General features: G+C 32.0%; 101 protein-coding genes and 7 tRNA genes (1 of these 108 running past the window's edge). 57 read left to right on the top strand and 51 right to left on the bottom strand.

Going from position 1 to position 115,343, the window contains the following annotated elements; genetic code table 11:
* The 3 genes from HNQ03_RS07260 to HNQ03_RS07250 all read left to right on the top strand — a co-directional run.
* Positions 1-1,696, top strand: partial view of a JAB domain-containing protein gene (locus HNQ03_RS07260; RefSeq protein ID WP_173779005.1) — the 3' portion only. Its footprint begins 596 nt before the window's first position; only the last 1,696 of its 2,292 coding nucleotides appear in the window; the start codon falls outside the window, past its left edge; the stop codon is at positions 1,694-1,696.
* Between the two features lie 75 nt (positions 1,697-1,771).
* The gene (locus tag HNQ03_RS07255; protein WP_226927457.1) at positions 1,772-2,497 is read left to right on the top strand and encodes a hypothetical protein; all 726 of its coding nucleotides are present in this window, start codon (positions 1,772-1,774) and stop codon (positions 2,495-2,497) included.
* Positions 2,494-8,160 (top strand): toprim domain-containing protein, encoded by a 5,667-nt coding sequence (locus tag HNQ03_RS07250; protein WP_382404998.1) that lies wholly within the window; start codon positions 2,494-2,496, stop codon positions 8,158-8,160. Before HNQ03_RS07255 ends, HNQ03_RS07250 begins: the two co-directional genes overlap by 4 nt.
* Positions 8,161-8,275: 115 nt before the next feature.
* On the opposite strand, the gene HNQ03_RS07245 is transcribed toward HNQ03_RS07250, so the two are convergent.
* A tRNA-Gln gene (locus HNQ03_RS07245) sits at positions 8,276-8,347 on the bottom strand.
* Between the two features lie 97 nt (positions 8,348-8,444).
* Between HNQ03_RS07245 and HNQ03_RS07240 the strand changes: the two genes are divergently transcribed.
* From HNQ03_RS07240 to HNQ03_RS07225, 4 genes are all read left to right on the top strand, one after another.
* Positions 8,445-9,476, top strand: a complete 1,032-nt coding sequence (locus HNQ03_RS07240) for an AMP-binding protein (RefSeq protein WP_173779004.1) — start codon at positions 8,445-8,447, stop codon at positions 9,474-9,476.
* A 28-nt stretch (positions 9,477-9,504) separates the two neighbouring features.
* Positions 9,505-9,897: an alternative ribosome rescue aminoacyl-tRNA hydrolase ArfB gene (gene arfB, locus HNQ03_RS07235; RefSeq protein ID WP_173779003.1), complete on the top strand. Its 393-nt coding sequence runs from the start codon at positions 9,505-9,507 to the stop codon at positions 9,895-9,897.
* 106 nt (positions 9,898-10,003) lie between these two features.
* Positions 10,004-10,222: a hypothetical protein gene (locus HNQ03_RS07230; RefSeq protein ID WP_173779002.1), complete on the top strand. Its 219-nt coding sequence runs from the start codon at positions 10,004-10,006 to the stop codon at positions 10,220-10,222.
* A 39-nt stretch (positions 10,223-10,261) separates the two neighbouring features.
* Positions 10,262-10,789 (top strand): hypothetical protein, encoded by a 528-nt coding sequence (locus tag HNQ03_RS07225; protein ID WP_173779001.1) that lies wholly within the window; start codon positions 10,262-10,264, stop codon positions 10,787-10,789.
* A 221-nt stretch (positions 10,790-11,010) separates the two neighbouring features.
* Here the strand turns inward: HNQ03_RS07225 and HNQ03_RS07220 are convergent, their stop codons facing one another.
* From HNQ03_RS07220 to pfkA, 10 genes are all read right to left on the bottom strand, one after another.
* On the bottom strand, positions 11,011-11,853 hold the full coding sequence (locus HNQ03_RS07220; RefSeq protein ID WP_173779000.1) for an IS3 family transposase: 843 nt from the start codon (positions 11,851-11,853) through the stop codon (positions 11,011-11,013).
* Positions 11,850-12,131: a transposase gene (locus HNQ03_RS07215; RefSeq protein ID WP_173778999.1), complete on the bottom strand. Its 282-nt coding sequence runs from the start codon at positions 12,129-12,131 to the stop codon at positions 11,850-11,852. Before HNQ03_RS07215 ends, HNQ03_RS07220 begins: the two co-directional genes overlap by 4 nt.
* Positions 12,132-13,312: 1,181 nt before the next feature.
* Positions 13,313-13,603: a helix-turn-helix domain-containing protein gene (locus HNQ03_RS07210; protein WP_173778998.1), complete on the bottom strand. Its 291-nt coding sequence runs from the start codon at positions 13,601-13,603 to the stop codon at positions 13,313-13,315.
* Positions 13,593-13,895: a type II toxin-antitoxin system RelE/ParE family toxin gene (locus HNQ03_RS07205; protein WP_226927456.1), complete on the bottom strand. Its 303-nt coding sequence runs from the start codon at positions 13,893-13,895 to the stop codon at positions 13,593-13,595. The genes HNQ03_RS07210 and HNQ03_RS07205 overlap by 11 nt, the downstream gene beginning before the upstream one ends.
* 312 nt (positions 13,896-14,207) lie before the next feature.
* Positions 14,208-15,182, bottom strand: coding sequence for a deoxyhypusine synthase family protein (locus HNQ03_RS07200; RefSeq protein WP_173778996.1), 975 nt, complete (start codon positions 15,180-15,182; stop codon positions 14,208-14,210).
* A gap of 125 nt (positions 15,183-15,307) precedes the next feature.
* Complete coding sequence (recA, locus tag HNQ03_RS07195) at positions 15,308-16,321, bottom strand: recombinase RecA (protein WP_173778995.1); 1,014 nt, start codon at positions 16,319-16,321, stop codon at positions 15,308-15,310.
* A 70-nt stretch (positions 16,322-16,391) separates the two neighbouring features.
* Positions 16,392-17,585 (bottom strand): oxygenase MpaB family protein, encoded by a 1,194-nt coding sequence (locus HNQ03_RS07190; RefSeq protein WP_173778994.1) that lies wholly within the window; start codon positions 17,583-17,585, stop codon positions 16,392-16,394.
* A gap of 130 nt (positions 17,586-17,715) precedes the next feature.
* Positions 17,716-19,410 carry a hypothetical protein gene (locus tag HNQ03_RS07185; RefSeq protein WP_173778993.1) on the bottom strand — a complete coding sequence of 565 codons (1,695 nt, stop codon included), beginning with the start codon at positions 19,408-19,410 and terminating at the stop codon, positions 17,716-17,718.
* A gap of 155 nt (positions 19,411-19,565) precedes the next feature.
* A complete protein-coding gene (gene gap / locus HNQ03_RS07180; protein ID WP_173778992.1) occupies positions 19,566-20,570 on the bottom strand; it encodes a type I glyceraldehyde-3-phosphate dehydrogenase in 1,005 nt (334 codons plus the stop codon).
* 32 nt (positions 20,571-20,602) lie between these two features.
* Positions 20,603-21,589, bottom strand: a complete 987-nt coding sequence (pfkA, locus tag HNQ03_RS07175; RefSeq protein ID WP_173778991.1) for a 6-phosphofructokinase — start codon at positions 21,587-21,589, stop codon at positions 20,603-20,605.
* A 144-nt stretch (positions 21,590-21,733) separates the two neighbouring features.
* Here pfkA and HNQ03_RS07170 point away from each other — a divergent pair, with 144 nt between their 5' ends.
* Entirely contained in the window at positions 21,734-22,366 is a 633-nt protein-coding gene (locus HNQ03_RS07170) for a hypothetical protein (protein ID WP_173778990.1), read from the top strand.
* 63 nt (positions 22,367-22,429) lie between these two features.
* Here HNQ03_RS07170 and HNQ03_RS16095 read toward each other — a convergent pair whose 3' ends face one another.
* Together HNQ03_RS16095 and HNQ03_RS07165 are read right to left on the bottom strand one after the other, a co-directional pair.
* On the bottom strand, positions 22,430-22,546 hold the full coding sequence (locus HNQ03_RS16095) for a DUF4846 domain-containing protein (RefSeq protein ID WP_226927455.1): 117 nt from the start codon (positions 22,544-22,546) through the stop codon (positions 22,430-22,432).
* A gap of 67 nt (positions 22,547-22,613) precedes the next feature.
* Positions 22,614-23,312: a DUF4846 domain-containing protein gene (locus HNQ03_RS07165; RefSeq protein ID WP_226927454.1), complete on the bottom strand. Its 699-nt coding sequence runs from the start codon at positions 23,310-23,312 to the stop codon at positions 22,614-22,616.
* Between the two features lie 338 nt (positions 23,313-23,650).
* Between HNQ03_RS07165 and HNQ03_RS07160 the strand changes: the two genes are divergently transcribed.
* From HNQ03_RS07160 to HNQ03_RS07150, 3 genes are read left to right on the top strand one after another with little or no spacing between them, the layout of a single operon-like run.
* Positions 23,651-24,979, top strand: coding sequence for a hydroxymethylglutaryl-CoA reductase, degradative (locus HNQ03_RS07160; protein WP_173778989.1), 1,329 nt, complete (start codon positions 23,651-23,653; stop codon positions 24,977-24,979).
* Complete coding sequence (locus tag HNQ03_RS07155) at positions 24,972-25,643, top strand: hypothetical protein (protein WP_173778988.1); 672 nt, start codon at positions 24,972-24,974, stop codon at positions 25,641-25,643. Before HNQ03_RS07160 ends, HNQ03_RS07155 begins: the two co-directional genes overlap by 8 nt.
* A 26-nt stretch (positions 25,644-25,669) precedes the next feature.
* A complete protein-coding gene (locus HNQ03_RS07150) occupies positions 25,670-26,470 on the top strand; it encodes an alpha/beta hydrolase (protein WP_173778987.1) in 801 nt (266 codons plus the stop codon).
* 5 nt (positions 26,471-26,475) lie between these two features.
* On the opposite strand, the gene HNQ03_RS07145 is transcribed toward HNQ03_RS07150, so the two are convergent.
* Complete coding sequence (locus HNQ03_RS07145) at positions 26,476-27,486, bottom strand: LLM class flavin-dependent oxidoreductase (protein ID WP_173778986.1); 1,011 nt, start codon at positions 27,484-27,486, stop codon at positions 26,476-26,478.
* 41 nt (positions 27,487-27,527) lie between these two features.
* A complete protein-coding gene (locus HNQ03_RS07140) occupies positions 27,528-28,007 on the bottom strand; it encodes a SixA phosphatase family protein (protein WP_173778985.1) in 480 nt (159 codons plus the stop codon).
* Positions 28,008-28,110: 103 nt separating this feature from the next.
* On the opposite strand from HNQ03_RS07140, the gene ruvX reads away from it, so the two are divergent.
* From ruvX to HNQ03_RS07125, 3 genes are read left to right on the top strand one after another with little or no spacing between them, the layout of a single operon-like run.
* Positions 28,111-28,527 (top strand): Holliday junction resolvase RuvX, encoded by a 417-nt coding sequence (ruvX, locus tag HNQ03_RS07135; RefSeq protein WP_173778984.1) that lies wholly within the window; start codon positions 28,111-28,113, stop codon positions 28,525-28,527.
* Positions 28,524-29,096 (top strand): peptide deformylase, encoded by a 573-nt coding sequence (def, locus tag HNQ03_RS07130; protein WP_173778983.1) that lies wholly within the window; start codon positions 28,524-28,526, stop codon positions 29,094-29,096. Before ruvX ends, def begins: the two co-directional genes overlap by 4 nt.
* 19 nt (positions 29,097-29,115) lie before the next feature.
* Positions 29,116-29,682 carry a DUF5606 family protein gene (locus HNQ03_RS07125; RefSeq protein WP_173778982.1) on the top strand — a complete coding sequence of 189 codons (567 nt, stop codon included), beginning with the start codon at positions 29,116-29,118 and terminating at the stop codon, positions 29,680-29,682.
* A 51-nt stretch (positions 29,683-29,733) separates the two neighbouring features.
* On the opposite strand, the gene fmt is transcribed toward HNQ03_RS07125, so the two are convergent.
* The 5 genes from fmt to folK all read right to left on the bottom strand — a co-directional run bounded on the left by fmt (position 29,734) and on the right by folK (position 36,154).
* Complete coding sequence (gene fmt, locus HNQ03_RS07120; protein ID WP_173778981.1) at positions 29,734-30,681, bottom strand: methionyl-tRNA formyltransferase; 948 nt, start codon at positions 30,679-30,681, stop codon at positions 29,734-29,736.
* Positions 30,682-30,727: 46 nt separating this feature from the next.
* On the bottom strand, positions 30,728-32,629 hold the full coding sequence (locus HNQ03_RS07115; RefSeq protein WP_173778980.1) for a RecQ family ATP-dependent DNA helicase: 1,902 nt from the start codon (positions 32,627-32,629) through the stop codon (positions 30,728-30,730).
* Between the two features lie 80 nt (positions 32,630-32,709).
* Positions 32,710-34,185 carry an OmpA family protein gene (locus HNQ03_RS07110; RefSeq protein ID WP_173778979.1) on the bottom strand — a complete coding sequence of 492 codons (1,476 nt, stop codon included), beginning with the start codon at positions 34,183-34,185 and terminating at the stop codon, positions 32,710-32,712.
* Between the two features lie 32 nt (positions 34,186-34,217).
* The gene (locus HNQ03_RS07105) at positions 34,218-35,717 is read right to left on the bottom strand and encodes an OmpA family protein (RefSeq protein ID WP_173778978.1); all 1,500 of its coding nucleotides are present in this window, start codon (positions 35,715-35,717) and stop codon (positions 34,218-34,220) included.
* Positions 35,714-36,154 carry a 2-amino-4-hydroxy-6-hydroxymethyldihydropteridine diphosphokinase gene (gene folK / locus HNQ03_RS07100; RefSeq protein WP_173778977.1) on the bottom strand — a complete coding sequence of 147 codons (441 nt, stop codon included), beginning with the start codon at positions 36,152-36,154 and terminating at the stop codon, positions 35,714-35,716. Before folK ends, HNQ03_RS07105 begins: the two co-directional genes overlap by 4 nt.
* Positions 36,155-36,176: 22 nt before the next feature.
* Here folK and sppA point away from each other — a divergent pair, with 22 nt between their 5' ends.
* Entirely contained in the window at positions 36,177-37,931 is a 1,755-nt protein-coding gene (sppA, locus tag HNQ03_RS07095; protein WP_173778976.1) for a signal peptide peptidase SppA, read from the top strand.
* 175 nt (positions 37,932-38,106) lie between these two features.
* On the opposite strand, the gene HNQ03_RS07090 is transcribed toward sppA, so the two are convergent.
* The 4 genes from HNQ03_RS07090 to HNQ03_RS07075 all read right to left on the bottom strand — a co-directional run bounded on the left by HNQ03_RS07090 (position 38,107) and on the right by HNQ03_RS07075 (position 38,701).
* Positions 38,107-38,361 carry a GIY-YIG nuclease family protein gene (locus HNQ03_RS07090; protein WP_173778975.1) on the bottom strand — a complete coding sequence of 85 codons (255 nt, stop codon included), beginning with the start codon at positions 38,359-38,361 and terminating at the stop codon, positions 38,107-38,109.
* 47 nt (positions 38,362-38,408) lie between these two features.
* Positions 38,409-38,482 (bottom strand) — tRNA-Arg (locus HNQ03_RS07085).
* A gap of 34 nt (positions 38,483-38,516) precedes the next feature.
* Positions 38,517-38,591 (bottom strand) — tRNA-Pro (locus HNQ03_RS07080).
* A gap of 23 nt (positions 38,592-38,614) precedes the next feature.
* Positions 38,615-38,701 (bottom strand) — tRNA-Ser (locus tag HNQ03_RS07075).
* A gap of 131 nt (positions 38,702-38,832) precedes the next feature.
* Here HNQ03_RS07075 and HNQ03_RS07070 point away from each other — a divergent pair.
* The 3 genes from HNQ03_RS07070 (at position 38,833) to HNQ03_RS07060 (ending at position 41,880) form a co-directional block, all read left to right on the top strand.
* Positions 38,833-39,846, top strand: coding sequence for an N-acetylmuramoyl-L-alanine amidase (locus HNQ03_RS07070; RefSeq protein ID WP_173778974.1), 1,014 nt, complete (start codon positions 38,833-38,835; stop codon positions 39,844-39,846).
* A 54-nt stretch (positions 39,847-39,900) separates the two neighbouring features.
* On the top strand, positions 39,901-40,791 hold the full coding sequence (locus HNQ03_RS07065; protein WP_173778973.1) for a glycosyltransferase family A protein: 891 nt from the start codon (positions 39,901-39,903) through the stop codon (positions 40,789-40,791).
* Between the two features lie 84 nt (positions 40,792-40,875).
* Positions 40,876-41,880: a hypothetical protein gene (locus HNQ03_RS07060; protein WP_173778972.1), complete on the top strand. Its 1,005-nt coding sequence runs from the start codon at positions 40,876-40,878 to the stop codon at positions 41,878-41,880.
* On the opposite strand, the gene HNQ03_RS07055 is transcribed toward HNQ03_RS07060, so the two are convergent.
* Both HNQ03_RS07055 and HNQ03_RS07050 read right to left on the bottom strand, forming a co-directional pair.
* The gene (locus HNQ03_RS07055; protein ID WP_173778971.1) at positions 41,877-43,358 is read right to left on the bottom strand and encodes a lipopolysaccharide biosynthesis protein; all 1,482 of its coding nucleotides are present in this window, start codon (positions 43,356-43,358) and stop codon (positions 41,877-41,879) included. The genes HNQ03_RS07060 and HNQ03_RS07055 overlap by 4 nt on opposite strands.
* A 114-nt stretch (positions 43,359-43,472) precedes the next feature.
* Entirely contained in the window at positions 43,473-44,141 is a 669-nt protein-coding gene (locus HNQ03_RS07050) for a DUF2461 domain-containing protein (protein WP_173778970.1), read from the bottom strand.
* A 124-nt stretch (positions 44,142-44,265) separates the two neighbouring features.
* Between HNQ03_RS07050 and HNQ03_RS07045 the strand changes: the two genes are divergently transcribed.
* The 4 genes from HNQ03_RS07045 (at position 44,266) to HNQ03_RS07030 (ending at position 48,527) form a co-directional block, all read left to right on the top strand.
* Positions 44,266-46,062: a DEAD/DEAH box helicase gene (locus HNQ03_RS07045; protein ID WP_173778969.1), complete on the top strand. Its 1,797-nt coding sequence runs from the start codon at positions 44,266-44,268 to the stop codon at positions 46,060-46,062.
* A gap of 178 nt (positions 46,063-46,240) precedes the next feature.
* The gene (locus HNQ03_RS07040) at positions 46,241-46,879 is read left to right on the top strand and encodes a DUF47 domain-containing protein (protein ID WP_173778968.1); all 639 of its coding nucleotides are present in this window, start codon (positions 46,241-46,243) and stop codon (positions 46,877-46,879) included.
* Positions 46,880-46,908: 29 nt separating this feature from the next.
* Positions 46,909-48,051 carry an inorganic phosphate transporter gene (locus tag HNQ03_RS07035; protein ID WP_173778967.1) on the top strand — a complete coding sequence of 381 codons (1,143 nt, stop codon included), beginning with the start codon at positions 46,909-46,911 and terminating at the stop codon, positions 48,049-48,051.
* An 89-nt stretch (positions 48,052-48,140) separates the two neighbouring features.
* On the top strand, positions 48,141-48,527 hold the full coding sequence (locus HNQ03_RS07030; protein ID WP_194305165.1) for a hypothetical protein: 387 nt from the start codon (positions 48,141-48,143) through the stop codon (positions 48,525-48,527).
* A gap of 608 nt (positions 48,528-49,135) precedes the next feature.
* On the opposite strand, the gene HNQ03_RS07025 is transcribed toward HNQ03_RS07030, so the two are convergent.
* From HNQ03_RS07025 to dapA, 5 genes are all read right to left on the bottom strand, one after another.
* Entirely contained in the window at positions 49,136-51,364 is a 2,229-nt protein-coding gene (locus HNQ03_RS07025) for a PAS domain-containing protein (protein WP_173778966.1), read from the bottom strand.
* Between the two features lie 16 nt (positions 51,365-51,380).
* Entirely contained in the window at positions 51,381-51,827 is a 447-nt protein-coding gene (locus tag HNQ03_RS07020; protein ID WP_173778965.1) for a response regulator, read from the bottom strand.
* 15 nt (positions 51,828-51,842) lie between these two features.
* Positions 51,843-52,400, bottom strand: a complete 558-nt coding sequence (locus HNQ03_RS07015; protein WP_173778964.1) for a helix-turn-helix domain-containing protein — start codon at positions 52,398-52,400, stop codon at positions 51,843-51,845.
* A 129-nt stretch (positions 52,401-52,529) separates the two neighbouring features.
* Positions 52,530-53,027 (bottom strand): GNAT family N-acetyltransferase, encoded by a 498-nt coding sequence (locus tag HNQ03_RS07010; RefSeq protein WP_173778963.1) that lies wholly within the window; start codon positions 53,025-53,027, stop codon positions 52,530-52,532.
* Positions 53,028-53,038: 11 nt separating this feature from the next.
* Positions 53,039-53,920 carry a 4-hydroxy-tetrahydrodipicolinate synthase gene (gene dapA / locus HNQ03_RS07005; protein WP_173778962.1) on the bottom strand — a complete coding sequence of 294 codons (882 nt, stop codon included), beginning with the start codon at positions 53,918-53,920 and terminating at the stop codon, positions 53,039-53,041.
* Between the two features lie 115 nt (positions 53,921-54,035).
* Here dapA and HNQ03_RS07000 point away from each other — a divergent pair, with 115 nt between their 5' ends.
* The 6 genes from HNQ03_RS07000 (at position 54,036) to HNQ03_RS06975 (ending at position 60,686) form a co-directional block, all read left to right on the top strand.
* A complete protein-coding gene (locus HNQ03_RS07000; protein WP_173778961.1) occupies positions 54,036-55,157 on the top strand; it encodes an esterase-like activity of phytase family protein in 1,122 nt (373 codons plus the stop codon).
* A gap of 6 nt (positions 55,158-55,163) precedes the next feature.
* Complete coding sequence (locus HNQ03_RS06995; protein WP_173778960.1) at positions 55,164-55,943, top strand: S1/P1 nuclease; 780 nt, start codon at positions 55,164-55,166, stop codon at positions 55,941-55,943.
* 81 nt (positions 55,944-56,024) lie between these two features.
* Positions 56,025-58,301: a type IX secretion system anionic LPS delivery protein PorZ gene (porZ, locus tag HNQ03_RS06990; protein WP_226927453.1), complete on the top strand. Its 2,277-nt coding sequence runs from the start codon at positions 56,025-56,027 to the stop codon at positions 58,299-58,301.
* The gene (gene recO / locus HNQ03_RS06985; RefSeq protein ID WP_173778959.1) at positions 58,301-58,990 is read left to right on the top strand and encodes a DNA repair protein RecO; all 690 of its coding nucleotides are present in this window, start codon (positions 58,301-58,303) and stop codon (positions 58,988-58,990) included. Before porZ ends, recO begins: the two co-directional genes overlap by 1 nt.
* A gap of 329 nt (positions 58,991-59,319) precedes the next feature.
* Entirely contained in the window at positions 59,320-59,877 is a 558-nt protein-coding gene (locus HNQ03_RS06980) for an RNA polymerase sigma factor (RefSeq protein ID WP_173778958.1), read from the top strand.
* 2 nt (positions 59,878-59,879) lie between these two features.
* Positions 59,880-60,686, top strand: a complete 807-nt coding sequence (locus HNQ03_RS06975; protein ID WP_173778957.1) for an anti-sigma factor — start codon at positions 59,880-59,882, stop codon at positions 60,684-60,686.
* 3 nt (positions 60,687-60,689) lie between these two features.
* On the opposite strand, the gene recG is transcribed toward HNQ03_RS06975, so the two are convergent.
* From recG to HNQ03_RS06930, 9 genes are all read right to left on the bottom strand, one after another.
* On the bottom strand, positions 60,690-62,774 hold the full coding sequence (gene recG / locus HNQ03_RS06970; RefSeq protein WP_173778956.1) for an ATP-dependent DNA helicase RecG: 2,085 nt from the start codon (positions 62,772-62,774) through the stop codon (positions 60,690-60,692).
* 334 nt (positions 62,775-63,108) lie between these two features.
* The gene (locus HNQ03_RS06965) at positions 63,109-63,642 is read right to left on the bottom strand and encodes a thioredoxin family protein (RefSeq protein ID WP_173778955.1); all 534 of its coding nucleotides are present in this window, start codon (positions 63,640-63,642) and stop codon (positions 63,109-63,111) included.
* 134 nt (positions 63,643-63,776) lie between these two features.
* Positions 63,777-65,873, bottom strand: a complete 2,097-nt coding sequence (locus tag HNQ03_RS06960) for a peptide MFS transporter (RefSeq protein ID WP_173778954.1) — start codon at positions 65,871-65,873, stop codon at positions 63,777-63,779.
* A gap of 86 nt (positions 65,874-65,959) precedes the next feature.
* A complete protein-coding gene (locus HNQ03_RS06955) occupies positions 65,960-67,471 on the bottom strand; it encodes a peptide MFS transporter (protein ID WP_173778953.1) in 1,512 nt (503 codons plus the stop codon).
* A gap of 13 nt (positions 67,472-67,484) precedes the next feature.
* On the bottom strand, positions 67,485-68,486 hold the full coding sequence (locus HNQ03_RS06950) for a PDDEXK nuclease domain-containing protein (protein WP_317170351.1): 1,002 nt from the start codon (positions 68,484-68,486) through the stop codon (positions 67,485-67,487).
* Between the two features lie 65 nt (positions 68,487-68,551).
* Complete coding sequence (locus HNQ03_RS06945) at positions 68,552-70,141, bottom strand: peptide MFS transporter (RefSeq protein WP_173778952.1); 1,590 nt, start codon at positions 70,139-70,141, stop codon at positions 68,552-68,554.
* 114 nt (positions 70,142-70,255) lie between these two features.
* Positions 70,256-71,545 (bottom strand): DUF819 family protein, encoded by a 1,290-nt coding sequence (locus tag HNQ03_RS06940; protein ID WP_173778951.1) that lies wholly within the window; start codon positions 71,543-71,545, stop codon positions 70,256-70,258.
* 76 nt (positions 71,546-71,621) lie between these two features.
* Complete coding sequence (locus HNQ03_RS06935) at positions 71,622-72,107, bottom strand: hypothetical protein (RefSeq protein ID WP_173778950.1); 486 nt, start codon at positions 72,105-72,107, stop codon at positions 71,622-71,624.
* 120 nt (positions 72,108-72,227) lie between these two features.
* Positions 72,228-74,357, bottom strand: a complete 2,130-nt coding sequence (locus tag HNQ03_RS06930) for a S9 family peptidase (RefSeq protein ID WP_173778949.1) — start codon at positions 74,355-74,357, stop codon at positions 72,228-72,230.
* Positions 74,358-74,484: 127 nt separating this feature from the next.
* Between HNQ03_RS06930 and HNQ03_RS06925 the strand changes: the two genes are divergently transcribed.
* Positions 74,485-74,949 carry a hypothetical protein gene (locus HNQ03_RS06925; RefSeq protein WP_173778948.1) on the top strand — a complete coding sequence of 155 codons (465 nt, stop codon included), beginning with the start codon at positions 74,485-74,487 and terminating at the stop codon, positions 74,947-74,949.
* Between the two features lie 71 nt (positions 74,950-75,020).
* Here HNQ03_RS06925 and glgP read toward each other — a convergent pair whose 3' ends face one another.
* Together glgP and HNQ03_RS06915 are read right to left on the bottom strand one after the other, a co-directional pair.
* On the bottom strand, positions 75,021-76,697 hold the full coding sequence (glgP, locus tag HNQ03_RS06920) for an alpha-glucan family phosphorylase (RefSeq protein ID WP_173778947.1): 1,677 nt from the start codon (positions 76,695-76,697) through the stop codon (positions 75,021-75,023).
* A gap of 341 nt (positions 76,698-77,038) precedes the next feature.
* Positions 77,039-77,434, bottom strand: a complete 396-nt coding sequence (locus tag HNQ03_RS06915) for a nuclear transport factor 2 family protein (protein WP_173778946.1) — start codon at positions 77,432-77,434, stop codon at positions 77,039-77,041.
* A gap of 320 nt (positions 77,435-77,754) precedes the next feature.
* Between HNQ03_RS06915 and HNQ03_RS06910 the strand changes: the two genes are divergently transcribed.
* The 3 genes from HNQ03_RS06910 (at position 77,755) to HNQ03_RS06900 (ending at position 82,165) form a co-directional block, all read left to right on the top strand.
* On the top strand, positions 77,755-78,753 hold the full coding sequence (locus HNQ03_RS06910; protein ID WP_173778945.1) for a hypothetical protein: 999 nt from the start codon (positions 77,755-77,757) through the stop codon (positions 78,751-78,753).
* A gap of 415 nt (positions 78,754-79,168) precedes the next feature.
* Complete coding sequence (gene mtaB / locus HNQ03_RS06905; protein ID WP_173778944.1) at positions 79,169-80,518, top strand: tRNA (N(6)-L-threonylcarbamoyladenosine(37)-C(2))-methylthiotransferase MtaB; 1,350 nt, start codon at positions 79,169-79,171, stop codon at positions 80,516-80,518.
* Positions 80,519-80,638: 120 nt separating this feature from the next.
* Positions 80,639-82,165 carry an FMN-binding glutamate synthase family protein gene (locus tag HNQ03_RS06900; RefSeq protein WP_173778943.1) on the top strand — a complete coding sequence of 509 codons (1,527 nt, stop codon included), beginning with the start codon at positions 80,639-80,641 and terminating at the stop codon, positions 82,163-82,165.
* A gap of 77 nt (positions 82,166-82,242) precedes the next feature.
* Here HNQ03_RS06900 and HNQ03_RS06895 read toward each other — a convergent pair whose 3' ends face one another.
* Positions 82,243-82,974, bottom strand: a complete 732-nt coding sequence (locus HNQ03_RS06895; RefSeq protein WP_173778942.1) for a hypothetical protein — start codon at positions 82,972-82,974, stop codon at positions 82,243-82,245.
* A gap of 56 nt (positions 82,975-83,030) precedes the next feature.
* Between HNQ03_RS06895 and HNQ03_RS06890 the strand changes: the two genes are divergently transcribed.
* Positions 83,031-83,462, top strand: a complete 432-nt coding sequence (locus tag HNQ03_RS06890) for an RNA-binding S4 domain-containing protein (RefSeq protein ID WP_173778941.1) — start codon at positions 83,031-83,033, stop codon at positions 83,460-83,462.
* Here HNQ03_RS06890 and HNQ03_RS06885 read toward each other — a convergent pair.
* On the bottom strand, positions 83,459-83,977 hold the full coding sequence (locus tag HNQ03_RS06885; protein WP_173778940.1) for a shikimate kinase: 519 nt from the start codon (positions 83,975-83,977) through the stop codon (positions 83,459-83,461). The genes HNQ03_RS06890 and HNQ03_RS06885 overlap by 4 nt on opposite strands.
* Before the next feature lie 103 nt (positions 83,978-84,080).
* On the opposite strand from HNQ03_RS06885, the gene HNQ03_RS06880 reads away from it, so the two are divergent.
* The 3 genes from HNQ03_RS06880 (at position 84,081) to HNQ03_RS06870 (ending at position 84,406) form a co-directional block, all read left to right on the top strand.
* Positions 84,081-84,153 (top strand) — tRNA-Lys (locus tag HNQ03_RS06880).
* 40 nt (positions 84,154-84,193) lie between these two features.
* Positions 84,194-84,276 (top strand) — tRNA-Leu (locus HNQ03_RS06875).
* A 57-nt stretch (positions 84,277-84,333) separates the two neighbouring features.
* Positions 84,334-84,406 (top strand) — tRNA-Lys (locus tag HNQ03_RS06870).
* Between the two features lie 59 nt (positions 84,407-84,465).
* On the opposite strand, the gene panC is transcribed toward HNQ03_RS06870, so the two are convergent.
* On the bottom strand, positions 84,466-85,314 hold the full coding sequence (gene panC, locus HNQ03_RS06865; RefSeq protein ID WP_173778939.1) for a pantoate--beta-alanine ligase: 849 nt from the start codon (positions 85,312-85,314) through the stop codon (positions 84,466-84,468).
* A 184-nt stretch (positions 85,315-85,498) separates the two neighbouring features.
* Between panC and HNQ03_RS06860 the strand changes: the two genes are divergently transcribed.
* The 10 genes from HNQ03_RS06860 (at position 85,499) to HNQ03_RS06815 (ending at position 97,735) form a co-directional block, all read left to right on the top strand.
* Positions 85,499-86,272, top strand: coding sequence for a glycogen/starch synthase (locus tag HNQ03_RS06860; RefSeq protein ID WP_173778938.1), 774 nt, complete (start codon positions 85,499-85,501; stop codon positions 86,270-86,272).
* A 7-nt stretch (positions 86,273-86,279) separates the two neighbouring features.
* Positions 86,280-87,815: a DUF4270 family protein gene (locus tag HNQ03_RS06855; RefSeq protein ID WP_226927452.1), complete on the top strand. Its 1,536-nt coding sequence runs from the start codon at positions 86,280-86,282 to the stop codon at positions 87,813-87,815.
* A 21-nt stretch (positions 87,816-87,836) separates the two neighbouring features.
* Positions 87,837-89,690, top strand: coding sequence for a glutamine--fructose-6-phosphate transaminase (isomerizing) (gene glmS, locus HNQ03_RS06850; RefSeq protein WP_173778936.1), 1,854 nt, complete (start codon positions 87,837-87,839; stop codon positions 89,688-89,690).
* Between the two features lie 105 nt (positions 89,691-89,795).
* Positions 89,796-91,217, top strand: coding sequence for a T9SS ring complex lipoprotein PorK/GldK (porK, locus tag HNQ03_RS06845; RefSeq protein ID WP_173778935.1), 1,422 nt, complete (start codon positions 89,796-89,798; stop codon positions 91,215-91,217).
* 36 nt (positions 91,218-91,253) lie between these two features.
* The gene (porL, locus tag HNQ03_RS06840) at positions 91,254-91,964 is read left to right on the top strand and encodes a type IX secretion system motor protein PorL/GldL (protein ID WP_194305164.1); all 711 of its coding nucleotides are present in this window, start codon (positions 91,254-91,256) and stop codon (positions 91,962-91,964) included.
* 47 nt (positions 91,965-92,011) lie between these two features.
* Positions 92,012-93,598: a type IX secretion system motor protein PorM/GldM gene (gene porM / locus HNQ03_RS06835; protein ID WP_173778934.1), complete on the top strand. Its 1,587-nt coding sequence runs from the start codon at positions 92,012-92,014 to the stop codon at positions 93,596-93,598.
* Between the two features lie 28 nt (positions 93,599-93,626).
* Positions 93,627-94,562, top strand: coding sequence for a type IX secretion system ring subunit PorN/GldN (porN, locus tag HNQ03_RS06830; RefSeq protein WP_173778933.1), 936 nt, complete (start codon positions 93,627-93,629; stop codon positions 94,560-94,562).
* Between the two features lie 51 nt (positions 94,563-94,613).
* Entirely contained in the window at positions 94,614-95,651 is a 1,038-nt protein-coding gene (locus HNQ03_RS06825; RefSeq protein ID WP_173778932.1) for an NAD(P)/FAD-dependent oxidoreductase, read from the top strand.
* Between the two features lie 262 nt (positions 95,652-95,913).
* Entirely contained in the window at positions 95,914-96,366 is a 453-nt protein-coding gene (locus HNQ03_RS06820; protein WP_173778931.1) for a type VI secretion system contractile sheath small subunit, read from the top strand.
* Positions 96,367-96,370: 4 nt separating this feature from the next.
* Positions 96,371-97,735: a DUF5458 family protein gene (locus HNQ03_RS06815; RefSeq protein ID WP_173779027.1), complete on the top strand. Its 1,365-nt coding sequence runs from the start codon at positions 96,371-96,373 to the stop codon at positions 97,733-97,735.
* A gap of 69 nt (positions 97,736-97,804) precedes the next feature.
* Here HNQ03_RS06815 and HNQ03_RS06810 read toward each other — a convergent pair whose 3' ends face one another.
* The 6 genes from HNQ03_RS06810 to HNQ03_RS06785 form a co-directional block, all read right to left on the bottom strand.
* Positions 97,805-98,314 carry a hypothetical protein gene (locus HNQ03_RS06810; protein ID WP_173778930.1) on the bottom strand — a complete coding sequence of 170 codons (510 nt, stop codon included), beginning with the start codon at positions 98,312-98,314 and terminating at the stop codon, positions 97,805-97,807.
* Positions 98,308-99,177, bottom strand: a complete 870-nt coding sequence (locus tag HNQ03_RS06805; RefSeq protein WP_173778929.1) for a hypothetical protein — start codon at positions 99,175-99,177, stop codon at positions 98,308-98,310. Before HNQ03_RS06805 ends, HNQ03_RS06810 begins: the two co-directional genes overlap by 7 nt.
* 67 nt (positions 99,178-99,244) lie before the next feature.
* Complete coding sequence (locus HNQ03_RS06800; RefSeq protein ID WP_173778928.1) at positions 99,245-101,224, bottom strand: hypothetical protein; 1,980 nt, start codon at positions 101,222-101,224, stop codon at positions 99,245-99,247.
* A gap of 46 nt (positions 101,225-101,270) precedes the next feature.
* A complete protein-coding gene (locus HNQ03_RS06795; RefSeq protein WP_173778927.1) occupies positions 101,271-101,948 on the bottom strand; it encodes a hypothetical protein in 678 nt (225 codons plus the stop codon).
* Positions 101,949-102,165: 217 nt separating this feature from the next.
* Complete coding sequence (locus HNQ03_RS06790) at positions 102,166-102,657, bottom strand: DUF4280 domain-containing protein (protein ID WP_173778926.1); 492 nt, start codon at positions 102,655-102,657, stop codon at positions 102,166-102,168.
* A 48-nt stretch (positions 102,658-102,705) separates the two neighbouring features.
* Positions 102,706-103,695, bottom strand: a complete 990-nt coding sequence (locus HNQ03_RS06785; protein WP_173778925.1) for a hypothetical protein — start codon at positions 103,693-103,695, stop codon at positions 102,706-102,708.
* A gap of 125 nt (positions 103,696-103,820) precedes the next feature.
* Here HNQ03_RS06785 and HNQ03_RS06780 point away from each other — a divergent pair, with 125 nt between their 5' ends.
* The 11 genes from HNQ03_RS06780 to HNQ03_RS06730 form a co-directional block, all read left to right on the top strand.
* Complete coding sequence (locus HNQ03_RS06780; protein WP_173778924.1) at positions 103,821-104,312, top strand: DUF4280 domain-containing protein; 492 nt, start codon at positions 103,821-103,823, stop codon at positions 104,310-104,312.
* Position 104,313: 1 nt separating this feature from the next.
* Positions 104,314-105,870: a hypothetical protein gene (locus HNQ03_RS06775; protein WP_173778923.1), complete on the top strand. Its 1,557-nt coding sequence runs from the start codon at positions 104,314-104,316 to the stop codon at positions 105,868-105,870.
* Positions 105,806-107,185, top strand: coding sequence for a hypothetical protein (locus tag HNQ03_RS06770; RefSeq protein ID WP_173778922.1), 1,380 nt, complete (start codon positions 105,806-105,808; stop codon positions 107,183-107,185). Before HNQ03_RS06775 ends, HNQ03_RS06770 begins: the two co-directional genes overlap by 65 nt.
* Before the next feature lie 5 nt (positions 107,186-107,190).
* Positions 107,191-108,228 carry a hypothetical protein gene (locus tag HNQ03_RS06765; RefSeq protein ID WP_173778921.1) on the top strand — a complete coding sequence of 346 codons (1,038 nt, stop codon included), beginning with the start codon at positions 107,191-107,193 and terminating at the stop codon, positions 108,226-108,228.
* Positions 108,229-108,232: 4 nt separating this feature from the next.
* Positions 108,233-108,439, top strand: coding sequence for a hypothetical protein (locus HNQ03_RS06760; RefSeq protein WP_173778920.1), 207 nt, complete (start codon positions 108,233-108,235; stop codon positions 108,437-108,439).
* A gap of 286 nt (positions 108,440-108,725) precedes the next feature.
* Positions 108,726-111,209, top strand: coding sequence for an ATP-dependent Clp protease ATP-binding subunit (locus tag HNQ03_RS06755; RefSeq protein WP_173778919.1), 2,484 nt, complete (start codon positions 108,726-108,728; stop codon positions 111,207-111,209).
* Positions 111,210-111,228: 19 nt separating this feature from the next.
* A complete protein-coding gene (locus HNQ03_RS06750) occupies positions 111,229-112,116 on the top strand; it encodes a lytic transglycosylase domain-containing protein (protein WP_226927451.1) in 888 nt (295 codons plus the stop codon).
* Between the two features lie 9 nt (positions 112,117-112,125).
* Complete coding sequence (locus HNQ03_RS06745; protein WP_173778917.1) at positions 112,126-112,566, top strand: GPW/gp25 family protein; 441 nt, start codon at positions 112,126-112,128, stop codon at positions 112,564-112,566.
* Between the two features lie 205 nt (positions 112,567-112,771).
* The gene (locus HNQ03_RS06740) at positions 112,772-113,803 is read left to right on the top strand and encodes a hypothetical protein (protein WP_173778916.1); all 1,032 of its coding nucleotides are present in this window, start codon (positions 112,772-112,774) and stop codon (positions 113,801-113,803) included.
* A gap of 4 nt (positions 113,804-113,807) precedes the next feature.
* Positions 113,808-114,575 carry a DUF4280 domain-containing protein gene (locus HNQ03_RS06735; RefSeq protein WP_173778915.1) on the top strand — a complete coding sequence of 256 codons (768 nt, stop codon included), beginning with the start codon at positions 113,808-113,810 and terminating at the stop codon, positions 114,573-114,575.
* A 19-nt stretch (positions 114,576-114,594) separates the two neighbouring features.
* On the top strand, positions 114,595-115,343 hold a 749-nt coding region (locus HNQ03_RS06730), incomplete at its 3' end, for a hypothetical protein (RefSeq protein WP_173778914.1).

The raw sequence follows: 115,343 nt of genomic DNA, 5'->3' as shown, positions 1-115,343 counted from the left end.
CGCATTTTTAGTGTACGATTTTAAAGATAAAGGATATTTTGTTCAACATATTTCTACTGGAACTTTTGATGCTGCATTTGTAGATAATCGACTTTTGATAGGAAATGTTTTGGAAGCAAAACCTTCTTCAATCACTTTGGTTCACAATCATCCAAGTGGAACTTTGAAGGTTTCTAAAGCAGATATGGACTGCATCAGAAAATTACGTGCGGCTTTAGATAAATCCGATATTATTGTAGAAGATGGAATTATCATCAATTTAAGAAGTGGGAAGTATGTTGTTTTTAATGAAATATTTGAAGACGAAAAAGCGATGAAATCCAATGCAAATGCTTTTCATGAAATACAGCCCTATTCTTTCAGTAAACAGGTATTGGTAGAAAATTATCAACCTGAAAAAATAACGAGTTCGGCAGATATTGCAAAGTTCATCACTTCACAAAAGTTTGGAATATCCGATAAAACTGAAATGTTGATTATCAATAATCAGTTGAATATTGTGGGTAAATTCATCATGCCACCCGAAAATCAAGTTGATTTTATCATTGGAAAAGTTGCCAAGTTTGGAGGAGCAAAGTGCATTTTATATGGAAACAATATCACACCTGCAGAAATCAACAAATACAACGAAACGCTTTATTATTCAGGTGTTGAAATAATTGATGCACTTCTTTTTAAAAGTGAAAACGGAAGAAAAATCTATAATTCTTTTTCGGATAATTCTGAGTTGAAAAGCCAATCACATTTCAAGAATCAAACAAACGAAAAATCTAATATAAATAATTATAAGAAATCTCAAAAAGTAAGAATTATGAGCGAAAGACAATCTTACTATGATACCAATATTCTCAGCGATAGTGGAAAATGGGCAGATCGATTTCGTGATGAACAACAAGAAACTGACAGTAAAACAAATAATATTAACAATAAAAATCCAAAAATTATGGAAACGCAAAAAGAATTCAACCAAGTAGATTATTTAAGAAACCAATTAAAATATCTTGGTTTTGGCGAAGGAGAAAAACTTCACAAAGATTTAGAAACAGGCATGAAATCTGCCGATCAACAGTTTGAGATTAAAACAAATTCAGACAAAACTTTACCAGGAAACAAAGTGGATTTTATCTTAAAATTCAACAAAACTGAAAGTGGTGGTGTTTTTCTCAATTCTTATCATGCAAATCTAGAGAATGAGAAAGGCGAAAATATCTCACATAATTTCCCTGTAAATCGAGAAAACACCTTTACTGCAAAGGAGGCAATCAATTTATTAGAAGGTCGTACCGTGAAAATTGAATTTCAAAATCCTAAAACAGAGCAATTAGAACCTGCATTTGTAAAACTGAATTTTGAAGAGCCAAAAACGGAAAAAGGAAATTACAATTTCCAAAATTTCTACAAAAATTATGGAGTTGATACCGATCAAATTGTAGAAAAATCAAACCTGATTTTCGATAAACCAGAATACCGCGAAAACACCATTAAATCTTTAGAAAAAGGAAATATCGTAAAGGTAAAATTTGAATCGGATGACAATGTAATTGAAGGAAAAGCAATTCTGAATCCGCAGTACAAAAATCTAAGTCTTTACGATCAAGATATGAACAGAATCAATACCAACAAGCCTCTGGAAGGAATTGAGAATGATAATAAACACGAAAAAGGCAACGTGAAGGAGCAAAGTATAAAAAGATAATATCACTTACAAATTACAATGGAAAGCGGTAGGTTTTATGTTAAAATTTATCGCTTTTTTTAAATCTATCTAATTATGAAATCAATGTTTAAGCAATATATCAAAGAAAAATGGGATAAAAAGTTTGAAATAATAATAATACTCGCAGCATTTTCTTTCTTTTTTATAGCACATTCTTGCCACAAACAAATAAAGCCAGAAAAAGGCGGAATCGACCTTATTTCTAATGTTTATTTTGATGCTTCCAAAGGATTGGATAAAATGCAGAACTTCCATATTTCTCGGCTCAATTATTCTGGAGATACCATTTTAGAAATAATTCCCGATGTCACTTTTCCAGAAATAACCAATGAAATTTATTTCATAAAAGATTCTCTTTATTATTCAGTTGGTAAAGAAAATAGCAACAGTACCATTTTGTCGGAAATTACTAAGAAGCAAAAGCCACATTTAATTCGGAAAAAGCAAGAAGGTGCATTATTTTCTGATGAATGGATCCCGAATTATCTTCATCGTAAAAATTTGAGTGATACCGTTTTATTCAAAAAAAAGTACAAAAGATTTGAAGTAAATTCTGCGACAAGTTTCTCTCGATTCTATATTTTTCCAACGGATACTATTTTACCTTATTCCATTTACAAACACGCTGAAATAGACTATGGCGGAAGGTTGGAACGCATTGATTCTTATAATAAAGTGAAAGATATTTTTGTAACCCTTCAACTTTTGCCAAGAAAAAATTGGGATAATGAAGCCAAAGAAATCTTTGATTACAATCATTTTGTGAAAAATAAAAAATGATGGCAACAAATTCAAACTATAAAACTACAACGGAAAAAATTTCTGAAAGCGTTTTGGTCTTAGATTATTTTCTTCATCTTGAGCAAAAAGGCAAAGTAAAATTCGAAAGAAAGACAGGGCATGATTATTATTTTAGAACCGAAAATAATAAATTTTCTGTGTCTGAAAATGGATACTATGATTTCAAAACCGGAACAGGAGGGCAAATAATCAAAGCGGTAATGGAACTTGAAAAATTAGAATGGAAAGATGCTTTAGAATTTATAAAAAATTTCAACAATCAAGTTGATGACAAAAAATGGATTGCAGAAAAAAAAAGAAATTTATCTGGAACAAATGACCAAGAAAATGCTGATGTAATCATCACAAATTCTTTTAAACCCAACAATGAAAAATTGATTTCGTATTTTGAAGAGAGAGGAATTTCAAAAGAAATTTTAATAGAAAATACGCGGCAAATTCATTACGAAATCGAAGGAAAAAATTATTTTGGAATAGGAATTGAAAATCTTTCTCAAGGTATTGAAATTCGGAATCCAATGCTGAAAACCAAAATTGGTCGCAATGATATTTCGGAAATTAAAGGTAACAAAGATGAGATGGTTGTTTTCGAAGGATTGACTGATTTACTTTCATTCTTGCAACTTTTGAAAACCAATAATCAAAAGAATAATAGAACGCTCATTTCTCTTAATTCTACTTCTAACATTGATAAATTTGTTAACAGATACAGAGATTTTAATGGAAAAATATTTCTTTGTTTGGATGGAGATAGAACTGGAAATATTGCAACACAAAAAATACTTGATGAACTCAATGGTAAAAATATAAAGGATATTCGCTCTTTGTATCAAATTTCTGATTTAGAAAATAATGATTTAAATGATTATTTGAAAAACAAAATCAATCTTCAAAATAAAAATATTATCTTAGTTGAACCAAAAAATTCTGCAGATGAAAACGCTACCATTAAATCCGAAATTACACCCAATTCTGTCCAAGTGGGACAAAAATCACCTGAACGAAACCTTGGAAACAATAGCAAAAACGGCGAATCCGAGCAAAACGCAAATCAACCAATCGGACAAAGATTGGGCAGCGAAAATGTTGGAAATGGACTTGAAAGCGCAATCCGGAGCAATAATAGAGTTGGATTATATACAACCAAACCCATTATTGGAACACAACAAATTGCAACTGGAAAAAATGAAGAAGCAGGACATTCCTTGGTCGGAAAATTAGCAGAAAACTCTACAAATAACGCAGACTTAGACGCTCTGATTTCAAAATATAAATGTCAAAAATTGACCAACGAACAAGTTGCGGAAGTAGTTTCTGCAACTTGTTTTATTTCCGATAATCAACAAATTTTACTTCGTGAAAATCTAAAAATCACAGATGATTTAAAAGACATTTGCAACCAATTTAAAAGTGGCGGAACTGCAAAAGAAGGGCGTGGAATTTTAGATGAATATTACACTAATCATAAAATTGTGGATTCCGTTCGCAATTTAATTAAAAGCCAATTCAACGATAAAAAAGAGATTGCGGTTTTAGAACCAAGTGTTGGAAATGGAAATTTCATTTATGCAGCAAAAGATTTGAGTATAAAATCCAAAATCACAGCGTTTGAAATCAACGAAACTACTGCAAAAATTGCTAAAATCTTGCATCCGGAAACAGAGGTCAATCTTCGCTCTTTTGAAACTGAATTTATTGATGAAAAAGGAATTAAAACACCAATTTCAGATATTAAAAAATACGATTTAATTCTCGGAAATCCACCTTATGGAGAACACAGAGGTTTGTACAAAGGTTTAGGAGAAGAAACTAAAATCTCAAGATACGAAGATTATTTTGTCAAAAGAAGCATGAATTCTTTAAAACAAGATGGAATTTTAGCGATGGTTCTTCCTTCTGGTTGGTTGAATCGTCAAAAGAATCTGGAAAATGCAGCTGTAATTAATGCTTTTCGATTACCAAGCGGATCGTTTTCGGGAACTCAAATCGGGACCGATATTGTAATTTTAAAGAAGGATTCTCAAAAAATTGGTGTTGATATATCTAATTATTTTAATGAAAACCCACATAATATTTTAGGGGAAATCCGCGAAAAAACCAATCGTTTCGGGAAGTTAGAAAATTATGTTCATGGTAGTTTGGATGAAGCTCTTGTTTTGCTTGAGCAACTTCAAAACAAAAAAGAGATAGGTAGAGTTGGAAACCTTTTCGAGGATTATTACTCGGACGAAGTTACTTCTGCAGCTGAGAAGAATTCCAATAAAACGGAAGTAGAAATTCATTCAAAAGATACCGAAGTTAACACAGAAATTACCCTTAAAATTGGCAAAGAAAAAATTGATGAAGTATTAACCACACTTAATGAAATAAAGTTTAAATCGCCTGCAATCTTTAGTGAGATAAAAAAATACGCGAATTTTAAAAACAAGATTTTTGAAAAGGACGATAAACTTTCTTTAGATGAACTAAAAGAAATTATCCAAAAATCCGATAAGATTATTCAATCTCAAAAGGATGTAAAATCGGAATATGAAATTCAGAAAACACCCATAATTAAAAGTAAAATTCTAAAATATCATTTCATTAAAGATGATAAAATTGTAGAAACTGCACTTCAAAATAATCCTAATATTTCTTCGGAAGAAATCGAAGCTTTTCGTGATACCGCTTATGATGGAACTTTAACTAATCATGAAAAACACAAGCAATTTGCAAACTATATTGATGGAAATTGGGTACACGATTTTTATTATGCTGAAGGAAATATTTATAAAAAACTAGAGCAATTAGAAGTGGATTTCAAGGATTCAAAATCGATTGAAAGTTCTGAAAAGCAATTTCAAAAACAAAAATCTTTACTAGAGAATGTTTTACCAAAGCAAAAATCTTTAATCGAAATTTCAGTTAGTCACAATCACGAATTTATTCATCAATTTGGTTTAGGAAAAATAGAAAAAGAAGATTACAATTACAATACACGACAAACGGAAACCATTATCGTCGATTATAATTTGGCGGCGAAATTCAAGGATTTTGTTGCCAAATTGCCAAGTGAAGCTTTTGCAGGTTCATCTTCTTGGGAGGTCAAAAGTTTTGTAGATAACGAAACCGTTACAGGAAGTGATAAGGAAAGAAATGCATTGATTCGAGAAAGGAGAAAAGCGGCTGCAAATGATTTGTTTCAAAAATTTATTCGGGAAGAATTGTCAGATGAGTTGCGAATTCGATTTGTGAATGATTTTAACAGGAATTACAATAATATTCATGTTCCGGATTATTCAAAATTTCCGTTATTTTCTAAAATTCATCAAAATTTCAAAGGACAAGAATTGCGCTTAACTGAAGTGCAGAAAGCGGGAATTGGCAGACAAACCACAAAAGGAGTTGGACTTTTGGCGCATGAAGTTGGTTTTGGAAAAACACTTTCTGGAATCCTCTCAATGCACGAAGCGATGGAAAGAGGAAATGCAAAAAAGCCACTAATTGTTGTTCCCAACGAAAGTATTTTGAAACAATGGGTAGAAACCCTATTTGAAACTATTCCGAATGCAAAAGTGAATGTTTTAGGGAATTTGGGTAAAGATTACGATTTGTCAAAATTCGATAATAGAGATGGAGAAATTACCATCGTAACTTATGAAGGATTCAATAATATTGGATTTTCAAATGAAATTACCGAAAATTTATCTTCAAAATTCAACTATATTTCAACCAATGAACTAAAAAGTTTAACCAATACTGAAAGAGATGTTCAAATAGAATTGCAGAAAGAAAAAGAAATTGAAGGCAAAATGAAGCGTGGTAAAATCTATGATTGGGAAGATTTTGGTTTTGATCACTTGACTTTTGATGAAGTTCATAACGCCAATCACATTGTAGGAAAAGTGAAAATTGAAGACCGAAGATTTTCTTCAGATTTTAGGAGTCAAAATCAACAAACTTCCAATATTGGAATAAATACTTGGATGGCTTGTCAATACATTCAAGACCAGCAAAATGGCAGAAATGTAACGTTACTATCAGCAACACCTTTCACGAATAAACCTTTAGAATATTACTCGATTTTATCTTTAATTGCCAATAATCGTTTGGAAGAATCGGGATATTTTAATGTCAATAATTTCTTTGAAACCTTTATGGAAGCCGATAATGACATGGAAATTGACGCAAAAGGCGACGTGAAATTCAAAGCCAATGTTCGACGGTTTAAAAATAATTCTTTGTTTCAACAGCTTCTTTCGGAGTTTATTGATATTAAAGGTGAAGAGGATAATTTAGAATTAGTTCGTCCCTATAAAATCAATAAAGAATACAAAATTGAACAAAATGATTTGACGAAAGAACAATACGATTTGCTTAATGACAATTTTGATGAAACCGAAAAAGGAGCGATTCTAACCCATATTCTGAACGCTCGATTGATTGCGATTTCTCCGTATTTATCGATCTATTATCATGATAACGAACCAACATTAAAAGAATTTATAGAAAATTCTCCGAAACTTAATCAAACGATGAATTTGATTCGTCAAAATAAAAAAGATATTCCAGATTCTGGTCAAATTATTTACTCTGAATTAGCAGTTGCACAGTTTCCAAAATTGAAAGAATATTTGATTACTGAAGTTGGATATCTTCCGGAAGAAATCGGAATTATCAGTGGAGCAACGAGTAAGAAAAAAAGGATATCTATTCAAAATGCTTTCAATGAAGGGAAAATTAAAATCGTGATTGGTAGTGAAGCCATTCAAGAAGGAATGAACTTGCAAGAAAACACGACAGATATTTACATGCTTTCTTTGCCGTATAATTTCACGTCATTGCGACAAGTAGAAGGACGAGCTTGGAGACAAGGAAACAGGAATGAAAATGTCCGTATTAATTTTATGTTGACCAATGACAGCATTGATGTATTTATGCTGCAAAAATTACAGGCAAAACAATCTAGGTATTTGGAAGCCATGAAAAAAGGAGTCGATGTTTTAGATATTTCAGACATAAGTACCCAAGAATTAAAAACTTCAATAATCACAAACCCTGAAACGAGAGCAACTATTGAAATTGAATTGATCAAAAATCGTTTGGAAAGCGAAAAGAATAAATTTCTTGCTGATAGTGCTTTTGTGTTGAGAAAGCATGAAGTTTTTCTGAAAGTAAAAGAAGAAGTTTCGAAAGCAGAACTTTCTTATAACCGAATTTTGGGTTATGCAAAAGATTCCGAAGATGGAAATTCGGACTATTGGAAAAACCAAGTTCCATTTTATCAAAAAACAATAGATTTAGCCAAAGTAGAAGTTCAAAAAACGATGGAAAATTTGGCAGAAAAAGGAGTGAATGTTGCGGAAATTGAAAAGCAAACCAAAGCAACTGAAGAACGAATTTTAGAATTGAACCAGAAATTAGAAGAACTTCCAACTACTAGAGATAATTTAATTCTTCAATTTAAGGAAGAAAAACGGCAACAGCTAAAACAAAGTGAACATAAAAATTATGTGAAAGAAAGATTTGAAGAAAATATCCATCTTTTTAATTTTCCACATTCTGAAAATAAAATAATCGAAGTTAAAAAAGAAAAAGACCAATCTCAATTTTATTTACCCGAAACAAATATGGAACAATCAAGAATGTCAAGTAGAAGATAATTTATGAACGTGATGAATTATAGAATAATCTACTCCTAAAAGAAAAAAATCGGAGCGTTTAGTCCCCGATTTAGTCCCCGATAATGTTAAGTTACTGATTTACAGTAGTTGTTTGTAGACCCACAGGGACTCGAACCCCGAATGTCGGTACCAAAAACCGGTGTGTTACCAATTACACCATGGGTCTCTCTCATTTGGTGGTGCAAATTTAAAAAAAATTTCACAATTTGCAAACATTTTTGAAGAATTATTTATAAATTGTATCAAATTTATTTTAACATTCTATGACTATCGACTTTAACAATTTTAATATCAATACTTTATACCCCAAAACCGATTTTGAAAGTGATGTAATTTTTTTTCTCAAAGATTGGTTTTCTGCGTCTAATACTGTAGAAATACAATCTTCTGGTTCTACGGGCGCTCCAAAACGATTCGAAATTGAAAAACAGAAAATGAGAAATTCTGCAAAAATGACCTGCGATTTTTTACTTCTAGATCAAGATTGTACCGCGTTGCTTTGCCTACCGATTAAATATATATCTGGAAAAATGATGGTTGTAAGAGCTATAGAAAGCAAAATGAAATTGATAATCTCTACGCCATCTTCTAGGCCGCTACAAAATATTGAGCATAATGTAGATTTTTGCGCAATGACGCCCTTACAAGTAGAGCATTCTTTGGATAGTCTTTCCTTAATGAAAAATTTAATCATCGGTGGAGCTCAAGTTTCTGAAAATTTAAAACAGAAAATTAATAGTATTTTAAAAATCGAAAATGCGGATTCTAAAATTTTTGAAACGTATGGAATGTCGGAAACACTTTCTCACATTGCTTTAAAACAAATATATCCCGTTGAAGATAAATATTTCACGGTGTTGGATGGTATCAAAATTTCTCAAAATGAAAATTCTTGTCTTAAAATTGATGCTCCAAAATTGAATTCCGAAATTTTGCAGACCAGTGATATTGTACATATTGTTGATAAAAAGCGTTTTGAGTTTTTGGGAAGGGCAGATTTTGTGATTAATTCTGGTGGCGTGAAAATTTTTCCAGAGATTTTGGAGAATTTTTTGAAGAAAAATGGAATCGAAAAGGAATTGATATATGCCGGAATTGAAGATGAAATTTTGGGGCAAAAGTTGGTGCTTTTCATTGAGGGAGAAGAAGATTCACAGATGAAAAATAATGTAAATAATATTCCATTTGAACAAAAGTTTCATCGTCCGAAAGAAATTGTATTTTTGAAACAATTTCCTAGATCCGAAAATGGAAAGATTTTGAGGAAAGATGTTGTATTTAAAAATTTAAAGTAAAAAATACTTTTCCAAATTCATAATTGATATGAAAGATTTCACTTCAGAACTTATTTTTAAAACTTCTCGCAGTAGTGGAGCAGGAGGTCAGAATGTGAACAAAGTTGAAACCGCGGTTACCGTAATGTGGAATTATTTGGAAAGTGAATTGTTTTCGGATTTTCAAAAACGTAAGATTGCGACGAAACTTAAAAATAGAATTAATTCTGAAAATATTTTGCAAGTAAATGCTTCTGAATTTCGTACGCAATTGAGAAATAGAAAATTGGCTACCGAAAAAATATTGGATTTGGTAGATGAAGCGCTCATTATCCCAAAATTGAGATTAAAAACAAAACCTTCTCGTGGCAAAGTTGAAAAACGCTTGAAATCTAAAAAGATAATTTCTGAAAAGAAAGCCAATCGGAAGTTTAGAGAATAATTTAGTAGAATATTTTCGCAATTCCTTCTGCTATTAAAATTTTTATCTTTGTTTGCCGCGCTTCTATTTGCCTGCAAAAATGTGAATACTTAAAAAACTAGGATTGATGTATGCTTTAATTTTTACCCTCGCCATATTGGTTTTGCTTTATTTTAAAAATAAAAGGAAAGGAAAATTATTTGCGATAGGAGATTTCATGCTACCAGCTTTGAGTGTTTTACTGATAGCGGGAATGTTTTTTTCTCTCGGTAAAATGATTTCCAATTACACTTACGACTATTTTTTTGAGAAAAAATATGATGCGACGGTGGTTGAATATGACTAAACGGGTGGCGATTCTGATTCTGAATCTGTTCCAATTGCCGTGGTAGAATTTAAAAATGAGCACAATCAATTGCTGAAAAAATCAACTGGATATGGAACAAGTCATCCTATTGAAATCGGAAAAAAAATAGATGTTACTTATAAAGAAGGTTCTGAATATGTGCGCGTTATGAATTTTGGCGAAATGAAATTAATGGGAAGTATTGTTTTATTTTTCTTTTTTGTAGCTGCCATCGGAATTGTTGCAATTGTGTTGTATGTATTCGATAAGGATATTTCATTTGTTGGTGTACTCGCGTTTGGTTTTGTAATATATGTGGTGTTTCCACTGGGAATGCTGTCGCTTCTGCTTATACTTTCAAAGGTTATTCTGGATTATTTCTCTGGTATAAAGGATGATATTTCAATTTTTGCGCTGGGAATGTGCATTTTCTTCGTTATCACGATATTTTTTATCTTGATTGGTTATGTGAATATGCTTTTTGGGAAGAAGTTTAATTTTAAGAAAAACAATGATAGCAGTAGAATTCAGAAGATATTAAAGATCAATAAAAATATTAGAAAATAATTTTTAGAAATTTTTAATTATTAAATTCATTATTTCAATTACTTCTCTTTCAAATTTTGCATGAATTTCTGGTGAAGGAAGCGTTCCCGAAGTAGAAATCTAAGCTACTCCCAAAAGATAGGACAAAAATCCGCATAATTTAAGATATGATTTTTGCGGTGTTGGGCTAAAATGTGGGTAACTTTTTTGGCCTTTAAAAGCCAAAAAAAGTTATCCATTTTTTATGCCACGGCTCTTTGATGATATATTTCTGCTGGCGTTTTATAATGCAAAGATTGATGGAATCTTTCATTATTATAAAACTCAAAATATTTTTTTAGACCCTCATACAAATCTAAACCATTTTCATAAGCTTTCAAATAAATATCTTCATATTTTACCGATCGCCACAATCTTTCTACAAAAATATTATCCAAAGCTCTTCCTTTGCCATCCATTGAAATTGATATTTCATTGTATTTCAATACATTAATAAAAACATCACTCGTGAACTGACTGCCTTGATCGATATTAAAAATTATTGGTTTTCCATGTTTTTTTATCGCTTCTTCCAAAACTTCAGCACACCAATCTGCGGTCATTGAGTTCGATAAAGACCAATTTAAAACGTATCTTGTATGTAAATCTACAATCGCAATTAAATACATGAACCCCTTTTGCATAGGGATATACGTAATATCTGTCGCCCATACTTGGTTTTTTTCAGAGATTTTTAAATGTCTTAATAAATACGGATATTTTTTGTGCAACTGATTGGAAATGCTCGTTTTAGGTTCACGGTAAATAGTCCTCCAGTTAACCACTTTCATCAATCTTCGAACCCGTTTTATATTGATTGAAAACCCATTTTCTTTTAACAAAGCCATTAATTTTAATGCGCCATAAAATGGGGTTAAAAAATACTGTTCATCCAACAATCTCATTATTTTCAAGTTTTCTTCACCCCCTTCCAAAGGTTTGTAATACAGACCACTACGGTGGATACTCAGTAAATCACATTGCTTTTCTTGGCTTAAATCTTTGCACTTTTCAACCAAATTCCTTCGTTCATTTAAAGGCTTCATAGCAACTTTTTTTTTAAGAAATCAATTGCCATTTTTTGCTCTCCAATCTGCGCATAGAGCACTTGCAAATCTGCTTCTTTTTTCTTTTCTGCATCATTGTTTTCACCTGAAAAAACGTTCTCAAAATTACTCAACGCTTGTGCTTTCCAAAGACTAATTTGAGTTGGTTGCAATTCATACTTCTTGGCTAAAACCTCTAAAGTGCTTCGCTCTTTCAAAGCTTCTAAAACTACTTTTTTCTTGAATTCTTTGCTAAAATTCCTTCTAATTCTTGACATAATATTTAAAATTTAAAATTACTAATTTTATATCTTAAATCTCTGTCCTAATTTTGGGGTATAGCATAATCCCACGATTTGTAGGAATATCTTTTGTGCAAGTTGCCATTGCTTCTCTTATATTTCTAGAATGATTTGTAGAAATCAAGGGCTTTTGCAATCGCGCTTTATGCGGAAATACTTTCTTTTTGGATACGTTTGGTGATTCCCCAGACTTTTAGTTTGAAGAGTTCGTTCATAATACTAAATTTACTCTAAATTTCGTAATTTTGAAAATACCTACAATATAATTATATGAAATCGCCAATAGCAGGATTTTCAGACAAGCACCGATGAAGATTAGGCGATACCATTTGACCATAAAAAATAATAAAAATCTACAAATGAAAAAGAAGTTCTTTTTTACACTAAATGAAATCAATAAGAAGGTTTTGCCAAAGCTTAGCGGAAAAGATCCTTTGAAAATGAATAAATTTCAAAAGGCAATTTTGGCGTATCGGTATTATGTGTTGATTAATTCTTTGGATTAGGGGTTTTATTTATGTGGCGCAAAGGTCGTAGACTTTGTATGGTGGAATTACTTTATTAATGATTTATTTTTTCTTGCCGTTTCAAAAAAATTATGTTTTAAAATTTCATTTCTTCTAAAAATATATTCTATTGAATCTCCTGCTTTTTTAGATACAGAATCACCTACTTTATACGAATATTCACATAATTCATTATCGCCATTTAAAAACGTTACATATAAAAAATTATGTTCGTTTCGGTTATTATAAACTTCAATGACTTTAGTATATCTTTCTTCTGATAATAATTCAGTTTTTACCGCTTCATCATTTGTTCTTTTAAGATAGAAAAAAATTATAACAAAGAAGCCCCATAATTACAAAGAATATTCTCAATGATTTCTTTAAAGAATCATCTATTCCCTGTTGAGGTATTTTTTTTAACTTTGAGTTTCTATTTTTTATTGATGTTTTTTCAAAACTCATTCTTCTTAATTACTAATAAAAATTTTGTAAATATATTTGTCTGCATAAATGAACTTCTTTTTATTAATTAGCAAAGTCGGTAAATTTTGCGCGGGTAGATTTACTTATTACAATCCTTTATTCGCAGTCCGACTTGCTTTATATATTCAACATAAAATTAAAAAGCGAATTTTTTAATTTAAATTTTTAAATTTCTATCGAGATTTTTACTTTTCCGCCAAGTCCTTTTTCTACAATGTCGTACAAGGTTTTGAGCGTTAGATTACCACCATTATTTTCTATTTTCGAGATGTATTCTCTCTTTTTATCCACTAAATTTCCTAATTCGGTTTGAGTGAGTTGTTTTTCTTCTCGTGCTTTTTTTAATAGTAAACCTATTTTAAATGATGAAAAATCTCGGTCTAACTCGTCACGTCTTTCAGTGCCAGTTTCACCATAGATTTCATCTTTTATCTTATTCCAGCTTTTAGTTTCCATTTTCTTTTAATTTTTCATTGTAATATTCAGCCATAATTTTTAAAGCTTTTGCAATTTCGTTTTTCGGCGTTTTTTGTGTTTTCTTTTGAAACGCATTCATTAAGACGACCAATTTTTCGCCATCAAAAAAACAAAATACCCTCCAGATATTTGAGCCAAGTTGTATTCTTGCTTCGTAAAGTCCATCTGTTCCTACAATATGTTTTAAATAATTTGAAGGTACTCTTTCCAAAGTTTCTATTGCTTCTATAATTTTATAGATCTTGTTTTGAACCTTAGTATTTTGGATCAAAATAAAATCTTCAAAATAATGTTTAAAAGCGATAACTTTCCTAACCTTCAATACACAAAGGTAATTTAAAAGTTACCATTCGGCAAATTTTTTATTCTTGATAATTTCGTTATAAAAATAATAATGTATTTTCTACAAGTCTCTGATTTACCACAATATAATCGCAGCCCGACTTGAGTGGAAATCCTTTTTTGTGACGAGGGAACGAGATGCAAAAAAGATTGGGAACGGAAGGCAGATTAAGCTGCCCAAATAAAAAAAACTCTCTTCAAAAAAATTGAAAAGAGCTGTAAATTGTATATTTTTTTCTTCCTACGAGTTTTCTAAAATATAAGAAAACATCAATGGTGCGCAAATCGTTGCATCACTTTCTACAATAAATTTTGGGGTGGTAATATCTAGTTTTCCCCAAGTGATTTTTTCATTCGGAACTGCACCAGAATAAGAACCATAACTTGTTGTGGAATCGGAAATCTGACAGAAATAAGACCAAAATGGAATGTCCGTCATTTCCATATCTTGGTACAACATCGGAACTACGCAAATTGGGAAATCGCCCGCAATTCCACCGCCAACTTGGAAGAAACCAACGCCTTTTCCACCGGAATTTTTTGGGTACCAATCTGCCAAATACATCATGTATTCAATTCCAGATTTCACGGTAGAAGCTTGTAATTCACCTTTGATGCAATAACTGCTGAAAATATTTCCCATCGTAGAATCTTCCCAACCTGGAACTACAATTGGCAAGTTTTTTTCTGCTGCAGCGAGCATCCAAGAGTTTTCTTTTGGGATTTCATAATACTGCTCTAATACTCCTGATAAAAGCATTTTGTACATATATTCGTGCGGGAAATAACGTTCGCCTTTTGCTTCGGCATCTTTCCAAATTTCTACAATGTGTTTTTGCAATCTTCGGAATGCTTCTTCTTCCGGAATGCACGTATCTGTAACTCTATTTAAGCCTCTTTCTAGCAAAGCCCATTCGTCTTGCGCTGTTAGATCTCGGTAATGTGGCACTCTTTCGTAGTGAGAATGCGCTACGAGATTCATTAAATCTTCTTCTAAATTGGCTCCGGTACAAGAAATGATATCTACTTTATCTTGGCGAATCATTTCTGCCAAAATTTTCCCGATTTCTGCGGTAGACATTGCTCCAGCCAAAGTAATCATCATTTTTCCACCATCTTTTAGGTGTGCTACATATCCTTTGGAAGCATCTACCAAAGCGGCAGAATTAAAATGCAGATAGTATTTTTCTATAAATTCCGTAATCGGTTTGCTCATAATTTTTTGATTTTAACAAAGATAATAATTTCTGTAAAATTATTGGAAATTGTGCTCTCTTAATCACAAAAAAACCTTTCAAAATAAATTGAAAGGTTTAGCGTTTTTAAAAAAAATGGGTTGCTTTATTTTGCAGCCATTGCTTCTCTTATTTTATTTTCTATCTCATCAGAAAGTTCTGGATTGTCTTTCAATAGTTCTTTCACAGCATCTCTACCTTGTCCTAGTTTAGTATCTGCATAGCTGAACCAAGATCCGCTTTTCTTCACGATTTCCATATCTACTGCAGCGTCTAATATTTCGCCAATTTTAGAAATTCCTTCACCATACATGATGTCAAATTCGGCCATTTTAAACGGTGGTGCTACTTTGTTTTTCACAATTTTCACCTTCACTCTGCTTCCAATAGCATCATCTCCATTTTTTATCGGCTGACTTGCTTTTCGGATGTCTAATCTTACAGATGCGTAGAATTTCAAGGCATTTCCACCCGTTGTAGTTTCTGGATTTCCGAACATTACACCTATTTTTTCTCTCAATTGATTGATGAAAATCACGGTACATTTCGTTTTAGAGATTGTTCCAGTTAATTTTCTTAATGCTTGAGACATTAATCTTGCGTGCAATCCCATTTTGGAATCTCCCATTTCGCCTTCTATTTCGGCTTTTGGCGTAAGAGCTGCTACAGAATCTATTACTACAATATCAATTGCGCCAGAACGGATCAAATTATCTGCAATTTCTAAAGCTTGTTCTCCATTATCTGGTTGAGAAATGATTAATTCATCTAAACTAATTCCTAATTTTTTTGCGTATCCACGATCAAAAGCGTGCTCTGCATCTATAAATGCTGCAATACCACCAGCTTTTTGAGCTTCGGCAATTGCGTGTAATGTAAGGGTAGTTTTACCAGAAGATTCTGGACCGTAGATTTCTATTACTCTTCCTCTTGGATATCCGCCAACTCCTAATGCGATGTCTAATCCTAAAGAACCAGAAGGAATAACTTCTATGGTGTCATCCACAGAATCGTCTCCCAAAGTCATTACAGTTCCTTTTCCGTATGTTTTATCTAGTTTTTCTAGGACTAGTGCTAATGCTTTTTTCTTTTCGTCTTTTTTGTCTTCAGTTTTTGCCATTTTTTTAGCTTTATTTTTTACAAAATTAAGCAATTTTGTATAGAAATACTATTTTATTTTTTTTTCTAGGTTAATGGTTTTTTACATTATTTTTAAATTTTAAATAATCTACCAAAACCTGCTCCTGCTCTTTATTTCCTCTAGCAATTTGCTTTTTGCGAGGTATTAAACTTCGAATATTTTTATTGTAAAAAATTCTACTTTTTGGAAACCACATTCTGTTTTTCACTTGGGGAATTTCTAATCTTTCGCAAGTTTCTTTATCCAGAAGAAAATGGGTGCAGCAAATGTGCAAGTATTTCAAAAATTCTCTTTGAGGTTTAAATTTTAGCATCGGATTTTCCAGAGATTCATTTAATAATGATTTGGCCAATTGAATAGAATCTTTGTCGGCAGAAGGTTGAACGCTTGTCCAGAGATAAAAATTTTCTACGGCTTCTTTTTTATTCTCAGCCATCAATTCTGGGGAAATTCCTAAAAGGTAACCTACATATTTCCACAAAAGGAAAGTGCCGGCTTCTTCTTTTTCAGAAATATCATGACCCAAAAGTTTCAAACTATGCAAAATAATTAAACTAAAACCGCCATAAGTTGCCATCATATCCCATTGATTGATGGGTTCTCCCCAATTTTCTGTATTCCAATCTGGTTGGTGTTTTTTTATAGAAAGTCGAGCGTAAGAATGGATCATCCTGATTTTGATGCAAGATTCGTAACCTTTTCCGTGCAATTGAAGCGCATTTTCTCGGGTTACGTTGATCCAAAATTCTAGCGTATCTGAAAGTCTTTTCATCGCGCCTTTTTTTAGAAGTCCGGTTGCTATTAAAGGTTTGTTGAGGTGTGCATAATCGTAACCACCCATCAAACTGTAATCTCGTAGAGAAATAAGTGCATCGATACCCACTCTTCGGCATAATTCTGCACCTGCTTCCATCAATTCATAATCTACCCAATCTGGAATTTCTTGAGTTTGTAGAAATAAATTTTTTGCACTTTCTGGAATTTCATCTTCTGCAGAAACTGTATTTTTGATGTAATTTTCAATTTCTGCGGCAGCTTCTGGATAAGATTTTGTGAAGTAAATTTCTTTTACAACGGCATCTCCAAGTTCATCAACTTTGTAGAAATTAGTTGCAAATTTCTCATAATTATCAAAAGAAACTTTTGCACCCGTCCAATCGATGAGTTTTTTTCCATTTCCCTTTGTCCAAAAATTTTGGAAGTGTGGACTGTCTTTGTATATTGGTTTTGGGAATGGATTCATCAACCAAAATTACGGAAACTGATTTTGTTTTGGTGTGATGGTTGTCAGGAAATAGATAATTGAATTAAAAATACATTGATCACAAATTAGAAATCCGCGATAAAAAGAACAGGATTTGATCCAATTATTTTTACTTTTTAAATCTATTATCATTAATTATTTTTGTGTAAAGATCTAAAGTTGTAGAATCTTTTTCCCTTAAAAGATCTAATATTAAATCCTGCTCTTTTGGGTTATAATTAAAATCTGTGTCTTGTATTTTCCAATACCAATCTTCTATAAAATTTGAATTATTTTCAAAATCGTATTCAATTATTGAACTTAAAATACCTTGCCTTGTGAATGAGCCTTCGGTTGGTATTACTTTGAATTTTTCTTTAAATAATTTCAAAGCATTTTCATTATTAATTTGAATTAAAAGATCAGTCATGAAATATTGATATGGCCACGATACATGTTCATTTATCCAATAAAATTGAAATATTTTAAAGATTCTATCTTTATCTGGATAATCTAATAATCTTTCATATTGTGAAGCAATGAGAAAACTCACCAAATATTTGTAATCTAAAAGATCGTCAGTTTTATAGTTTTTGTTATATAATTCTATAGAATTTGGATTAATTATTTGGATTAATTCTTCAGTACTTAATGTGTCCGCAATTAATTTAAGTGCATTTAAAGATTTAGATGTTGAGTCGTCATTATCATTACATACCATTAATCTTTTATGGTATGGGCATTTTACACTTATTTCATCCTTAAATTCAATTAAATTGATTAGGTCATCAATAGAATTTGAACCAGTAATTAAATTATTATTTCCAGTATCTTTATAATAATATTTATTGGTTAAAATTAAAATTTCTAATAATTTTATTGGATCATTAAGTAAAATTTTATAGTCTGCTGTAGATAATGTTTTTAAAAACTTCCATTTTAGTAAATAATTACTGTTGCTATAATTTAAAAATGATTCATATTCATTTGCAGTTTTAAAGGTTTTATGATAAATATTTTCGAAACATTGTAGAGAAAATTCTTTGGATGAATTTCTTTTTAAATTATATTCAATCCCTATTATTCCTTCATTTTTTTCTGTATCTAACTTTTTATCATAAATATAATCGTAAATTGGGAAAGTAAAATACTTATTTGTGTTAGTGTAAAATGAACTAATTATTTTTGACTTTTCTTCTAAATTTGGTTCAAATAAGGAAATATATTTTAAACCCAAATATGAATTTTTATCTTTTTTTAAAACTATTTTTTTTGCAATATTTAATAATTTATTTCTTCTTGCACTTTTATAATTGTCATTATTATAATCCTGATCATAATAATAGTCTGAAAGATAAACCCAAGATGGTAATGATGCCCAATAACCCAACCTATTGTTTTTACCTTTTTTTATAATTGCTAAAATGGAACTAAAGTAAATTTCAGGTTCTATTTTTTCAAAATTAATAAGTTCTAAATCATTATTTAATTTGTCCCAAACTCCGTCTAAAATTACAGCGGTAACTTCTTCAAAGTGAACGTATTCTACTCCAATATTTTGTGCGCAAGATTTTAAAAAATCAATATCTCTGTAATCTAATATTTTATTTTTGTGAATGATGTACGTGTATTTTCCAATACTAAATTTTGGACTATCTCTAATTAAAATCCTTTGATTCTCATCCAAAATATTAATCACATCATCAATAGCACCTTGATAAGTTTTAGGATATTTATCTGTTTCTAAATTGCTTTGTGCAAAAATATTATTACAAAGATTTATTATTAGGAAAAGAAATAGAATATTTTTTTTAAATCGATTCATAAAAATGTAAATGATTTATACAAATGTATCAAAAAATAGATAATCTAAATTTTTGATTTTTTCGTCATAAAAATAATTTATATCCTGGTAATTTTTAACCAAAAAACCTCCAGAAAAATTCCAGAGGTTTCAAAAAAATTTAAAAATTAATTTGTTTATAAAGTTGAAGAATGTACCAATAAATCTGTCAATTTATTAGAATATCCCATTTCGTTATCATACCAAGAAACTACTTTCACGAAAGTTGGGGAAAGCATAATTCCTGCATCTTTATCAAATACAGAAGTTCTTTTTTCTCCTACAAAATCTTGAGAAACTACAGCGTCTTCTGTGTAACCTAAAATTCCTTTTAATTCTCCTTCTGAAGCAGCTTTCATTACTTGGCAAATTTCTTCATAAGAAGTTGGTTTTTCCAATCTTACCGTTAAATCTACTACAGAAACATCTGCTGTAGGAACTCTGAAAGACATTCCTGTCAATTTTCCGTTCAAAGATGGAATTACTTTACCTACTGCTTTTGCAGCACCTGTAGAAGATGGGATGATGTTGTTTAAAGCTGATCTTCCTCCTCTCCAATCTTTCATAGATGGTCCATCTACGGTTTTTTGGGTTGCAGTAGTTGCGTGAACAGTCGTCATCAATCCTTCTAAAATTCCGAAATTATCATGCATTACTTTTGCTATTGGTGCAAGACAATTCGTTGTACAAGATGCGTTAGAGAAAATAGTATGGTCTTTTGTTAGTTCTTTGTGGTTTACACCCATTACGAACATTTGTGTATCATCTTTTGGCGGCGCAGAAAGGATTACTTTTTTTGCTCCAGCGTTGATGTGTGCTTGTGCAGATTCTTGGGTAAGAAATAAACCTGTAGATTCTACAATGAATTCTGCACCTACTTCGTTCCATTTCAAATTGTTAGGATCTCTTTCTGCAGTTACTCTTATTGTTTTTCCGTTTACGATTAAGTCATTTCCTTGTACAGAAACTTCACCGTCGAATTGACCATGTACTGAATCATATTTCAGCATGTAAGCCATATATTTTGCATCGATCAAATCATTGATTCCTACAACTTCTATGTTTTCTCTTTCTGCCATTGCTCTAAAAACGAGACGTCCGATTCTTCCAAATCCGTTAATTCCTACTTTGATTGTTGACATAATTTGTTATTTATTTTAAAATTAGTTATTTATTAAATAGCGAGTATTTCTGAAATCTTCAGCAAATTTTCATTAATAGTATTGTGTTTTTTAATTGCTTCTTCTATCGGAGTGTACACCATTTCATTGGATCTTATGCCCACCATTTGATTAGAAATGCCTTCCATCAAACCTACTACAGCTCCATATCCTAGTCTAGAAGCTAAAACTCTATCTGCACAACTCGGACTTCCGCCACGCTGAATGTGACCCAAAACCGTGATGCGAATATCATAATCCGGAAATTTTTCTTTTGTTTTTTCTGCAAGTGTATATACGCTTGCTAGTTTTTCTCCTTCTGCGACTACCACTATGCTAGAATTTTTACCACGTTTTTTTGCTCTTTCAAAATTTTCAAAAAGATCTTCCAAACTGTCTTTTTGCTCTGGTATCAAAATATCTATTGCTCCCGTAGCTATTCCACTATTTAAAGCGATAAAACCTGCATCTCTTCCCATCACTTCTATGAAAAATACACGATTGTGAGATGTTGCCGTATCACGAATTTTATCAATCGCTTCCATCGCAGTATTTAAAGCTGTGTCGTATCCAATGGTATTATCTGTACCAAAAATATCATTATCAATGGTTCCTGGTACACCAATGACTTGAATTCCAAATTCTTCATTAAAAATTTTTGCACCCGTGAAAGTTCCATCTCCTCCAATGCAAACCAGAGCATCGATGTTGTTTTCTACACAATTATCGTACGCTTTTTTCCGACCTTCATAGGTTCGGAATTCTTCGGATCTAGCAGATTTCAAAATAGTTCCACCAAGATTGATGATGTTGCTTACAGAACGTGCACCCATTTTGGTAAATTTTCCGGCGATCAAACCGTTCAAGCCTTCGCGTATTCCTACTATTTCTAAATTATGATAGATTCCAGTTCTTACAACTGCCCGTATTGCGGCATTCATTCCAGGGGAATCTCCTCCAGATGTGAAGACGCCAATTTTTTTTATTGAATTTTTGATCATAATTTTTGTACAAAAGCAAATTTACGAAAATTAGGTTGATTTTAAAATTTAATCTAAATTATTTACAGAGAGCATTTTATTACCCCTAAAAATAAAAATCAGAATTTCAAATTAAAGGTATATTTTTGTTTAAATTAAAATATAATGAAAAAATATTTACTTATTGTAGTGTTATCTACGTTTGCACTCAATTTGAATGCGCAAAAACAAATTTTTGAAGCTCCAGATTTGAAAACAAAAATTCAAGAGCAGAAAACTGTTGCCATCATCCCGTTCGATGTAATTATTACTTACAAAAAAATTCCCAAAAACTTCAACAAAGAAGCCAATGATGCTCAAGAAGAAAAAATGTCTAAAAGCATACAAAGCAGTATGTACACTTTTCTGCTAAGAAAAAAAGATAAGTATTCTGTGCAATTTCAAGATGTAGATAAAACCAATATTTTAATTAAAAAAGCTGGTTTAGAAGATAAATTAGACGAAACTACAAAAGATGAATTGGCCAAAATTTTAGGTGTAGATGCTGTAATAGGTGGTAAATATGAGATAGAGCAAACAAAATCTGAAGCTGGTGCAATTGCAACTGCTGTTCTTCTTGGTGGCTTTGGTGGAAAAACCGGAACTGGTACTTTAACTTTAACCATCAATGATGGGCAAAGTGGAGATCTACTTTGGAGATTTTTCAAAACTTTGGATGATAATATTTCTACTTCTACTGATGATGTAGTAGAACATATGATGAGAAAAGTTTCCCGAAATTTCCCATATGGTGATTAATTTTTTATAAATAAACAGCAATCCTATCATTAATTGATAGGATTTTTTTTACCCAAAATTTCATCAGTCATACCTTTTAAAAACCACAGGCGAAAAAATATATCGAGAAGTTTTTATTTCTGCTGCATCTACATCTAATTCAAACCAAGGCGAAATTTCTTCGTTATGAGGGTTTTTCATGATTGAAATAGATTGTGCTGGTGTAAAACCTTCTCCCTATAAGTACAATTTTTTTCCATTTTTATTTTTAGATACACCAGCTACAAAAACCACATGTCCTGGACTTCCAGGTGTGATCAAAAAAATCGCCCGTTTGAAGCTTATTATTGTCTATAATTGCTTCTGTTTCTTTAAACAAGGAGATTGTACCTGCATACGTGAAAATTAAATCTAAATATTTTCTAAAATTTTCAGACGAATCATCTGCAGAAACAATCTTAGTAAAACTAACTTTATTACCAGAAATTTTCGGTCGAATTCCGCTTTTGTAGTCGTTCCAAGTGCAAAGATCTCCGCTTGTAAAGTGGAATTTAATTTCATCAAATTTTTTCGCTTTGTACAGATATTCGGCGCGTAATCTTATGATGGCATCTGCGCATTGTTGCAAATCTTTTTCACCAACATCTACATCAAAAATAGCTTCGTGCCAATTTTGATTTTCAATTTTCTCATTATTGAACTTTATGATTGGGCTTCCATATTTTTTCAAAGGGAAATTTTCTAGAAAATTAGAATAAGAATTCTTTTCTGAAGCTACCCATTGATAATTGTCTGGTGCATCAAAACGTTCTCGAATGGTGTTTTTGTCTTTGTTGATGATGGTTTTTTGTGGATTTTCACTTTTTGCTAAATTCAACAAACTATTGTCTATTCCATCTTCAAAATTCACCTTTTTTTCGCAAGATAAAATAGAAATTAGGAAACACAAAAGGACTATTTTTTTCATATCTAAAGATAGTCATATTTTCAATTAACCTTTTGTGCATTTGGGAACAAATTTTTTAACGCAAAGAATTTTAAACATGTATATTTATTTTAAGTAAACAAAGAATGCGAATATTCGCATTTGAAGCGAACGCTTTATCAAATCTGCTTGCAGATTCCTCTTTGCTAACTTAAATTTGACATAATAAAAACAAACTTTGCGTTTAATTTTTTTTAATTAGCTGATAATATAAGTTTTATATTTTAAATTCTAAATGCGCAATAAGCTCAATTAATGTTAATTATCATAAAAAATTTACTGCATAAATTTGTTATATTTACCTATTAATTCAAAATATTATGACGCATCTACCAGTACAAGGATTTTCAAAACTATCCAAACAAGAAAAAATAGATTGGATTGTAAAAGAATATTTAGACGATAATAAGGACTTTGAGAAAATTCTTAAAAGCTATTTGAATGAAAATGCAGACTTGCAAAAATTGCACGAGGAATTTTCGGAAAATACCTTGACTAATTTTTATATGCCTTACGGAATTGCCCCAAATTTTTTGATAGATGGCAAAATAATGGCGATTCCAATGGTAGTAGAAGAGAGTTCTGTAGTTGCCGCAGCCTCAAAAGCTGCAAAATTTTGGATGGAAAAAGGCGGTTTCAAAACGACCATAATCAATACCCAAAAACTTGGACATACCCATTTTATTTTTGATGCAGAACCTCATAAAATAAAGCATTTCTTCAATTTCAATTTGAAGAAAAAACTAATGGAAGCTACAGATGCCATCACTTCGAATATGAGAAAACGTGGCGGCGGAATTTTAGACATCAAATTGATAGATAAAACTTCCGAAATGGAAAATTATTACCAATTGAAAGCAAGTTTTAATACCGTAGATTCTATGGGTGCGAATTTCATCAATTCTTGCTTGGAGCAATTTGGAAAAACATTGAAAGATGAGGTGCAAAAGGAAGAATCATTTAGCCAAGTAGAAAAAGATTCTTTGCAAATTGTGATGAATATTCTTTCCAATTATACGCCAGATTGTATTGTACGCGCAGAAGTTTCTTGCAAAATAGAAGATTTAAAAGACGATAGCGGAATTTCTAACGAAGATTTTGCCAAGAAATTCAAGCAAGCCATCAGAATTGCAGAAATAGAACCGTATCGTGCAACTACGCACAACAAAGGAATTATGAATGGAGTAGATGCAGTGGTGATTGCTACAGGAAACGATTTTCGTGCAACTGCTTCTTGTGCACACGCTTATGCAAGCAAAAGTGGAAGTTACAGTTCGCTCACACATTGCACAATTGATAATGGTATTTTTCGCTTTTGGATAGATCTTCCCATTTCTGTAGGCGTAGTTGGTGGTCTCACAAATCTTCATCCTTTGGTTAAATTTTCTTTGGCATTACTGGGCAAACCATCTGCACAAGAATTGATGAGCATACTCGCAGTTTCTGGTTTGGCACAAAATTTTGGAGCTTTACGTTCATTAATAACGACAGGAATACAAAAAGGTCACATGAAAATGCATCTTCTGAATATTCTAAATCAAATGGGAGCAACGGAAGAAGAGAAAGCACATTTTGTAAATTATTTTAAAGATAAAACGGTCACGCATCATGAAGTAATTTCCGAATTTGAAAAATTGAGGAATGTTTAGATTTTGCTATTTATCACTTGTATTCTTTTTTAGCCTAAATTTTTCGGCTCAAATCACGAATTTTTCTGTTGATAAAAGTTTAATTAAAAAAGCAGAAGAAATTCGGGAAGAATGTAATGATAGTATTTCGCATTATAGTTACAAGAAAAACGAGGAGCTTTGGAAAAAGAAATACAGCGAATTTTATTTAAAAAAAATGGTAAAATTGAAAACGCTGTATGAGCAATTGTACAATGCAGATCAAATAAGTACTCTTACAAGTTTTACTGTAATTAACGGAAAAGAAAAACCTGATACAGCAAATACGATTTCTGAAAAAAGTATAAAGCAAGCCTCTGATTTAGCTAAAGAAGAACATCCATCAATATCAATTGCAGAAACCGAAAATTTCGAACAATTAGCAGATTTGAATATTTTTATTCGTCAAAATTTTCCACAACAGTTTTATATGGATGGTGATGGAAGATATACTTGCCAATTGAAATTTCTAATAGATGTAGACGGAAAATTTAAAAAAATAAAATACAACGGAGAAAAAGCTGAGTTTAATCTTCTAAGTGCCATTTATTTATATTCTATACAAAAACTAGAAAAACCTTTGCTCTATAAAGGCAATGCTGTGAAGGGAAATTTTCAACAGCCGATAACTTTGATTATACAATAAAAATTATTATTTAGTTTAAAATAAAAATGAGAAAAACGATAATAATTTTTACCGTAGTTGCAGCTGCAATTTATATTGCAATTTGTACTATTCTCTACTTTTATCAGGAGAAAATCATCTTTATTCCAGAAAAGTTGGGCAAGAATTTTACGTACAATTTCCCTGAAAAATTTGAAGAGATCAATGTAAAAATGGAAGATGGAACACAATTAAATGGTGTTTTATTTAAAGCAGAAAAATCTAAAGGTCTTCTATTTTACCTTCATGGCAATGGTGGAAGCGTCAATTCTTGGGCACATATTTCTAAATTATATACAGATTTAGGATATGATTTATTTTTATTAGATTTCCGCGGTTATGGAAAAAGCGGAGGTGCAATTGCTAGCGAAAAGCAAATTTTTAAAGACAATCAAACGGTATATAATTTTTTCAAGAAAAAATATACGGAAGATAAAATTGTAGTTTTAGGCTATTCTATTGGTACAGGTTTGGCTGCCAAATTGGCTTCGGAAAACAACCCTAAATTATTAATTTTGCAAGCACCATATTACAGTTTGACGGAAATAATGGAGCAGAACTTTTCTTTTATTCCGAGTTTTATTTTAAAATACAAATTTGCAACCAGCGAATATTTGAAAAAATGCAAAATGCCAGTTGTGGTATTCCACGGCACAAATGATGAGGTAATACCTTTTGAAAATTCTAAAATGTTGGAACAAGAATTTAAAAAAGGGGATGTGTTAGTTCCCCTTGATGGTGAAATTCATAGTTTAATTACTGATAATCTAGAATACCAAGCAAAATTGGAAAATATTTTAAATAATTAAAATATTTATGCAGTGATTGCAAACAAATCATCTACAGTTTTTCTGAAAATCTCGTAAGATTTGATGCGCAATTCATTTTCGTAGATATGTGAAGTTATCATTATCTCGTCCACTTCAAAAAAGTTCTGAAAAGCTGAAATTTTTGTTTTTACTGTTTCATGTCCTCCTATAAAACTGTAATGCAACATATTCATTACATGTGCTTTTTCCGTGGGATTCCAATAAGAATCTATATCTTCAATTGGTTTCGCGTAAGGCTTTCTATCATTTCGGATGAGATTTGTGAAGGCTTGATATAATGTTGTTGCCAATTTTTCTGCTTCTTTGTCAGTATCTGCAGCAATACCATTTACACAAGAAATAATATAAGGTTTTGAGAGCTGTTCACTTGGTTCAAAATTATTTCTATAAATTTCAAAAGCTCTTTCCATCATTTGTGGTGCAAAATGGCCCGCAAAAGCATACGGAAGTCCCATTTTTGCAGCAAGCCAAGCGCTATCTGTACTACTGCCCAAAATATAAATAGGTATATCACAACCTTCGCCAGGAATTGCTCTCACCAATGAATTTTCATTTTCTGTAGAGAAATATTTCTGCAATTCTTGTATTTGTTTTGGAAAATGCTGATTGATGTTTTCTGGATTTCTACCCAAAGCTTTTGCCGTTAATCCGTCTGTTCCAGGTGCTCTACCAACACCTAAATCTATTCTACCCGGATACAAACTTTCTAAGGTGCCAAATTGTTCTGCGATAACCAAAGAACTGTGATTGGGTAGCATTATTCCTCCCGAACCAACTTTAATTTTGGTCGTTCCATTAGCAATATATCCTATCAAGACGGAGGTTGCAGAACTGGCAATGCTCGCCATATTATGGTGTTCTGCGAGCCAAAATCTTTTGTAATTTAATTTTTCTGCTGCTAATGCAAGATTTAAGCTATCATTGAATGTATTTTTTATGGTTCTGTTTTGCTTTACAGGTGCAAGATCTAAAACAGATATTTCGAAATTTTTCATTTTTTATTTAAATAATAGATAGAATAATTCGTGCCAAAAAATTATCCAATAGTTTTTGGAGAGTAATACTGCATAAATTCTTTTGCGGCAAATTCAAATTCGGCCCATGTTTCTGAATTAATAGTAAAAATGGCAACTCCGCAAGTTTTAAATATCAAATCTGTGCCACAAAGAGAATTGGCAAATTCTGAAATACTATTATTGTGTGAGAAAATTGCTAAAGACTGAGAATTTTCATCAGCATTGGTAATTACTTTTAAAAATTGACGCTCGTTTGCGTGGTATAATTCTCTTGTTTCTGAAAAATTTATTTGATATTTCTCTGCAAAAAATTCACAAGTAGATTTCGCCCGATTTGCAGAACTGGTAATCATTTGATCGATAGAAATATTTTTGCGAAATAAAAATTCCGCCATTTTTGGGGCGTTTTTTAAACCTCTTTCATTAAGTGGTCTTTCAAAATCAGGAATAGGAAATTGCCAATCACTTTTGGCATGCCTTACAAGAATTAATGTTTTCATTATTAAAAAATTTCTCTGCTAATGTATCTATTTCCTCGCAATATTTGTACTACAAATTTCAGTTTCAGAAATTTTATTTATTATTTTAGTAAATTTGCCAACGATGGCACAGATTATGGCAATAGATTATGGCAAAAAGCGATGCGGAATAGCAGCGACAGACGATATGCAAATAATCGCAAGTGCCGTAGACACGATAGAAACTCCGAAAATATTTGAATTTTTCAAAAATTATTTTATTTTAAACAAAGTTGAGAGCATCGTTGTTGGTTTGCCAAAAGATTTGAAAGGAAATATGAACGAAATAGAAACTGAAATTTCTATATTTGTAAAAAATTTTCAAGAAGCTTATCCGCAGATAGAAGTTTTTAGATTTGATGAAAGATTTACTTCCAAAATGGCATCTTTTTTCATCTCTCAAAGTGGAAAAAGCAAAAAGAAAAGACAAGAAAAAGGGTTGATAGATAGAGTAAGTGCTACTATTATTTTGCAAAATTTTATGGAACAGAAACAAAAATGATATTACCAATACGAGCATTCGGAGATGCAGTTTTAAGAAAAGAATGCGCTCCCATAGATAAAGATTATCCAGATTTAAAAGGTCTGATTGACAATATGTTTGACACTTTAGAAAGTGCCAACGGAATTGGCCTTGCTGCACCGCAAATCGGCTTGGATATTAGACTTTTCATCGTAGATGTTTCTCCTTTAGCTGATGATGAAGATTATGCGGAAATAGCTGAGGAATTGAAAATATTTCGCAAGATTTTCATTAATGCGAAAATTCTTGAAGAGAGTGGAAAAGAATGGAAATTTAACGAGGGTTGTCTTTCTATTCCAGATGTGCGAGAAGATGTGAAAAGATTGGATACCATAAAAATAGAGTATTACGATGAAAACTTCCAGAAGCATACGGATATTTTCCAAGACATAAGAGCTAGAGTGATACAGCATGAATACGATCATATAGAAGGTATTTTGTTCACAGATCACCTTAGTAATCTGAAGAAAAAAATGGTAAAAGGAAAGTTAAATAAAATCTCGAAAGGTGAAATAAGTGTGAATTACAAGATGAGATTTCCAAAATAAATATAAATAAATTTTAAAAATGAAAGAAAACAATAAAGCGTTAGAAAAAATCATTTCAATATCTGGAAAACCAGGACTTTTCAAATTGGTTTCTCAATTGAAAAATGGGTTCATCATTGAAGACGTTATCAGCAAAAAGAAAGTAAGTATTGGAAATTCTAGCCAAGTGAGCTTGTTGGATAATATTGCTATGTTTACTTTTGATAAAGAAGTAAATCTCTATGAAGTTTTTGAAAACGTAGGTAAAATGAGTAATTATGAAGCAACTATTTCTCACAAGTCTACCGATGCAGAATTAAGAAGTTTCATGGAAAAAGCTTTGCCAGATTATGATACAGAAAGAGTGTATGTTTCTGATATGAAAAAATTGGCACAATGGTACAATACGCTTCAATCTGCGGGTTATATATCAGAAAAAGCATTTGCAGATAGAGCTGCTGCACTAGAAAATCCAGATGAAAATGCAAGTCCAAATTTAGATATGGCAAAGCAGGAAAAAGTACAAAACAAAACAGCAAATACGAAAGCTAAAGCTAGTACTGGAGCAAAATCCAATACAAAATCTACGCTTTCCAAAAAGGGTTAATATTTTTAATCTTCAACTATTACAATGCTGTTCAATGTTGAGCAGCATTTTTTATGCTTCAGAAATTCCTTCAAAATTTTGGAATCCATTTAAGAAATCCTTCACAGACATTCTTTTTTTACCTTGAAGTTGCAAACTTTCTGGTCTGTAAATTCCATCTTTTGTATAAAAATAAAAGTCTGATTTTTCAATTTTTAAATTTCCAGGATTTTTCTGATGCGCTTTGATTTCAAAAGTACCTCCAAAAATTTTGAGAGTTTTAACTTCGTTATTTAATTTCATTTCTGTGAAAGCGGCAGGATATGGCGACATTCCTAAAATAAATTGATGAATCGTTTTTGAATTTAAATTCCAATCTATTTTGGTCTGTTCTTTATAAATCTTGAAAGCTCCTTTTATTTCATCAGCATCCGGCTGCGGTTTTTCTACAATAGAATTTTCTGCAATTCCATCTAGCGTTTTCACAATTAAATTAGCTCCTAAAACCATCAAACGATCATGTAATTCTCCAGCATTTTCATTTTCAGCGATGTTTAGTCTATCTTGAAGCAGTATATTTCCTTCATCTATTTTTTCGTTGATAAAGAAAGTTGTAGCACCAGTTTCCTTTTCACCATTAATGATTGCGAAATTGATTGGCGCTGCACCACGATATTGCGGAAGAAGAGATGCATGAAGGTTGAAAGTGCCTTTCTCTGGGATTTCAAACAATATCTTTGGCATCATTCTAAAAGCAACAACGACGAAAATATCGGCATTTAATTTTTGTACTTCCGCTAAAAAATCTTCATTTCGCAATTTTTCTGGCTGAAATACGGGAATATTATTTTCTACTGCATATATTTTTACTGCAGATTGAGATATCTTTTGCCCACGTCCGCTTGCTTTGTCTGGCGCTGTTACAGCGCCTACAATTTGATGATGAGAAAGATGAATGGCTTCTAAAGATGTAGCTGCAAACTCTGGAGTGCCGAAAAATAGTACTTTTAAAGATTTCATACTGCAAAGATATTTTAAAAATAACTTAATACAAATATTTAAATATTTAAGCCAACATATAAGTGCGGAAATTTAGCATTTTCACTTTCTGCGTATCTAGTAGAATGATGAGGTTTTCTAGTATATTTTCTTTTTGATGATAATGCAACTGGATTGCAATTTCTTCTACAGTACTTGGTTTTTGGGCCAATATTTTTAAAATTTCACTGCTTATATTTTTACCAAAAACACCTTCATTTTTCTTTTCGCAAATAGAACAAACTCCACAATTTTTTACATTTTTTTCCCCAAAATAGGAGAGGATGAGTTTCATGCTGCAATATTCTTCATTTTTCACAAAGTATTTCATCTCTTCCCATTTTTGAATTTTATTTTGTTGAATTTGCGAAAATAAATTCCAATAGGCTCCTTCTGTAAATCGCTCGTTTCTCGGTTTTAAAAATTTTATGGAAGCCAATGCGCCATCTATGTATTCTAAATGATTTTTGTATTGCATTTCTCGTATTCTTTCCTTTATTAACAAAAGATCTGTAGAAAGTGCGTTGCTGATTTTTACCTCACTGAAATAGATTTTTTGAGAAGATAGTCCAGGTAAATTTCTCATTAATAATTCTAAAAAATAGGCATCTTTTTTAGGCAAAAAATCTAGTTCTTCTGCCGAAACGAGAAGTTGTAAACTAGATAAACTTTTGTAATCATTCAGAAATATAATTTCTTGGTTGTGCAGAAAATTAAGAACATTTTTAATTTTTGCGGTACTGCATTTCGTTATATTTTTTAATTTGTGGTAATGCAATTGGAATCTAGTTTCTGGCATATCGTGCTCTGCAATTTGAAAAATAGAGTAGAGGGTATTTACTATTTTTAGAAATTCGGACTTATTAGGAATTTGATTTTTAAATATATCGTCAAATTGTTGCAATTCTTGCTCATTCCACAGTAAAAATGTGAAACTTTCTCCGCCATCTCTACCTGCTCTTCCAATTTCTTGATAATAGTTTTCTAAGCTATTTGGTGCATTAAGATGTATTACGAAACGTACATTATCTTTATCGATACCCATTCCAAAAGCATTTGTAGCAATAAGTGTATGTTGCGAGCTTTGCAACCATTTGCTTTGCTTTGCATGCTTGTCTTTTGGAGAAAGGCCTGCGTGGAAAAAATCTACATTTTTTACATTGTTTTTTTGCAAATATTCGGTAATATTTTCAGTTTCTTTTCTGGTTCTGGCGTATATGATGCCAGAAGAATTGTTGTATTTTAAAATATTAAAGACAGTTTGATATTTATCTGCTACATTTTCTTTTATTAACTTTAAATTTTCTCGTCGGAAACTTTTTTGAAATAATTGAGGATTTTTTAAATCCAATTTTTTTATAATTTCATCTAGTACTTTCGGTGTGGCAGTTGCAGTAAGAGCGATGCAAGAGATGCCAGCTATATCTTTTTTAAAATTTTTAATATTTTGGTAGCTTGGTCGGAAATCCTGTCCCCATTCTGATATACAATGAGCCTCATCAATGGCCAAAAAAGAAATTTTTATCTCTTGTATTTGCTGAAGAAATTGCGGTTGAGAAAGCCTTTCTGGAGATACATATAGAATCTTGGTGATACCTTCTTTGCATCGGGAATAGATGGTTTCTGCGGCAAAATCTTCTAATTCTGAAGATAGATATTCTGCTTCTATGCCCTTTCTTTTTAATTGCAATACTTGATCTCTCATTAAAGCTAGAAGTGGCGAAATTACGATACAAGTGCCTTCTAATAAAAGCGCGGGCAATTGGTAGCAAAGAGATTTACCACCACCAGTTGGAAGCAAAACCATGGTATCTTTGCCGTGCATTACTCCGTCGATAATTTCTTCTTGCAAATCTCTAAATATATTGTAACCCCAGAAATGTTCTAAAGTTTCATATTTTAGTTTTTGGAAATTTTGTTCTGAGATCATCTTATATTTATATTGAATAATTAAAAATACAAAAAAGCCACGCAATGCGTGGCTTTTAATATTAAATAATAATTTAAAAATTATTTTGCTTCAAAGAATACTCTTCTGTTTGCTCTATTTTTCCATTCTGGACATTTAGTAGCTGGCTCACATTCTGGGTATTTAAGGTCTTTTTCTCCTCTACCTTCAGCTTGCAATTTATTACTTTCTACTCCATTTTGGATTAAATAGCTTTTCACGCTATTTGCTCTTCTTTCAGAAAGCTTTTGGTTATATGCTTCAGAAGCTCTTGTATCTGTAGCACCAATAACTTTATAAGAACCACCGTTTGTAGAATTGATGTATTTTACTGCGTTATTTAGAATAGAAGTGTTAGAAGGTAAAATTCTATCAGAATTTAAATCAAATTCAATTGGATCTAAACTGATTTCTTCTTCAGTAATACCACCGCTAGTTGGAGGCACAATTGTATTTTCATAAGGGCAGCCATCATTTTCAACTGGACCAGGTACTACAACACATTTGTCATAAAGATCAATCACACCATCTAAATCTGTATCTAAAGCAACACCAGCTCCATCTACTCTTGCTCCTGCAGGAGTATCAAGTTGTCTGTCCCAATCGTCGCAAACTCCGTCATTATCATTATCACCACTTTTACAAACTTCAACGTCTTGGTTTTTGTCTGCAAGTACATCTAATTTATAATAAATTTCTTGCAAAGGATCATGCCACATTAAGTGAGATGTATGTTTTCCTAATTTAAGGGAAACACCTAAAGTAGTGTTGAAGAAATTGTCGGAAATTTGATCTTCTCTTAAGTTAATAGCGCTGTATTGTGCACCACCACCATCAAATTCATCATCTCCTGTTACTACATACATAGATCTAACTTCTAAATCTATTCTGTTGTTCACTTTGTATTTTAAACCAACACCAGCTTGTCCGAAAAATGAATAAAATTTGAAAGGCTTTACTTCAGTTTGAAGACTTTGGCCACTCGCATTTTCCTGGTAAGCTTTATATGCTAAAGTACCAATACCTGCGTAACCGTGAAGTGCCCATTTAAGAGGGGATTTGTTATCAACTCTTCTCAATAAATTTGAGAAATTAATATCTCCTAAAATAGAGATTGCATCATATTGAGTTCTGCCAGCTACTTGGAAAAAAGGATTTCCAGTCGTAGGTGCATTGTCAGTTTTAGTATTGTAAGCTCCTTGTCTTGTTTCTCCTCTATCATATTGAAGTTTCAAACCAAAAGCATGTGTAATAGCTTTATCAACACTCAAATAAGCGGAATAGCCGAATACATTTGTTCCATTTCCATTTTTAATGGAAGTTAAATCAGCAGATTGAACCAAAGGTACACCTGCTCCTGCTGAGATAGACCAATCGTTAAATCTTTTTGAATCTTTCGTAAATGGCGATACATTTGCAGATCCTGAAGAAAATGTGTTTGGATACTCAGTTTGGTACATTGTTACAGAATCCATCTGTGCAAATGATGCTGTAGGTATAGCTAATGCTAATGCTACGATTGCTAAATTTATTTTCATAATTTGTTAAGTTTAATATTTTAAATAGTTTATTATTTTGCTTGGAAATAAACTCTTCTATTTGCTTCGTTTTTTTCTTCAGGACAATTGGTTGCAGGATCGCATTCTGGATATTTAAGATCTTTTTCACCTCTTCCTTCTGCAATTAACATAGATTGTGGAACTCCTCTTCCGTTAAGATATTTTACAACAGCATCTGCTCTTTGTTGTGATAATTTTAAATTATAAGCATCAGAACCTCTTGTATCTGTAGCACCAACAACTATAAACTGTTGATTAGAATCTAAAGATTGGATTATTTTTGCAGCATTATTTAATTTATCAAAAGATTGAGATCTGATAACATCTTTATTTAAAGCAAATTCGATACCTTCAAATTCTTTATTAATCTCTTCTATCTGTGTATTATTATTTTTTATAACAACTGGAGTGTTTGGGCAACCCATATTATCTGCTGGTCCTGGTACAGTTACACATTTGTCATATAAATCTATAGTTCCATCTAAATCCATATCCAAAGCAACACCTGCTCCATCTACTCTTGCTCCACTTGGAGTATTAAGTTCTCTATCCCAATCATCACATACTCCATCGTTATCATTATCACCACTTTCGCAAACTGTAAAATCTACTGCAGAATTTTCTAAAATATTAATTCTTGCATAGCTTTCTTGCAAAGGATCATGCCAAGCTAAATGGGAAGTGTTTTTCCCAAGTTTGAATGATAAACCAAGATTTACAGTTAACATATTGTCACTGTACGTATCATTAATTAAATTATAATTAATTCTAGGTCCGTTTGGTCCTGTAAATTCTCTGGTTTCACTTCCACCATCAAATTCTTCATCACCACTAATAATGTACATACCTCTAGCTTCGATATCCACACGCCTAGAAACTTTATATTTCACACCCAGACCTCCTTGATAGAAAAAAGAAGCTATACCAAGTTTCTGATCTATCATAATTGGAATTCTTGCAGGTACAGTACTGTATCTAGAAGCATCTGCGTCAATCAATTCTGTCTGATAAGCTTGGAAACCTATCCCAGCGTAGCCATGTAAGGACCATCTGTACGGAGAAAAATTATCAACTCTTCTCAAAATATTTGAAAAGTTAACATCTCCAATTAAAGAAACTTGTTGGTACTTTGTGTAAGCATTTGCTACACCAGATATTACTCCATTAATACCAGGAAGTTGAGCTTTTTGATTGGTTTTACCCATTTGATATTGAGCACTTAAACCAAAAACATGTGTGATCTGCTTATCTAAGCTTACATATGCATTATAACCCCAATTAATTTTATCATTGTAAAAAGAAGTTAAATCTGCATGTGTCATAAATGCACTACCACCACCTACGGATATAGACCAATCATTAAATCTTCTTGCATTATTATCAAATTTTTGAACATTTGATGAGCCGGAAGAAAATGTATTTGGATATTCATCCATCATTTTCACCTCTGTGCTGTCCTGAGCATACATAGCTATTGGAAAAGCAAGAAGCATTAATAAATTTAATTTCATATGTTATGTTTTTTATTTAAATTTTCTAATTCAATTAATAGTACTTTAGAGAATTCTCTTTCTAATGTGTTCTTTAAATGAGGAATTTCTAACTTCCTTGACGAAAAATTTATGCCATCAAAAGATATAATATCTATATCTATGATTCTATCTTCATACCCACCAATTGCTTTACTATCATACATTCTTCCCATATTTCGCTCTATTTTTTTTATAATATTAAGCAGCTGTACAGGTGAATAATGCATTCTAATTGAAGTTGCAATATTACAAAAATTATTAGAACTAACAAACTCCACCGGCAAACTTATAGCAATCTCAGTTTTTTGAAAAATTTCGCATCCTTCATTTTCTAAGCATTTCAGGGCTTCTTCTATATTGTTCGTTTTGTTGCCCAAATTACTCCCGAGTAACAAAACAGAAACATGTTGCGACATATACTTCAAATTAATTTATATTATGAAAACTTTTTTTAAACTTGTGCTTGCAAATATAGTAGCTATTACTATAGTTTTTATTGGTTTTGCACTTTTTCTGGTAATTCTTGTTTCAGCGAGCGCAATGGGAGAGGATTCTAAGGAAGATGTGGCGTCTAATTCTGTGCTTACATTAAATTTAAATACAAAAATTATAGACAGTCCAACAGAAAATCAATCGTCTCTATTTAGCCAGGATGAAAATAAATCTGTTCTCATCTACGATATGATAGAAGCTGTAAAAAATGCCAAGGATGATAAAAATATCATGGGTATAAGTTTGGAAGCGGATGTGGTAAGTGCTGGTCTTACACAAATAGACGATTTACGAGCTGCTTTAATTGATTTTAAAAAAAGTGGCAAATTTATCTATGCTTACGGTAATACAGTTGGGCAATCCTCGTATTATCTTAGTTCCGTAGCTGATCAATATTTTTTAAGTCCAGCTGGAGGTATAGAATTAAAGGGAATGTCTACAGAAATAATGTTTTTTAAAGATTTTGCAGATAAATACGGCATTAGTACAGAAATAATCCGACATGGTACTTTCAAAGCTGCTGTAGAACCTTTCATGAGGAATGATATGTCTCCAGAAAATCGGTTGCAAATGTCTACACTTCTCGGTGATATTTGGAAAAATACTTCTTCAAAAATTTATAATTCAAGAAAAATTGACTCTTTACAGTTTAAAACTGTAGTAGATAGTCTCTATGGAATTTTACCAGAATTGACAACCAAATATAAATTGGCGGATAAATTAATTCAAAAATCTGAATACGACCAAATTATTAGAAAAAAATTAAATATAAAAGATGATAAAAAAATTAATCGCATCACTTTTGAAAAATATATAAAATCCTATAAAGATGAAGTTGGAAGTAGTGCTGATCAAGTTGCAGTGTTGTACGCATCTGGTACCATATATGACGGGGAAGGATATAATGATATTTACGCCGTAGATTTCATTAAACAAATAAAAAAGTTAGCAGACAATGACCATGTTAAAGCAGTAGTTTTAAGAGTGAATTCTCCTGGTGGAAGTGCAAATGCGTCAGATCAGATTTTATTTGAATTAGCAGCACTGAAAAAGAAAAAACTTTTAGTAGTTTCTTTCGGGGATTATGCAGCATCTGGTGGATATTATATTTCTATGGCGGCAGACAAAATTTATTCAGAACCAAATACCATCACAGGTTCTATTGGGGTATTTGGAATAATCCCTTATTTCAAAGAATTGGCCAACAAAAATGGTGTAAAATCTGAAGTTGTAAGCACAAATGCAAATTCTGCGATGTATTCTCCTATCAATGGGCTTACTCCGGGTGCTGTTACCATCATGACGAAAAACGTAGAAAACACCTACAGTAGATTTGTTAATTTTGTATCTGCAAACAGAAAAAAATCGTTCGCAGAAATAGACGAAATCGGTGGAGGTAGAGTTTGGTCTGGCACACGTGCAAAGCAAATAGGTTTGGTAGATGAGCTAGGTTCTTTACACAACGCAATAGAATATGCAACTCAAAAAGCAGGATTGAAAAATCCGAAAATTGGAACTTACCCGAAAAAGCTTTCCAAATTTGAGCAAATATTTAAAACGATGGATAAAGAAGAAATTTCTACAAAAATTTTAGAAAATAAATTGGGGAAAGAAAATTACGAATTATTTAATCAAATGACCAACCCAAAAATAAAAGAGGGCATCAAGATGGAAATGCCTTATAAAATAGAAATAAAATAAAATTTTCAGATATCTAAAGCGTCTCAATTTAAATTGAGGCGTTTTTTTTGCATTAAATTTTAAATAAAAAAAACCTCACAATAAATTGTGAGGTTTAAGTGAGCGCGACAGGATTCGAATACCGATGAATCGGTACAGGCTCTGTGACCGTCCCGATTTAGAAAATCGGGATGCTCTATTCGGTGGCTGTTTCTATTAATTTTTTAATTTTCACTGCGCTTTTCCATTTTTTTATTTCTAATTCTCTTTTGTAAGCATCAGATTTTGAAGAAAATTCTTCAAAAAAAACTATTTCCCAGTCTTTAGTTTTAGAAGTAAATCCTTTATGATTTGATAAATGTTTACGCAATCTTTCGTCCAAATTTTCAGAAGTATGGCCGATGTAAAATTTATTTAATGCTTTCGAAAAGAGGATGTAACAATAAACCATGAAAGATTTTAAATAAAAAAACCTCACAATAAATTGTGAGGTTTAAGTGAGCGCGACAGGATTCGAACCTGTGACCGTCTGCTTAGAAGGCAGATGCTCTATCCAGCTGAGCTACGCACCCATAATAATTTTTTGCAAAAAATTAATAAAAAAAGTCGGGGCGGCAGGATTCGAACCTGCGACCTCCTGGTCCCAAACCAGGCGCGATGACCGGACTACGCTACGCCCCGAATAATATTTTCCTAGAAAGTTGCGGAGAGTAAGGGATTCGAACCCTTGGTACAGTTTCCCATACGCTTGTTTAGCAAACAAGTCCTTTCGGCCACTCAGGCAACTCTCCATTGCAATGTTTTTATGAACTTCTTTTCTCAATTGCGAGTGCAAATATAGAAAGTTTTTTGATATCTACCAAAATTTTTTAGTCTAAATTTTTTGTATTTTTGGAATTATTATTACTCAAAACAAATATTCATGCATAAATGCCTAACTATTATGGGATTAAGCTTTTTAGTTTTTTCTTGTTCTGCTCAAAAAAATTCAACAAATCGAAATATTGAAACAAAACCAAAGCCTATTACCACCGCGACAGAAAAAATAGTGGAAAAAAAGCATGAAGTTGTTTCTTATAAAGGCGTAGAATTTTTTAAAAATAATATTGGCGATATAACCAAAAACGACAATACGACAAGTTATGGTTCCATCGTAACGGCAGAACCAAAAGGTTTTAAAGTTGTCAAAACTTATTTCCCTTCTTTAGCGCAGAATTTTCGCCAGAAATATATTATTCTTCACTACACGGCCATTGATGATGATAAGTCGATTTTAGCCCTAACACAACGCGGCGTAAGTGCACACTATTTGGTTAATGATAAAGAGGATAACCAAATTTACCAATTGGTAGACGAAAATAAGCGCGCTTACCACGCAGGTTTAAGCGTTTGGAGGAATGATAAAAACTTAAATGATAATTCAATCGGTATAGAAATTACCAATATGGGATACACTGTAGATTCGATAGGAAAAAAGGTTTTCGCACCCTTTAATGAAAATCAACTCAAAAAAGTTTTCAAATTAGTGAAAGATATTGCAGACCGCTATCAAATTCCGCCTACAAACATACTTGGACATTCAGACGTAGCGCCAACGCGAAAACAAGATCCAGGACCAATGTTTCCTTGGAAGAAATTGTACGAAGAAGAAAAGATTGGGATGTGGTATGATGATGCAACAATGAAAAATGTGATGATGAAATCCCTTTCTACTTTTGATAGTATGAAAGATAAAAATACATTTATATTTAAAGTACAATCAGACTTGCAGAATTTTGGCTATGATATCGTACCTACCGGAAGTTGGAATACGGAAAATATGAGGGTTGTAGAATCTTTTCAATACAGATTTCGTCCAGAAAATTATGATGGCGTTTTAGATTTGGGTACGTATTCAATTTTGCAAGCTTTGTTGCAGAAATATCCAGGTAAATAATTGTAAGATCTTCTTTATTAAATTTTTTAAAATTAAATAAAATCAGCTGATACTTTGAAATTTCTTATAATAATTCCTGTTCACAACGAAGAAAGTTTCATTTTTGATAATTTGCAATCTCTTGCGAATCAAAGTTTCAAAAATTTTGAATGCGTGATTGTGAATGATGGTTCTACTGATGAATCTCAACAAAAAATTGAATCATTTATCCAGGATGATTTTTCCAAGCAATTTCAGCTCATTAATTTAGAAAAATCTATACATTCACCTGGTGCAAAAGTAGTTCAAACCTTCTATAAAGGTTTACAAACTCGTGATTTGAAAGATTTTGATGTGATCTGTAAATTTGATGCTGATATTATTTTTCCAAAAAATTATCTATCAGAATTAAATACAATTTATGAAAGAAATCCAAAAGCTGGGATGGTTTCTGGTCTTGTTTTCATCAACAAAAAGGGAAATATTTTAGATGATATTTTTAATTTCGAAAACGCAGAAAACTATTGGAAATTTGAAAATTTATCTTCAAAAAATCATGTTCGAGGTCCGATTAAATCTTACAGAAAAAAATGCTTTGAAGATATGAATGGGCTTCGTAGAGTGCTTGGTTGGGATAATATTGATGTTATGCTCGCAAAAATGAATCATTGGGAAACCATTACCATCAAAGATTTGTGGGTGAAACATCTAAAACCTACAGCATTTCTATATCAAAAACAAAAAGCTGAAAAATTAGGTATCTATTTTTACAATATTGGTCTCAATTCCCCACTTGCTGCAATATCTGCGGCAAAATCTGCTTCAAAAGATAATTCTATCAGCAATTTTTTTGTAATAATGAATTCATTTTTTAAACAAAAACATAAGCGAGAATTAACGATAGAAGAAATAAAATACATCCGAAATCTGCGTTGGAAAGAAATGAAGGGTAAAATTAAATTTTAAATAATCTAAAATTCAATTATTAAAAAAATAGCCTACATAGAAATTGATACACACGCAGAAATTGCCGAAAAATTCAGAAATTTAATGAATGATTCTAAAATTTTTGAGGTAGATTATTTTTTTTCTGCAAAAATAATGAGGCAACTAAATCTTAAAGAAACTTCCAATGTTTTTCTCGCCGAAAGCAAAAATTTGCTAAAGAAAATTGGAGATAATCATGTTTATGATTTAGTGATTATTGGTACTGCACACAGGTATTTCAATATTTTTTTAAAAATTTCATCACATTATAAGACTTCTATTGTAGTTCATAATGTTAATTTTTCTCAATTAAAAAGACGTCGATTATTTTTTAATGTGTTTAAAAAAGAGTGTATTTTCCGATTAAAATTGCTCTTTTTTGAAGGTTTACTTTCTAAAAATAAGTTGCATAAAGATGCGAACAATCTTTTTATTTTAGATGAAAATTTAAATATCGCGAAAGATCAATTTACCTATTTACCGATATTTTATACCGCTCAAATTGAAGAAGAAATTAATCCAGATATATCGATTGTCATTCCTGGCAGCGTCTCGCAATCTAGAAGAAATTATAGAGAAGTTTTGAAAAAATTAGAAGTTTTTGGAAAAAATAATTCTAAAAAATATCCTAAAGTTGAAATTGTTTTTCTGGGTAAAGCTCAAAATGAGGAATTAAATTGGCTGATTAAATTTGAAAAAAATAATTTTGAAAATCTGAAAATCGTCTATTTTAAAGAAAAGGTTTCTCAAATAGATTTTGATTTTTACATGCACAGCGCGACTTTTCTTTGGTGTCCATTGCAAATTTCTACAGAATTTTTTAGCAATAAAGAATTTTATAATGATACAAAAATGTCAGGGATTGTTGGTGATGCGATCAAATATCAAAAAATAGCATTTCTGCCAAAAGAATTTTCAAGGAATTATCCATTTATTTTAAATAATGAAGGTGAACTTGAAGATCAGATCAGCACTTTTTATAATTTAAAACAGAAAAAGTATTTCGCAGCATTTGAAAAGGCAAAAGTTTTGAAAGATTTGGAAAATACGCTAGAAAATTTATTCTAAAATTTCAGCATATTTTTGATGAATTTTATATTCAAATATTGATCTAGAGGATAGATTTTTAGAAAATAATTTCCAACAAAAATAATCATTAGCAGAACTGCAGGTTTGTAGATTAAATTGATAAAATTGTTCTCAAATATCGGCAGAAATAATACGATGGTAATCGCAATTGTGCAAATTAATGAGGTGTAAATTAATTCTATAGTTAAAGGGTGAACTTTAAATTTAATATAGTTGAATAGTAATTTCACCGAGTTGTATAAAGTTAGGGATATTGCTGTTGCTATAGCAATACCAATAATTCCTAGCGTTGTGTTTTTTAAAAAATAAAAATTTAAAAGTACTGTAAGAAAAGCTAAAGCAACCATAATCACTATATTAAATCGATAATATTTGGACATGGAAATAATGTTGCCATTGAAACCCGTGAGAAGATCTATCAAAACTGCGGAACCGATGATCCAGATGACGGGTTCGGATTCCAGAAGTAGATCGCCATTTTTAATGTAGACCGTTAAAAAGGGAAAACCAACCAAAATGCACGAGAATAAAACTGCACCTAAAAAAAATAGTGAAAGTGAAGTTTTTTTGTGAAAGCGATCCAACTCTTCCATATTATTTTCTGCAAAACTTTTGTTGATGATGGGCGCAGAAATATTGAACAAACCTAATTGTGGGATAGAAATAAGTGCTACAATTGCGTATAACGTTAGGTATATTCCAGTTTCTTTATCGTTCACGTAATGCTCGCTGATCATTATGGTATCAATTTTTATGGCTATAAAATACCCGATATTTCCTAAAAAGCCATAGAAACTATAATTAAAAATATCTTTGTATAATTTTTCTTTTTTTAAAAAATCTAGGTTGTAATTCCAGGTTATTTTTTCTAATGAATTTGCATAAATATAATAACCAATCAATGCTAATACAAATATTCCTAAAAAGAACAAAAATGAAGCGCTTTCTGAAAATCCAAAATAAAAGAAGAGTATAAATGCAATAATGTTGGCCATTTTCGGAAAAATATTCTCGAAAATATTGGGAACTACAATTCTTTTGAAGTTGCTAATATATTTATTGAAAATTGCAGAAAGGGATAATAAAAGTACCAGTGGCAAAATAAATTGCTTCAGATTCCACATCTTAGAATCTCTGTACTGCGGAAATACGAAGAAAAACAAAAAGAAAAGTGCCAGACAGAATAGGTAGTTTCCCAATACGAAAACTAAAGAAAGTGATAATAAATTTTGATGCTTATTATCTTTTTTAGCAATCTCGTGAAATTTAACATTAGAAAAAGAAACTCCGAAAACTACAACAGGAGTAAGAATCATTGCGTAAGAAAGCACTAAACCCAACCTACCGTAAAAATCAAAATTTTGTGGAAATAGTAAATAAGTAGCAACTGCACCCAATAAAAAACCAAAATATCCTATTAAAGAATATTTGAAACCTTGCCTAGCTACAACGCTCATTTTTTAAAAATTTATATTATTCTAAAAAATAAATTTTATATTATTTCTTATCATTTTAAAATTGAAGAATTGCAAATATATAAAATTGCTACTAAATTTTTATTTTTCCGTTCGCTATTCTTTTATGCTCATTTCTATAAATTCATTCAGGGGTTTCATTAAGTTTAAAATAGCGGCAATTTTTTCAATACTTTCTGCCTTCATAAAATCTTGATCTTTAATTGGAAATCTTACCACAAAACTTTTTAATTTTAAAAAATCTTCCATTTTATCTTCTTTATCAAAACCCTGTGGAATTCTTTTCAGCTTATCTTCTGTAGATAATTCTGTAAATGTTTGTTTAAAATTCTCATCATTCACAATTTCCAAAAATTCTTTTGGATTATTGCTAATGCTTTTTCTTATTTTTTTTAAATTTTCCTTTTCTGGCAGATAAACTCCACCAGCTACAAAAGAATTTCCAGGTTCCAAATGCAAGTAGTAACCAGAAGTCCGGTTGTATTTTCCCATTCCCAAACTAGCGCCAAAATGCGTTTTGTATGGAGTTTTATCCAAAGAAAAGCGCACATCTCTATAAATTCTAAACATTGCTTTTTTGCCCTCAATTTTCAGGATTTCTGGGTCTGTTTCTGCTAAATTTTCTATAAGATGATTTATGAAACCTGTGATGTTTTCTTTCGCCAATTCATAATCTACCTTATTATCTGCAAACCATTCTCTGTTGTTATTGGTTTTTAGATTTTTCAGGAATTGGAAAGTTTGTTTTTGAATTTGATTGGACATTGAAATAAATTTATTCTCAAATATAAAATTTTTTCACAGAATGTGATTCACAAAAACACAATAAAGATATCAAATAATTATCATTAATAAAAAGCGTATCTTTGCAAAATATTAAAAATCTTTAATGAACTTATTTACAGAATCCAATTTAGGTCCGAATTTACTTAAAGCAATTGGAGAATTAGGCTACGAAAAGCCAACAGAAATTCAAAAACAAGCGATTCCTTTCATCCTAGAAGATGATAGAGACCTTATTGCTCTTGCAGCAACAGGAACGGGGAAAACTGCAGCTTTTTCGCTGCCAGTTTTAGAACAAATAGAAGAATCTAGCAGAACGATACAGTTCTTGGTTCTTTGTCCTACTAGAGAACTTTGTTTACAAATAACCAAAGACATACAATCTTACACACAACACATGCGCGACCTGAAAACGGTTGCAGTTTATGGTGGTAGTAGTATTTCTGATCAAATACGTGCTATCAAAAACAAACCGCAAATAATTGTAGGTACGCCAGGTAGAGTTATTGATCTTATTAACAGAAGATCTTTAGATTTTTCCGAAATTCAGTATTTAGTATTGGATGAGGCAGATGAAATGCTTTCTATGGGTTTCAAAGACGATTTGGAAACTATTTTGAGAGAGACACCTGCTGAAAAACGCACCATGCTTTTCTCTGCAACAATGAATAGAGAAGTAGAGCGTATTTCTAAAAATTACTTGAACAATGCTCACAAAATTACAGTAGAATCTAAAGATGCGGTAAAGAAAAACATCGCTTATGAATTTTATGTAGTTAATTACAGAAGAAAAAAAGAAGCGCTAAAACGTTTGATTGATGCAAATCCTAATCAATATTCTATTATTTTCTGTAGAACAAGAATGGAAACGCAAGAAATTGCAGACTTCTTGATGCAAAACGGATATGCTGCAGATGCTTTGCACGGAGATCTTTCTCAAGCGCAACGTGATACGGTAATGAAAAAATTCCGTCTTAAAAATATTGATATTTTGGTAGCAACAGATGTTGCAGCGAGAGGTTTGGATGTAGATTCTTTGACGCATGTTATCCATTTTTCTTTGCCAGATGATCCAGAAGTTTTCGTACACAGAAGTGGTAGAACTGGTAGAGCAGGAAAAGCAGGTATAGCTATCTCTTTAATTAAACCAGAAGAAAGTAGAAAATTAAAACAAATAAAATCTTCTACAAAAATAGATATTCACGAAAAGAAAATTCCTACTGGAGAAGAAATCATCAAAGCACAAGTTGGTGGCGTTTTTGAAAAATTATTTACCGAGCATGAAGATATTTTCAGTTTTGATGATAATTTAATTCCAGATCTATCTGCATTTTCTAAAGAAGAATTAGTGCACAAATTGCTACAATTTCAATTGAAAGATCTTGCTACTTATTATCATGATAAGAGAGATTTGGAAGATGAAAAATTCAGCAAAGATGATGGAAGAGGCGGAGATAGAGATCGTGGTAGAGGAGGAAGAGATAGAGATCGTGATAGAGGAGGCCGAGATGGTGGTAGAGGAAGAGATCGTGATTACAGTTCTGATAGAGGAGGAAGAGATAGAGATTCCCGAGGTGGAGATCGTGATTTTAGAGGCGGAGATAGAGATGGCGGTAGTTATAGAGAAGGAGGAAGATCGGACAGAAAGAGAAAGAGCAATGGCGACATGGTGAGATTTTTCTTCAACCTTGGAAAAAAAGATGGTTTGAAAAAAATGGATATGCTGGAAATAGTAAACAGTGCAACCAAGAAAAATAAAAACCGTCCAGATATCGGGGATATAGAAATTATGGATAAATTTACCTTTTTCGAGGTAGAAAAAGATTTCAAAAATGAAGTTTTGAAAAATATTCAAGAAATGAAGTTCAAAGGGAAAGATATGCGAGCTGAAGAAGCAAACTAATTTTTATTCTTTAATTATACTAAAACCAGCATTGCAAAATGCTGGTTTTTTTAGTTTTAATTGTTGATAACTTTCGTCGGTTTGGCATTAATGTTACGTAAATTTAACATGAATTTTCCCTTTGAAACATTTAATAATAGGATATTTGCACTCTTAAAAATAAAATAATTTTAAAATTATGGCAGTAGGTAATATTTTCAAAATGTTTCAGCCAAAAGACAAGGTTTTCTTTGTATTGTTTGAGCAAGTAGCAGACACATTAGTAAATATGTCTAAGACTTTTCACGAAGGCATACAAGAGTTTGATCAAAATGACGAAACTTTTCTACAGAAAATGAGCGATTTTGAACATCAAAATGATGAATCTACGCACAAAATATATGTGGAATTAGGTCAAAATTTCATCACACCGTTTGATAGAGAAGATATCAGTCTTCTAGCAAGTGGTTTAGACGATATTGCAGATTATATCTACGCTTCTACAAAATATATTTATTTGTATAAAAGCCCAGAAACTGCTGCTTATGCAGAATTTTCTTTATTGATATATAAAGCTTGTTTGGAAATTCAAATAGCAATTAAAAATTTGAATGGTTTCAAAAATACTGCAGCTGTAAAAGAAGCTTGTATCAAAATTAATAGTATAGAAAACATCGCAGACGACGTGCTTTCTCAGGCTTTGGTAAAATTATTTGAAACAGGAGATGCAATCAACATCATCAAAGTTAAATCTGTTTTCGAATATTTAGAAATCGTTACAGATAAAGCAGAAGATGTTGCCAATACAATGGAAAACATCATCATCAAATACTCTTAAAATCTACTTATTAATTTAAAATTCTAATAATGGATTTTCCTATTTTTTTAATAATAATTGTAGCACTAGCCTTGGTATTTGATTATATCAATGGTTTTCATGATGCTGCAAACTCAATAGCAACCATCGTTTCTACGAAGGTTCTCACCCCTTTTCAAGCTGTACTTTGGGCAGCACTTTGGAATTTTGCCGCTTTTTTCATCGCGTTATACATCATAGGCGAATTCAAAATTGGAAACACCATAGCCAAAACAGTTAATGAAAATTTCATCAATTTAGAAGTGATTTTCGCAGGTTTGGTTGCCGCTATCATCTGGAATCTTTTCACATGGTGGTTTGGTATTCCTTCGTCTTCTTCACATACCTTAATTGGTGGTTTTTTAGGCGCAGCTTTGATGAATGCCTTAATGATGGATTATCATTTGATAGCTATAGAAAACCCAGGTATGCAATTTTTTGAAAAAATGCAGCTTGCCTTTAAGCAGTTGTTTACTCAAGATGTTGTAAAATATAGCAAGGTAATTCCGATTTTCTTATTTATATTTTTAGCACCAATTATTGGTATGTTTATTTCAATAATTTTGACACACATTATTGTTTTCTTCGCAAAAAATTCTACTCCAAGAAATGCTGATAGTGTTTTCAAAAAGCTTCAATTAGCTTCTTCCGCACTTTTCAGTCTTGGTCATGGTTTGAATGATGCCCAGAAAGTTATGGGTATTATCGGTGCAGCTATTATTTACTATCATGTGCAAATGTTGCAAGATCCTGTTTATTTAAATATAGCAACTGCAGATCGTTTTAATTATTTTACAGAGCATTATCTTTGGGTACCATTGGTTTCCTTTCTTGCAATCGCATTGGGAACAATGAGTGGAGGTTGGAAAATAATTAAAACAATGGGCACGAAAATTACAAAAGTAACTCCATTAGAAGGTGTAGCTGCAGAAACGGCAGGTGCAATTACTTTGTTCCTTACAGATCATTTGGGAATACCAGTTTCTACAACACATACCATTACTGGTTCTATCATTGGTGTAGGTGTTACCAAGAGAGTTTCTGCTGTAAGATGGGGAATTACTATCAGTTTGCTTTGGGCTTGGGTTCTTACCATACCAATTTCTGCATTGATGGCCGGAATTGTGTATTTAATTACACGTTTTCTTGTTTAAATTTTATTCCTAACAAATATTTAAAGCTTTATCAATTTTGATAAAGCTTTTTTATTATATTTAAATTTTCTAAAAGTTAATTCTATATTTTGCCAACAATTATAAAACCTTTCATTGAACCAGAAATTTTGAGCCAAATACAATCTGAAATTTCTACAGAGCAGCAGGTTATCGTGCATTGTTGTCTGAAAAGTGATTTTGCAGTTGGTATATTGATCAGAATCTGGCGGACTACCTATTTGTTGGATACACAATCTTCTCATAAAAGCAGGTTGCTTTTTGCGGATAATATCTGTTTAAATCCCGATTGGATAGAAGTTCCCTTTGTAAAGGAATATTGGTTTACTTTAATTTTCAGCGGACTGCCAAAAGATTGTACCCACTTTGATTTTGCTGAGATTATACCTGAAGAAGGTGGTTTTTATGTACCAAATATCCAGAGAAATGGAACGGATGTTTATAGTATAAATATTTAAAAAGGTCGAATAGTTTAGAAAGTACTATTAAGGAGAAAAAACTAAGATTAACTCCAATATTTATTCGAGAGAACTATAACAGAAATTAAGCTACCAATTACCTTAAAAAAGGACTATTACGAGAGATGAGCATGTTCATCAACTCCTAATTTTACTCTTTCATAATTTAGAAGCTCAACAGAATTATATTTTGTGGAAATTGAAAAAAGAATATTTTAAATATATTTTTAATTTATTTCCTTAGATTTTTTGCGGTAAGAATTTACTCAATATTTCTATAATCGTGCAAAATTTTTAATAATAATATCATTACAGCTACAAAGAAAGTTATATGAAAAAGTCCTTCCAAATTGAACATAAGATAGCCACACAACCATATTAATAAAAGGAATGCTGAAAAATAATAAAAAATTTTGCTTTTCATTTCTATAAACTTGTCCACAATGCGAATTTAAAATTACTTTGAATTGTAGAAAATCTGATAAAAATTTTAGAAATAATTACAGAAAAATTCTACCTCATAAGTTTGTAATCTTATTTAGATGCAAAGTTGTAGATTTTTAGATTGAAATCGTTATAATATATAGATGGATCTTTACAAAATATTTTTACAAATTCTCTGGAAGATAGATTATGAACTGAGAACCTTCTCCAATATTTGATTTTGCGAATATATATCCTTGATGGTTTTCTACAATCTTTTTGCAAATAGCGAGTCCAATTCCCGTTCCATCGTATTCTGTTTTACCGTGTAGTCTTGCAAAAAGTTCAAATATCTTGTTGGCATAATCCTGTTGAAAACCTATTCCGTTATCACTAAAAGTAAACTTATAAAAAATTTCATCAGCATTTTGGGATATCTCCGCAATATATTTTGCTTCTAATTTTTCAACTTTCAGAGATATTTTAGGAGAAATATCTGGATTGGAATATTTTAAAGAATTATTGATTAAATTAGAAAATAATTGCTGTATTTGGAACGGAATTACTCTCAAGTTTGGCAATGCATTTTTTGTGATAATGGCATCTTTGTCCAAAATTAAAACATTGTTAGAGTCTTCTGCATTATGAAAAAGCTCGTTTAAATCTGCCAGTTCATAATTTTTTTCTACCCTCGTACTTCTTGAAAATTGCAATAAATCATCAATTAATTTTCGCATTCTACCAGCGGCAAATTGTATTCTTTCAAAGTATTTTTGTCCACTTTCGGATAAATTATCATAATCCTTATCCTTCAATCTAGAGATAAATGTTTCTATTTTACGTAATGGCTCTTGCAAATCGTGACTTGCAACATAGTTGAATGCGTGCAATTCTTTGTTATTTGCCTCTAAAATTCTATTCTGTTCCTCAATGTTCTTTTTATCCAAAAATTCTTCGGTAATATCTGAACTTATCACCAGAAAATAATCTTCATTTTGTACATCTTTGGTCAATCTACTAGCTACGCTAATATAGCGCAATTCACCAGTATCTTTGCGAAAGATTCTATGCGTGAAAGTATCGCACTGTTCTAGATTATACATTTTTGCAACCCTTGTTTTCACAAAATCCACATCGTCTGGATGTATAATTTTAAGGATTGTGTTAAGTTTTTGATCAAAATTAGCAGGATCAAAACCATTCATCCTTAGATAATTATCAGAAAAATTAAATTTATTTTCAGTAATCATCCATTGCCAAGTACCAAATTCTCCTATTTTTTCTGCTTCCCCAAAAGTTTCATTGGCTATGCTTAAATTCTTATTTCTTTGGGTAAGCTCTTTATTATAGATTTCTAAATTTGCTTTAGTAGTCACCTCCTCCGTGATGTCAGATGTGATGCCTAAAGTTATTTCATTTCCCTCTTCTGTAACCATTGCTCTCGCATTGACTTCAAAAATTCTAATTTCTTTATTTTTTTTGAAAACTCTGTATCTGAAAGGTTTAATGATTCTATCCTTAAACATGAAATGAGTACTTTCTCGAACTATCTCCTGGTCTTCTGGATGGATATTTTCTATGAAATTTGAAAATTTTTCTAAAAATTCATTGGGTTCATAGCCTAGCATTCTATATAAATTGTCAGAAATCTGCACTTTTTCTCTAGAAATATCGTTTACCCAAACTCCAAAATTTCCTACAGTTTCTGCTAGTTTAGAAATATTTAAAGTAAGATTTAATTGCTTATTAATTTCTTTTTGCTTTTTTACATCCCTATTTATTTTGTAAAAAGCAAACACCAAAAGGAATAGTGCAAATATTGCTATCAAGTAAAAATATATGGGTGTAGATTTCTGAATAAATAGCAGATTTTCTTTTTGCTTTTCTAAAGTAGAATGCTCGGTTTCTAGTATTTCTCTAATTTTATCATGAATGCTTGCCATCACATTTTTACCAGCAAGCAAAGATTCCTTCACGGATTCCTCATCGTCTTTGTTTACAATGCCGTTGTAGGTTTCGTTTACGATGTCATATTTATACAATATCATCATCTGCAACGCATCAAGATTTTTAGAATTTTCTACATCATTTTCAGAAAACTGTTTAATATTTTTTAGCAGTCTAGTATTGTTGAAAATTTTATCTTCGATGATGGTTTTAGATTCAATTCTAGATTCTTCTGTACCACTTAGAATATAATTTCTACGTTCCGTTTCTATATCTTTCAGGTTGGAATAGAGCGTTTCCAATTGCAAAGAAACTTCATAGGAATCTGTTATTTTAGAATAACCTTCGGTTTGATTGTCCAAGTGTTTATAAGTGAGCGCCATCAAAAAAAAGATTAATGATGCTGATACTACAAATATTACGGTGAGTAAAAATGTAGATTTATCAAAAGAAAAATTTTTCTTCAATATTTTTGGAAATTTTTTAGATTCTTAAAAGGAAATTGTCTTTGTTTAAACCAGAAGTTTGGTATTGCCAGTTGATTGTGACTACATCTGAAAGCACTTTTTTCAATTTTTCAAAATCGTTTGGCTTTTTGATGTAAATATTGGCACCGCTCACAAAAGTTTCTTGTATATGTTCCTCCGAAGATGATGTAGAATAAATAGCAATGGCTACATCAGAAAATTTTTCGTTTGCTTTTATTTCAGCCAAACATTCTAGGCCGTTTTTTTTCGGCATATTTAGATCTAAGAATAAAATTTCTGGTAATATGGCATCTTCACTATTCAAATAATCCATCAATTCAGACCCATCATTATAGGTTTGTACTTTTGTACTAATTTTCAACTCTTCAAATGCATCTGTGAAGAATAATCTATCGTCTTCATCGTCGTCTGCTAATATTATATGGATGTATTCTTTATTCATAATGTAAAATTGAAATTAAGATTTATTGGCAATATCTCTTCTTTTAGAGATAATTTTTTGAAACTGCGAAGGCGTAATACCTGTCGTATTTTTGAACTGTGTGCTCAAATGTGCTACGCTAGAATAATGCAATTTGTAAGAAATTTCTGTAAGCGTGAGTTTATTATTAACAATTAATTGTTTTGCACGCTCAATTCTTTGCATGATAAGGTAATTCTCTATAGAAGTATACGTGACTTCTGAGAATAAATTTGAAAGGTAGCCATAACTATGGTTAAGCTTTTCTGCTAAATACACAGATGATTTTACATGAATATCTTCATCAGAAAACACCATGTTTACTAGGGTGTCTTTAATTTTTTGCACGAGTGCAGTTTTCTGATCTTCAATTATTTCTATACCATATTCTGCAAAATCTGAAGCAAGATCTGCTAAATCTTCTTTTGAGACGTGCTCTAGAAAATCTACTTCTCCAAAGCTTAAAACTCTGTGCTTTAGGTTTTTTGTATCCAGTTTTTCTTGCAATACTTTTTTGCAAATCGTATTAAAATCAAATTTTAAATAGATTTTCATAGATGAATGGTTTAATTTTTAAAAATGTAAATCTAAAACAATTTTTACATATTATATAATTATTTAGCAAGAAAACATTCCATTTATATAAAAATCGAATAATAAAGTGTAAAAATTAAATATTTAAATTTAGCTTAAAACAAATTCCATCAAGTAATCGTCCATTACAAAACTGTTTCCAATGTCAAAAATACCTTCAGAATAAACTGAGAATCCATTCTTTAAATAAAATTCCTTGGCAGGATTAAATTTATTAACGTTTAATATTATCCTAGAGTTTTCTTTTTCTTTTACCCAATTTTTCAGAAATTCTATTGCGAGTTTACCAAAACCCTTTCCTTTCTCAGATTTCAGAAGGTAAAGTCTATGAAGTTTTGTGCTTTTTTCCTCAGTATTTATTTCTACACCCATTATTCCAATTCGCATTTCAGATTCATTTTCTATGAAAAAATAGGAGTAATTCTCATTTTGAAAATGATTTTGCAACTCCTTTTCATTATACATTAAATGAAGCATGTAATCTATTTGCTCTTGGGAAATTATGTTTTGATAATTTTCTTGCCAAGATTGGGTTGCAATTTTTTGAATTTCTAAAATATCGCTTTCTTTAGCTAGTGCAATTTTCATTTTTTTTACAATTAATGAGAAGAAATTCTCTTCATTTCATGCTTAATTCTATCTTGCAATTTTTCTGATGCAGGAATGAGTGGCAATCTCAAATAATTTTTTATTAAGCCTTTCTCTGCAAGTACTGTTTTTATTCCACCGGGATTTCCTTCTTCGAAAATCATTCTAGTAATATCCACCAATTGATTGTGAATTTTGTAGGCTTCGTCTACTTTTTTCTCAAAAGCAAGTTGTACCATTGTAGAAAATTCTTTAGGATATCCTTGTGCAATTACAGATATTACGCCGTTGCCACCTGCTAAAGTTACGGGTAAAGTAAATTCGTCATCGCCAGAAACCAATTGGAAATTTGCAGGTTTTTTTCTTAGAATATCAAAATATTGTAGAATATTTGGCGCAGCTTCTTTGATCATTATTAAATTAGAAAAATCTGCTGCCAATCTCAATGTAGTTTGGCTTTCCATATTTTGCCCAGTTCTGCTTGGTACATTGTATAAAATAATATTTTTGCCTGTAGAAGCAAGCATTTTATAGTGTTGATATAAGCCTTCTTGACTGGGTTTGTTGTAGTAAGGAGAAACAGAAAGTATAGCCGTAAATGCAGTAAGATCGGTATTTTCTATTTGCTTTTTCACGTCCAAAGTATCATTGCCACCAATTCCTAAAACCAATGGAAGTCTGCCGTTATTTATTTTGATGACGTGCTCTACAACAAGTTTTTTCTCCTCTGTAGAAAGTGTTGCAGCTTCTGCAGTTGTACCCAAAACAACCAAATAATTGGTGCCATTTTCTATATTATATTCTATCAAATTTGAAAGAGATTCAAAATCTACAGACAAATCTTCGTTGAAAGGCGTTACCAAAGCAATTCCTACTCCTTTTAGTGTATTCATTTTTATTATTAATTATGGATTCAAATTTATGAAAATTATTGCGTAATTAATATTCATTTTTCATAATATTCTACAACATATCTTTATATTTGCAAGAATTATTTTTAAATTAAAAATGAAGTTTTTCAAAAGATATACAAAATTCGTTTTTCCAGTTTTTCTGCTTTTTTCGCTATTAAATTGCAGTTCGATTCCAAGAACTTCCACGCCAACACTCAGTTTTCTGGATGTGTACGAAATTCCCTTTGAAACTAGCTTTCAACAAACGAAGGTAGGTGGCTTGTCTGGAATTGACTATGAGGGAAAAAATGATAAATATTTTATTATTTCCGATGATAGAGCAGAAGAAAATAAGGCAAGAGTTTACGAAGCATCAATCATTTTAAAAGAAAATAAAATTGATAATGTGTCTTTTCAAAAAGTGATTTATTTGAAAAATGAGAATCAAGAATATTTTATAAATAGAAATATAGATCCTTTGAAATCCGCAGATCCCGAAGATTTGCGCTACAACCCAAAAACAAAAACCATCACTTGGTCTAGCGAAGGCGAGAGAATACAGAAAGATGGAAAATTTATTTTGCAAAATCCGTCACTTTTTGAAATGAACTTGAACGGGGACTTTCAACAGAAGTATGACATTCCTAAAATTTTGGAGATGTCTGCAAATGAAAAAGGGCCGAGAAGAAATGGTGTTTTGGAAGGGATAACTTTTAATAATGATTTTTCAAAAATTTATACAAACGTAGAAGAACCATTATACGAAGATGGAGAAAGGGCAACAACAAATGCCGGTGGAATTTTAAGAATATTTGAATTCGATACAAAAACGAAACAAAATACCAATCAATATTTTTATCCTATTGATGCTATTGCAAAAGAACCAAACCCAAAAGAAGGTTTTTCTGTCAATGGCGTTTCCGCAATTTTGATGTATGAAAAAGATAAATTTCTTACTGTAGAAAGATCTTATTCTGTAGGTACTAAAGCTTGTACGATTAAAATATATTCTTTTGATTTAAAAACAGCGCAAAAATCTTTGGATAAAAATTCTATCGTAAGTACTAAAAAGTTGGTGCTCAATTTAGACAGTTTAGGTATTTTTACAGATAATATAGAAGGCATAACGTTCGGTCCAAAATTGCCAAATGGTGATCAAACACTATTATTAATATCTGATAATAATTTTTCTAATGATCAGATTACTCAAATTTTACTTTTTAAAATAAATAAATAATTTAATATGAATAAATTTTTCAAGAAAATATCTTCTATTTTCATAGTCCTTTTTAGTACTCAAATGGTCTTTGCGTGGTCTCAAACTGGGCACAGAGTGATAGGAGAGGTGGCTGCAAATAATCTAAAGCATAGAACGCTTCGCAAAATAAACAAAATCACCAATTATGAATCTTTAGCAAATATGTCTACATTCGGTGATGAAATAAAATCTGACGATCGCTACAAAAAATTCTATTCTTGGCATTTTGTAAATTTCAAAGAAAATGAAAAATACAATGAGGCAACGAAGAATCCTGAAGGAGATTTGTATCAAGCTATTAATTTTTGCGTTGCAACTTTAAAAGATAAAAATACCAGTTTAGAAGATCAAAAGTTTTACTTAAAAATGCTTATTCACTTTGTGGGAGATTTGCATCAACCATTGCACGTTGGGCATGAAGAAGATAAAGGTGGCAATGATATAAAAGTAAGTTGGTTTGGTAAAAGCAGCAATTTGCACAGAGTTTGGGATGGCGATATGATAGACGATTTTGGAATGAGCTATACAGAATTAACAGATAATTTGCCGTATGCTAATAAAAGCCAGAAAGTAGAATTGCAAAAAGGCAGCGTTTTAGATTGGGTTTACGAATCTCAAATATTGGCTGCAACAGTATATTCTTCTGCGAAGATGGATGAAAAACTATCGTACAAATATTCCTATGTTTATTTGCCAGTTGTAAAAAACCAATTGCAAAAAGGTGGCTTGCGTTTAGCGAAAATTTTAGACGAAATCTACGGATAATTTTTTCTGTACAAAGCCCAAAAATTTTAATTTTAAACTACAAATATTCTTTCATTACTTTTGTATTGTAATTTTTATTAAATGTATATGCATCATCAATTGAATTTTAATTTATTTTATAGAAAAATATTCTCCACTGTCTTGCTTCTAGCTTGTAGTGCATTAGTTTTTGGACAAAATATATCTTCAAAAAAATGGAAAGATCTTTTTTCCTATAATAATGTTTTGAAGATATCTCAGGATGATACAAAATTAATCGCTGCTACAGAAAACGGTTTGTTTTATTACGATATAGCAAATGGAGAAATTACCAAATTGTCCAAAACAAACGGTTTGCATGAAGTAAAAATAACAGCATTTGATTATAACCCAACAACAAAAATAGGTTTGATAGGCTATACATCTGGTGCAATGGATATTATTTCACCAGAAGGAATTACTTATGTAGTAGATATTCCGGTAGCACAAGGATTTAATGGAGATAAAAAAATAAATCATATTTCTATAGTGGGAAATTCTGCGATTGTATCTGTTAATTATGGAGTTTCTATTTTCAATCTAGAAAAAAAAGAATTTGGAGCTACCGCATTTTTTAACACTGGAAGTTCCTATATAGCTAGTAAAGAAGCTACTATAAAAGGTGATAAGATATATTCTGCAACAGCAAATGGACTGCTTTCACACGATTTGAATGTCACGTTTCCAGTTTTTACCACTTGGACTACTTTATTCACGGGTAACTTCACGCAAGCAGTATCCAATGGAACTTTAGCTTTTGCAACTCCAAACACTGTTTATTACGAAAATGGAGCAACTTTTTCTACGTTAGCTGCATCGTTTACAGAAATAAACGATGTCGAAGTAAAAGACAGTAAAATTATCATTACAGACAAAACTAGAATTTTTGTATACAGTAACACTGGTACAGCGCAAACTAACGTAACATTTGCAGAAGATTGCAATACTGCAAACTTTGTTTTAGGAAAATTGTATGGTGGTACAAAACTTTCTGGAGTTAAGGATTTAGACAGCAAATTTTACAAACCAGATGGACCGTACAATAATGCATCTTACAAATTATCGATATTAAATAATCAGTTGTGGGTTTCTACGGGTGGTTTGGTAAGTTACAACGGACCAATATATAGAGATTTTGGCTATTATCATTTTGATGGTACAAAATGGATTTATCCTCAATATTTTGTGAACAATCCTATTCTTTTCAATGTGATGGATGTAGTGCCAAATCCGTCAAATCCTAGTCAAGTTTTTTTCACTAATCATAATTTTGCCGGCGACAAAGGGATTTACAAAATGGAAAATGATGCTTTTGTGAAAAGATATAAAAGTAATGATGCATCAAATAATTATTTAAATAGGCCAATTGGATTAACGTACGATGAAAATAATAATCTGTTTGCGACAGTTTTTGCAATAGAAAACTCTCCTTTAGGTACGGGTTATTATCTCTACAATCAAGGAATTGATGATTTTAGCTTGGTGCCCGTTGCTACCGTTTCAGGTGTGCTAAAACCGGTAACGAAAGATGGAAATATATTTATACCTGCACCATTTGCAGCAGATGGTGGTCTTGTAATAAAAAAATATGGTACTAATCCTGCAAGTACAAATGTGCCAACAAAAGTTTTTCGACTTGCAAATAATTTACCAGCTAATGGTATAGTTTCCGTTGCAATAGATCTTAATGATGATGTTTGGATAGGAACAAGACTTGGATTGCGTATTTTGCCTAATTTTGAATCTGCACTTACGGATCTTTCTCCGCAAACGGAACCTGTAATCATTACACAAAACGGAATTGGAGAAGAGCTTTTCCGAGATAACGTAGTTTTGCAAATAGCAGTAGATTCTGGAAATCACAAATGGGTATCTGTAGATGGAGGTGGAGTCTATTATCTAAGCGAAGATGGTCAGCAAACCTTGAAACAATTTACCAAAGAAAATTCTCCATTACCTACAAATACTGTTACAGATATACAAATAGACGAGAAGACGGGAAAAGTTTATTTCGTAACTTTTGATGGTATTGTAGTTTATCAAGGAGATGTAGCTGGTGTTACGTCGGAATTTAATAATGTGACCGTTTACCCCAATCCAGTAGTTCAATCTCAATTTCGTGGGAATGTTACCATTCGAGGTTTAGCAAATAAAGCGAATATAAGAATTACGGATGCTGCAGGAAATTTAGTGCATTCTGCAATAGCAAGAGGCGGATTTTATGAGTGGAATCTCAATAATCAAAAAGGGAAAAGAGTAGCTTCTGGAGTGTATTTTATGTTGATGACCAATGATGATGCAACTTCTAAAGCAACTGTGAAAATTGCAGTAGTAAATTAATGCACAACCTGCAAGGTTTTTTACTTTCTTACGTGAAATTTGGTGAAAACGACGCTGTGTTGCATTTTTTCACTAAAGAAAACGGATTTCAAACATTTTTTCTTAAAGGAATTTATAGTTCTAAAAACAAGAAAAAAGCATATTTGCTTCCATTAAATGAACTCCAACTTACCATAAATAATAATTTCAAAAGCGGTTCTTTATCACATATTTCTCGCTTAGAATTAATAGTCAACAGAGATTTAAATACGAAAGTACAAGCAAACGCAATACTATTTTTTGTCGCAGATTTTCTTAATCAAATTTTAAAATTAGAAAATAAGAATGTCTATATTTATAAGGCATTAGAAAATTTCTTAGAAGAGCTGCGCGCAAACAATTATCAATCTCATCTTATTTTTCTATATAGTTTATTAGAAATTCTAGGCTTTGATCCTTTATTATCTTCAGAGGAGTTCTTAAATCCTGAATCTGGAAATTTTGAAAATGATATTTCTCATCCTATTTTTAATAGAGAAATTTCAGCACTGTACAAAATTTTGGCAGTTTCTGAGGATATTTTTACTGTCAAAATACCATCGAAATTAAAAAAACTTTTTTTAGATTCTTTGCTTATCTATTTTAAATGCCACCTTACAGATTTTCGAGAGCCAAAATCCTTAGAAATCTTGAAACAAATTTTTGAATAATTTTTATCTAAAAAATGAAAAATGCCATTCAAAAACAGATTTGAATGGCACTCCCATTAAAAATAAAAAACTATGAAAAACCATGATGTTGCTTCATCGGAAATAATTTAAACAACACCACGTGGATTAATTCTACTAAATTGGTTTTGATATAAAACAAAATTTAAATATTTATTACAAAATAGATAGAAATTAATTTGATTTCATAACTAAATACGCAATATTAATTTTTTTGGATTGCAAGAATTGGTTTTTTATTTATAAAAAGCATGTTTTTTTTTGCTGTTGTGTAAATTTAAATTATATTTGATGTCAATACAATAATAGCATTGCAAAAAACTGTACTTTCCCAGCCTGAAATAGTTAAACTCCTTTTAAATAAAGAAGAGAGTGGATTTAATTATTTATACACCAACTATTCTGGAGCATTGTATGGGACTATATTAAAAGTAGTATTGTTTCAAGATGAAGCTAATGAAGTTTTACAAGACGTATTTGTGAAAATTTGGAACAACATCCAATCTTTTGATGTAGAAAAAGGAACAATATATACTTGGATGCTTAATATTGCTAGAAACTCTGCAATAGATAGAATACGATCAAAAGCTTATAAAAACAATCTTAAAAACCAAAGTATTCCAGACTTCGTAAATGACAGCAAACAGCTTACAACTGAACAGATTCATAATTTTGGAGAAGTAAAGAATGTTGTAGATCAAATGAGAGCTGATTATAGTGTTGTTATAAAACAAGCGTACTTTGAGGGTTACACTCAAGAAGAGATATCTGAAAACCTAGGAATACCTTTAGGAACCGTGAAAACGAGGACAAGAGCTGCATTTCAAGAGTTAAGAACGCTTTTAAGTGAATATAAAAATAATTTTTAATAGTGGATATTAAAGCTTACATACAATCTGGAATTTTAGAAAATCATCTTTTGGGGAATAATTCTCAAGAGGAAAATTCTATTTTAGAATGTATTTCTAAAAATAATGCAGAGGTTAAATCAGCCCTTAATGAGCTGGAAAATACTTTAGAGATTTTAGCAGATTCAAATTCCGTTGAGCCTCCTCAGCATTTAAAATCTGAAATTTTCGCAAAGTTAAATTTTGCAACAAGTGCTCCTATAGAAGAAACACCAATCTTAAATAGTAATATCCCCACTCACCAACTGAATGTAAAACAGATTTCACCTGATATTGTAAAAGGAAGAAGCAATGTTACTACATGGTTAGCTGCAGCATCTGTAGTTTTGTTAATGACCTTTGGTTGGACAATGTACAGTAACCAAAAGATGGAACAATCTTTAGTTGCAGCAGAAACTCAAAATTCTTTGAATAAAAAAGAAGTTGAATTTCTTGCGAATCAGAACACGATGCTTCTAAATGCGAACAAGATACAATTGAATGGTGTGGAAAAACACCCAGATATGGTTGCACACATTTATTGGGATGGATCTGAAAATGTATATTTTGAATCTGGCAATTTGCCAACTCCACCAGAAGGAAAACAGTATCAAGTTTGGGCAATTGTAGATGGTAAACCTGTGGATTTGGGAATGTACGTGGCAGATGGAAAGAAAGTACATAGTATGAAGTCTGTAAAAAATGCGCAAGCTTTTGGCATCACTTTAGAAAAGGAAGGAGGAAGTAAAACTCCAACTATGGAACAGATGATGGTAATGGGCGAGGTGTAACACTTAAGAAATTTTTCCCCACTTTATTTTTCCGCTGTAGTAATTTTTGTAATAAATTTTTAAATCTTTGTGATCAACATGATTTAAAAACGGATCTTTTTCTATTAATTTTTCTACCGCTTTTTTAGATTCAGCAATCAAAATTGCGTCTTCTGCTAAATTTAATTTTTTAAAATCCAAAACTCCGCTTTGTTGCGTGCCAAGCAAATCTCCTGGTCCGCGAATTTCTAAATCTACTTCAGAAATTTTGAAGCCATCATTTGTATCTACCATTGTTTTGATGCGTTTTCGGCTTTCATTGGTGAGTTTGTCAGATGTCATCAAAATGCAATAACTTTGTTCAGAATCACGCCCAACTCTACCTCTAAGCTGATGCAATTGGGAAAGACCAAATCTTTCGGAACTTTCGATAATAATTAATGATGCATTTGGTACATTTACTCCAACCTCTATCACAGTGGTAGAAACCAAAATATGGGTCTCGCCTCTAGCAAATTTTTGCATGGCAGCATCTTTTTCATCAGGCTTCATTCTGCCATGGAGAAATCCTATTTTATATTCTGGAAAATGTTCTACAATATGTGCATATCCATCTCCTAAATTTTTATAATCTAATGTTTCAGATTCTTCAATTAATGGATATACGAAATAGACTTGCCTTCCTTTTTTTAATTCGTCTCGGCAAAAATTATAAACCGAAACCCTATCTTTCTCTCTTCTGTGTGCTGTAATTATCGGTTTTCTACCAATTGGCATTTCATCAATTACAGATACATCCAAATCGCTATAAAAACTCATGGCTAAAGTTCTCGGGATTGGAGTTGCCGTCATTACCAAAATATGTGGTGGAATTTTATTTTTAGCCCACAATTTTGCTCTTTGTGCCACGCCAAATCTATGCTGTTCATCAATTATTGCCAAACCGAGGTTTTTAAATTGAACAATTGGCTCTAAAAGTGCGTGAGTACCTACCAAAATTTTTAAATCACCATTCAAAAGATTTTCATGAATAGGTTTTCTAGCAGATTTCTTTACAGAACCAGTCAATAACGAAATCGTAATTCCAGTACCTTCCAATAGATCGGAAATTCCATTATAATGTTGCTGTGCGAGAATTTCTGTAGGTGCCATTAGGCAACTTTGAAATCCATTGTCTAATGCAATCAGCATCGTGAGAAGTGCAACCATCGTTTTTCCAGATCCTACATCGCCCTGTAAAAGCCTATTCATTTGGATAGATTTTCGCATATCTCCACGTATTTCTTTAAGTACGCGTTTTTGTGCACCAGTCAAATCAAAAGGTAGGTGGTTTATAAAAAAATTATTAAAATAATCGCCTACAATCGGGAATGGATTTCCTATAGCATTGGTGTGGTGGTTTTGCTTTTTCAAGGCATATCCCAATTGGAAAAAAAAAGCTTCTTCAAATTTTAACCTGCGATTGGCTGCTTTCAATGTCAATTCATCTTTTGGAAAATGAACATTGAGATAAGCATCTTGTCGAGACATTAAATTTAATGCTTTCAAAAAATAGTTGGGGAGATTTTCTTGAATTAAAATTGGAATTTGAAGCGTAATATTCTTTAAAATATTTTGAAATAATTTTTGATTTATGCCTCTTTTACTTAATTTTTCTGAATTAGAATAAATTGGTAGCCAAGTTTTCTGTTGTGTTTCCAAATCTTCTACTTCAATTTCTGGATGCGCCATAGAAAAGGCTTGGTTAAAAACTGTGATTGATCCGTAAATAAAAACAGATTTATTTTCTACAATTTGATCTTTCAACCATTTGGAATACTTGAACCAAACAAGATTAATGCTTCCAGTCTCATCTTGAAATTGTGCAGATAATCTTTTTTTTGCGCCGTAAGAAATTTCTTGAAGATTTGAAATTGTGCCTTTTAATTGTACTTCCGGAAGATTTTCGTGCAGTTCAGCTGCAGTGTATATTTTGCTTTTATCTAAATATCTTATCGGGAAATAATTTAAAAAATCCCCAACAGTTGCAATATGGAGTACATCTCGCAGCAATTTTGCACGATCTGGACCAATGCCTTTCAAGAATTCTATGGAAGTAGAGTGGGTCAAGTTTGAATTAGATATTTTTGGTCAATTTCGGAATTTTGTTTGACTTTAAAAAATTTAATTTTAAAATAATTCGTGAACAAGAATGTAAATTGGCTCAGACCTCATTTAAATATAAATAATGATTTAAATTTATTGAATTAATCAACATGAAGAATATACATTGATGCTGAAAATGATTTAAATATTGACATTCAAGATTGCGGTTGATTTCTATGAATTTAATAAAAATGATCTAATTATAAATTTAAATGAAATTTAGAAAATCTCACCCTATTTTAGAAGTTCAAAATTGATTATCATAAAAAATTGATTTTTATTTTCACCAATCTATATTTTACTCTTTAATGGATGATTTAAATTTTTTGCGATAACTTTCCCACTGCTCTTGAGATTTTACTTTTTTGTATGCATCACTCGCAAAAAATGGTAGATAAGGCTCTAATTCTTGTGCGGTAAGCGCGCCTTGTAAAATGGTGATAGGATTAGCGTTTTCGTCTAAAAAAATCAAACTTGGTACAGCAACTACATTTAAATATTGCGTAAATTCATGCATAGCATTTTTACTCTTTTTATTTTTGTAATTGGGGTTTGTAAATTTTCTGCCGTACAGATTTACATCATCTTTGCCTTCTGCATCAAACTTTACAGCGTAATAATCTTCATTTAAAATTTGAGAAATTGTTTCGTTTCCGTATGTTTTTTTGTCCATTATTTTGCAAGGTCCACACCAATCAGCGTAGAAATCTATTACAATTTTTTTGGGTGTTATTTTTTGTGCTGCAACTGCCTCATCTAACGTCATCCAATTTACCTGTGCAAAAGCGGTGGTGAACGATAAAAGTATAAAAAGAATTGAGATTTTTTTCATGGATAAAATTTCTAAATGAGAATAGTTTTCTTGATATTCAAAATTAATACCAAATGAAAATACTTTACTTTAAAAAAAAACTTTGCCAAAGGAATAATCTTTGGCAAAGTTGATAATGTTTTTTTAAATAATAATTATTTTACGCCGTGCATTAATTTTTTGATCAACGGACTTAAAGCCATTGCTATCAATCCCAACACAATTGGTGCTATCGTAAAGATTAAAAAGAAGGTTGTAAGATCATAACTTTCTGTTATTTTATCAATCTGTCCACCTAAAGTTCCAGCTAATTTGTTACCAATTGCGATTGCAATATACCAAATACCAAACATAATTGCGATCATTCTACCAGGAACCAATTTACTGATATAAGAAAGTGCAACTGGAGATAAACAAAGTTCGCCTAATGTATGGAAAAGGTATGCTATTACGAGCCAAACTAAACTCACAGAAGCAACTTTGGCGCCTTGTTCTATGCCCATAGATCCCATTGCTAGTGCACCAAAACCTATACCTAAAAGTACTAAACCGAGACCATATTTTACGGATGCAGCAGGATTGTATTTACTTTCCCACCATTTCGAGAACATTGGTGCAAAGGCGATGATGAAAAGTGAATTTAAAATTAAAAACCATGTTGCTGGAATTTCTACTTCATTCTCTTTTATTTTTGAAATAGTTGCAGGAACGATTAAAGATTCTTCTTTATTCTTTACATCTTCTGCGCGTATTCTGGCTTCCTTTTCTTTGTTTAAATAAATGTAAGAACCTTTTTTATCTACATCAATAATGTTGATTTTATTTCCAACGGTGTATTTATCTGGATCAATAATCGTTAATGTATTTTTCACGATTTCATCGGTAGGATTTACTTTCGTAGATTCTGTGATGGCTGTATAATCAAAAACCAATTCTCCAGTTTTCTCATCTTTTACTTGCTCTTTCGTTTTTTCATCTATTTGTGCACTTTTTATGGTGCTGTATTCCACAACATAAGAATTTGAGTTCAAATCTCTATTAATCATCCAGAAAATTATTCCCCAAATAATTACAAAACTGAAACCTAAAATAATATTAGCTAATAAATATTTCTTGTAAGTTCTGCGAAATAATTGAAACAAAACCCAAGTGATAATTAATACAGGAACTACCGTTATCAAAATATTTACAATTAAAAAAATGGTAGCAGATGTACCAGACATTATTCTTTGTGTATAATCATTGGCAAATATCGTCATAGATCCTCCAGCTTGCTCAAAGCACATCCAAAACATTACTGTAAAGATTGCAAACAAAATAATGGCAATCATCCTATCTCGTATTATTCTATGGTAGCGCATTATTCTACTTATTAATAAAAATAAGAAAGCGAAAAGTCCAACTAGAATGTAAGCATTGGAATAATCTTCTCCGCCAAATGTTAGAAAACCTTGACCAGTAACTTTTGCAATAGGATCATTGATTATCCAGGAAACTCCTATTACAGCAGTAATTCCAACCAAAATTTTGTCTAAAGTTGTAAAATGGTTGATTTTATCTCCCTCAAATTCCAACTTGTTTGCTGCATTATCTGCAATATTTTCTGTAACCACTGGTTTTGTACCAATATCTCCAAATATTTTCTGGGCGAAATAAAATTGTAGCATCCCAAGAAACATGAATATTCCAGCTAATCCAAAACCATAGCTCCAACCAACTTTCTCTCCGAGATAGCCACATAAAAGAATTCCTAAAAATGCTCCGGCATTTACTCCCATGTAGAAAATTGTATAAGCACCATCTTTTTTCTCCGGAAAATCTTTATACATATGAGAAATAATGGACGTCATGTTTGGTTTGAAAAATCCATTACCAATAATTAATAACGCAATACCTATATAAAGAAAAATATGAGCAGATTCAATCGCCATAGATGCATGGCCAAGTGTCATTATTAATGCTCCAATTACAACGGCTTTTCTGTAGCCTATATATTTATCTGCAAGAAATCCACCTAAGATTGGGGTAAGATAAACCAAAGCTGTGTAGGTTCCATATAATGCTAAAGCATGTTCTCTTGGCCAATTCCAACCTCCCAAACCGAAGGAGCTTACTAGAAATAATACGAGCAAAGCGCGCATTCCGTAGTAAGAGAATCTTTCCCACATTTCTGTGAAAAACAATACGAAAAGTCCGGAAGGATGTCCGAGAACTTTGCTATCAAAAAAATTGTCTTGGTCTGTTTTATTCATATCTTAAAATAATTTAAAAATAATTTTCACTTTCTTTTTAGAAGAAAATGGTGGTTTGTAATCTATAATTTATAAAAATAGTAATTTTATTTTACATCGCTCATTAATTTTTTCACAAGCGGCGAAATAGCGATGAGTAAAACACCTGCAATTACAGCGTAGAGTCCCAAATCTTTGTAACCTTCCGTATAAGCATTTAATTTTTCTAAATTTGATGAGTTTTCTCTTGCAGTAGCCATATTCGCACCTATCAAACCTGCTAAATATTGTCCGTACGCAGAAGCTAGAAACCACATTCCCATCATCATTCCTTGCAGTTTTTCTGTAGAAAGTTTCGTCATTATTGAAAGTCCGATGGGCGAAAGGCACATTTCTCCCAATGTAATGATAAATAATGCTCCCGTGAAAATACTTAAAGAAGTAACACCCTGAAGATTTGCAAAAAATTTGGTGGCAAAAATGGCGTAGAATCCTAAGCCTAAAAATAGAAATCCTAAACCGAATTTGATGATGGTATTTGGTTCTAATTTTTTCTTATTGAGCCAAATCCAGATTAAACCAATCGGCACAGCTACCAATAAAATAAAGAATGCACCACCAGAATTATTTACGCCATTCGGATCTAAACCAAGCAAGTCATTGTTTAAATTATGCGCTGCGAAAATACTTAAAGAACCACCACTTTGCTCGTAAATTCCCCAAAAAACAATTGAGAAGATAATGAAAATTAAAGCTGCAAATAGCTTGTTTCTTTCGATTTTTTCTACCAAAGACATTTCGTAAAATAAATAAATCAACGTTAATGGTCCAATTGTATACATGAAATAATCTGTATATTCTGGTTTGGAAACCATGATCATAATTAATGGAACAAAAACAAGTGACAGCACGTACACTCCATATTCTTTCCATTTTTCTATGGCGATTTGTTGTCCGTTTTTCAACATTTTTAAAGGTTGTAAACCGATTGGTCCCAATCTTCTTTGCGTGAAAATAAAATTAATCAAACTAATAACCATCACAACCGCAGCCAAGCCAAAAGCCACATTCCATCTTTTGTCTTCGGGAATTAAATTGGCGAACATTTCGCCTTTTCCGATTGCAATACAAAAGTAGCCACCCAAAAATGCTCCTAAATTGATACCGGCGTAGAAAAGTGAAAAACCAGCGTCGGTTCTGTTATCTCCAGATTTGTATAATTTCCCAACCATGGTAGAAATGTTTGGTTTGAAAAAACCTGTTCCTACAACGGTAAAAGAAATTCCCAAAAAGAAAAAATCGTGAGGATTTGTGGCAAGAATCATGCTTCCAACAATCATTAATAAACCACCCCAAAAAAGAGATTTCCGGAAACCAAGGATTTTATCTGCAAAAATCCCACCTACGAAAGTAAAAGCGTAAACAAAAGCTTGTGTAGCTGCATATTGTAGATTGGCTTCGCTTTCGTTGAGTTTTAATTCTGAAATCATAAAGAAAATAAGCATTCCACGCATTCCGTAGAAACAGAAACGCTCCCACATTTCCGAAAAAAATAAACTCCAAATTTGTCTTGGATATTTACCTTTGAAATCTTGAATTTCCTCGAGGGTTAGATTCATTTCTTAAGTTGTATTAATTTTGTTGAGATTTTTTATCTATTTGATCTAATTCAAAACGTATTCTATCTTGATCTATTATTTGTTTTAATTCCTCTTCTTTCGGTAGATAAAGCAAATATTTACTTGCAAAAAGATTGTTTTTATCATTTAAAACTGAGTATTTTACTATTGTTTCGTCTTTTTCCGAACACAATAAAATTCCGATGGTAGGATTATCTCCTTCATTTCGTTTCAAATCATCGTACATTCTTACATACATATCGATTTGTCCGATGTCTTGATGAGAAAGTTCACCAGTTTTTAGATCAATGATGACGAAACATTTTAAAATATAATTATAGAAAACCAAATCTATATAAAAGTCCGAGGTATCGGTTGAAATGTGTTGCTGTCTTGCTACAAAAGCAAAACCTTTCCCAAATTCAAGTAAAAATTTTTGAATATGATCTATAATTCCTGTTTCTATATCTTTTTCTGAAAATTTTTCACTTTGATTAAGTCCTAAAAATTCAAAAATGTAAGGATCTTTTAAAATGCTTTGAATGTTTTCTACGGGCGTTTTTTTGTGTTCTAAAACCCTTTCGAAAGCGAGAGAATTGATTTGTCTTTTGAGATCTCGAGAACTCCAATTATTTTGAACAGATTCTTCAATGTAATAATTTACTTTTTTAGGTAAATCTATTTTTAGTAGCATCCGATAATGTGTCCAACTCAATTCGTGACGCAGTGCGTCACATATTGGAAATGCTAGGTAAAACGAACGCATATTTCTTAAATTACTTTCATCAAAGCCTTTACCAAATTCTAAACTTAATTTTTTAGACAGATTTTTCAAAGTGTATTTTCCGTATTCTGCGCGTTCTTTACCTTTTTGCTCATCTTCTACAATGAGTTGCCCAATTTGCCAATAGGTAAGCAACAAAGTAGAATTTGCAACACGAAAAACTTTTTCTCTTGCTAGAGAAATAATTTGCTTTGCAGATTGAAACAATAAGTCTTCGGAAATTTCCACCACACGAATTTAAAAAAAACCATCGAATAAATCGATGGTTTAAATATATTTTAAGGAAAAGCTACAATTTAATTTATTCCATGCATCATTTTCACTAATTTTTTATTAAATAAAATTAACAAGATTGCTGCAAAAGCAGGAACTGCGCCGATAAATAAAAAGAAAGTAGACATGCCATAAGTTTCTGTAATCTTATCAATATAGGAACCTACAAATCCTCCAATAAAATTAGCTATCGCAGATGCTGTAAACCACAGACCAAACAATAATCCAACGAGTTTTTTTGGAGAAAGTTTACTTACATACGACAATCCAACTGGGGATAGACAAAGTTCGCCTGCTGTATGAAAAAAGTAAGCTAATATTAGCCATATCATACTTACGGAAGCCACTTTTGCTCCAATAGGAATACTCATACTTCCGTAGGCTAAAAATACGAAACCAAAACCAACAAGTAGAAGTCCTAATGCAAATTTAATAGGTCCGGATGGATTCCATACTTTTTCCCAGAATTTGCTAAAAGAAGTAGCTAATGTGATGATGAAAAATGAATTTAATATTTGGAACCAAGATGCTGCAACTTCTGCATTTTCTTGGTTGAATTCTCTATTGATTTTCCAAATTCCTAATCCCCAAATGATAACAAATGAGATTGCTGTGAATAATATGGTTAAAGGATATTTTTTTGCAACTTGTTTTCCTAATAAATATAAGACATAAGTCACAATTAAAATTGGAAAAATGGTAAGCAAAGTATCAATCCATTTGAAGATCAGCCCTGCATTTCCGTCTAGCGTTCTTTGCGTATAATCTTTTGCAAAAATAGACATAGAACCACCAGCTTGCTCGAAAGCGAAGAAGAAAAATAAACTCGCAATCATGAAAACTCCTACTACAATCAATCGATCTCTCACGATTCCTGCTTTGCTTGTTCCATCATGAGCAACTTCCTCTTCTTCATAAATTTCTGCAATCTCTTCGTTTTTAGAAGGCGTGCTTCCTATGATTCCAAATATCTTTTGCCCAAAATAAAACTGCAACATTCCGAAGAACATGAAAACTCCTGCAAGTCCGAAACCATAATGCCAACCGACTTTTTCGCCGATGTAACCACAAAGCATCATTCCTAAAAAAGCACCTGCATTAATTCCCATATAGAAAATCGTGTAACCAGAATCTTTTTTTGCACTGCTATCAGGATATAACTGACCAACCATGGAAGAAATATTTGGTTTGAACATTCCGTTTCCAAGAATCATTAAGGCTAGACCTAAAAAGAAAAAATTGGTAGAAAAACCTTCTAAAGCCATAGAAGCATGTCCCAAAGTCATTATTAAAGCACCTATTAAAATTGCTTTTCTATAGCCAGTAAGTTTGTCTGCGATGATACCGCCTAAAAGTGGTGTAAGGTAAACTAACCCAGTGTACCAACCATATAATTGTAATGCATCTTCGTTAGACCAACCCCAACCTCCATCTGTAATTGTAGAGATTAAAAATAATGTTAACAAAGCACGCATGCCATAATAACTAAACCTCTCCCACATTTCTGTAAAAAACAAAAGAAATAATGATGCAGGATGTCCCATCACCATCTTATCGTCGATTCCTTCTTTTGCAAGGTGTTTTATCAGTGCTTCGTCTTGATTTAAATTCATTTTAAATTTTTTTTAAAAGGGTGAAATTTTTAGAAATTACAATTGTGATACAAATTAACAAATTGTTAACATTAAGCAAATATAGTTTTTTTTAAAAGTTTTTTGGATTTTTTTTTAATTCAAAATAAAATTAATAGTTACCCATTCCATCATCATTGCAGAAACCAATGCTGCAAATGTACCAACCACATATCCTAAAATTGCCAATAATGCTCCAACTGGTGCCAAACTTGGATTGAAAGCACCTGCTACAACTGGCGCAGAAGCTGCTCCGCCAATATTTGCTTTGCTTCCAACCGCTATGAAAAAGAATGGTGCTTTAATGATTTTTGCAGTCGCAAACAGAATAATTACGTGAACCAGCATCCAAACCATTCCTAAAACAATTAAAAGTGGATTATCAAAAATTTGCATAATATCCATCCTCAATCCAATTACTGCTACCAAAATATAAATGAACAAACTCCCGATTTTGCTTGCACCACTTCCTTCTAATTTTCTCAGTTTTGTTAAGGACAATAGTACTCCGATTATAGTAGAAAATAAAATTAACCACAAAAAACTTGATGTAAAAGAATTGAAAAAAGATTTCGGATCGCTAAAAGTAGGATGGCTGCTTAAAGCTTCTGAAACCCAAGTTGCCAAAAAGTAAGAAAGCGCCAAACCTCCAAAGGTAATTCCCATCATCACCATATAATCTTTCAAAGTGGGTTGTTTTTGTACGCTTAAAGAATAATTTTCTACTCGGCTCACCAAATCTGCAATTGCAGAATTATCTGCTTTCAACCATTTGTTTATTTTTTCGTTTTTACCAATTAAAAATAGCAAAATCGCCATCCAAATATTCGCAACTACAATATCCACGAGAATCATTCCGCCGTATAGAGTTTTATCGTAGCCGTAAATTTCCAACATTGCAGTTTGGTTTGCACCACCTCCAATCCAACTTCCAGCAAGCGTAGAAAGTCCACGCCAAATAGATTGCGAACCTTCTCCTGCAACCGTTTCTGGACTTATTTGGCTAAACAATAGCAAAGCAATCGGTCCGCCAATTACAACGCCCAAAGTTCCGGACAGAAACATTACAATTGGTTTCCAACCAAGATTGAAAAGTCCTTTCAAATCGATACCTAAACATAAAAGTAGAAGAGAAGCAGGCAAAAAATACCGAGAAGCTACATGATATAATTGCTCGTATTCTTCGGTTTCGCTGCTTATTATTTTTGTGGTATTCAAAACTGCGGGAACCATGTAACACAACAAAAGTGCAGGAAATATGGAATAAAATTTCTTCCAGCTTTTGAGCGATGAGGTATAGAAAATTAAAGCCAAACAAACGGCTAAAATCCCGAAAACGATGATGTTTTCTGTGAAAATTGGTTGTATGATTGTTTTTTCTTCCATAAGTTTTTTATGTTGATAATTGAATTACGTTTATTGAGTTATTTTCTATCGTTTATGATAAATTTAAAAAAATCTTTCACTGTTTTGAAATCTCAACTTTACTATTAATAATATTAAAAATTTTTTTAGTTTCTTCAGATATTTCTGTCCAATCTCCAACAGAATAATATTCACAAATTAAATTCATATTATGTCTTTTGAATTTGAGACTGACATTGCCTACATAATCAGTTGCAGATGTATTTGTAAAACTGGGTTTTATTACTGATTGAAATATATATTTACTTAAACTGTCCCTTTCTTGTTTTGTAAAAAGAATTACCTTTTTCTCAATTTTTTTATTGTTGTATTTTGGTGGTATTTCGTAAATTCCTTTATCATACTTTACATTAATAAATTCTGCGGAATCAGAGAATTTAAAAATGGTTAAAGTCTGATATCTGGTTTCTATTTCAAGTTCGTCCCATCTTTTATAATCATCATTTGAAACTTTTTTTAATTTCTCATTTTTACAAGAGAAGATGATTGACAGAATAATAAGGCTGAATAATTTAAATTTCATCAATTCATTATTTTAAAATAAACTTTGTCAAAGTATTTTTCTTCACGCTTTAGAACTTTGACAAAGTGCGTGCGTTACATTTTTAATCTTGAATCTTGTTTCTCGGTTCTTGATTCTTTTCTAAAGTTTCTCCAAAATAAAATCCGTCATCTTCTGATACAATTGCGGTCTTGTAAATCCGCCATAAATTCCGTGGTTTTTGTCTGGATATGCCATAAATTCAAACTGTTTGTTGGCTTGAATTAGCGCTTCCGAAAATTCCATAGAATTTTGAAAATGTACATTATCATCCGCAGTTCCGTGGATTAAAAGGAAATTTCCTTTCATCATTTTTGCAAACTCTGTTGGTGAATTGGTATCATAACCAGCTGGATTTTCTTGTGGTGTACGCAAAAATCGTTCTGTATAAACGCTATCGTAATATCTCCAATTCGTAACTGGCGCAACAGCAATTCCCGCTTTGAAAACATCTGCACCTTTCGTCATAGCCAAACTCGCCATATATCCGCCAAAACTCCAACCGAAAATTCCGATTCTACTTTTATCAACATAAGATTGATTTCCCAACCATTTTGCCGCTGTTATTTGATCTTCAATTTCGTATTTACCTAAATTCATATAGGTAGATTTCTTGTATTTTGTGCCTTTGTAGCCTGTTCCACGTCCATCTACACAAACAATTACATAGCCTTTTTGCGCCAACATATTAAACCAAACCGTGTTTCCATAATCCCAAGAATTGGCAACAGTTTGAGATCCTGGTCCAGAATATTGATACATAAAAACGGGATATTTTTTATTCTTATCAAAGTTTTTTGGTTTGATGATCCACGCATTCATTTGATCTCCCACAGAATTTGGAATCGTGAAAAATTCTTTTTCTACAAAACCATCGGCTTTTATTTTTTTCAAAGCTTCGTCATTATTGCGAAGTTCCTTCAAAGTTTTTCCGTTTTCATCTTTTAAGGTATAAACGTAAGGCATTTTCGCTGAGGAAGATGTTTCTATAAAATAGTTGTAATTTTTGCTAAAATCGCCAGAATTATTCCCTTCAGATTTAGATAAAAGTTGAGATTTCCCAGTTTTCAAACTTACTTTAGAAACCACTTTGTTGATGCTTCCCTTTTCTGTAGTTTGTATGAAAACTTCTTCTGTTTTTGGGTTGTAACCGTAGTAATCTGTTACTTCCCAATCTCCTTTTGTGATTTGTTTTTTCAAGCTTCCATCTTCGTTATACCAATACAAATGGCGATTACCGTCTCTTTCTGCTCCCCAAATAAAAGAATTATCGTCCAAAAATTCCATGGTTACATTATCGGTATCAATCCATTTTTCGTCGGTTTCTGTGAATAATTTTTTTGCAATTCCTGTTTTTGTATTTACTTTTAAAACATCTGATGCGTTTTGTGTTCTTAAAGAAGTGATGAGGATTATTTCGTCTGCTTTTGCCGTTCTAATAACGCTTGGAATATAATAATTCTTAAATTCCCCAAGATTGACCATCATTGTTTTTTGAGAATCTAGCTGATACAAATACGCTGATACTTTAGAGTTTTTTTCGCCCGCTTTCGGATATTTATAGCGCATTTCAGATGGGTACAACTGCTTACCATAAATTGGGATATACATTTCTGGAACTTCGGTTTCGTCAGATTTCACAAACACGATTGCATTTCCAGCAGCATCCCATTCATATTGTTTTGCATGGCCGAATTCTTCTTCGTAAACCCAATCTGCAAGACCATTTAAAATTTTATTTTTTGATCCATCTTTGGTTATTTGAGTTATTTTTTCAGAATTTAAATCTTGATAATATAAATTGTTGTCCATAATGAACGCCACTTTTGTTCCGTTTGGAGAAAAGCTCGGCTCTTGGATGAAATTTCCATTATTAATTTGAATTGTTTTGCCAGATTTTAAATCTTTTACATCAAATTTTCCTAAAAATGAGTGTCTGTAGATTTGTTCGCTTTCTTTTTGTAATAAAATTTTAGCTTCATCTTTAGAAAATTCATAACTCTCAAAATTTCCGTCTGCAATATTACCAGATTTTGTAGAAGTTTTGTAGTCATATTTTGCAATTCCCGTTGGTTCTATGGTTGCATAAGTTTCACCATTGTTCAAAGATTTTATGCCGGCAATATTTTTTCCGTAATAATATCCTGTATAGATTTTTTGAAAAGTAATTTCTTGAGAAAAGAAATTTTGTGCTGTAAAAGCGATAAGAAATAGGAAAATATTTTTTTTCATAGTTAAAATTGTAAATCACTCAAATATATAAAATTCTTGAAAAACATTTCATAATTAATTAGCAATCATTCAATATATAATTTATTAATGCTAAATTTATAAATATTAATTTTTAAAATTATAAAATATGAGCGATCAACATCAAGAATTGAGAGAGTATGAATTGGAAGATTATACTTTGAAAACCGGTTTTTCTTCTTATGAAGATGCCAATATATATGCAAGTGAAAACAATGGTGAATTGGTAGAAGTAGCTTTTAAAGATGGAAATGACAATCCACAGATATCTTCTGAAGCTAATTTAATTGCAGATAAAAAATATTTTCATGCAAGTGCTGGTTCAGAATATAGATTTATACACTCCACAGATGCAGAATTTCAAGAGTTTGCCGGAAAAATTCATGAGAAAGATGTAGAAGCTAGAACTTCCAGTCCAGAAGAGCAATATTTTGCAGATTTTAAATTGGAAACAGCGGAAGATCCAGTTCTAGTATTGAAAAATGGCGAATTTGAATCTATAACTACCAGAGAAAGAGCAAAATATCTAAAACACGCAAATGTCTACGAAATTGCTGTAAAACAAATGAAGTAGTAGTAAATAAAATAAAAAAAAGGCAACTAAAAGTAAATTTGGTTGCCTATTTTGTATTAAAAAAGATGAATTTACGCTTCTAGCAATTGATTTTGGTAGATTATTTTATAATATTCATCCGCCATTCTATCACTATTAAAGTTTGTTTTTACATCGTCCATTGCCGTTTGTGTAATTTTTCGCCATTTCTTTTTGTTATCGTAATAAGTTGGCACTATTTCATTTTCCAAAATATCAAATAGAGCATTCATGTCATATTGATCTACTTCTGCAATATTCATATTATGGTAGTCTGCTTTTTCTACAACGAAAGAATTTTCTCCATGCTTTGCAAATTCTGGAATCCAACCATCATCTGTGGAAAGATTTACAGATCCATTCATCGCGGCCGTCATCCCAGAAGTTCCAGATGCTTCGCGTGGAACTCGTGGATTGTTTAACCATACGTCAGAACCTTGTTTCATCAATTTGCTCAGGGCTAATTCGTACCCTGTAAGAACCGCCATATTTTTAATGTTTCTACTTTCATGTACTAAATTATTAAAAGTAGATATTGCTGTATAATCCATCGGGTATGGTTTTCCTGCCCAAATAATCTGTACAGGACGATCAGGATTATTTAATAGTTTTAAAAATCTTTCTTTATCGTGTAGAAGTAAATCTGCTCTTTTATACCCTGCGAATCTTCTTGCCCAAACGATTGTTAATACTTCTGGATCAAATATTTTCCCGCATTGATCTGCCACAGTTTTGAAAAATCTTTTCTTTATCTTATTTTTTCTTTTATCAAAAGATTCATTGTTCTTTTCCTCTTTCGCTTTATATAATTGATGATCTGCCCAATATTTGAATTCTTGTGCATTCGTGATAGATTTTATTTCGCAAATCCCATCATATTTATTCCACATTTCATTAGAAACTATGCCATGAAGTCTAGAAACACCATTGGAAATTCTTGCCATTTTGAGAGCGCATAGAGAGTGGTTGAACATAGAAGGATCTTTGCCATTTTCTAAATTTTTCACTTCATTTTTTGGCATTCCAGAAAAATAAGACATATTGTATGCTAAATCTATAGAATGCTTTTCGTTCCCAGCTTCTTCTGGAGTATGCGTGGTGAAAACCAACTTTTCTTTTACTTTTTGCAAATCTCCATTGTACTTTTTTAATAAATAGAATGCAGCAGGAAGTCCGTGTGCTTCATTTAAATGATAAACTTCTCTCTCGAAATTCATTTCATCTAATAATTTTGCGCCGCCTTTTCCCAATAGGATATACTGTGCTAATTTTGTAGATTCATTGGCATCGTATAATTTATGACAAATAGTTTTGGAGATATGATCATTTTCTGGCACATCTGTAGAAAGGAAAAACATTGGTGCAGAATTAAAAACTTCTGGTGCAAGGTAGTACACTTTTACCCAAACTGGGGAACTGTGTATTTCAATTTGAAATTTGATATTGGTTTCTTGTAGAAATGTATAATCTTTTACGGTCCAGCTTGGTTGCAAAGTCTGATCATAATTTCTTGTTTGATCGTAATATCCGTATTTCCACAAAATTCCAATTCCTACTAAATCTTGTTTCAGGTTGAAAGCACTTCTCATATGAGAGCCAGCTAAAAAGCCTAAACCGCCAGAATAAATTTTCAATGCCTGATCTATAGCAAATTCCATCGAAAAATAAGCGACTTTTTTGGTGTATTTTTCGTTGATGCTATAAGGCATCTTAAAATTTATGAAATCCATTTGTTTATTTTTTCGGTAACAAATGCAAATATATAGTTTTTAGGAAAAAAGAAATAAGACATTTTTATAAATGTCTGAATTAGTTGAATATTTTAAATTTCGGTTAATTCATTTTGAGGAGCTTGATTTTCCCCAAAAATAAAAGAAGGCAGATTTATGTTGTGAAGTATGATTTTTTGAGACTGAAATAAATTTTTGGGAATAGAACCTTTGCGTGAGGCAGTAGGTGGAACTCTTTTTCTGTAGCCTAGCGGAAGAAAAAAGTGGGAACCGGATACCGATTTTTTAAAATTTTGCAAAAAATTTAAAAAAGGCACGCCCAAATAATTATTTAACAAATTTTACCCAAAACAAGAAGTATCCTTAAAATAATCGGATAAATATCGGATGGTGCCATTTTCTGCAAATTCTATGATGGTACAAATTTGATTTTTGTATGCTCCTTTTTGCTTCATATCTCCGTGAGAAACAGTTTCGTAGAAAAAACGGCCTTTTCCGAGGTTGAAAATTTCGGAAGCTTTCCATTCTATATGATTGTATTTGCGAAAAATAGTACGGAAAAGAGCGATGATTCTTCGTCCACCTTCCACTTCTGCCATTGGTGGAATCCATATTTTGCTATGTTCATCAAACCATTTTTTCAAATTCTCTATATCTAGAGAATTCAAATCATGCATAAAAGAGGTCACTTTACATTCCATACGCATATATACGACTAATTTTTTTAATAGTTTCAAAAAATTGAAGTTATGCTCAATAATTTATTTTTTGAGCAAAATAGTATCAAAATTTTTCACCCTCATTTGCGATAATTTCTTAAAAATCGAAAATTACATTATCCATTCCGCAATCTCGTCAATATTTATCTATTTTTTAAATGCTTAAATATTTTGCGTATTTATTTAGATTCAAAAATCTATTGCAACTTTCAATTTATCTAATAATAAGGCAATTGCCGAATTGATTGTCATTGCTAAATAGATCATTTTTGTAAATATCATAATTTAAGCTAAAGGAGATGATTGAATTTTACAAAAAAATATTTTTTACACTATGTTTGCTAACATTTTTTATTCAAAAAATCTCTGCAAACGCTGCGCAACCAGGTATTTGGAATGCAGGTGGAACGGTTTTCACGATGATGTATCCCAAAGATGCTGCGACCTTCAAAAAGGTGCAGATGCAAAACGAAAAGATTTACATGCAGCTTTATCCTGGTTTTGCCGTGGTGAAAGCTTGGTGCAGAATGAAAAATACCGCGAAAGAAACGCTGAAATTTAAGATGGGATATCCTGTGAACGGAATTTATAGTGGTGGAAATTCAAATTTAAATCAGGTTTATTTAGATTCTCTCAGCCAATTCAAAATATTTTCCAATAGAAAAGAATGTACTCTTTTAAAGACTAAATTTTCCGACGAAAATTTTGAGAGAATACAGTCTTTTTCTGATAATTGGTTGGTGTGGGAAATGTTTTTTTTACCAGAAGAAACAAAAATTGTAGAAGGATATTTTATAGTAGAAACCAATGATGGAAAAATCACAAAAGGTTATAATTCAGATAATTATAACGCTTTCATTTATCTTCTAGAATCTGGTAGCGTTTGGAAACAGCCGATAGAAAAAGGCGAGTTTTACATTCAAATGATGCAAGGTCTGAAAGAAAAAGACATACATGGTTTATCAAACGGTTTCCAATTTAAATGGAATAAAAACACAACGATGGCAAAAGGTTTCAAGTTGAATTTTTCACCCAGTCCAAAAGATAATTTAATTGTTACTTATGGTGAAAGAGAAGAGAATTTTAATTTTTCTAACTTAATTGCTACGCCCGAAAAGTGGTACAAATTAATAGATGAATTTTCTAGAAATGTGCAAGTTCAAAATTTTAATGTAGAAATAAAAAAGAAAAGTCCTTATGAAGTTTCTGAAAGTATATTTGGATTTCTTCCGACCTTTTTAATGATTATTTTAATAGCACTCCCTTATATGATTGTTGTTGCAGCCCTCCTGTTTGTGCTCATTATCTTAAGAAGAAGGTTTAAAAATAAAAAATAAATTACGATATATTTTATTTATGATTTTGCTATTCTTTATTTCTTCATTTCTTTTTTTAGTAATTTTTCTTGTCGTATTTTTCTTTATTTTTAAACTGGATAGGAAAAAACACAGGCTTGCAATATTTTATATTAAAAATGATATTGCAATCCAAAATAGCATGTTGGAAAAGCAACAGCAACAGTTGAAGAATGTTTCGCTTTCAATTAAAAAATCGGAAAATAGTTTGCAAAATATAGCATGCGAATTAGAAGAATTATCTTTTCCGCAAAACGAATATATGGAAAATCAGTTCCAAAATTTGACAGTTTTTTCGGAAAATTTATTGAGATTTTTAAAGATTTATGACAAGTTGCTGAAAAACGAATGATATTTTTTCCATTCTATTTTCTTTCGTAAATTTGCATCTTCGATTATGGAAAAATTTATCTCAAAAAAAGTCGCATTTCACACCCTCGGTTGCAAACTCAATTTTGCAGAAACTTCTACTATTTCTAGGCAATTGCAAGATGCTGGTTTCCAGAAGACTACATTTGATGAGGTGGCAGATATTTATGTAATCAATACTTGTTCGGTTACCGAAAACGCAGACAAAGAATGCAAGCAGCACGTAAAAAGAGCGATGAAAAGCAATGCAGATGGTTTGGTAATCATCGTTGGTTGCTATGCACAACTAAAACCCGAAGAAATTTCTAAAATTTCTGGTGTAGATTTGGTTTTAGGAGCAAAAGAAAAATTTAATATTCTCTCTTATATCAACGATTTAGAAAAAACTAATAATTTTGGAACCGTACATTCTTGTGAAATAGAGGAAACAGATTTTTTTGTGGGCAGCTATTCTTTTGGAGATAGAACCCGCGCTTTTTTGAAAGTTCAAGATGGTTGCGATTACAAATGTACCTATTGCACAATTCCTTTAGCACGAGGAATTTCCCGCAGCGATACCATTGCAAGTGTAGTTCTTAATGCTTCAGAAATTGCCAAAAAAGGCATTAAAGAAATCGTTTTGACAGGCGTAAATATTGGTGATTATGGCAAAGGCGAATTCGGAAATAAAAAACATGAACACACATTTCTCAATTTAATTGAAGCTTTGGATGAGGTAGAAGGTATCGAAAGGTTAAGAATTTCTTCTATAGAACCCAATTTATTGAAAGATGAAAGCATACAATTAGTAGCCAACAGCAAAAGATTTGTGCCGCATTTTCATATCCCATTGCAAAGTGGAAGTGATGATTTGCTAAAGAAAATGAAACGAAGATATTTGTCGGGTTTATTTTATAATAGAGTTTTTAAAATAAAAGAATTGATGCCCAATGCTGCTATTGGTGTAGATGTAATTGTAGGTTTTCCAGGCGAAACGGAAGAATTATTTTTAGAAACGTATCAATTTATTCAAAATTTACCCATCACTTATTTGCATGTTTTCACTTATTCCGAACGAGAAAATACCGAAGCTGTAGATTTTGAAGGTGTTGTTCCAATCCCAGAAAGAAAGAGACGCAATAAAATGTTGAGAATTCTCTCTGAGAAGAAAAAAATGGAATTCTATCAAACTCAAATCGGAAATACGCTACCAGTTTTGTGGGAAAATGAAAATCGAGATGGCATGATGTACGGTTTCACAGAAAATTATGTACGCGTAGAAAAACAGTTTGATGCAAATTTTTGTAATGAAATAGAGCAAGTTTTATTAAAAAATATAGGGATATCTGGAAATGTATCTGTTGAAGCTTCCTTCTCAAACTTCCTTGCAAACGCCTAATAACTTTAGATACTCGATTTCAATTCTTCAACTATATTTTATATAAATCTACTTGAATTTTTTTATTCTTTTTAATATCATTAATTTTAGGGTCAATTTAATTTTAAAGAATATATAATTATGAGAGATAAATTTTTATCATGGGGCGCAATTTTAGTTGTTGTTTGCTGGGCTATTGCTGTTTTATTAAATAATTATTGGTGGATACCGGTAGTTTTGACATTAATTTACGCACTTGGTATTTTTAATGCTACACAGTCCAAGCATGCTATTCTTAGAAATTTCCCGGTTATTGGTTACTTCAGATACATTTTTGAAGGGATTTCCCCAGAATTACAGCAATATTTTATAGAAAGGGAAACCGACGGAAAACCTTTTCCACGAAACCAAAGATCTGCAGCATACAGGAAAGCGAAAAATTTGGGAGATACTGTCCCTTTTGGTACTCAATTAGAAATTAATCACAGAAAATACGAAGGAATAAAGCATTCCATATATGCAAAAAAAACTTCTGAAGAGCTGCCAAGAGTTTGGATTGGTAATGAACAATGCTCGCAACCATATCATGCATCTCTTTTTAATATTTCTGCAATGAGTTTTGGATCTTTGAGTGATAGAGCACAAGTTGCTTTAAACAAAGGGGCAAAGAAAGGCGGTTTTTTCCACAATACGGGAGAAGGTGGTGTTTCACCTTATCATTTAGAAGGTGGTGGAGATTTGTGTTGGCAAATAGGTACAGGATATTTTGGTTGTAGAAATGAGCAAGGTAATTTTGATGCAGAATTATTTAAGAAATATGCACTTTTGCCAAATGTAAAGCTAATTGAAATCAAGCTTTCTCAAGGAGCAAAGCCAGGACATGGAGGAGTTTTGCCAGCCATTAAAAATACTCCAGAAATAGCAGCAATAAGACATATAAAAGCGGGAGAAACTGTGCTTTCTCCACCATCTCACTCCGCATTTTCTGATGCCAAAGGTTTGCTAAATTTTGTGGCACATTTAAGAGATTTATGCGGCGGAAAACCTGTTGGATTCAAATTATGCATAGGAGAAGTGAGAGAATTTGAAGAAATTTGCGAGGAGATGAATTTAATGAATATTTATCCAGATTTTATTACCGTAGATGGAGCAGAAGGTGGAACAGGAGCTGCGCCACCAGAATTTTCCGATGGAGTAGGAATGCCTTTAGAACCTGCGCTTATTTTTGTGAATAGAACTTTGGAAAAAAATGATCTACACAAAAAAATTAAGATTATTGCAAGTGGAAAAGTTCTCACGCCATTAGATATTTTGCGAGCACTTTCTATGGGAGCTGATTTATGCAACAATGCAAGAGGGTTTATGTTTGCTTTAGGTTGCATTCAGGCTCTTAGATGTAATACCAATGCATGCCCAACTGGAGTTGCAACACAAGATAAAATGCTTGTAAAGGGTCTAGACGTTACTGATAAAAGTGAAAGAGTTTATCATTTCCACAAAAATACGCTGCACACTTGCAATGAATTAATTGCTGCAGCAGGAAAAGAATCTTATGATGAAATAGATGCCAACATGTTTATGCGTGGTGATGAATTTGAGCATCTTTCAGACTTGTATTTTCCCGATATTTTGGGAGCGAAAAGTAAAGAATCTGTAACAAATTTTTAAACAATCGGTAATATTAGTACAAAAAAAAGGTCGTTGAAATTAATCAACGACCTTTTTTATTTTATTTTTAAACGGTATTAGTACTGAGCAGTTGTTCTCGTTGTAGTTTTATAAACTTGTACATTGAAGATAAAACTTCTATCTACAAAACTTAATACTTGTCCGCTAATCAATGCATCCAACGCATTACTATCTCTAGCAAAAGCTGCTCTAGAAGGGACAATGATTACACCTTGCATATTATAATTGTTTACGTCTGGGATTTCGTAGCTTTTAAACAATTTAATCCCTTCTTGAAATCCTTCTATTTCAAAATAGCTTCTTGCGTTGCCGTTCAGAATGCTATTTTTCGCGTAAAAATAAAAAGGATCAACCTCTGGAACACCAGTATTGATGGTATTGATAAAATCTTGGTATGTGGTAAAAGTTGGGATGTCATTTACTTTCTTAGCCACTACACTTTTAGATATAGAAGTCAGTCTCAAAACATCTTCACTATTGATGGTTTTACCAGGCGATGGTTGTGCGGTAGGTATCATTACGACTACAACACCAGATGGCAAAGTTGTTACGTTATAAGTGCTTAATGAAGGGTAATTATCATCAGAAGTATCTGTATCGCTGTAGGCAACTATTTTCCCTTGAGAATCAAAATAATTTGTTGTGAGGTATTTTTGTGCCGCCTGATCATCATAAGTATTTTGTGTTGCTATATCTACAACCTCGTCTGCAACCGTAAGATCTTCGTCTGTTTTACAAGATGTAAATAGCACACCACCAAACATTATGTATAAAAGTATTTTCTTCATGTCTAAATTTATAATTAAATTGCTAAAAATTTCAATGAGCAAAAGTATAAAAAAAAATGAGAATAGATAAATTTTTATGGAGTATTCGGTTTTATAAGACCAGAACCAAAGCAACAGAAGAAGTGAAGAAAAATCGTGTCTCAATTGGAGACAAGGTGGTAAAGTCTTCTAAAGAAGTAAAACAGGGCGATGTTTTAAAGATTAGAAAAAATCAAATAGATTATAAAATTAAAGTTTTAGATATACCCAAAAGCCGTTTGGGTGCTAAATTAGTACCGCTGCACATCGTAGATCAGACGGAAGTAGAACAATATGAATTATTAAAATCTAGAAAAGATCAACAAAACTACTACAGAATAAAAGGTGAAGGTAGACCTACAAAAAAAGATCGTAGGTCTATTGACGGCTTTACTTCTGAAGAAGACAATGATGGGGAAGAAGGAGATTTTACCAATTGGGATCACTTCTTTAGCGAAGAGGAAGATTAATACCCATGCACTTTCAAAATAATTTCTTTCACCAATTCTTCGGGAGATTTATCTTTCGTATCAATGATAAAGTTGGCTTGGCTATAGAATGAATTTCTTTCAAATAAATGTTTTGCAATAAATTCCGGCAAATCTTCATCGGGAATTCTTGCCAAAAGTGGTCTTCGCTCTTTATTTTTTGATATTCTATCGGTCAAGGTTTTGATATCTGTACGCAGAAAAAAACTTGTAGAATATTTGTTGATGGCATCCATATTATCATAAAAAGTAGGAGTTCCACCACCTACACTTAAAATACTGTTCTCAGTTTCTTCCAAAAGTTGGTGCAAAATCTCTTTTTCTTGCTTCCGAAAATAGATTTCGCCATTATTTTGGAAGATTTCGGGGATTGTTTCCTTTAATTTTAAAGAAATTTCTTTATCCAGATCTAGCAATTTATAGTGCAATTCTGTACTTAATAATTTGGAAATGTGTGATTTGCCACTTCCCATATAACCAACCAGTGAAATTATCATATTTTTATTTTGCACAAAGTTGTAAAAAAATTTTGAGATTTTAAAAAAACTCTTATCTTTGCACCACTCTAAAACAAGATACAATCTTTAATTATAGTAGACCGACTCGGTAGCTCAGCTGGTAGAGCAATACACTTTTAATGTATGGGTCCTGGGTTCGAATCCCAGCCGGGTCACTTTAACAAAAATCGTTTCGTATTTCGGGACTTTTTTTTTGCCTGTGTGGTGAAATTGGTAGACACGCCATCTTGAGGGGGTGGTTTCTTATAGATGTGCTGGTTCGAGTCCAGTCGCAGGCACAAGCAGAATAGTAGATAAAATTTTTAAAAATAATTTTATCATTCATTAAATTATCCGACTCGGTAGCTCAGCTGGTAGAGCAATACACTTTTAATGTATGGGTCCTGGGTTCGAATCCCAGCCGGGTCACTTTTTAATTATTTTTAAAAGAAAAAATGCTCTGTTTTCACAGAGCATTTTTTTTTATTTTAAGAGAGATGGATGTTATCTATCAACCTTACATCATCTACAAATACAACGATAAAGGCACGATAGTTTTTATCTTTATAAAAAAAATCTGTTTCTTTCAAGGTTTTTTCATCCGCAATTTTAAAATATTCTAAAACCATTCCTTCTTCATCTTCAAAAATTTTAGAAACACGCTCTATAATTTCCGGTATTGTGATTACTCTAAACCACTCTTCAATCATTAGCAAAGTTTCGTAAATTATTTTTGCAGACTCTCTTTGTGTTTCGGATAATCTTACATTTCTAGAACTCATTGCCAAACCATTTTTTTCTCTAAAAATCGGTACGCCAATTATTTTAACAGGTAGATCTCTAATTTCTACCAATTGCTCTACAATTGCCAATTGTTGATAATCTTTCTCGCCAAAGTAAGCGGTATTTGGTTGTACTTGTAGAAATAACTTCTCTACCACGGTTCCTACACCATCAAAATGGCCTTCGCGAAATTCGCCCTCCATTTCTTTTTCTATACCTCCAAAATCATATTTTTTTCTTTCCATTACTTCTGGGTAAATATCCTTATCAGAAGGTATGTATACAGCATCAACTAAACTAGAATTTTCCAAAATTTGGATATCCTTATCAAAATTTCTGGGGTATTTTTGCAAATCCTTTACATTATCAAACTGCGTAGGATTTATAAAAATGGAAGCTACTACAATATCATTTTCCTGCCTAGCTTTAGCATATAGAGATAAATGGCCATCATGTAGTGCGCCCATTGTAGGCGCAAAACCGATTGTAGCATTGCGCTCTCTTTGAGATTTAATGAAACTTTGTAGAGAATTGTGATCGTAGAATATTTGCATGTCAACTGTTTAAAAAAAGTTTATAAAAGTAATATAAAAATTATAATTAAAGCAATTTTTTTTATTGTCATAACACCAAATTTCCGTCTTATAGTATTAAACTATGTTAATAAAATAATATTATCGTATTTTTTTGTAATTTTGCAAAATAGAAGAATTCTCTTTTATACGTAAAAAACACCAAATGCCTAATCAGAAAATTCTATATATTACCACAGAATTGTATCCATATCAAGAAGGAAGCAGTATTGCCCAAACGGTGCACGATATGGCATTGAAGATGTATTCCAAAGGTAATGATGTTCGTGTTTTCATGCCCAGATTTGGCTTGATAAGCGAAAGAAAGTTTCAACTTCATGAAGTTATCCGTCTGTCTGGAATGAATATTATTATCAATGATCTAGATCAACCTCTTATCATAAAGGTTGCTTCCTTACCAGGTGAAAGGTTGCAAGTATATTTTATAGATAACGAAGAGTATTTTAAAAGAAAGCAGTATTATTTTGAAGAAGATGGTTCGCCTTTTATTGATAATGGAGAACGTGCAGTTTTCTTTGCAAGAGGAGTAATAGAAACCATAAAAAAATTGAATTGGGTTCCCGATGTAATTCACTTGAGCGGTTGGATGGCAAGTTTCATCCCATTGTACCTAAAGACGTACTACAAAAACGATTCTTATTTCAACGATACAAAGATGATTCTCTCTGTTTTCAATGAAACTAATACACCGCTAGAAAAGAAAATGGAATCTATTCTCAAATTCGATAATATCGAAGGTTACGAGGATATGGAAAATCCAACTTTTCAAAGTTTTGTGAAAGATGCTATGAAAAACGTAGATTTAGTAATTAAAGGTGACGAATTTTTAGAAAAAGAACTAGATGATATGTTTAACAAAATAGACGGAGAAAAATCTGAATATATAGACATAGAACTAATTGAAAAAATATATAATTAAATTATCGATGATTAAAGATTTTAAAAAAATTATTTACATAGCTTCTATCATATTTTGTGGAAGCTTATTTTTGTATAATTGCGAATCGGATGCAGATAATCTAGGTGAGCAATTATTTGCCGGCGAAGGTTCTAATGCAAATGTGGAACTTTTTGATGTGATAGCATATAATATCGATAATAATGATTCTATCCGTAGTGATGCTTCGCAATTAGGATTTGCGCAGATTGGTGCTTTTGCAGAAGGAGTATTTGGTACTCAAAAAGCTGCCTACACTACGCAACTAAGAATGCAAGAGTATTCCCCAACATTCGGTACCAACGCGATTGTAGATTCTGTAGTTTTAGATTTTCAAATGCCAATTGGTTTGTATGCTTCAGATTCTCTAACAACTACCACTACATCTATTACTTATCCTGGTGCAATTGCTGCTACAAAAGTGGTAAACAGCTATCCACTATATAAATATGGAAAAACAAAACTTGGTAGTGATAAAACTTTATTCAATATCAACGTACATGAAGTATCTGATTTTCTAAAAAGTAGTACAGATGAGTATTATTCAGACGAAAATATTGCTACAAGTACTTTATTAGGAACTAAATTATTTGATGGTACCGTAAAATCCACAAAAATCACGAATAATACTGGGAGTAGCGATATTTTTAACGTAGATCCAAGTATAAGAATTCCACTTAATGCTGCATATTTTCAAAGTAAAATTATTGACAAAGCAGGAAGCTTAGATTTGAAAGATGCTTATAACTTTATTAGATATTTTAAAGGTGTGAAAGTATCTGTGGTAGAAAATGATGGTTACTTATTTGCGATCAATCCTGCTAGTGCAAACATAATTATTTATTACCAAAATGATCTGGTATCGGGTACAGTAACTACAAGAGTCCCGCAAACTTTTAATCTTACCATGGGAACCTCATTAAGTTCGCACGTGGGCCAATTCTCTTACAATAGAACAGGTACAATTGTAGCAGATGCTTTAGCAACTATCAACACCAACACTGGAGATAAAAAATTATATCCACAAGGAATGGGTGGACCAAGTGTAGGTTTTAGAATTCCACCAGCGACCATAGCTTTATTGAAAAATAAAGTTCAAAATGAAAAAATAGGGATTATCTCTGCAAAAGTTAGAATATACACAGATAATAGTGTGTGGAATAATAATTACACCAAACCCAGCAATTTTGTTTTTCTGAAAAATGGTGCAACATCATTCTTAACAGAAGTTTCATCGTTAAATGCTGCTCCAGGATTTAGTTTAGTAAAAGCTTACGATACAGATAAAAATCCAGCGTATTATGATTTCACTATCACAACTACCTTGAAAGAAATTGTTGAAAAAGAACTTGCTAATGAAGATTTTATCGTCCATATGGGAAGCTTTTTAGTTGATTCAGTAGGAAGCTTAGTGAGATATAGTTCTACAAGCAGAGCTTTTACACCAAATAGATTAGTTTTGGTTGGTACAGATGCAACAAATCCGCAGAGAATACAATTGCATATTACCTACGGAAGTAAATAAAAATTAAATTTAGATAAAATTATGTGTGGAATAGTAGGATATACTGGTTTTCAAGATGCTTATACAATAGTAATAAATGGTCTTCGTAGATTAGAATATAGAGGATATGATAGTGCAGGAATTGTTTTGGAAAATAAAAATGCAAACTTTTCAACCGCAAAAACGAAAGGTAAAGTTGATGATTTGGTAGCAATATCAGAAAATTTAAAAGGAACAGCATCTGTCGGAATGGGACATACAAGATGGGCAACACACGGAGTTCCATCGGATAGAAATTCTCATCCGCACATTTCTAATAATGGTAAAATTGCATTGGTGCATAACGGAATCATAGAAAATTATGATACCATTAAAAAAATGCTTACTGAAAAAGGCTACACGTTTAAATCCGAAACAGACACAGAAGTTTTGGTAAATCTTATCCAATACTTTATGGAGTTGGATGCTAATCTGGACTTTCCAGAAGCCGTAAGATTTGCTTTAAATGAAGTGTATGGAGCCTACGCAATTACTGTGATGCACGAAGATTTTCCTGGAGTTTTAGTTGTGGGTAGATTAGGATCTCCATTAGCAATTGGCTTAGGAAATAAAGAGTATTTCATCGCATCAGATGCATCGCCTTTTGTAGAGTTTACCAAAGAAGCAATTTATTTAGAAGAAGGTCATATGGCAACTATTTCCCTAGAAAATGGTGTAGACATACGTTCTATTGTAGATAATTCTAAAATAATACCAGCGATACAAGAATTAAAATTAAGCTTGGAGCAAATTGAAAAGGGCGGTTACGAACATTTCATGCTAAAAGAAATTTTTGAGCAACCAAAATCTATTCATGATACTATGCGAGGTAGATTGATCGTAGAAGAAGGCATTATCAAAATGGCTGGAATATGGGATCATCTAGAGAAATTTACCAATGCAAATAGGATCATCATCATAGCGTGTGGTACTTCTTGGCATGCAGGATTAATTGGTGAGTATTTAATTGAAGAATTTGCAAGAATTAACGTTGAGGTAGAATATGCTTCAGAGTTTAGATATAGAAATCCTATCATTGGAAACAAAGATGTAGTTATAGCAATTTCTCAATCTGGAGAAACCGCAGATACTATGGCAGCTTTAAAATTAGCAAAAGAAAAAGGTGCATTCATTTATGGTATTTGTAATGTGGTAGATTCTTCTATCGCCAGAATCACAGACGCGGGATCTTATACGCATGCAGGACCAGAAATAGGTGTAGCATCCACAAAAGCATTTACAGCGCAACTAACGATACTTTCTCTCATTGCATTGAAATTAGGCAAGCACAATGGTAGCTTAAGCAATGGTGAATTCATGAAATTGATCACGGAATTAGATCATTTACCAAAGAAAATTGAAGAAGTACTAAAATCTACTCACGATTTAGTAAAAAATATCGCAAAAGATTTTGTAAACGCTCAAAACTTCCTATATTTGGGTAGAGGTTATAATTATCCAGCAGCATTGGAAGGAGCTCTAAAATTAAAAGAGATTTCTTACATCCATGCAGAAGGTTATCCTGCAGCAGAAATGAAGCACGGCCCAATTGCTTTAATAGATGAAAACATGCCGATTGTAATCATTGCGCCCAAAAAAGGACACTATGATAAAATTGTGAGCAATGTTCAAGAAATAAAAGCTAGAAAGGGAAAAGTATTAGCAGTTGTTAACACGGGAGATACTCAAGTAAGTGAAATGGCAGATTATGTAATTGAGATTCCAGAGACTTCAGAATGTTTTTCTCCAATTGTAGCATCCGTTCCATTACAACTACTTGCTTACTACATAGCAGTTTACAGAGGAGCAAATGTAGATCAGCCAAGAAACCTGGCAAAATCGGTAACTGTAGAATAAATTAACCTCAAATAAAATTTTATAATTTTTTTTACGTTTTGTGAAAAAAATCTTAAAAGTTTCTTAAAAAAATTATATATTTACGCCTTAATTATAAATAATAACATGAAAAGGATATTTCTATTATTACTATCAACGTCTCTAGGTCTAATCGTATCTTGTGGTGGAAGCAACTCTTCTGCTGGCAAGCCAGGTACCAAAGGAGAATTAATTCCAAGAGAGAAATCTAGATCATTTGTTGCCGAAAGGCCTTATGGTATGGTTTACATTCCTTCTGGTTCATTTGTAGCAGGTCTTGCTGATGAAGATAGAACGAACACATCGGAAAAAGCGCCATTGACAACAGTTACTGTTTCCTCATTCTTTATGGATGAAGCAGAAACTACCAACGCTGAATATCGTGTGTTTGTAAACTATGTGAGAGATTCTATAGCTCGTACGCTTCTTGCAGAAGCTGCAGGTGATGGCTTCGGTAGTGGAAAAGGTAAAGGTAAAAGTATTACAGATTATGCTTATATTGATAACACCGCAAATCAAGGTAATTTAACTCCTTACGAAGAATATTTAGAAAATCAAGGATCAAGAGATGGTTACGATGCTTCTAAGAAATTAGATTGGAAACAACCTTTGCATTGGAGTACGAAAAATTACCCAGATGTAGAGTATGCAGAAGTAGTAGAATCTATGTATCTTCCAGCTTCAGACAGATTTAACGGTCAGAAAATGATCGACGCAAGTAAATTAAAATATTCTTACCAATGGGAAGATTTTGGATCAGCTATTCAAAATAAAGAAAGAGGTGCGAACTATATAAAAAGAGAAAGTTTAGCAGTATATCCAGATACAACTGTTTGGGTGAAAGATTTTAGCTATTCTTACAATGAGCCAATGTTCGAACAATATTTCTGGCACAATGCTTACAAAAGCTATCCAGTTGTTGGTGTAACTTGGGATCAAGCTAGAGCATATTGTGCTTTTAGATCTAAGTTGAAATCTGATTACAACGAAAGTTTGAAAAAGAAAAAACAACGTCCTTTGAATTTCCGTCTACCAACTGAAGTTGAATGGGAATATGCAGCAAGAGGTGGTCTAGAAAATGCAACTTTTCCTTGGGGAGGTCCTTATTTAATGGATGATAGAGGTTGCTACCTTGCAAACTTTAAGCCAACTCGTGGTAATTATTTAGAAGACGAGAAAAAAGGAACTTATGCATTTACAGGTCCTTCAAAAAAATTCAGAAAGAATGGTTTTGGATTATATGATATGGCAGGAAACGTTTCTGAATGGACGGTATCAGAATTCAACAATTCTTCTTACCAAATGACAAATTCTATGAATCCTTCTACAAAAGGACAAGCAGATACGAAGAAATCTGTAAGAGGAGGTTCTTGGAAAGATATAGGAGCAATGTTGATGACAGGTAATAGAGATTGGGAAAGAAAAGATTCTGCAAGAAGTTATATTGGTTTTAGAACAATACAAGATATTCCAGAAGCTGCGGTAAAACCAAAAAGAAGAACAAACTAACAAACTATTTTTTAAAAACTAATAATACTAAACATTATGGCTAGAGGAATCTTTACATCAAAAGAAGGAATATATAACTTCATTTATTCATTTGGTGCTGCAATTGTAATTATAGGTGCATTATTCAAAATTACCCACTTCGCTATTGGTCCTATCACAGGAAATTTAGCACTTACTGTAGGATTAGTTACAGAGGCATTTATCTTTGTGATATTTGCATTTGACCCACCAAAATCTGAAGAATCTTATGCTTGGGAAAATGTTTATCCAGAATTATTGGATAGAAATGCTAACCCAAATCCAGTTCATGCAAATATGGCAAGCGTTCAAGCTAAGCAAATGGACTTCATGTCTGAAATGGAAACATCTCTATCTACTAAACTAGACAAGATGTTGGAAGATGCTAAACTAGATGTAAATTTATTCGAGAGATTAAGAACAGGTATTGATAAATTTTCTACCTCTGTAGACCAAATTAATCAAACTGTAGATGTTTCTGCTTCTACTCATAAATATAATGACCAATTAAATCTTGCTGCAAATCATATGGATAGTTTGAATAAATTGTACGCTCTACAAGTAGAAAATGGCAGAAGCCAAATGGAGCAAAATGCTAAGTATATTACAGATTTAGAAAAATCTGCAGAACACTCAGAAAAATTCAATGCAGAATTAGATGGCCTCACAGGTAATCTGAATAGTTTAAATAGAGTTTATGGTGGTATGCTCACTGCAATGAAATCATAATTTCCGCGGCGTACCAATCAAATTATTAATTAAACTAAACAAAAACAATGGCACAAGGAAAACAGACTCCACGTCAGAAAATGATCAATTTGATGTACCTCGTATTCATCGCGATGTTGGCGTTAAATATTGATGCAGAGATAATCCGTTCTTATTATGAATCAACTCAATCATTACAAGATACAAGAACACTTACTGAAAGTAGAAATACAGACATTTTCGAAAAAACTTTACAAGCTAAAGCTGCAGCCGTTCCAGACACATACGCAACGCCTTTAGCTCAATATAAAGTTTTGAAAGGTAAGATCGATGCGCTCGTATCTGATGTTCAAATTGTTAAAACTACATTGAAAGATAATTCTGACTTTTTTGAGAAGGATAAAAAGACAGGTAAAAAAATTAATTTAGAAGATAATTTTTCTGCTCTTAATAATAATGAAGCAGTAATGGAGTATTTCTTTGTTGATGGGGACGAGAATACAGACTCTAAAGGAACCAAAGCACTAAAAGCAAAGATTGATGATGTAAGAAATTATATTAATCAAACATTTGGTGGTAATACTCAGTACAAAAACTTAGTAGATAGAGCTAAACAATCGCTTATCACAACGTATCCAGGAAGTGGTAAAGCTGATAATGATAAAACATGGATGCAAAATAAATTTTATCATCAGCCACTTATTGCTGCCGTATCGAATTTAGAAATTATCCAAAATGATGCTAGAAACGTACAATCAGATGCTTTAGCTTTAATGTTGCAAGAGAAAGTAGATGCTACTATTAAATTTAATATGTATGATGCAGTGGTGAAAGCACCAGTAGATGTTCAAGTAGGAACACCTGCTACTGCAGAAGTATATTTAGGTTCTTATTCTAACTCTAATAAAATTAATATAAAAGGAGTAAGTAGACAAGAAAATGGAAAAGGATTTTTACCTTTAAACACAAGTTCTGTCGGTGAAAAATCTTTTGCAGGTTCGATAGATGTTTCTATGTCTGATGGATCTATTCAAAATTTCCCATATACCCACAAATACAATGTAATTGCTGGACCAAGAGAAGTGATGTATGAAACAGGAGCAATGCTTTCTGCAGACAAAATGAATGTACTATACAGAGGATTAGATAATCCAATTTCTGGTTCTATTTTAGGAGTAGATAACAAAAAATTATCTTTATCTGCACCGGGTGCAAGTGTAAGTGGTAGTTCAGGTAAATGGAGTGTTAGACCTGGTACTGGTACTGTCGTAAATATGACGATATCTGGTTCTGGTCCAAAAGGAAATCAGTCTCAAATGTTCACTTACAGAATTAAAAATGTACCACCTCCACAAGGACAAATTAGAGGTAAAACGTACATAAGCGTACCTGCTTCTTCTATTAAAAATCAAATTGTTACTGCTACAATTCCAGATTTTGATTTTCCAGTTACTTTCACTGTTACAGGTTTCAAATTAAAAGTTGCTGGTAGAGCTGCTACTTATGTAAGTGGTAATTCATTACAATCATTGGGAGCTTATACAGATGGTTTAAGAAGTGGTGACAACGTTTTAATACTTGATATAGAAGCTACAGCAAATGGATTAAGTGGTCCTTTGAAAAACATTTCAACAGTTGGTATTAGCGTACTGTAAATTTAGTTTAATTATAAAATTCATAAACATGAAAAAGTATATTAGTGGTTTATTAGTCTTAATTGCAGGTTTTGCATTTTCACAGACTATTCTTAACGCTTCTTCTCCGGAAGAATATAGAAAACTGCAAAATGATAATATGAGAATTGTTGGAGACAGTATGGTTTCCAATAAAATTACACCATTGAAATATGGATACGTAGATGAAAAAGATATTAGAAAAAGTATCTATGTATGGGAAGTAATAGATTTAAATGATAAAATTAATCAGCCATTCTATTATGATAATAAAAGCGGTTTTTCTAATCAAACAAAATCTTTATATACTGTACTTTTAGATGGTGCAAAATCTGGCAAGATTGCTGAAGTATATGATGATGAAAATTTCACGAGACGATTATCAATTGAAGAAATTAATAAGAGACTCGTTAGTAAAAGGGTTGATGATGGTCTAGTTGATATCATCCAAGAAGGAAGAACTCCAACGCAAGCAGAAATAGATCAATATACAGATTTAGTTGTTACTACAAGTGATAAGGTTAAAATGTTAAAGATGATGGGTATGTGGTTTATCGATGTTCGTGATGGTCAAATGAAATATAGACCATTAGGAATTGCTGCAATGGGACCAGATCCTGCAGTAATGGGAAGAGTTGATTCTCAAGGTAATCCATTATTAGGTGCAAATGAATTAATAGATCTTTTCTGGATTTTCTATCCAGACGCTAGAGAATTACTAGCAAATAACGCAGTATATAATAAAAATAACTCTGCTGCTGATTTAAATTTTGATGATCTAATTAATGCAAGAAGATTTAGTTCTATCATTTACAAATCATCTAATGGAACTGGTGATGGTAAAATTGCAGATTATATTCCAAAAAATGCTGATGAGCAATTGGAAGAAAGCAATAGAATAAAAGGACAAATTTTAGCAATGGAAAACGAATTGTGGAATTACTAAAAAATTCTAATTAATTAATATCAACCTGAATATTTTTATTCAGGTTTTTTTATGAAAAAACACGTAGATTATATTATTGTTGGAGATGGGTATGCAGGATTATTTTTTGCACATCAATTAATTTTAAACAAAAAAACTTTTGTACTTTATTCAGAAAGTAAGAAAAGTGCTTCGCATTTTTCTGCAGGTATTATCAATCCTGTTGTTTTGAAAAGGTTTAGTGCATTTTGGCTAGCAGATGAGCAAATAGATTCCTTGAAGACTACAATGGATCAAATATCTGTATATTTACCTAAAAATTATTTCGTAGAAGATGCAATTCATAGGATTTTTCATGATGAGAAGGAAAGAGATATTTGGCAAAGAAAAATTATCTCTAATAATTTAGAAGCGTATTTAAGTGAAGAATTTGATGCGCTGCAAATAGTGGAAAATCCTTTTGAAACAGGTGTAGTTTTAAATTCTGGTAGAATTGATGTTCAAAATTTCTTTACAGACTTTCTTAGGTATTTAAAGATTCAAAATTATTTGATTGAAGAAAAGTTTGACTTTGCTAAAATTGAAGTAATGGACAATGTTTACAAAGATTTTACTTACAAAAACATCGTCTTTTGTGAAGGAATTGCTGTTAAATCTAATCCCTATTTTAGCAAAATTCCTATTATACCGAACAAAGGTCATTTTATAAAGGTTCAACTTTCTGAGGCTATACCTGAAAACGTTATTATTAAAAAGAAGCATTTTCTATATCATTTAGAAGATAATATGTATTATTACGGCGGAACTTACGATCCAGAAGGTACGGGAAATCAAATAGACGATGCAGCAAGACAGCAGCTCATTGATGGATTGAAAGAGTTTTATCCTTACGAATTTCAAATTTTAGAAATAAATTTTGGCTACAGACCAACCATGGAAGATAGACGTCCAGTTTTGGGATCGCATTTTAGGGTTAAAAATCTTCATATTTTAAATGGTCTAGGAGCGCGCGGTATTTTAAATGGTAATTATTTTTCAAATCATCTCTACAACCACATAGAATTTGGACAAGAATTGTTACCAGATGTAGATTTAAATAGATTTACTTAAATTATTAAATTTCTCAATTAGAATGAATTATCATTCTAATTTTTTTTTAAATACTAATTTTTCAAATCTTTGATAAATCGTAAAAAAAATAATTTAGCTTTTCTTGAATAGTAACTACAAAACTTTTAGTTTCGTGTGAATTCAATCTATCTGCAATGTGAATTTTTCAATTTAGTCATACATTATTTAAAATAAAACGATAAACTATTAAAAAAAATATTTATCTTTAAAACTTTAAGTATTAACATTAAAAATATAAATTATGGCAATGTTTGATTATGGTGTTGGAGGTAGCGAAGTGAAAGTTGACGCTAACGAAGCAATATCTCATATTCAGGAAAACAGATCAATGATCGTAAGTAAACTTACAGAAGAAGAGCCTTTTGCGCCAGAAGTGGTGAAAGGATTAAAAACTGTAGAAGATGTCTTTAAACATTTTAAGCCTACTGTAAGTGTGCAGCATGAAACAGAAGATGGAACTATTGTAGATGAAGAATTTAGATTTAATAACGTAGGTGATTTTACACCAAAGAGTATTACTCAAAATTCTGAATATTTAAAAAAACTAAGTATTGAGCAAGAACAATACAATAAAATCTTAAGACAATTAAAAAATAATAAGATTTTAAAGAAAATTTTGCAAGATGAAACTACAAGAAATGCGCTAGTAGATGTTTTGAAAGATGTGGCTAATGAATTGAAAAACGATAACTAAAATGATGGAAAATAGCAAACAACAAGAAAGCCAAAACGAGCAAGGCCAGCAACAACAAAGTAGCCAGCAACGCAGAGAGAATGCTTTAGAGGAATTGAACAAAGTTGGCGGTTTTAATTTTATAGAAACCGTTGTAGACGGCGTTGCCAACATGAATCCTTCCCGTAAAGCGAGGAAAGAAATTTTCCTAAACGACCACAATAAAGACACAGAAAGAAAAGATCTTCTTCAGAAATTGAATCTGTGGATTTCATTGCTAGATAGTGAAGCTACAGCAGAAGAAATGGGCGAATCTTGTAAAGACAAAGCTCTATCTGCAGAGAAAAATCTTAAAAGTAATTTAAAAAATGCTTTAGATAGTACTCGTGAAATGGAAACCAACTACAGAACAGTAGCTCAGTTTTACAAAAATACAGAACTAGATAAGGTAGATAACGTAAGTATCGTAAATGCTTCTATGGACCAATTAACAGATTTAGATAATCCGTTATTTGTAGAGGCTATTGCAGACGAATTTAAACAAAATTATGACCGTCTAGACCTTCGTGATAGTTATTCTATTCTTGCTTTGCCAGGTTATTTAGGATCAAACAAAGTGGTGGAAAAATGGGCGAAAATCTGTAATGAGAATAAAGTGATGATGGTGACGGATTTTGCAAATCTAGATAAACCAGATGACGTTGTAGATATGTTCCATTCTGCCAATCTTACAGGTGGCGAATTACATAGAAGTAATGTAATAATGACTACTAACTGGCTAGTTGGTAGAGGTAGAGCAGAAGAAGTAGGGGAAGAGGAAAATATAGATCTTCCACCTTCTACTTCATTAGCTGGAAAAATCCACAAAACATTAATGTCTCAAGTATCTGCTGGTAAAAAGCATGGTAACATTAATGAAGTAGATGCTGTAAAATTTGACTTAAAGAAAAGTGAAATTTCTCAACTAGAAAAAATGGGATTAGTTCCTATGGTTAGCGAATATGGTAAAATTATGGCATTCTCTGCCAAAACTTTATTTACTGGAGACAATATAGGTTTACAAACGTATTCTGTAGTGCGTGTATTTGATTACGTGACGAAAGTACTTTTAGATTTCCTAAACAGAAGAGCTTTTGAAAACTGGACACCAAGAAATGAAGATGACCTTAGAAAACAAATCGTAACGTTCTTAGACGGTGTAAAAGGTGCAGACAAATTGATCGAGAAGTTTAAAATTGTTCGTTTTGAGCAAGATAAAGTAAACAAGGACAGAGTTTGGCTAGACATCAGAATGACGCCTTATTTCCCAACAAAAAGTTTTGTAATAAAACTGGATGGTCACAAAGGTGATGATGGAAATGAGTGGGAATCTGAATATCAACAGGAATAGAAGGATTAAATTTAATTAATTGATACAAACCAACTCTTCGCAGTTGGTTTTTTTAATTATTCGGAAATTTTACAATTCAGATGGATCATCACTAAAATAAGGATAACAATGGTTCACGATATTAACAACAGCAAAATAATCTTCATTTAAAAAATTTGAAATAATAGAATGTAAATTTTCAAAGTTGACATCTGCTAAATGGCTTTCACAGTCAATTTCACTTGTTGGTTTTTTTGTAATAAATCGCGTCAACCATGAATTTTTCTCCTCTTCTTTCCAATAATAAAAAATCAGAAACTTGACCTTATTACTTTGCCCGCGTCTGATTTCAAAAGGATTTATAGGAAAAATTAATAGTTTTTTTTGCTGAATTTTTTGTTGAAACATAAGTGAGAAACCTTCATTATATATCTTGCTGGTATTTCCTGCTCTGGCTTCATTTTGGTCTATACATTCAGATTCCCAGTCAATATTTTTAAAAAAAAGCATACCTTCAGTTGCATCAACGGATATTTGTATATCGTTTGGTGAAACAGCTCCTGTCCAATCTAATGTAAAAATTGTATTGGTATCTACCATATTTGTAATTCATTACTTCCGCTCGGCATATAAAGATAAATGGTGTACCAGAAAGGATCTTCAAATTCTCCACCCACAAAAATATCAAACATCGTTTTTTTATTTTTATTGTTTTGAAGCATAACTACTTTACCTCCAAAACCATACATAATTTCATAGTTTTGAAAATCCGGAACTTTTCGAAATTCACCAATTTTGGTACAAAATAATATTAAATCATTGTCATCTTCCTTATTTAAGGTACTTAATAGTTCGGTTTTACTTGAATATAAGTAACTAGAAGATTTAAAATTATGTTTAAAATTCTTAACAAACTCAATACCTTTTCCAGTTTCCATCATCGTTTTAAGATCGTTATATTTAGCAACGACTTTTTTTTCTATATCAGAAACATTTTTTAAATCTTGAGCAGAATTCAAATCATTACTAAAATCAAAAGGCACTTTGGCTTTAAATAAAAATTTCATTTCGTAAAAATTCAATTTTTTATCACCAATATTTTCCGGTAATGACTGTTCCTGTAAATGCTCAATTTCAGTAATGGGAGTTGTCATTTTATCTTCAGCAAACTGAAGACGAATATCGGCAACAGCATCTGCCGGCAAATATTGTACACCTTCATAAGGATAAATTTCTACAGTCAGAACCTGCTCGCCGGATTTCGGAATGTAGTCGTTTAAAAACAGCGTCATGCTTTCATCCGCATTTTCAGTTAAAGGCAACCAATGCGGAAGATCATTACACCGAATTACAACCCGACATTTGCTTTTATTCACCTGTACAGAATACAGAGGATGAGTGGAATAGCTTTTAATGTCTTTAGCGATCCATTCTTTTTTTATCGAAATAATTTCGTCTTCCATTTGTTTTTTATTTTGTTTTTGACATTGAATATTGTTAAATAGAAACAATAACATTATTATAATATTTTTATAGCACATACATTTTATCTGTTTTTAAAATTTCGTCGTAACGATCGACTATATTTTTCTTAATATTAAATCCTTTCTTGCCAGGTTGACCGGTTTTATTATAAATAGTAAGCTTACCAATTACTTTTAAAGTGATACCCAAATAATCTAACTTAAATTGAACATACCTTCCCTGTTTGTCAAAACCATCAATTGCTTTTCCTTCAAACCCAGTTTCTGCCTCTGCTGTCAAAACTCCTTCAAAACCAACTTTTTTAGTGCTATCTATTTTCTTCCCATCTACACCATTCTTATCTCCAGCGACAAATATTACTTTTGATATTGTAGCTTTTATTGTAAACCCAAATTCTATCCCAATAAATATCCCTAATTTCAGTTCACTACTTGATCCTTTAGGATTGAGAAAATCAATGGTATTAGAATATTTCACTTCACCTTTTGCATATAGATTAAATATTAATTCCCAACTCACTTGCACACCAGTTTTCTTTGCGACCCAACCTAATGCTGTCTCTAGATAATCAAGTGCCGTTAATACAGCTCCCACTGGCGGAATTTTAGATGCTAATGCTAAAAGATCAATCCCGCCTTTTGCTTTAATAAGTGGTTCAAATCCAATTTTAAGTGATCCAATACATTTTACTTCAGGGCTTGCTACATCTGGAACGTCAAATTTCCACTCCCCACCTATTCTGATTGTTGGTAATGAAAATTCTAAAAAAACTGGTGATGAGATTGCTTTACTAACTTTGGGTAAAACTTTTTTTGCATCTTTTTGTAAATCCGTTGCTACATTTCTATGGCAAATGGAATCTAAAATATCTTTAATTGTAGTAATTTTCTCTATAATCTTATTTAGATTGCTTTGTAGTGCTATTCCCAAATCATAAAGCTTGTTATCAACTGTACATTTTATATGTAATTCTCCCCCATATTTCGGTGAATCTATTTTACCAGTTTTAGTTGCTTTGATAGCCTTATTGAAATGTTTTAAGTTTATTTTTTGCTTATTTTCAGTATTACCTTCAGGCATACCAGAATAAGTGTAAAAGTCAGAATCATCTTTCGGCTTAATCAAGATAAAAACTTCCCATTTAATCTCGGGAAATATTCGGACTTTTGCTAATTGATTTGGATACCGACATGTTCCAATAGGTACAAAATATGTTTGAGCTTTGGATTCCGTCAAAAAAAAGTAATTAAACATCCACACTTGATCCATAATGCCTTCTGCTAATTCACCTATTGCTAAACCCCAAGTACGTATTGGTGAATCTTCTAACATATGTTTATTGTAGATATATGATAAATTTAATTGAAGTTTATTTTCTCCCTTAAATTCATAATCTTTGCCCAAAATTAATCCTTGCTTTTTAGATATATCAATAGATTCCACAGTGCTTTTTCTATAATCATAATCAATCTTATCAATACTACTATAATCTCTATCGACAACATAATGACCTTTCTTATTTTTAAAAGGATATGTAACTTTGTTCATTTGAAATACATTCTCTCTTATGTCGTGTTTTGATTTTTCAGGTAACATTACTCCGTTACAAAACACATTCTTATTTTGCAAATTATCAAGTGTAATAATAATTTTCTTTATACTTTCTCCCGCTACTACATCATAGAAATTTTCCGTATCATCGGTAAATTTTTGGTTTTTATTTCCATTTTCGTCAAAAATTATTATTGGTATTCTTTTCCCCTTTGACACAGAATCTTCATCATCACCCTCTTTTATTAATATTTTTGAAAATCCACATGGATCAGATTCTCTGTGTTTAAATTTTATATCTCCAATATATTGAATTTGATTATTTTTTATCTGTTCATTTCTTTCAAGAATCTCACTCATGTAATCTGCATTTACTTTTATGCGACTTGAGATTGAATTTTTTTTATCATCAAGATCGGTAACTCCTAATATCGATGGTTCATACTGAACAACATCACTTGTCGGCTCATTCAAAAAATTTTTAATTAAAATAATTTCTATTTTATTCGAAATTACAGGTCTATATATTATCCCGATAAATAACTGCGATTACTGAAAACTCCTTTTTTTCAACTTCTCCTTTTCTCCATTTCTCATAATCGATCAAAACTGTATTTTCTAATTTTTGATTTGCACCTCTGCCATAATAAGATTCCATATCAGGCATAATATGAACTGCACTTGCCCAAACACTTGCGTCTTTTATTTGTGATAAATCAATATCCTCCGTTGTCTCTTCCAGACCAAATTTTTTATTTTCACCATTATTCTCAACTATGAAATATTGAGCGCATACATCCTGAGATTTTTCCGAATAAATATTATGAAAATGCACACTGCATTTTACGACATCGCCATATTGATAATTGTTTTCACTATTTTCAAAATATGCAAAGGTAATTGCTGGTGTAGAAACTGGAATTATATAAAAGGTGAAGCTTTTTGAAGGGTCATCAGTGAATATAAAAACTTTCTGATAATAACCATCGTAATACAAAGAATTGTAACCAATGCCTGTAATATTTATATCAGTTCCTGTTTTGTAATTTTTATCCATTCCGTAAAAATCAAAACTTTTTGAGCCGCCATGCAAACCCCATAATTTTGAATTTATTTTGCCATCCTTTGTTTTGCCATTTATAGCGTTTGCAAAGGCTTCCTGGTATACAACAGACCAATTGACATCTTTAGAAGGCAATACTCCATCGTCAAAACATGATTTATCTACATAAAACGTAGCAGCACTTTGATTTGATTCAAGAATGACAGTTTGATCTTTTTGAATAAGGGACTCTTGTTCTGGTTTAGGATTGGTCTGATTTAACTTTGCTGGTTTACCTCTCCTATAGCCAATTACAATAATACTACCATCGTTATACTTACAACCAATTATTTTTCCTATTTTTTTTTAACAATTAATTTATATTCAGATGAGAGTACGGATCTTTCTTATCAATATTTGCCATATCCACCAAAGGATTCACATGCGATTGCAATTCCTCATCAGCATTTTGCAAATTCTTTTTGGTAGGTTCTCCCATTTGTCCAGATTTCAGAATAGAAATACAATCGGGTCCTCCAATCGGGCATGTTGCTTTGCTATCTTCCAATAAAATATAACCATCTGGTGGTGAATATTTTTCTTTTTCGTAAAAACCTGTCCAAGCTGTAAGTACAATTTGGCAGGGTTTAAAACCTCCTGGTGTTGGTTGCATTTTGCATGGACCAAAAGTATTCTTTTCAAAGGTAGTGGCGCCAATATCTTTGTGAGTGGCAGCCAATTTTTTTGTGCCTTCATGATCATTCAGGTAATATTTTGTATGCGTAAGCACTTTTAGTTTATCGGGCGTTGTGCCGTATTTGCAGAGACAAAGTGCGCCCTGAACTACTTTTTCCTTTAATGCCATTTTGTGATTTATTTGAGATAAAGTTAATAAAAATTACTGAAAAAGCCGTTACCAATCATTTTCAATTTGTTCAAAATTATCAAAACCCCATTTATTCGGCGGTAATTTAATTAAACCACCAGTTATAAAAGGACTCTTTTCGCTTAACACTTTAGTTTTATAGATTTCGGAATTGGTTTGGTACATTGTAAATTCTATTCTACGGCTTATAATTTTTTTGCCTTCCCAATCTTTAGAATAAATTTCAAAATAGGCTCTGATATGCATCGGAAAATGGTGGTAGACATCGGAATCAAAATGAACTTTTAGAGACATCCATAAGGTAAGATCTTCTTCGGCATTTTTGGGGTAGAAGTAAGTGGGCGCTTTAATTTCATCACTATTAAATTCCACTTTAAAGGAATGATAATCTGTTGGGATTTTTTCTATAATCTGAGTTCCAGTAAAACGAAGTGGATATTGGTAAGAGATTACAGCCAAGTACATTTCATTTTTCACGCTTCTTCTGTCACCATAATTTATTAGCACAGGATGGAAAAATAAATTCCAAAACCAATCGTAATTCATACTTTTCGCCACGTGCTGCTTATTTTCTAATTTCTTTTCAAAAACATTAAAAAAATCATCCAAATCGGCGCTTTTATATTTTTCAAGAATTTTATTCTTCTGTTCTTGCCATCTATTTAAAATTTCTTCATGGTTATTGATGTTATTTGCAGCAATGCCTTTTTCATTATAAAAAACTTTTACAGGATAAAGTGATTTTGAGATAGATTCTGCTAAAATTTCATTTATAAAATCTGGCTCATGTTGGTTAAAAAATAAATTGGTTTTGTTAATGCTGATCTCTCCGTTTCCTTGCGTTACATTAAGTTCAACGATTGCTTCATAATCCATCCTTTTTTGCGGCTTTAATTCTTCACTATCAAAATATTTGATGGAAACACCGTATTTCCGAGCTTCTAATCCATCTGGATTAATTCTCATGCCATTCAATCTTCTTCTTACTTCATTTTTGTCTAGAACTTTTTCTTTCATTTATATACTTCTTGCTTACTATTGGACTAAATTAAGGATTTTTTACTTTATAAATAAAATAAAAAAATTATCTTAGTTGAAATATTAAAAATTAATTATAGAATGTTTGTACGATGAGTAATTAAATGAGCGAAAAACATTTAGTTTGCCAAGGCGCACTTTGCAAGTGCAATTTTGGAACTACACCAGATAAATTGAAAGTTCTTACCCAAAGCAAAAGATACATCAATGATAAAGAAGGTAGCACAAAACTCATGGCTACAAACAAGGACATGGGTGCTTCTAATTTTGAAAAAAACACTTTTGGGCCTTGCAAAATGCAACCCATACCAGGAGGTGGTTTTAAGCCTTGCCAAATAGTAGTATCAACGTGGAGTGGTTTTTATGAGAAAATTACATTGCAAGATAATAATGGAAAAGCACTATTAGAAGACAGCAAAGCAACTTGCCCAATTGGCGGACAAGATTGTATCACCATTATAAATCACGGTCAGATTGCAGAAATTTCTGTGCAGAATTTGAAGAATGCAAATAAAGAGGTCTTAGCGGAGTTACTGCCTTTTGTGGAATTGGAAGATAAAGAGGAAGAAGTTGAAATAATTTTTAAATCTAATTAATATGTCTGAAGCTATAATTTATTTAGAAACAAAAAGTATAGGTGTAGATATTGGTACACCAAAAACAATTGTATCATTTATTGATGATAAAAGCCCCAAACAAATTTTGTTTGTGCAAACGAATTTAGAAAATGAGCATGAAATACAATGGTTTATATATGATAATACGAAGAATAAGTATTTAGATAAAAATGATTATTCTGGGTCAACAAAAGTGGAAATGAAACTTTATGGAGGCAATGCAGGAAGTGTTCAAGAGCCTGTCGTATTAAGCATTTTCACAAAGTACAAGGGAGTAAGGCAAAGTACCGTTTTGCTAAATATAATTGCTATTCCAGAAATAAAAAATGCAGTGTGGTTAGATTTTCAGGAGAAAGAAATTTCTGAATCAAAAGTTTCAAATCATATTGCAAGAATAGATATTATCCAAGGAAAAGGTATTAAAGGTATTAGTCTTATAATAAGAATATTCTTAGATGGAAAACTGTATAAAGAATCACCCATGGGAGACGATCACTATTTTGATGTTTCTTTGATCGGTTTTGCGCAAGAAGTTTATGCAAAAGGTGAAGTTAAATTAAGTTTTCAAATTTTATATATGAATGAAGTACTTTACAATGGCCCTTCATTAACATTAAAATCTATTTTAGAAACCGAAAATTCTGAAGTAGATATAAATAATATTAGTCCAGTTGTTATAAGTGCAGAATCTTATTTTACTCAAAAATATGAACCTTGTAAGTACACAGAAATATCTTATCTATTAGAAAATAGTAAAGAGCCAATTGTAATATTTGATGAAAAAACTGAAAAGAAATCATTAGATGACAAGCCAAATATTACAGTTATTGCTGGGAAAAAAGGAAAGAAATTAGAGGTTTTACTTGCGAAATTAACCACAGAACATTGTCGTAATTTAGATAAATACCAATCCAAACTTCCAGATCAAGATGCAACTATTGATAATGAAAAGGTTCCGCATGGAGGAATTGTAATTGATGTAAAAAAAATTAAAGAAGAATTATTGTTGGATGTTGATCCAGAATATAATGAGGCGAAAACTCCTCAATTAAGTTTTCAATTAAAATACCCTTATATTTTTTTGGATAGCGAAAACATAGATTATTTAAATTTTTTGGCATTGTACAACCCTTTGTTATTGCACTCTATTTATAAAGATACAATAGTGAATATTGAAACATGCCGGTACCGACATTTTATTCCGCTGGTAGTTTATCCAGATTTAGCTTGGTCTTTTCATTTTCAATGGGGAAATCCTAAAACGCGTCTGTCAGATTTTGCAAAGCAAAGTTTTTTACAACAATATGGCCCTGACATTTTAGGAAAATTGCAAGGTAACAAGATTTTTTATAAAGATATTGAAGTTAATCTGCAACGTGGATTAAAAGATGAAATTGATGCCTTTAACCAATTTATAGAAAGATATTTAAAGTATGCTGTAGATATTTTTATGGGAATAGGAACAAAAGATTTTGGTAAAAGCTTATCTGGAAGCTACCGCAGAAGATTTTGCCGTGGGCTTTCATGCTTATTATGATTTTGATAAAGACGGAAAGAACCCTACTATAATTCCCTATTCCGATGAATACAAATGGGTAGCCAAAACCATTATTGGATCAGGAGTTGTAGTTAGTTTAATAATAGACATTCTTTTACTAATTTTAACACGAGGAAAAAACCTTGGTGTTATAGCAACTAAAATTCAAAAAATTTATAAATATACACGTTTAGCTTCTTCGCTTGCAGGGGCAAATACTTATGAAAACAAAGAAGGAGGGTACAAATTTATTGCTCCGCAAATAGCTATAAACGCTGGTGCTGCCTTCAAAAAATATGAAGATGAAACTATTGGTTTTGTACTGGAATATACCCTAAGTGCTGCGCCACTTTTCGCAATACAACGAAACGAAGAATGGACTTTAGGTAATTTTTTTGCTAATGTAACAGGAATACAGGGTATATTTGATAAATTTCAGAGTGTTGCTGGTGTTGCGGGAACTATAGAAACGATCTACGGACATGCTAAAAAAGCAATACCAAAGGATAAAAATGCACCTAAAGAAAAACCAACTGTAAGTGTTAAAAGCGTAAGAGACGTTAGAGAACTTGCCTATTATGCAGAAAACAGAGTTATATCTTATTTTGAAAAAAAAATAAAAGATTTACTAGGTGCCTCTGCTATATTAACCCTAACCTTCGATGGATTTATTGATGCACATATAACTGTAAAAGCAGATCTTTTTCAACAAAGTTTGAGTCTTTTTGATGGAAAAAATTCATATACACCGGAAAGCCAGCGCAAAAAAGACGAACCTTTTAAAAACCAAGTATCTTATGGCAAAAAACAAGGCATTGATCTTTTTTTAAAGTTAGATGCTAAATTAGTGAAGACTGTAAAATTTAGTAAACTGAATTATTACGTGCCAGATTTTCTACAAGATTTTACTGGTAAAGAATTTGCAGATGTAGGCGTTAATGCCACAGCCATTGCAGAAATTAAAGGTACGCTGTATTTTGAACGCACTTATTATTATAGTACCAGTACTGCCACTGCTGCTGCTGTAAGCAATCTTGTAGATAAAATGTCAAGCACTAAAATTTCAGAAGATCTTTATGAAAAAGCCATCAAAAGCAGCAACCTTGCCATGCCTGTATATAGAGACAACTACATTTTTTCTGGTTTAATGGGTACTGTGCTTGTTATTGTTAAAAAGAAATCAAAAAATATAGAAATCTCTGGTGGCACCGATGATGCGGGTAATAGCAAGCCTTACTTAATTGAGTTTATCCCAGGGTTTGTAATTCCTGGCGAAGAAATACCCGTGTTTAGCGATTTTAGCAAAGAAAAATAAAACGAATGAAAATAATAAAAAACGCCTTTATCTATAGCCTCTTATTTATGCAATTGATATGTTGCGGACAAAATACCAATACAAATAAAGATATGACAAACAACATTACCTCAGACAACATTGCCGCAAAAGTAATGGAAAACGTAAAGCGTTATCCTCAAGAACCTATGTATATGTTGCGCATCAACCAAAACTACTGCACTTACGAAATTTTAGTAAACGACTATCCCGTTGAAAATAACTATGATTTGGGTGCTTTTGCTACACCTATCTATATTAATGAAGCTATTCTCAAAAGTGGCGGGCAGACTGTAACGGTACGTATGTATCCAATAGGAGATTTATTGCAAAAAGCTTATGGCGAAGATAAACCCTTTTTTAAGAATTTAGAAGGTGGCAGCAGCGTTTCTATAGAAGTAATAAAAGTGAACGATTGGAAAAACTACCAAATGAAAGATGAGCAAACCATTATGGTTCATCAAAGCCCAGGGTTTGAAGATAATAAACTACCCGCAGCAGGCAGCCCATTTTATGAATACACCTTTAGTTTTAATGCCCAAGTCCCTTACGAGAATGAAGGCTGGAGCAAGGGAGTTGATTTAAGAAAACTAGATCAAAACAAACTGAAACAAAAAGTATTGGCTTATTACAAAAATGTTCAAAAAATATTTGAAGATGAAGATGCTGATGCTAAAGCACAAGCAGAATTTGGTCAATTACTCAGAAGAGCCCAATCAAACTATTGGGACGTAAAATACACCCAAGAAACTTGGGACGAATATAAGGAAAGTTTAAAATTTAAAGATAAAACCTTTCAACCTATAGAAAATTATGAAGTACAATTTTATGGCAACGGAAGAATCATCTATTTCAAGTTTCCAAGTAGTCCTAATACAGATCGCTTTCTTAGAGGAAAATCTGTGCTTTACTTTGAGTACCCTACTGAAAACGGAAAGATTAGAGGAGAATTTCCAAGAACATATCTCTACATGCCTCAAGATTATAAAGGACAAGAAGAGATTCATTTAGAGATGATAAAATAGAATAATGGTTATTTTAACAATAAAAAAAATAGGTTTGTGTAGTTTGTTTTTGATGGGTTTGCAGGGATGCGGACAAAATACCAATACAAATAAAGATATGACAAACAACATTACCTCAGACAACATTGCCGCAAAAGTAATGGAAAACGTAAAGCGTTATCCTCAAGAACCTATGTACATGTTGCGCATCAACCAAAACTACTGTACCTAAGAAATTTTAGTGAATCATTATCTTACTGAAGTAAATTTTGAGTATTTATGAATCAAGTCTTTGAAAAGGTAGTTAAGTTTCACCTTTTCTTTATTCCCAAATTCTTCCTACTTAGATTTAATTACCTACTTATTGTAAACTTTGTTCTAAGAATTTATTATTACTAGAAAAGTCCTTATGTAAAACGTGATGCTACGAAATCAGATTTTCGGAAATAATATTCAATCATATTTCCCTAAAAAATACTATATTTGATGTACATCATCTACAACATAATAAATATTATATGAGCGTACTAATAACCGACGAATCTGCGAAGCAACTAATTCATATCGCGCAATCTATAGCAAGAGAAAATTATAATGCCACTTATGGCGGTTCCCATTTGCTGCAAGCATTGATGCATAAAGACATCGGCTTACGCGAATTTTTAAGTTCAATAGATAAAGATCCCGCCTATATTTATGATTGGGCAGACGTTAGAATAGAAGAATACCCAAAAACAGGAAATCTTCCTTCCGAACCAACGCCAGATGAAAAAATCGACAAAATCTTAGAAGAAGCAGATGAAATGCGTTTGAGATTAGGCTTAGATGAGGTGAATCCTTTGTGCATTCTTACAGCCATTACCAAAGCAAATGTAGCTTATACTGCACAAGAATTAAAATCTTTACCCTTACGTGAACATGAAATTTTAAATCATTTTCAAGGAGAAAGTAAGCAAATAAATAATCAAGCGAATAATCTTTTATCTGGTTTTCAAGATTCCAAATCATCTTTTCCTGCAATTACGGCATATTGTGTAGATATGACGAAAATGGCAGCTGATGGAAAAATAGAAACCATCGTCGGTCGGGACAAAGAATTGCGTCAATTGGTAGAAATTCTTTGCCGAAAAACGAAACCCAATGTAATTATTGTAGGTGAACCAGGCGTTGGTAAAACTGCATTATTAGAAGGTTTTGCCTCAGAAATTAATATTGGAAACGTACCGGAATTATTAAAAGAAGCGACATTATTAGAACTAGACACAGGTGCTCTTTTAGCCGGAACTTCTTACAAAGGTGAAATAGAAGACCGTTTGAAAAAAGTAATTAATGAATGTAAAAAGATAAATAAAGCCGTTCTTTTTATTGATGAAATTCATTCGCTTTTAGATAGTAAAGGTAGTGCAGGAAATGTGGCTAATTTATTAAAACCAGAATTAGCGCGTGGAGAAATCACCGTAATAGGTGCTACAACGCAAGAAGAATATAGAAAAATTATCGAACCAGAACGCGCATTTGACAGAAGATTTGAAGTTTTGACGGTTGAAGAACCAGAAGAAGCAGCTTGTGTGAAAATGATGAAGAAAATTCTGGAGAGTTATAAAGAACATCATGGCGTAGATGTAGATGAAAACAGTCTGGGTGATTGCGTGAAGCTGGCTAAAAGATATTCTAAAGGTAAAAAATTGCCAGATTCTGCTATAGATTTATTAGATAGAACGATGGCTTCCATCAAAATGTTAGACGAACTTTCGGAAGGTGAACTTCAAAAATGGAAAGAAAATTACGAAGAGATTATTAAAGAAACGCCAGAAGATGACCCACTTTTGATTGATGAATTACTGTGGAATTTTCAATTGTTACAAAATAAATTGAGCCCAATTCTTTGGGGTTCTTTATCAGAGCAACATGTTTTAGATAATTCTATGGATGTTACTCAAATAAAAAAAATCATTAATGAAACTTTTGAAGAATTAATAAAACACGCTTCCGTAAAACGTGAAAAAGTAGGCACATTAGAAATGGCTGCTGTGATGGCGTCCAAAACTGGAATTCCGATCGGAAAAATTCAATCAGGTGAGAAAGAAAAACTGATGAATATGGAAGATTTACTCAAGAAAAGAGTAGTCGGACAAGATCATGCGCTGAAAACTTTAGCCGATGCCATCATAGAAAATAGAAGTGGATTGAACAAACCTGGGCAACCAATCGGTTCATTTTTCTTACTCGGACCAACTGGAACTGGTAAAACCGAACTGGCAAAATCTATGGCAGAACTTTTATTTAATGATGAAAGTGCGATGATCCGTTTTGATATGTCAGAATTTAAAGAAGAACATTCTGCGGCTTTGCTTTATGGTGCGCCTCCTGGATATGTAGGTTATGAAGAAGGTGGTGTTTTAGTTAATAAAATTCGTCAGCAACCTTATGCTGTAGTTTTATTTGATGAAATTGAAAAAGCACACACCTCGGTTTTTGATGTTTTTCTTCAAATAATGGACGAAGGGAAAATTCATGATAAATTAGGTAAAGAAGGTGATTTTAGTAATTCATTAATATTATTTACATCCAATATTGGTAGCGACCAAATTGTAGAGCATTTTGAAAGAAATGAAATTCCAGGTGCAAAATCATTAATGAAAATTATGACAGATTCTGGCCGTTTTCGCCCTGAGTTTTTAGCAAGAATCACAGAAATTATTCCATTTTCTCCGATCACAGAAGCGATGGCAGAAAATATTTTCAAAATTCAATTGAAACCATTGCGCAATGCTTTGCAAAGATTGGGAATGACTTTCGATATTACAGATGCTGCAGTAAAAGAATTGGCCTTAAATGGTTTTAGCAGTAAGTATGGAGCAAGACAAATCACAGGTGTCATTCGTTCGCAAATTGCACGTCCTATCTCAAAAAGAATTGTACGTGAGGAAGTGAAAGCCGGCGAAAATATTTCTGTAGATTGGAATGCAGAAAGTAAGGAACTGGTTTGGGAAATTAAGTAATCAATTTTTATACATAATTTTGAAGAATTTTATTTTTAAATATTTTATATTTTTTATTGGTTTATTTTGTTCTACACAATTGTTTGCACAACGTTTGAGTGCAACAGATACTTCCGAACAAAGCGTTCGGAAGTATCAAAATATTATAAAGAACAACAAAGAATTGGTTCGTTTTATAGAGTACTCTTTTAGCAGTAGAGGAATTCCGAAACACATGCGAAATCTTGCGATTATAGAATCTCATTTAGATCGAAATTCTATTTCTGTAGCAGGTGCTTCCGGTGTTTGGCAATTTATGGTAGGCCATGCAAACGATTATGGCCTCACAGATGAAGATCGGAATGATATGTATAAAAGTACAAAAGCGGTCACTAATTCGCTAATCAATCTGTACAATAAATATCAAAATTGGGTAACTGTTGTTGCGGCTTATAATTGCGGTGAAGGTAATGTGAGCAAAGCAATGACTAAAGCAGGATCTAAAAATTATACTGATTTTAAAAATTTTTTACCAGCAGAAACACAAAATCATGTTCAAAAATACCTAAACGCCAGTTTTGCAACAGGTGAACTAGAAGCTGTACTTCAAGATTATTATAAAACTCCCAAAATACAGAAAAACGCTGTAAAAAAAGAGATTCCAAAAAGTAAAAAAGCTGCAATTGCAAGTGTGCCTACATCTCAATTCAATCCAGATTTAGCTCAAACAAGTATCAATGGAGCGCACAATTTAGACGTGATTGCAGAATATTTGAAAATCAGTAAAAGCGAAATTTTAGTTTTAAATCCTGGAATCGAAAAAAATCTACGCGAAAGAGGCGAAACTACTTTACTTCTACCAAAAGAATTAATGGATACTTTCATCATCAATAAATACAAAATTTTAGCAGCTTCTCTTAAAAAATAATAAAATATAATGGAAAACGAGAATTATAAAATGCCACTAAATCCGATGTCCATGATGAGCAACGGCGGCCATATAGATACTTGTGGAGTAGGAGAAAGCATTGCGCAAAATATAATGTTGCTGATTATTACCAAAAAAGGAGAAAATAGATGTGATGAAAACTATGGTAACGATGTCTGGAATGTAGAATTTGATAATGGCGTTACTTCTGCAATGTGGGAAAATATTTTCGTAAAAAGTTTGCAGAGACAAATAGATGAGTATGAACCTCGCCTTGTAAATGCAATCGTATCTGCATCTATAAAATTTGTAGAGCATAACTACGAAACCAAAGGATTTACGGAAGTGAAAAAGAAAGTGAAGATAATAATTAATGCAAAACTAGATTCAACTGGTGAAGCATTTAATTTTTCCACAGAAATTTTTCTTAGTCCTATGTCTATCGATTAGAAGATATTCGAAAAATAACTAAATAATATAAAAATGCGGTAGATTCTATCGCATTTTTTTTTGAAATAAAAAAGTGTTTAATGTATAAAATCGTATTTTGTAGTAGAACTACTACAATTTCATTAATTTCTGTTGTTTTTGAAAAAGCGTTCCTTTTTTTACTTAATTTTACTTAAAAGGAATTTTCTTTTTAATAATTCAGAATATGGGAGATTCAATAATTATTTACGATGTCAAAACTGACGATACTCTTGCCAAAATAGGGCAAAAATTGGGTATGAGTGAAGATGAAGTTCGAGATTTTCACAATATTAATTGCGAAAAAAATGGTTTGCTGTATTTCAATTCCCTCATTGGTGTAGAAAAAATTATAATTCCTAAAAATTTTAAAAGTGTTGCGCAAATAAATAAGGAAATAGCAGAAGCAATACCAGCAAAAAATATTTCGCAGGACTTTTATGCGGAAAATTATAAAATTATAGAATCCTACGAAAGTGATTTTGAAAATGCGGTAGAAATTTCTTATACAGTAAATATCAGACTGGAGGAAAAGAAGGAAAATCAATTAAAAATTTTAGTTGCCTCTATTAAAAGTTCTAATTTTTTGAACAATGGAGAAAAGCCTGATGATAAAATGAGCGAATTGTCTATTGCTTGTGCAGAAAGCATCTCGCCATTGCAATTTGAAGTATATCCCGAGGGAAATATTGCAAAGATGTACCAATTTGAGAATATTCAGAAAGTTTTTCAAGAGAAAAGGAAAGATATAGAAGATTTTCATATCGGAGAAGTTGCACAGAAATATGTAGATCGATTTGCTAGCAATCTATCTAATCAGGAATATTTCGAAAAACAAATCAACTCAACTTTTTTGTATCAAATATTGTTTCCAAATTTAAGTTGGTTTCACAAGCAGAATACTTGGAAAGAAAATTTCTATTTAGTCAAAAATTCTTTCCCATTAAATTGTAATTTTAATATAGAATTTCATCATATAAATGAAGAAGAAATTCAAACCGTCTTGAAAGGGGAAGTTATGGAAGAAGTTTCTCTGCAACAACTATTGCAAGGCAGAAGATTGAATGATGAGGTTGAAGAAGTAATGACGGGTTTGGTAGAATTAAAATACACAACGCATAAATTGACCAAGCAATTGGAGAAGATCCAAGCGGGAATTGCATTAATACATGAAGGAGAACTATACAGAAAGCACAAGATTACAGTATCAAAAATTTAAGATCATGGAAGATTTAGGTAAAGATAAAAAATTTGAAGGTTTAAAAACGCCACCAAAAAACGGGGATTCCAAAATTTCTTCGCCATATTTTGGTGGAGATTTTGTTGCACAATCAAGCTCAAAGCAGGGTAATGTTGCCGATGATTTAAATCCTATGAGCGGTTATGATGAAGGTAAAGATTCTATGGATGAAGAAGATACTCAAAAAGGAGAACAACAATCTGAAGAAGAAGAATCTAAAGAAGAAGAAAAAAAGGAAGAAAAATCTGAATCTTCATCCAGCGAGCACGACGGCAAATATTTCGTCATTCAAAAAGGTATGTGCAAATGCGACCAGGGTTTCAAGTTCCCGAAATTTACAGTTACTTCTCACCAAAAGCATTATTGGAATGATGCCGAAGGAGAAGCAGATTATCTTGCCGTTACAGAAGATGATGTCATGCTAGATCCACCGGCAATGCCATTTGGCAATTGCAAATTGCAACCTACTTCTGGCGGCTATCTACCTTGTTCATACGCACCAGTTGGAAAATGGACAAAAACATACGATAAAGTTAAGGTGATGGGCAAAAATTGCATCACAGAAATTTCCGAATTGCAATGTGGAGTTGGCGGAAAAATAACCATTATGAAACACGGGCAGCAAAGCGAAGCCGGGAAAAGTAATGTGAAAAATGCGGATGCGAGAAAACAGCATATTTATAATCCTATTATGGATTTCGAGGATTTTCAGGAAGAGATTGAAGAAAGTGGGAACCGCCATGCTTGGTAAATTCTAAAAATTTAAAATTATGTCTAAAGGAGGAGTTTATAGAATTAAAGGAGATGAAAATCCAAAAGTTGGAGTAAAAACTTATTATAATGTTGTAGAATGGTATCCAGAAACACCACACTCACAAAGAAATCAATCTTTGGTTACTTGGGAATTGTATTTAAAAACAGATGATGGATATAGAAGTACTGGGATAAAAAAGAAAGGAATAAATTATTTCACTTTTGGACCAAATGCGCACAAGTTTTCTTATAAAATTGAAGGCTATTTGCACGAAGCCGAAGGTAAAGAACCTATGGCAATTTTTGTGCAACCTCAGAAAAAGGATCAGTCTGTGTCCCAAGAAAAAGAAATTTTAGGAATTGATCTTTCCTATCAAGATGGTTCAAAAATCACTAAAACTTTACACTATATGGATAGATCGAGTGCAACTGCAAAATGCCAAAATTTAGCATTGCACAGCATCGTTTTCAAATTGTGGGAAGATGATGAAGTAGAAAATGGTCACAATTCTAAAAATCAATTCATCACAAAATCTCCACCTATCACTGTAGATGCAAGAGGCAATGCTCGCTGGGATTTCACACTTTTTAATACTTATATTGCTCTGGCAAATAAAAGAGAAGATGAAAAGAAAAAACACGAGTATTATGTAACTGCGGAATATTTTGGGAAAACTCATGCCTCGCAAAATGTAAATGTATATAATCCTGAGGATGAAAAAAAAACAACTCCCAGCAAGACTTCCACTTCTAAAACACCTAAAGA

It is taken from the genome of Frigoriflavimonas asaccharolytica, assembly GCF_013294015.1.
In the GTDB taxonomy this organism is placed as follows: Bacteria; Bacteroidota; Bacteroidia; order Flavobacteriales; family Weeksellaceae; genus Frigoriflavimonas; species Frigoriflavimonas asaccharolytica.
Note: the sequence above shows the minus strand (reverse complement) of the source record. Positions and strands in the feature narration are given on the sequence as shown.

Excerpts from the sequence above, each read along its gene's own strand:
- HNQ03_RS07255 (WP_226927457.1), top strand. The coding sequence starts at position 1,772 with ATGAAATCAATGTTTAAGCAATATATCAAAGAAAAATGGGATAAAAAG.
- HNQ03_RS07250 (WP_382404998.1), top strand. The coding sequence starts at position 2,494 with ATGATGGCAACAAATTCAAACTATAAAACTACAACGGAAAAAATTTCT.
- HNQ03_RS07240 (WP_173779004.1), top strand. The coding sequence starts at position 8,445 with ATGACTATCGACTTTAACAATTTTAATATCAATACTTTATACCCCAAA.
- arfB (WP_173779003.1), top strand. The coding sequence starts at position 9,505 with ATGAAAGATTTCACTTCAGAACTTATTTTTAAAACTTCTCGCAGTAGT.
- HNQ03_RS07230 (WP_173779002.1), top strand. The coding sequence starts at position 10,004 with ATGTATGCTTTAATTTTTACCCTCGCCATATTGGTTTTGCTTTATTTT.
- HNQ03_RS07220 (WP_173779000.1), bottom strand. The coding sequence starts at position 11,853 with ATGAAGCCTTTAAATGAACGAAGGAATTTGGTTGAAAAGTGCAAAGAT.
- HNQ03_RS07215 (WP_173778999.1), bottom strand. The coding sequence starts at position 12,131 with ATGTCAAGAATTAGAAGGAATTTTAGCAAAGAATTCAAGAAAAAAGTA.
- HNQ03_RS07210 (WP_173778998.1), bottom strand. The coding sequence starts at position 13,603 with ATGGAAACTAAAAGCTGGAATAAGATAAAAGATGAAATCTATGGTGAA.
- HNQ03_RS07200 (WP_173778996.1), bottom strand. The coding sequence starts at position 15,182 with ATGAGCAAACCGATTACGGAATTTATAGAAAAATACTATCTGCATTTT.
- recA (WP_173778995.1), bottom strand. The coding sequence starts at position 16,321 with ATGGCAAAAACTGAAGACAAAAAAGACGAAAAGAAAAAAGCATTAGCA.
- HNQ03_RS07190 (WP_173778994.1), bottom strand. The coding sequence starts at position 17,585 with ATGAATCCATTCCCAAAACCAATATACAAAGACAGTCCACACTTCCAA.
- HNQ03_RS07185 (WP_173778993.1), bottom strand. The coding sequence starts at position 19,410 with ATGAATCGATTTAAAAAAAATATTCTATTTCTTTTCCTAATAATAAAT.
- gap (WP_173778992.1), bottom strand. The coding sequence starts at position 20,570 with ATGTCAACAATCAAAGTAGGAATTAACGGATTTGGAAGAATCGGACGT.
- pfkA (WP_173778991.1), bottom strand. The coding sequence starts at position 21,589 with ATGATCAAAAATTCAATAAAAAAAATTGGCGTCTTCACATCTGGAGGA.
- HNQ03_RS07170 (WP_173778990.1), top strand. The coding sequence starts at position 21,734 with ATGAAAAAATATTTACTTATTGTAGTGTTATCTACGTTTGCACTCAAT.
- HNQ03_RS16095 (WP_226927455.1), bottom strand. The coding sequence starts at position 22,546 with ATGAAAAACCCTCATAACGAAGAAATTTCGCCTTGGTTTGAATTAGAT.
- HNQ03_RS07165 (WP_226927454.1), bottom strand. The coding sequence starts at position 23,312 with ATGAAAAAAATAGTCCTTTTGTGTTTCCTAATTTCTATTTTATCTTGC.
- HNQ03_RS07160 (WP_173778989.1), top strand. The coding sequence starts at position 23,651 with ATGACGCATCTACCAGTACAAGGATTTTCAAAACTATCCAAACAAGAA.
- HNQ03_RS07155 (WP_173778988.1), top strand. The coding sequence starts at position 24,972 with ATGTTTAGATTTTGCTATTTATCACTTGTATTCTTTTTTAGCCTAAAT.
- HNQ03_RS07150 (WP_173778987.1), top strand. The coding sequence starts at position 25,670 with ATGAGAAAAACGATAATAATTTTTACCGTAGTTGCAGCTGCAATTTAT.
- HNQ03_RS07145 (WP_173778986.1), bottom strand. The coding sequence starts at position 27,486 with ATGAAAAATTTCGAAATATCTGTTTTAGATCTTGCACCTGTAAAGCAA.
- HNQ03_RS07140 (WP_173778985.1), bottom strand. The coding sequence starts at position 28,007 with ATGAAAACATTAATTCTTGTAAGGCATGCCAAAAGTGATTGGCAATTT.
- ruvX (WP_173778984.1), top strand. The coding sequence starts at position 28,111 with ATGGCACAGATTATGGCAATAGATTATGGCAAAAAGCGATGCGGAATA.
- def (WP_173778983.1), top strand. The coding sequence starts at position 28,524 with ATGATATTACCAATACGAGCATTCGGAGATGCAGTTTTAAGAAAAGAA.
- HNQ03_RS07125 (WP_173778982.1), top strand. The coding sequence starts at position 29,116 with ATGAAAGAAAACAATAAAGCGTTAGAAAAAATCATTTCAATATCTGGA.
- fmt (WP_173778981.1), bottom strand. The coding sequence starts at position 30,681 with ATGAAATCTTTAAAAGTACTATTTTTCGGCACTCCAGAGTTTGCAGCT.
- HNQ03_RS07115 (WP_173778980.1), bottom strand. The coding sequence starts at position 32,629 with ATGATCTCAGAACAAAATTTCCAAAAACTAAAATATGAAACTTTAGAA.
- HNQ03_RS07110 (WP_173778979.1), bottom strand. The coding sequence starts at position 34,185 with ATGAAAATAAATTTAGCAATCGTAGCATTAGCATTAGCTATACCTACA.
- HNQ03_RS07105 (WP_173778978.1), bottom strand. The coding sequence starts at position 35,717 with ATGAAATTAAATTTATTAATGCTTCTTGCTTTTCCAATAGCTATGTAT.
- folK (WP_173778977.1), bottom strand. The coding sequence starts at position 36,154 with ATGTCGCAACATGTTTCTGTTTTGTTACTCGGGAGTAATTTGGGCAAC.
- sppA (WP_173778976.1), top strand. The coding sequence starts at position 36,177 with ATGAAAACTTTTTTTAAACTTGTGCTTGCAAATATAGTAGCTATTACT.
- HNQ03_RS07090 (WP_173778975.1), bottom strand. The coding sequence starts at position 38,361 with ATGGTTTATTGTTACATCCTCTTTTCGAAAGCATTAAATAAATTTTAC.
- HNQ03_RS07070 (WP_173778974.1), top strand. The coding sequence starts at position 38,833 with ATGCATAAATGCCTAACTATTATGGGATTAAGCTTTTTAGTTTTTTCT.
- HNQ03_RS07060 (WP_173778972.1), top strand. The coding sequence starts at position 40,876 with ATGAATGATTCTAAAATTTTTGAGGTAGATTATTTTTTTTCTGCAAAA.
- HNQ03_RS07055 (WP_173778971.1), bottom strand. The coding sequence starts at position 43,358 with ATGAGCGTTGTAGCTAGGCAAGGTTTCAAATATTCTTTAATAGGATAT.
- HNQ03_RS07050 (WP_173778970.1), bottom strand. The coding sequence starts at position 44,141 with ATGTCCAATCAAATTCAAAAACAAACTTTCCAATTCCTGAAAAATCTA.
- HNQ03_RS07045 (WP_173778969.1), top strand. The coding sequence starts at position 44,266 with ATGAACTTATTTACAGAATCCAATTTAGGTCCGAATTTACTTAAAGCA.
- HNQ03_RS07040 (WP_173778968.1), top strand. The coding sequence starts at position 46,241 with ATGGCAGTAGGTAATATTTTCAAAATGTTTCAGCCAAAAGACAAGGTT.
- HNQ03_RS07035 (WP_173778967.1), top strand. The coding sequence starts at position 46,909 with ATGGATTTTCCTATTTTTTTAATAATAATTGTAGCACTAGCCTTGGTA.
- HNQ03_RS07020 (WP_173778965.1), bottom strand. The coding sequence starts at position 51,827 with ATGAATAAAGAATACATCCATATAATATTAGCAGACGACGATGAAGAC.
- HNQ03_RS07015 (WP_173778964.1), bottom strand. The coding sequence starts at position 52,400 with ATGAAAATCTATTTAAAATTTGATTTTAATACGATTTGCAAAAAAGTA.
- HNQ03_RS07010 (WP_173778963.1), bottom strand. The coding sequence starts at position 53,027 with ATGAAAATTGCACTAGCTAAAGAAAGCGATATTTTAGAAATTCAAAAA.
- dapA (WP_173778962.1), bottom strand. The coding sequence starts at position 53,920 with ATGAATACACTAAAAGGAGTAGGAATTGCTTTGGTAACGCCTTTCAAC.
- HNQ03_RS07000 (WP_173778961.1), top strand. The coding sequence starts at position 54,036 with ATGAAGTTTTTCAAAAGATATACAAAATTCGTTTTTCCAGTTTTTCTG.
- HNQ03_RS06995 (WP_173778960.1), top strand. The coding sequence starts at position 55,164 with ATGAATAAATTTTTCAAGAAAATATCTTCTATTTTCATAGTCCTTTTT.
- porZ (WP_226927453.1), top strand. The coding sequence starts at position 56,025 with ATGTATATGCATCATCAATTGAATTTTAATTTATTTTATAGAAAAATA.
- recO (WP_173778959.1), top strand. The coding sequence starts at position 58,301 with ATGCACAACCTGCAAGGTTTTTTACTTTCTTACGTGAAATTTGGTGAA.
- HNQ03_RS06965 (WP_173778955.1), bottom strand. The coding sequence starts at position 63,642 with ATGAAAAAAATCTCAATTCTTTTTATACTTTTATCGTTCACCACCGCT.
- HNQ03_RS06960 (WP_173778954.1), bottom strand. The coding sequence starts at position 65,873 with ATGAATAAAACAGACCAAGACAATTTTTTTGATAGCAAAGTTCTCGGA.
- HNQ03_RS06955 (WP_173778953.1), bottom strand. The coding sequence starts at position 67,471 with ATGAATCTAACCCTCGAGGAAATTCAAGATTTCAAAGGTAAATATCCA.
- HNQ03_RS06945 (WP_173778952.1), bottom strand. The coding sequence starts at position 70,141 with ATGAATTTAAATCAAGACGAAGCACTGATAAAACACCTTGCAAAAGAA.
- HNQ03_RS06940 (WP_173778951.1), bottom strand. The coding sequence starts at position 71,545 with ATGGAAGAAAAAACAATCATACAACCAATTTTCACAGAAAACATCATC.
- HNQ03_RS06935 (WP_173778950.1), bottom strand. The coding sequence starts at position 72,107 with ATGAAATTTAAATTATTCAGCCTTATTATTCTGTCAATCATCTTCTCT.
- HNQ03_RS06930 (WP_173778949.1), bottom strand. The coding sequence starts at position 74,357 with ATGAAAAAAAATATTTTCCTATTTCTTATCGCTTTTACAGCACAAAAT.
- HNQ03_RS06925 (WP_173778948.1), top strand. The coding sequence starts at position 74,485 with ATGAGCGATCAACATCAAGAATTGAGAGAGTATGAATTGGAAGATTAT.
- glgP (WP_173778947.1), bottom strand. The coding sequence starts at position 76,697 with ATGGATTTCATAAATTTTAAGATGCCTTATAGCATCAACGAAAAATAC.
- mtaB (WP_173778944.1), top strand. The coding sequence starts at position 79,169 with ATGGAAAAATTTATCTCAAAAAAAGTCGCATTTCACACCCTCGGTTGC.
- HNQ03_RS06900 (WP_173778943.1), top strand. The coding sequence starts at position 80,639 with ATGAGAGATAAATTTTTATCATGGGGCGCAATTTTAGTTGTTGTTTGC.
- HNQ03_RS06895 (WP_173778942.1), bottom strand. The coding sequence starts at position 82,974 with ATGAAGAAAATACTTTTATACATAATGTTTGGTGGTGTGCTATTTACA.
- HNQ03_RS06890 (WP_173778941.1), top strand. The coding sequence starts at position 83,031 with ATGAGAATAGATAAATTTTTATGGAGTATTCGGTTTTATAAGACCAGA.
- HNQ03_RS06885 (WP_173778940.1), bottom strand. The coding sequence starts at position 83,977 with ATGATAATTTCACTGGTTGGTTATATGGGAAGTGGCAAATCACACATT.
- panC (WP_173778939.1), bottom strand. The coding sequence starts at position 85,314 with ATGCAAATATTCTACGATCACAATTCTCTACAAAGTTTCATTAAATCT.
- HNQ03_RS06860 (WP_173778938.1), top strand. The coding sequence starts at position 85,499 with ATGCCTAATCAGAAAATTCTATATATTACCACAGAATTGTATCCATAT.
- HNQ03_RS06855 (WP_226927452.1), top strand. The coding sequence starts at position 86,280 with ATGATTAAAGATTTTAAAAAAATTATTTACATAGCTTCTATCATATTT.
- glmS (WP_173778936.1), top strand. The coding sequence starts at position 87,837 with ATGTGTGGAATAGTAGGATATACTGGTTTTCAAGATGCTTATACAATA.
- porK (WP_173778935.1), top strand. The coding sequence starts at position 89,796 with ATGAAAAGGATATTTCTATTATTACTATCAACGTCTCTAGGTCTAATC.
- porL (WP_194305164.1), top strand. The coding sequence starts at position 91,254 with ATGGCTAGAGGAATCTTTACATCAAAAGAAGGAATATATAACTTCATT.
- porM (WP_173778934.1), top strand. The coding sequence starts at position 92,012 with ATGGCACAAGGAAAACAGACTCCACGTCAGAAAATGATCAATTTGATG.
- porN (WP_173778933.1), top strand. The coding sequence starts at position 93,627 with ATGAAAAAGTATATTAGTGGTTTATTAGTCTTAATTGCAGGTTTTGCA.
- HNQ03_RS06825 (WP_173778932.1), top strand. The coding sequence starts at position 94,614 with ATGAAAAAACACGTAGATTATATTATTGTTGGAGATGGGTATGCAGGA.
- HNQ03_RS06820 (WP_173778931.1), top strand. The coding sequence starts at position 95,914 with ATGGCAATGTTTGATTATGGTGTTGGAGGTAGCGAAGTGAAAGTTGAC.
- HNQ03_RS06815 (WP_173779027.1), top strand. The coding sequence starts at position 96,371 with ATGGAAAATAGCAAACAACAAGAAAGCCAAAACGAGCAAGGCCAGCAA.
- HNQ03_RS06810 (WP_173778930.1), bottom strand. The coding sequence starts at position 98,314 with ATGGTAGATACCAATACAATTTTTACATTAGATTGGACAGGAGCTGTT.
- HNQ03_RS06805 (WP_173778929.1), bottom strand. The coding sequence starts at position 99,177 with ATGGAAGACGAAATTATTTCGATAAAAAAAGAATGGATCGCTAAAGAC.
- HNQ03_RS06790 (WP_173778926.1), bottom strand. The coding sequence starts at position 102,657 with ATGGCATTAAAGGAAAAAGTAGTTCAGGGCGCACTTTGTCTCTGCAAA.
- HNQ03_RS06785 (WP_173778925.1), bottom strand. The coding sequence starts at position 103,695 with ATGAAAGAAAAAGTTCTAGACAAAAATGAAGTAAGAAGAAGATTGAAT.
- HNQ03_RS06780 (WP_173778924.1), top strand. The coding sequence starts at position 103,821 with ATGAGCGAAAAACATTTAGTTTGCCAAGGCGCACTTTGCAAGTGCAAT.
- HNQ03_RS06775 (WP_173778923.1), top strand. The coding sequence starts at position 104,314 with ATGTCTGAAGCTATAATTTATTTAGAAACAAAAAGTATAGGTGTAGAT.
- HNQ03_RS06765 (WP_173778921.1), top strand. The coding sequence starts at position 107,191 with ATGAAAATAATAAAAAACGCCTTTATCTATAGCCTCTTATTTATGCAA.
- HNQ03_RS06760 (WP_173778920.1), top strand. The coding sequence starts at position 108,233 with ATGGTTATTTTAACAATAAAAAAAATAGGTTTGTGTAGTTTGTTTTTG.
- HNQ03_RS06755 (WP_173778919.1), top strand. The coding sequence starts at position 108,726 with ATGAGCGTACTAATAACCGACGAATCTGCGAAGCAACTAATTCATATC.
- HNQ03_RS06745 (WP_173778917.1), top strand. The coding sequence starts at position 112,126 with ATGGAAAACGAGAATTATAAAATGCCACTAAATCCGATGTCCATGATG.
- HNQ03_RS06740 (WP_173778916.1), top strand. The coding sequence starts at position 112,772 with ATGGGAGATTCAATAATTATTTACGATGTCAAAACTGACGATACTCTT.
- HNQ03_RS06735 (WP_173778915.1), top strand. The coding sequence starts at position 113,808 with ATGGAAGATTTAGGTAAAGATAAAAAATTTGAAGGTTTAAAAACGCCA.